The sequence below is a fragment of the Pseudomonas sp. TMW 2.1634 genome (genome assembly GCF_001703595.1).
GTDB classification, from domain to species: domain Bacteria; phylum Pseudomonadota; class Gammaproteobacteria; order Pseudomonadales; family Pseudomonadaceae; genus Aquipseudomonas; species Aquipseudomonas fragi.
Genome location: NZ_CP016849.1, coordinates 5189336 through 5304678, shown reverse-complemented (window position 1 = coordinate 5304678; position 115343 = coordinate 5189336). Strand labels below are relative to the sequence as shown.

At 60.0% G+C, this 115343-nt stretch carries 100 protein-coding genes, 12 tRNA genes and 1 riboswitch (2 of these 113 running past the window's edge); of the genes, 39 read left to right on the top strand and 73 right to left on the bottom strand.

All coding sequences use genetic code 11. The features are described 5' to 3' along the window. On the top strand, nt 1-2374 hold the 3' portion of the coding sequence (locus BFC21_RS25210) for an acyl-CoA dehydrogenase (protein ID WP_120266601.1). Its footprint begins 74 nt before the window's first position; 2374 of the gene's 2448 nt are visible here — the last part of the coding sequence; its start codon lies off the left edge, out of view; the stop codon is at nt 2372-2374. A 63-nt stretch (nt 2375-2437) separates the two neighbouring features. Beyond that, the gene (locus BFC21_RS25205) at nt 2438-2854 is read left to right on the top strand and encodes a PA2817 family protein (protein WP_083369822.1); all 417 of its coding nucleotides are present in this window, start codon (nt 2438-2440) and stop codon (nt 2852-2854) included. Between the two features lie 251 nt (nt 2855-3105). Here the strand turns inward: BFC21_RS25205 and BFC21_RS25200 are convergent, their stop codons facing one another. After that, nucleotides 3106-4056: a LysR family transcriptional regulator gene (locus BFC21_RS25200; protein WP_120266748.1), complete on the bottom strand. Its 951-nt coding sequence runs from the start codon at nt 4054-4056 to the stop codon at nt 3106-3108. A gap of 89 nt (nt 4057-4145) precedes the next feature. Between BFC21_RS25200 and BFC21_RS25195 the strand changes: the two genes are divergently transcribed. Further along, nucleotides 4146-4772: a hypothetical protein gene (locus tag BFC21_RS25195; RefSeq protein ID WP_095005480.1), complete on the top strand. Its 627-nt coding sequence runs from the start codon at nt 4146-4148 to the stop codon at nt 4770-4772. Here BFC21_RS25195 and BFC21_RS25190 read toward each other — a convergent pair. The 13 genes from BFC21_RS25190 to BFC21_RS25130 all read right to left on the bottom strand — a co-directional run bounded on the left by BFC21_RS25190 (nt 4757) and on the right by BFC21_RS25130 (nt 15605). Further along, complete coding sequence (locus BFC21_RS25190) at nt 4757-9511, bottom strand: dermonecrotic toxin domain-containing protein (RefSeq protein WP_120266600.1); 4755 nt, start codon at nt 9509-9511, stop codon at nt 4757-4759. The genes BFC21_RS25195 and BFC21_RS25190 overlap by 16 nt on opposite strands. 108 nt (nt 9512-9619) lie before the next feature. Next, complete coding sequence (locus BFC21_RS25185) at nt 9620-10441, bottom strand: glycine betaine/L-proline ABC transporter ATP-binding protein (RefSeq protein WP_016779925.1); 822 nt, start codon at nt 10439-10441, stop codon at nt 9620-9622. Beyond that, nucleotides 10438-11289: a proline/glycine betaine ABC transporter permease gene (locus tag BFC21_RS25180; protein ID WP_088379248.1), complete on the bottom strand. Its 852-nt coding sequence runs from the start codon at nt 11287-11289 to the stop codon at nt 10438-10440. Before BFC21_RS25180 ends, BFC21_RS25185 begins: the two co-directional genes overlap by 4 nt. A gap of 21 nt (nt 11290-11310) precedes the next feature. Beyond that, entirely contained in the window at nt 11311-12330 is a 1020-nt protein-coding gene (locus BFC21_RS25175) for an ABC transporter substrate-binding protein (RefSeq protein ID WP_088379247.1), read from the bottom strand. Next, a complete protein-coding gene (locus tag BFC21_RS25170; RefSeq protein ID WP_095005475.1) occupies nt 12327-12866 on the bottom strand; it encodes a sigma-70 family RNA polymerase sigma factor in 540 nt (179 codons plus the stop codon). Before BFC21_RS25170 ends, BFC21_RS25175 begins: the two co-directional genes overlap by 4 nt. A gap of 130 nt (nt 12867-12996) precedes the next feature. Next, nucleotides 12997-13788 carry a phosphate/phosphite/phosphonate ABC transporter substrate-binding protein gene (locus BFC21_RS25165; protein ID WP_120266599.1) on the bottom strand — a complete coding sequence of 264 codons (792 nt, stop codon included), beginning with the start codon at nt 13786-13788 and terminating at the stop codon, nt 12997-12999. A gap of 18 nt (nt 13789-13806) precedes the next feature. Continuing rightward, nucleotides 13807-14748 (bottom strand): fatty acid desaturase, encoded by a 942-nt coding sequence (locus tag BFC21_RS25160; protein ID WP_088379244.1) that lies wholly within the window; start codon nt 14746-14748, stop codon nt 13807-13809. A gap of 187 nt (nt 14749-14935) precedes the next feature. Beyond that, nucleotides 14936-15011: transfer RNA gene (locus BFC21_RS25155), tRNA-Gly, on the bottom strand. 5 nt (nt 15012-15016) lie between these two features. Beyond that, nucleotides 15017-15092, bottom strand: a tRNA-Glu gene (locus tag BFC21_RS25150). A gap of 101 nt (nt 15093-15193) precedes the next feature. Next, nucleotides 15194-15269: transfer RNA gene (locus BFC21_RS25145), tRNA-Gly, on the bottom strand. 5 nt (nt 15270-15274) lie between these two features. Further along, a tRNA-Glu gene (locus BFC21_RS25140) sits at nt 15275-15350 on the bottom strand. Between the two features lie 101 nt (nt 15351-15451). Next, a tRNA-Gly gene (locus tag BFC21_RS25135) sits at nt 15452-15527 on the bottom strand. Between the two features lie 2 nt (nt 15528-15529). Then, nucleotides 15530-15605 (bottom strand) — tRNA-Glu (locus BFC21_RS25130). Between the two features lie 332 nt (nt 15606-15937). On the opposite strand from BFC21_RS25130, the gene BFC21_RS25125 reads away from it, so the two are divergent. Then, nucleotides 15938-16696: a hypothetical protein gene (locus BFC21_RS25125; protein ID WP_083369820.1), complete on the top strand. Its 759-nt coding sequence runs from the start codon at nt 15938-15940 to the stop codon at nt 16694-16696. A 232-nt stretch (nt 16697-16928) separates the two neighbouring features. On the opposite strand, the gene BFC21_RS25120 is transcribed toward BFC21_RS25125, so the two are convergent. Then, nucleotides 16929-17273: a YggL family protein gene (locus tag BFC21_RS25120; RefSeq protein WP_016779918.1), complete on the bottom strand. Its 345-nt coding sequence runs from the start codon at nt 17271-17273 to the stop codon at nt 16929-16931. A 233-nt stretch (nt 17274-17506) separates the two neighbouring features. Between BFC21_RS25120 and dacB the strand changes: the two genes are divergently transcribed. After that, nucleotides 17507-18973 carry a D-alanyl-D-alanine carboxypeptidase/D-alanyl-D-alanine-endopeptidase gene (dacB, locus tag BFC21_RS25115; protein WP_088379243.1) on the top strand — a complete coding sequence of 489 codons (1467 nt, stop codon included), beginning with the start codon at nt 17507-17509 and terminating at the stop codon, nt 18971-18973. A 160-nt stretch (nt 18974-19133) separates the two neighbouring features. On the opposite strand, the gene rlmKL is transcribed toward dacB, so the two are convergent. Further along, complete coding sequence (rlmKL, locus tag BFC21_RS25110; RefSeq protein WP_088379242.1) at nt 19134-21404, bottom strand: bifunctional 23S rRNA (guanine(2069)-N(7))-methyltransferase RlmK/23S rRNA (guanine(2445)-N(2))-methyltransferase RlmL; 2271 nt, start codon at nt 21402-21404, stop codon at nt 19134-19136. A 540-nt stretch (nt 21405-21944) separates the two neighbouring features. Here rlmKL and rmf point away from each other — a divergent pair. Next, entirely contained in the window at nt 21945-22160 is a 216-nt protein-coding gene (rmf, locus tag BFC21_RS25105) for a ribosome modulation factor (RefSeq protein WP_081481023.1), read from the top strand. 117 nt (nt 22161-22277) lie between these two features. Here rmf and BFC21_RS25100 read toward each other — a convergent pair whose 3' ends face one another. The 9 genes from BFC21_RS25100 to ppsA form a co-directional block, all read right to left on the bottom strand. Further along, nucleotides 22278-23300: a quinone-dependent dihydroorotate dehydrogenase gene (locus BFC21_RS25100; RefSeq protein WP_120266598.1), complete on the bottom strand. Its 1023-nt coding sequence runs from the start codon at nt 23298-23300 to the stop codon at nt 22278-22280. 121 nt (nt 23301-23421) lie between these two features. After that, entirely contained in the window at nt 23422-24396 is a 975-nt protein-coding gene (locus BFC21_RS25095) for an OmpA family protein (RefSeq protein ID WP_088379240.1), read from the bottom strand. 105 nt (nt 24397-24501) lie between these two features. Continuing rightward, nucleotides 24502-25092 carry an RNA polymerase sigma factor SigX gene (sigX, locus tag BFC21_RS25090; protein ID WP_029611289.1) on the bottom strand — a complete coding sequence of 197 codons (591 nt, stop codon included), beginning with the start codon at nt 25090-25092 and terminating at the stop codon, nt 24502-24504. Between the two features lie 92 nt (nt 25093-25184). Further along, nucleotides 25185-26009, bottom strand: a complete 825-nt coding sequence (locus tag BFC21_RS25085) for a mechanosensitive ion channel domain-containing protein (protein WP_016779913.1) — start codon at nt 26007-26009, stop codon at nt 25185-25187. A gap of 2 nt (nt 26010-26011) precedes the next feature. Then, entirely contained in the window at nt 26012-26257 is a 246-nt protein-coding gene (locus BFC21_RS25080) for a hypothetical protein (RefSeq protein ID WP_016779912.1), read from the bottom strand. Nucleotides 26258-26320: 63 nt separating this feature from the next. Further along, on the bottom strand, nt 26321-27316 hold the full coding sequence (locus tag BFC21_RS25075; RefSeq protein ID WP_016779911.1) for a CorA family divalent cation transporter: 996 nt from the start codon (nt 27314-27316) through the stop codon (nt 26321-26323). A 24-nt stretch (nt 27317-27340) separates the two neighbouring features. Next, nucleotides 27341-27832: a ribonuclease E activity regulator RraA gene (rraA, locus tag BFC21_RS25070; RefSeq protein WP_095005471.1), complete on the bottom strand. Its 492-nt coding sequence runs from the start codon at nt 27830-27832 to the stop codon at nt 27341-27343. A 714-nt stretch (nt 27833-28546) separates the two neighbouring features. Next, nucleotides 28547-29506 carry an alpha/beta fold hydrolase gene (locus tag BFC21_RS25065; protein ID WP_120266597.1) on the bottom strand — a complete coding sequence of 320 codons (960 nt, stop codon included), beginning with the start codon at nt 29504-29506 and terminating at the stop codon, nt 28547-28549. 104 nt (nt 29507-29610) lie between these two features. Further along, complete coding sequence (gene ppsA / locus BFC21_RS25060; RefSeq protein ID WP_083369818.1) at nt 29611-31986, bottom strand: phosphoenolpyruvate synthase; 2376 nt, start codon at nt 31984-31986, stop codon at nt 29611-29613. 177 nt (nt 31987-32163) lie between these two features. Between ppsA and BFC21_RS25050 the strand changes: the two genes are divergently transcribed. Continuing rightward, entirely contained in the window at nt 32164-32982 is an 819-nt protein-coding gene (locus BFC21_RS25050) for a pyruvate, water dikinase regulatory protein (RefSeq protein WP_016779906.1), read from the top strand. A 106-nt stretch (nt 32983-33088) separates the two neighbouring features. On the opposite strand, the gene prpD is transcribed toward BFC21_RS25050, so the two are convergent. From prpD to BFC21_RS25015, 6 genes are all read right to left on the bottom strand, one after another. After that, nucleotides 33089-34573: a 2-methylcitrate dehydratase gene (gene prpD, locus BFC21_RS25040; RefSeq protein ID WP_088379239.1), complete on the bottom strand. Its 1485-nt coding sequence runs from the start codon at nt 34571-34573 to the stop codon at nt 33089-33091. 163 nt (nt 34574-34736) lie between these two features. Continuing rightward, nucleotides 34737-35927: a 2-methylaconitate cis-trans isomerase PrpF gene (gene prpF / locus BFC21_RS25035; RefSeq protein ID WP_095005467.1), complete on the bottom strand. Its 1191-nt coding sequence runs from the start codon at nt 35925-35927 to the stop codon at nt 34737-34739. A 47-nt stretch (nt 35928-35974) separates the two neighbouring features. Then, on the bottom strand, nt 35975-38566 hold the full coding sequence (gene acnD, locus BFC21_RS25030) for a Fe/S-dependent 2-methylisocitrate dehydratase AcnD (RefSeq protein WP_088379238.1): 2592 nt from the start codon (nt 38564-38566) through the stop codon (nt 35975-35977). Between the two features lie 167 nt (nt 38567-38733). After that, on the bottom strand, nt 38734-39861 hold the full coding sequence (gene prpC / locus BFC21_RS25025; protein ID WP_086796046.1) for a 2-methylcitrate synthase: 1128 nt from the start codon (nt 39859-39861) through the stop codon (nt 38734-38736). A gap of 161 nt (nt 39862-40022) precedes the next feature. Continuing rightward, nucleotides 40023-40910 carry a methylisocitrate lyase gene (prpB, locus tag BFC21_RS25020; protein ID WP_088379237.1) on the bottom strand — a complete coding sequence of 296 codons (888 nt, stop codon included), beginning with the start codon at nt 40908-40910 and terminating at the stop codon, nt 40023-40025. Then, the gene (locus tag BFC21_RS25015) at nt 40907-41629 is read right to left on the bottom strand and encodes a GntR family transcriptional regulator (protein WP_016779900.1); all 723 of its coding nucleotides are present in this window, start codon (nt 41627-41629) and stop codon (nt 40907-40909) included. The genes prpB and BFC21_RS25015 overlap by 4 nt, the downstream gene beginning before the upstream one ends. Before the next feature lie 280 nt (nt 41630-41909). Between BFC21_RS25015 and BFC21_RS25010 the strand changes: the two genes are divergently transcribed. From BFC21_RS25010 to BFC21_RS24975, 8 genes are all read left to right on the top strand, one after another. After that, nucleotides 41910-42446, top strand: coding sequence for an ATP-dependent zinc protease (locus tag BFC21_RS25010; protein ID WP_016779899.1), 537 nt, complete (start codon nt 41910-41912; stop codon nt 42444-42446). Nucleotides 42447-42451: 5 nt separating this feature from the next. Next, nucleotides 42452-43984 carry an inactive transglutaminase family protein gene (locus BFC21_RS25005; protein ID WP_088379236.1) on the top strand — a complete coding sequence of 511 codons (1533 nt, stop codon included), beginning with the start codon at nt 42452-42454 and terminating at the stop codon, nt 43982-43984. Further along, entirely contained in the window at nt 43984-44967 is a 984-nt protein-coding gene (locus BFC21_RS25000; RefSeq protein WP_088379235.1) for an alpha-L-glutamate ligase-like protein, read from the top strand. The genes BFC21_RS25005 and BFC21_RS25000 overlap by 1 nt, the downstream gene beginning before the upstream one ends. Nucleotides 44968-45162: 195 nt before the next feature. Further along, the gene (pabB, locus tag BFC21_RS24995; protein ID WP_120266747.1) at nt 45163-46506 is read left to right on the top strand and encodes an aminodeoxychorismate synthase component I; all 1344 of its coding nucleotides are present in this window, start codon (nt 45163-45165) and stop codon (nt 46504-46506) included. A 68-nt stretch (nt 46507-46574) separates the two neighbouring features. Next, nucleotides 46575-47309 (top strand): phosphoadenylyl-sulfate reductase, encoded by a 735-nt coding sequence (locus BFC21_RS24990; protein WP_016779895.1) that lies wholly within the window; start codon nt 46575-46577, stop codon nt 47307-47309. 205 nt (nt 47310-47514) lie between these two features. Continuing rightward, complete coding sequence (locus tag BFC21_RS24985) at nt 47515-48033, top strand: sigma-70 family RNA polymerase sigma factor (RefSeq protein ID WP_088379234.1); 519 nt, start codon at nt 47515-47517, stop codon at nt 48031-48033. 6 nt (nt 48034-48039) lie between these two features. Next, complete coding sequence (locus BFC21_RS24980) at nt 48040-49026, top strand: FecR family protein (RefSeq protein WP_088379233.1); 987 nt, start codon at nt 48040-48042, stop codon at nt 49024-49026. 77 nt (nt 49027-49103) lie between these two features. Then, on the top strand, nt 49104-51509 hold the full coding sequence (locus BFC21_RS24975) for a TonB-dependent siderophore receptor (protein WP_095005464.1): 2406 nt from the start codon (nt 49104-49106) through the stop codon (nt 51507-51509). 191 nt (nt 51510-51700) lie between these two features. Here BFC21_RS24975 and BFC21_RS24970 read toward each other — a convergent pair. The 6 genes from BFC21_RS24970 to BFC21_RS24945 all read right to left on the bottom strand — a co-directional run bounded on the left by BFC21_RS24970 (nt 51701) and on the right by BFC21_RS24945 (nt 52601). Then, nucleotides 51701-51777, bottom strand: a tRNA-Asp gene (locus BFC21_RS24970). 19 nt (nt 51778-51796) lie between these two features. After that, nucleotides 51797-51872: transfer RNA gene (locus BFC21_RS24965), tRNA-Val, on the bottom strand. A gap of 166 nt (nt 51873-52038) precedes the next feature. Then, nucleotides 52039-52115, bottom strand: a tRNA-Asp gene (locus BFC21_RS24960). Between the two features lie 19 nt (nt 52116-52134). Next, nucleotides 52135-52210 (bottom strand) — tRNA-Val (locus tag BFC21_RS24955). A gap of 219 nt (nt 52211-52429) precedes the next feature. Continuing rightward, nucleotides 52430-52506, bottom strand: a tRNA-Asp gene (locus BFC21_RS24950). A gap of 19 nt (nt 52507-52525) precedes the next feature. Next, nucleotides 52526-52601: transfer RNA gene (locus BFC21_RS24945), tRNA-Val, on the bottom strand. Between the two features lie 160 nt (nt 52602-52761). On the opposite strand from BFC21_RS24945, the gene rdgC reads away from it, so the two are divergent. The 3 genes from rdgC (at nt 52762) to sugE (ending at nt 55263) form a co-directional block, all read left to right on the top strand. Next, the gene (gene rdgC / locus BFC21_RS24940; protein ID WP_088379231.1) at nt 52762-53682 is read left to right on the top strand and encodes a recombination-associated protein RdgC; all 921 of its coding nucleotides are present in this window, start codon (nt 52762-52764) and stop codon (nt 53680-53682) included. 182 nt (nt 53683-53864) lie between these two features. After that, a complete protein-coding gene (locus BFC21_RS24935) occupies nt 53865-54830 on the top strand; it encodes a bile acid:sodium symporter family protein (RefSeq protein ID WP_016779889.1) in 966 nt (321 codons plus the stop codon). 118 nt (nt 54831-54948) lie between these two features. Further along, nucleotides 54949-55263, top strand: a complete 315-nt coding sequence (gene sugE, locus BFC21_RS24930; protein WP_016779888.1) for a quaternary ammonium compound efflux SMR transporter SugE — start codon at nt 54949-54951, stop codon at nt 55261-55263. 124 nt (nt 55264-55387) lie between these two features. On the opposite strand, the gene BFC21_RS24925 is transcribed toward sugE, so the two are convergent. Further along, nucleotides 55388-57262, bottom strand: a complete 1875-nt coding sequence (locus tag BFC21_RS24925; RefSeq protein WP_088379230.1) for an MFS transporter — start codon at nt 57260-57262, stop codon at nt 55388-55390. 115 nt (nt 57263-57377) lie between these two features. After that, nucleotides 57378-58529: a TDT family transporter gene (locus BFC21_RS24920; protein WP_016779886.1), complete on the bottom strand. Its 1152-nt coding sequence runs from the start codon at nt 58527-58529 to the stop codon at nt 57378-57380. A gap of 240 nt (nt 58530-58769) precedes the next feature. Between BFC21_RS24920 and BFC21_RS24915 the strand changes: the two genes are divergently transcribed. Then, nucleotides 58770-62240: a PAS domain-containing hybrid sensor histidine kinase/response regulator gene (locus BFC21_RS24915; RefSeq protein WP_088379229.1), complete on the top strand. Its 3471-nt coding sequence runs from the start codon at nt 58770-58772 to the stop codon at nt 62238-62240. A 113-nt stretch (nt 62241-62353) separates the two neighbouring features. Here BFC21_RS24915 and rmuC read toward each other — a convergent pair whose 3' ends face one another. Continuing rightward, on the bottom strand, nt 62354-63718 hold the full coding sequence (rmuC, locus tag BFC21_RS24910) for a DNA recombination protein RmuC (RefSeq protein ID WP_162939411.1): 1365 nt from the start codon (nt 63716-63718) through the stop codon (nt 62354-62356). Between the two features lie 172 nt (nt 63719-63890). After that, the gene (locus BFC21_RS24905) at nt 63891-64214 is read right to left on the bottom strand and encodes a hypothetical protein (protein ID WP_088379228.1); all 324 of its coding nucleotides are present in this window, start codon (nt 64212-64214) and stop codon (nt 63891-63893) included. A 973-nt stretch (nt 64215-65187) separates the two neighbouring features. Between BFC21_RS24905 and BFC21_RS24900 the strand changes: the two genes are divergently transcribed. From BFC21_RS24900 to BFC21_RS24890, 3 genes are all read left to right on the top strand, one after another. Beyond that, the gene (locus BFC21_RS24900; protein WP_019407963.1) at nt 65188-65412 is read left to right on the top strand and encodes a hypothetical protein; all 225 of its coding nucleotides are present in this window, start codon (nt 65188-65190) and stop codon (nt 65410-65412) included. A 266-nt stretch (nt 65413-65678) separates the two neighbouring features. Further along, the gene (locus BFC21_RS24895; protein ID WP_088379227.1) at nt 65679-66158 is read left to right on the top strand and encodes a hypothetical protein; all 480 of its coding nucleotides are present in this window, start codon (nt 65679-65681) and stop codon (nt 66156-66158) included. A 147-nt stretch (nt 66159-66305) separates the two neighbouring features. Then, nucleotides 66306-67589 carry an OmpP1/FadL family transporter gene (locus tag BFC21_RS24890; RefSeq protein ID WP_120266596.1) on the top strand — a complete coding sequence of 428 codons (1284 nt, stop codon included), beginning with the start codon at nt 66306-66308 and terminating at the stop codon, nt 67587-67589. Between the two features lie 85 nt (nt 67590-67674). Here the strand turns inward: BFC21_RS24890 and BFC21_RS24885 are convergent, their stop codons facing one another. The 14 genes from BFC21_RS24885 to cobO form a co-directional block, all read right to left on the bottom strand. Continuing rightward, complete coding sequence (locus tag BFC21_RS24885; RefSeq protein ID WP_162939373.1) at nt 67675-68226, bottom strand: glutathione peroxidase; 552 nt, start codon at nt 68224-68226, stop codon at nt 67675-67677. Between the two features lie 54 nt (nt 68227-68280). After that, nucleotides 68281-68403, bottom strand: coding sequence for a hypothetical protein (locus BFC21_RS27650; RefSeq protein ID WP_256557670.1), 123 nt, complete (start codon nt 68401-68403; stop codon nt 68281-68283). Next, nucleotides 68400-69608: an MFS transporter gene (locus BFC21_RS24880; protein ID WP_016779877.1), complete on the bottom strand. Its 1209-nt coding sequence runs from the start codon at nt 69606-69608 to the stop codon at nt 68400-68402. The genes BFC21_RS27650 and BFC21_RS24880 overlap by 4 nt, the downstream gene beginning before the upstream one ends. 52 nt (nt 69609-69660) lie before the next feature. Beyond that, complete coding sequence (locus BFC21_RS24875; protein WP_088379225.1) at nt 69661-70074, bottom strand: MarR family winged helix-turn-helix transcriptional regulator; 414 nt, start codon at nt 70072-70074, stop codon at nt 69661-69663. Nucleotides 70075-70243: 169 nt separating this feature from the next. Next, entirely contained in the window at nt 70244-70975 is a 732-nt protein-coding gene (locus BFC21_RS24870; RefSeq protein ID WP_088379224.1) for an adenosylcobinamide-GDP ribazoletransferase, read from the bottom strand. Further along, a complete protein-coding gene (cobC, locus tag BFC21_RS24865) occupies nt 70975-71553 on the bottom strand; it encodes an alpha-ribazole phosphatase family protein (protein ID WP_088379223.1) in 579 nt (192 codons plus the stop codon). The genes BFC21_RS24870 and cobC overlap by 1 nt, the downstream gene beginning before the upstream one ends. After that, entirely contained in the window at nt 71550-72605 is a 1056-nt protein-coding gene (gene cobT / locus BFC21_RS24860; RefSeq protein WP_088379222.1) for a nicotinate-nucleotide--dimethylbenzimidazole phosphoribosyltransferase, read from the bottom strand. Before cobT ends, cobC begins: the two co-directional genes overlap by 4 nt. Further along, nucleotides 72602-73123, bottom strand: a complete 522-nt coding sequence (gene cobU, locus BFC21_RS24855; RefSeq protein ID WP_088379221.1) for a bifunctional adenosylcobinamide kinase/adenosylcobinamide-phosphate guanylyltransferase — start codon at nt 73121-73123, stop codon at nt 72602-72604. The genes cobT and cobU overlap by 4 nt, the downstream gene beginning before the upstream one ends. 100 nt (nt 73124-73223) lie before the next feature. Next, the gene (locus BFC21_RS24850) at nt 73224-74675 is read right to left on the bottom strand and encodes a cobyric acid synthase (RefSeq protein ID WP_088379220.1); all 1452 of its coding nucleotides are present in this window, start codon (nt 74673-74675) and stop codon (nt 73224-73226) included. Continuing rightward, nucleotides 74672-75664 (bottom strand): threonine-phosphate decarboxylase CobD, encoded by a 993-nt coding sequence (gene cobD / locus BFC21_RS24845; RefSeq protein ID WP_088379219.1) that lies wholly within the window; start codon nt 75662-75664, stop codon nt 74672-74674. The genes BFC21_RS24850 and cobD overlap by 4 nt, the downstream gene beginning before the upstream one ends. After that, nucleotides 75657-76565, bottom strand: coding sequence for an adenosylcobinamide-phosphate synthase CbiB (gene cbiB, locus BFC21_RS24840; protein WP_088379218.1), 909 nt, complete (start codon nt 76563-76565; stop codon nt 75657-75659). Before cbiB ends, cobD begins: the two co-directional genes overlap by 8 nt. Beyond that, nucleotides 76562-77212, bottom strand: coding sequence for a 5,6-dimethylbenzimidazole synthase (gene bluB / locus BFC21_RS24835; protein WP_095005278.1), 651 nt, complete (start codon nt 77210-77212; stop codon nt 76562-76564). The genes cbiB and bluB overlap by 4 nt, the downstream gene beginning before the upstream one ends. After that, nucleotides 77209-78522, bottom strand: a complete 1314-nt coding sequence (locus tag BFC21_RS24830; protein WP_086796031.1) for a cobyrinate a,c-diamide synthase — start codon at nt 78520-78522, stop codon at nt 77209-77211. Before BFC21_RS24830 ends, bluB begins: the two co-directional genes overlap by 4 nt. A 10-nt stretch (nt 78523-78532) precedes the next feature. After that, the gene (gene cobO / locus BFC21_RS24825) at nt 78533-79144 is read right to left on the bottom strand and encodes a cob(I)yrinic acid a,c-diamide adenosyltransferase (protein ID WP_016779866.1); all 612 of its coding nucleotides are present in this window, start codon (nt 79142-79144) and stop codon (nt 78533-78535) included. Nucleotides 79145-79223: 79 nt separating this feature from the next. After that, nucleotides 79224-79468, bottom strand: a riboswitch (cobalamin riboswitch). Between the two features lie 127 nt (nt 79469-79595). Between cobO and BFC21_RS24820 the strand changes: the two genes are divergently transcribed. Continuing rightward, nucleotides 79596-80903 carry a sorbosone dehydrogenase family protein gene (locus BFC21_RS24820; RefSeq protein WP_088379216.1) on the top strand — a complete coding sequence of 436 codons (1308 nt, stop codon included), beginning with the start codon at nt 79596-79598 and terminating at the stop codon, nt 80901-80903. A 131-nt stretch (nt 80904-81034) separates the two neighbouring features. On the opposite strand, the gene BFC21_RS24815 is transcribed toward BFC21_RS24820, so the two are convergent. The 5 genes from BFC21_RS24815 to BFC21_RS24795 form a co-directional block, all read right to left on the bottom strand. After that, on the bottom strand, nt 81035-81574 hold the full coding sequence (locus tag BFC21_RS24815) for a C40 family peptidase (protein WP_095005270.1): 540 nt from the start codon (nt 81572-81574) through the stop codon (nt 81035-81037). Nucleotides 81575-81719: 145 nt separating this feature from the next. Continuing rightward, the gene (locus tag BFC21_RS24810) at nt 81720-82346 is read right to left on the bottom strand and encodes a C40 family peptidase (RefSeq protein WP_016779863.1); all 627 of its coding nucleotides are present in this window, start codon (nt 82344-82346) and stop codon (nt 81720-81722) included. Nucleotides 82347-82571: 225 nt separating this feature from the next. After that, complete coding sequence (gene hda / locus BFC21_RS24805) at nt 82572-83276, bottom strand: DnaA regulatory inactivator Hda (protein WP_016779862.1); 705 nt, start codon at nt 83274-83276, stop codon at nt 82572-82574. A 225-nt stretch (nt 83277-83501) separates the two neighbouring features. Next, complete coding sequence (locus tag BFC21_RS24800; protein WP_088379214.1) at nt 83502-84575, bottom strand: AI-2E family transporter; 1074 nt, start codon at nt 84573-84575, stop codon at nt 83502-83504. A gap of 35 nt (nt 84576-84610) precedes the next feature. Beyond that, entirely contained in the window at nt 84611-85645 is a 1035-nt protein-coding gene (locus BFC21_RS24795) for a DUF2066 domain-containing protein (protein ID WP_095005269.1), read from the bottom strand. A 371-nt stretch (nt 85646-86016) separates the two neighbouring features. Here BFC21_RS24795 and purM point away from each other — a divergent pair, with 371 nt between their 5' ends. The 4 genes from purM to BFC21_RS24775 all read left to right on the top strand — a co-directional run bounded on the left by purM (nt 86017) and on the right by BFC21_RS24775 (nt 88894). Then, nucleotides 86017-87075 carry a phosphoribosylformylglycinamidine cyclo-ligase gene (gene purM, locus BFC21_RS24790; RefSeq protein WP_088379212.1) on the top strand — a complete coding sequence of 353 codons (1059 nt, stop codon included), beginning with the start codon at nt 86017-86019 and terminating at the stop codon, nt 87073-87075. Continuing rightward, on the top strand, nt 87075-87725 hold the full coding sequence (gene purN / locus BFC21_RS24785; protein WP_016779858.1) for a phosphoribosylglycinamide formyltransferase: 651 nt from the start codon (nt 87075-87077) through the stop codon (nt 87723-87725). Before purM ends, purN begins: the two co-directional genes overlap by 1 nt. An 8-nt stretch (nt 87726-87733) precedes the next feature. Continuing rightward, complete coding sequence (locus BFC21_RS24780; RefSeq protein ID WP_016779857.1) at nt 87734-88447, top strand: DUF3108 domain-containing protein; 714 nt, start codon at nt 87734-87736, stop codon at nt 88445-88447. Between the two features lie 264 nt (nt 88448-88711). Then, complete coding sequence (locus BFC21_RS24775; RefSeq protein WP_016779856.1) at nt 88712-88894, top strand: hypothetical protein; 183 nt, start codon at nt 88712-88714, stop codon at nt 88892-88894. A 176-nt stretch (nt 88895-89070) separates the two neighbouring features. On the opposite strand, the gene BFC21_RS24770 is transcribed toward BFC21_RS24775, so the two are convergent. The 7 genes from BFC21_RS24770 to BFC21_RS24740 all read right to left on the bottom strand — a co-directional run bounded on the left by BFC21_RS24770 (nt 89071) and on the right by BFC21_RS24740 (nt 97531). Further along, nucleotides 89071-89616 carry a DUF2058 domain-containing protein gene (locus BFC21_RS24770; RefSeq protein ID WP_088379211.1) on the bottom strand — a complete coding sequence of 182 codons (546 nt, stop codon included), beginning with the start codon at nt 89614-89616 and terminating at the stop codon, nt 89071-89073. 22 nt (nt 89617-89638) lie between these two features. Beyond that, a complete protein-coding gene (mazG, locus tag BFC21_RS24765; RefSeq protein ID WP_106117059.1) occupies nt 89639-90472 on the bottom strand; it encodes a nucleoside triphosphate pyrophosphohydrolase in 834 nt (277 codons plus the stop codon). A gap of 116 nt (nt 90473-90588) precedes the next feature. Next, nucleotides 90589-92844, bottom strand: a complete 2256-nt coding sequence (gene relA, locus BFC21_RS24760; RefSeq protein ID WP_016779853.1) for a GTP diphosphokinase — start codon at nt 92842-92844, stop codon at nt 90589-90591. A 117-nt stretch (nt 92845-92961) separates the two neighbouring features. Continuing rightward, nucleotides 92962-94314 (bottom strand): 23S rRNA (uracil(1939)-C(5))-methyltransferase RlmD, encoded by a 1353-nt coding sequence (gene rlmD / locus BFC21_RS24755; protein WP_088379210.1) that lies wholly within the window; start codon nt 94312-94314, stop codon nt 92962-92964. Next, the gene (cysM, locus tag BFC21_RS24750; RefSeq protein WP_016779851.1) at nt 94314-95216 is read right to left on the bottom strand and encodes a cysteine synthase CysM; all 903 of its coding nucleotides are present in this window, start codon (nt 95214-95216) and stop codon (nt 94314-94316) included. The genes rlmD and cysM overlap by 1 nt, the downstream gene beginning before the upstream one ends. 244 nt (nt 95217-95460) lie before the next feature. Beyond that, nucleotides 95461-96822: a sensor histidine kinase gene (locus tag BFC21_RS24745; RefSeq protein ID WP_095005265.1), complete on the bottom strand. Its 1362-nt coding sequence runs from the start codon at nt 96820-96822 to the stop codon at nt 95461-95463. Then, on the bottom strand, nt 96812-97531 hold the full coding sequence (locus BFC21_RS24740; RefSeq protein WP_088379209.1) for a response regulator transcription factor: 720 nt from the start codon (nt 97529-97531) through the stop codon (nt 96812-96814). Before BFC21_RS24740 ends, BFC21_RS24745 begins: the two co-directional genes overlap by 11 nt. Nucleotides 97532-97731: 200 nt before the next feature. Between BFC21_RS24740 and BFC21_RS24735 the strand changes: the two genes are divergently transcribed. The 4 genes from BFC21_RS24735 to BFC21_RS24720 all read left to right on the top strand — a co-directional run bounded on the left by BFC21_RS24735 (nt 97732) and on the right by BFC21_RS24720 (nt 102511). Further along, complete coding sequence (locus BFC21_RS24735; RefSeq protein ID WP_088379208.1) at nt 97732-100497, top strand: response regulator; 2766 nt, start codon at nt 97732-97734, stop codon at nt 100495-100497. 134 nt (nt 100498-100631) lie between these two features. Continuing rightward, complete coding sequence (locus BFC21_RS24730) at nt 100632-101621, top strand: 2-hydroxyacid dehydrogenase (RefSeq protein WP_095005264.1); 990 nt, start codon at nt 100632-100634, stop codon at nt 101619-101621. A gap of 51 nt (nt 101622-101672) precedes the next feature. Then, a complete protein-coding gene (locus BFC21_RS24725) occupies nt 101673-102110 on the top strand; it encodes a hypothetical protein (RefSeq protein WP_016779846.1) in 438 nt (145 codons plus the stop codon). After that, nucleotides 102107-102511: an META domain-containing protein gene (locus BFC21_RS24720; RefSeq protein ID WP_088379206.1), complete on the top strand. Its 405-nt coding sequence runs from the start codon at nt 102107-102109 to the stop codon at nt 102509-102511. The genes BFC21_RS24725 and BFC21_RS24720 overlap by 4 nt, the downstream gene beginning before the upstream one ends. A gap of 89 nt (nt 102512-102600) precedes the next feature. On the opposite strand, the gene BFC21_RS24715 is transcribed toward BFC21_RS24720, so the two are convergent. Then, the gene (locus BFC21_RS24715) at nt 102601-103065 is read right to left on the bottom strand and encodes a TlpA disulfide reductase family protein (protein WP_088379205.1); all 465 of its coding nucleotides are present in this window, start codon (nt 103063-103065) and stop codon (nt 102601-102603) included. A 126-nt stretch (nt 103066-103191) separates the two neighbouring features. Here BFC21_RS24715 and arsC point away from each other — a divergent pair, with 126 nt between their 5' ends. From arsC to BFC21_RS24700, 3 genes are read left to right on the top strand one after another with little or no spacing between them, the layout of a single operon-like run. Further along, on the top strand, nt 103192-103545 hold the full coding sequence (arsC, locus tag BFC21_RS24710; protein WP_016779843.1) for an arsenate reductase (glutaredoxin): 354 nt from the start codon (nt 103192-103194) through the stop codon (nt 103543-103545). After that, nucleotides 103542-104147: an NAD(P)H:quinone oxidoreductase gene (gene wrbA / locus BFC21_RS24705; RefSeq protein WP_016779842.1), complete on the top strand. Its 606-nt coding sequence runs from the start codon at nt 103542-103544 to the stop codon at nt 104145-104147. Before arsC ends, wrbA begins: the two co-directional genes overlap by 4 nt. Then, a complete protein-coding gene (locus BFC21_RS24700; protein WP_016779840.1) occupies nt 104140-104547 on the top strand; it encodes a DUF2069 domain-containing protein in 408 nt (135 codons plus the stop codon). Before wrbA ends, BFC21_RS24700 begins: the two co-directional genes overlap by 8 nt. Before the next feature lie 123 nt (nt 104548-104670). On the opposite strand, the gene BFC21_RS24695 is transcribed toward BFC21_RS24700, so the two are convergent. After that, nucleotides 104671-105342, bottom strand: coding sequence for a DNA-3-methyladenine glycosylase I (locus BFC21_RS24695; RefSeq protein ID WP_086796016.1), 672 nt, complete (start codon nt 105340-105342; stop codon nt 104671-104673). Nucleotides 105343-105360: 18 nt separating this feature from the next. Beyond that, nucleotides 105361-106185 (bottom strand): tRNA 2-thiocytidine(32) synthetase TtcA, encoded by an 825-nt coding sequence (gene ttcA / locus BFC21_RS24690; RefSeq protein ID WP_016779837.1) that lies wholly within the window; start codon nt 106183-106185, stop codon nt 105361-105363. Between the two features lie 267 nt (nt 106186-106452). Here ttcA and BFC21_RS24685 point away from each other — a divergent pair, with 267 nt between their 5' ends. Together BFC21_RS24685 and BFC21_RS24680 are read left to right on the top strand one after the other, a co-directional pair. Then, nucleotides 106453-107055, top strand: a complete 603-nt coding sequence (locus BFC21_RS24685; RefSeq protein WP_088379204.1) for a Yip1 family protein — start codon at nt 106453-106455, stop codon at nt 107053-107055. Between the two features lie 189 nt (nt 107056-107244). Continuing rightward, a complete protein-coding gene (locus BFC21_RS24680) occupies nt 107245-107739 on the top strand; it encodes a SprT family zinc-dependent metalloprotease (protein WP_088379203.1) in 495 nt (164 codons plus the stop codon). A gap of 49 nt (nt 107740-107788) precedes the next feature. Here the strand turns inward: BFC21_RS24680 and BFC21_RS24675 are convergent, their stop codons facing one another. The 3 genes from BFC21_RS24675 to BFC21_RS24665 form a co-directional block, all read right to left on the bottom strand. Further along, nucleotides 107789-109123: a dicarboxylate/amino acid:cation symporter gene (locus tag BFC21_RS24675; protein ID WP_095005260.1), complete on the bottom strand. Its 1335-nt coding sequence runs from the start codon at nt 109121-109123 to the stop codon at nt 107789-107791. A 502-nt stretch (nt 109124-109625) separates the two neighbouring features. Next, a complete protein-coding gene (locus tag BFC21_RS24670) occupies nt 109626-110972 on the bottom strand; it encodes an ATP-binding protein (RefSeq protein WP_095005259.1) in 1347 nt (448 codons plus the stop codon). Further along, nucleotides 110969-111646, bottom strand: coding sequence for a response regulator (locus BFC21_RS24665; RefSeq protein ID WP_016779832.1), 678 nt, complete (start codon nt 111644-111646; stop codon nt 110969-110971). The genes BFC21_RS24670 and BFC21_RS24665 overlap by 4 nt, the downstream gene beginning before the upstream one ends. A 131-nt stretch (nt 111647-111777) precedes the next feature. On the opposite strand from BFC21_RS24665, the gene BFC21_RS24660 reads away from it, so the two are divergent. The 3 genes from BFC21_RS24660 to BFC21_RS24650 all read left to right on the top strand — a co-directional run. Next, entirely contained in the window at nt 111778-112503 is a 726-nt protein-coding gene (locus tag BFC21_RS24660) for a 4'-phosphopantetheinyl transferase (protein WP_088379200.1), read from the top strand. A gap of 75 nt (nt 112504-112578) precedes the next feature. Further along, nucleotides 112579-114333, top strand: a complete 1755-nt coding sequence (locus BFC21_RS24655; protein WP_095005257.1) for an ATP-binding protein — start codon at nt 112579-112581, stop codon at nt 114331-114333. Nucleotides 114334-114336: 3 nt separating this feature from the next. Then, on the top strand, nt 114337-115343 hold the 5' portion of the coding sequence (locus BFC21_RS24650; RefSeq protein WP_088379199.1) for a sigma-54 dependent transcriptional regulator. It continues 328 nt past the right edge of the window; 1007 of the gene's 1335 nt are visible here — the first part of the coding sequence; its start codon is at nt 114337-114339; the stop codon falls past the right edge of the window.

The following is a 115343-nucleotide window of genomic DNA, read 5'->3' as shown; positions in this document are numbered from 1 at the left end:
GATCATTGCCGTGACGGCGGTTTATCTGTTGGCGATGGGGGTTATCGGCCATGTCCCCGGCTGGCTGCTGGCAATCCTCTGGTTGCTGCTGGCCGCGCCCACGGCCCTGCTGCTGTTGCCTGACCTGCGGCGCAAACTGTTCACTGCGCCACTGTTCAGCTGGTTTCAAAAAAACCTGCCGCCGATGTCGCAAACCGAACGCGATGCCATCGATGCTGGCACGGTATGGTGGGATGGCCAGCTGTTCAGCGGCCGCCCCGACTGGAACCAGTTGCTGGCTTACCCCAAGGCCCAGCTGACCGAAGAAGAGCAGGCCTTTATCGATGGCCCCACCGAAGAACTGTGCGCAATGGTCAGCGACTGGGAGATCGGCCAGGCGATGGATTTGCCGCCACAAGCCTGGGCGCATATCAAGGAACATGGTTTCTTCGCCCTGATCATCCCCAAGGCCTACGGCGGCAAGGGTTTCTCGGCCTACGCCCACTCCCAGGTCGCAATGAAACTGGCCACCCGCAGCGGCGACCTCGCCTCTACCGTAATGGTGCCCAACTCCCTCGGGCCGGCAGAATTGCTGCTGCACTACGGCACCGACGAACAACGCAACCATTACCTGCCCCGTCTGGCCCGTGGCGATGACATCCCCTGCTTTGCCCTGACCGGGCCGCTGGCCGGCTCCGATGCCGGCGCAATGCCCGATACCGGGATTATCTGCAAGGGCCAGTGGCAAGGCGAAGAAGTGCTTGGCCTGCGCCTGAACTGGGAAAAGCGCTACATCACCCTCGGCCCCGTCGCCACCCTGCTGGGGCTGGCGTTCAAGGCTCATGACCCGGACCACCTGCTGGGTGACAACGAGGACCTGGGCATCAGCCTGGCGTTGATCCCCACCGACACCCCCGGCGTCGAAATCGGCCGTCGCCACCTGCCGCTGGGCGCAGCCTTTATGAACGGGCCGAACTCGGGCAAAGACGTATTTATCCCGCTCGACTACCTGATCGGCGGCCAGGAGATGCTCGGCAAGGGCTGGATGATGCTGATGAACTGCCTGTCGGTAGGGCGTTCGATTTCCTTGCCCGCCGTAGGCACCGGCGCCGCCAAGTTCACCAGCCTGGTAACCGGCCAGTATGCTCAGGTGCGCGAACAGTTCAATGTGCCACTGGCGGCCTTCGAAGGCATTCAGGAGGCTCTGGCACGCATCGGCGGCAATGCCTGGCTGATGGACAGCGCGCGCATGCTCACCGCCAACGCGGTGGACCTGGGAGAAAAACCCTCGGTGCTGTCGGCGATTCTCAAATACCACCTGACCGAACGCGGCCGCGAGTGCATCAGCCACGCAATGGACGTGCATGGCGGCAAGGGCATCATCATGGGGCCCAACAACTACCTGGGCCGCAACTGGCAGGGTGCGCCGATCTTCATCACCGTGGAGGGCGCGAATATCCTCTCGCGCAACCTGATGATCTTCGGCCAGGGCGCCATTCGCTGCCATCCTTTTGTCCTCAAGGAAATGGCCCTCGCCAGCCGTGAAGACAAGGACCAGGCGCTGATCGAGTTTGACGACTTGCTGCTCAAGCACATCGGTTTTGCGATCAGCAACAAGGCCAGCACGTTCGTCCTGAACCTGGGTCTTGGGCGTTTCGAGCATGTCCCTGGCAACGCCCTGAGCCAGGGTTACTTCCGCGCCCTGAACCGTCAGGCCGCAGCCTTTGCCCTGCTGGCCGACCTGAGCATGATGCTGCTGGGTGGCGAACTCAAACGCCGTGAGCGTCTGTCGGCGCGCCTGGGTGATGTGCTGAGCCATATGTACCTGGCCAGCGCCGCGCTCAAGCGTTATCACGACCTGGACTCACCTGCGCACCTTGACCCGCTGTTCAAGTGGGCCATGGAAGAAAGCCTGGGCCAGGCCGAGCGTGCTCTGGACGAACTGCTGAAAAACTTCCCCAACCGTGCCCTGGGCTGCCTGCTACGGGTCGTGGTGTTCCCGTTCGGCCGTCGTCATACCGGGCCATCGGACCGCCTGGATGCCGAAGTGGCTGCCGTACTGGGCCGCGCCAAGGGTGATCCGACCCTCGAAGCGGTACTTGCCGGTTGCTATCGCCCGCAATCGGCGGACGATGCCGTGGGCGCCCTGCAACAGGCCTGCGACCTGCTGGCCGAGGCGCGGCCACTGCACAAAAAACTCCACGAGGCGCTGAAAAGCGGCCAGGTCAAACCGGCCGCGGGCGAACCGGCCATCGAGGCCGCATTGCAGGCTGGCGTCCTGCAACCGGCCGAAGCTCAAACCCTACGCGATGCCGAAGCGGCACGGCGCAAAGTGATCGACGTGGATGACTTCAGCAAGGAAGAACTCAGCCACACAGACGGAAAGATTCGATAGCAGGACAGCGAGCGCGATGAGCTTTATACTCTCGCGCCCGTTTTGCCCAAGAGGACACCCGCAATGGCCACCAATGACCTGAACCACAACCTAGTGTTGCTCGACATTCTGCGCAGCATCCTGGTTGCTGTCGGTGACGCTGAGCAGATCCCCGAGGAAAGCCACGCGCTGTTCCTGGAGCGTTTTGACGACATGCGCAGCTCGCTGCCGGTTGACCCGATCAACAGCCAGTACCTGGGCCAGGACATCATGTGTCAGGTGATCGAACGCTACCCGCAGATCGCCCACCTGGTGCCGCGTGACCTGCTGTGGTACTTCGGCGGTGCATGCTTCAACTTCCTCTCGGATGAAGAACTGGACATGTACCAGGCTCTGGAAGAGCGTCGTCATGAAGCCGAACTGAACGATGAACCGTTCGACTGGAATCAGGAAAAACAACTGATGGCGCTGCCGACCACCCAAGACAGCCCGCAGCACTGATCCCGATCCAATCCAAAAGCCCGCCCGGTCATGCCTAGCGGGCTTTTTTTAACCTTTGAAAAGCCAAAAAACGTAGTCGCTGAGGAGCGGAGCGAGGCTGCGATCGAGATGGTGCGCCACTGCGACGAAGCGCTCGTAAATCTTGAGTCCCCTTTTCCGCCTGAACCACTGAGGTGCCTGAATCACGACTGCTTCGCACTCGATCGCAGCCTCGCTCCGCTCCTCAGCGACTACAGAGTATTTGCAACAGGTTATGTTTGCGGATTTTTACGCCACATCCCCAGCGTCGGTTCCTGCGCCAGCCGCTCCACCAGAAAGTCGATAAACACCCGCAATTTGGGCGGCAGGTAGCGCGTCGGGGCCTGCAGCAACCATACGCCGCCGTGGTAAGACGCAATAAAATCCCACTCGGGCAGCACCTGAATCACCCTCCCTTCTTCCAGCGCCTGCCGGGCAGTGAAATACGGCAGGCTGCCAATACCGATACCCTGCAATACCGCATCCAGTCGCACCCCGGTGTGGTTGGCCGCATAACGCCCGCGCACGCCCACGGCCACCGATTTGCTCCCCTGCCTGAATTTCCAGCGCGCATCGGCCGGGGTTTCCCCCAGCACAATACAACTGTGCTCGCGCAGGTCCTCGGGCTGCTGCGGCACCCCCTGCTCAGCCAGATACTGCGGCGTGGCACAGAGCAAATGCTCGATCGGGAACAGTTCACGCCCCACCAGCCCCGGCGGCGGCTCGTCGGTGATACGAATGCTCAGGTCAACGTTGTCATCGATCAGGTCGACATAGCGGTCTTCCAGAATCAATTGCACATCGACCTTGGGATACCGACGCAAGAATTCGGGCATATGCGGATGAATCACATAGCGCCCCACCGCCTTGGGCACGCTGACGCGAATCAAGCCTTCAGCTTCCCGGGTGAATCGCCCGCTCAGGTCCATCACCGCCTGGGCCGCGCCCGCCATCTCGCGGCAGCGCCTGAAGACTTCTTCACCAGCATCGCTCAGGCGCAGTTTGCGCGTGGTGCGTTGCAACAGGCGAATCGCCAGGGCCTTTTCCAGCCGGGCAATGCTGCGGCTCACCGCCGAGGGTGAGCTACCCAGCTGGCGCGCAGCTGCGGAAAAGCTGCCGGCCTCGACCACCTTCACAAACACCACCATTTCAGCCAGCAACGTCACAGGTAGATTTATGCTCACAGCGCACAGGTCCATTGATAGTTGAGAGGATTATCACACCACAAGCGCACCCCTATACTGAAAAAAGAAACCCGTTCAGGAACACAGCCATGACCCAACGCCTTTTTTTTACCGACGATGCGCTGAACTGCGACGTTGACGTTACCCACTGTGTACCCCATGAAGACGGGTTCGCCGTCACCCTGGCCGCCACCCCCTTTCACCCCCAGGGCGGCGGGCAACCCAGCGACACTGGCTGGATCGGCGACAGCCAGGTCACTCGGGTCATGCAGGAGCAGGAATCCATCGTGCACTACACCACCCACCCTGTGACCACAGGCAAGGCGCAGGCCCGGGTCGACGAAGCGCGCCGCCAGCTCAATGCCCGCCTGCATTCGGCCGGGCATTTGATTGGTGTTTACGGCGAACAACTGGGCTGGGTGCCAACCAGGGCGCACCACTGGCCAGGCGAGTGCCGGGTCAGCTTTGTACCCGGCGACCAGCCGCACCCCATTGAAGCAGAAGCCGTGCAGCACGCGCTGGCACAGTGGATCGGCGCCGATCTGCCAAGGCATGTACACCTTGCCACTCAACAACGCGCCGTCAGTTTCGGCGAATTGCCGGGTTACCCGTGCGGCGGCACCCATGTGCGATCCCTGGCCGAGCTAGGTGCCGTCAACGTACTGTCCGTCAGCCAGAAAAAGGGCGTGCTGTCTGTTCGCTACACGCTGGACTGAGCCCCCCCAGGGGTTGGTAAAAACAGCCGTAGCGCCATTGCCCGGTCCAGCTTGGCCCGATACACCTCGATATATTCATGGGAGCTTTGCGCCCGGGCGTACAGCGCCTGCTCACTCAAGGTGCGCTGCTGGGCGGTTTTCAAATGGGCCACTTCGAACTCAGCAACGGGGGTGTCCTTGGCCTTGTAATGAAAATGGGCAAACCACAGCTCGGCCCCGTCACGGGCCTTGATGGCATATTCATCCAGGTAGTCCTTGCGCTGGCCCCGGGACAAATGCCGGCGCTGCCCCACACGGACAATGCTCACCTCCCCCTGGGCCAGCAAGTACTCGACATTGGCCCCGGTAGGTGGCAGCCGCTTGATGATGTTGATACGCAGGCTGCGACCCTCCGTGCGTAATCTGCCAGCCGCCGCCTTGAGCTCGGCTATTTGCGCCAGGGCGGCGGTTTTGCGCTGCGGGTCCAGAACCTCGACATTATGGTTGGACGCCAGCACGATTTTTTCGATCTGCTGCCCCACTTCGTCCAGCGCGCGGGCCTTGAAGTCGAGGATTTCCTCGATTTCCACCGGGATCTTGGACGTATTGGCACTGGCCCTGTTCTGCGTGATCACATCCGACAGACGCTCCAGCAATTTGCGCGCCTCCGCCTGCAGCCCGGCCAGGGGCCTGGCCTGGGAAGCCTGCTGGGTCGATGGCCGGATGCTGCCGATTTCTTCCCAGTCCCCGGCCTGGGTTTTGCGGTAGGAGCGGATTTTCATGCTGTCGATACCCTCGGTCACATCGACAATCTCTTCATCCGAACCTTCGGAAGTGGAGGACGGAGGCCGGCGCTGCCCTACCAGGGTCACGTTGCGGGTGGTCTTGATGATTTGCTGGGTGCCTTGGGCGGAAGCGTTACTGGCCTTCGACAGACTGAAGACACGACTGGGCCCGGGCACTGGCTCTTCAGCTTCGGAAGACGAGCTTTCCGAGTCACGAATAACGTTCTGCATCTGATCTTCTGCAAAGTTTTTGAGGTCACCCATCACACGGATGATTTCCGGCAGGTACTCATTGCGAAAATGCTCTGAGCCAAGGCTTATGATGTTTCGGCATACCCCTTCGGCAGCATCGTACTGGCCAATGGTGCGGTCAAAAAAATCCAGATGATCGCTGCTATATAGCGTCCCCTCGCGGCGCAGGCTCAATTGCGACCAGGCGGTGTCTATCAGTGTCCCTTGGCCGAAGAGGTCAAACGCGTGCTGCTCTTCGGGGCTAAGGTTGAATGCATCACGGCGGATAACCAGCTCGCAGAGGGTTTCCAGGTAGGCCGCCGCCCAGTGGCGATCAAAATAGTCGCCGTCAGGTTGCCTCGCGATTTCCAGCAGCGAGCTCTCCTTGGGCAACGGCCGACGCTTGACCTCAGTCAGGGCCTGGCTCTCGCGCAAGGAGTTTTTATACAGCCGGGCCTCTACCTGCTCGGCCTGCTTCAAATCCTCGATCCAGCGCGCATAAGGCAGCGTTGAGCCACGGGATATCTCGGCCATCATCTCCAGCAGGTCCGGAATGTAAGAAGGCCTGGAGTTGCAGACCGGCAGGAGATTGAGCGTTTCTTCCAGGTAGTTCTGCAGCTTGAACAGGCGCAAAGTGAGTTGCACCCAGGTCTCCTGGGTTTTCATGGCAAAACCCTCCACGGGAGTGATGTCGTGGGAGCGGGTTTTCACCGCGATCAATTCCAGCACCGTAGTGCGCCATGCATCGATCTCTGCCTCATAGCGATCAACCAATGCCGCGTGCCGCTCCGGGTATTTGCCCATCAAGTCTTCAGTGATCTTGAGCACACGCTCACGCCTGTGCAGTTCAACATCCAGCTCCCCGGCCTGTTGTTCAAGGGCGGCGAGTTTCTGCGCCCTTTTTTCGCGCAATGCCTGGATGGCCTTTTTCGGCCCCCCGCCGCGCAACCCCAGACGCAGGTCCAGGCGCCACTGCCCGACCTCATCGCTGCGCAGGCGCGGGCCGAATCTGGTCGGCTGGTTGTCGTCCTGAATCACCACACCATCGGCGTCGCGAGCAACGCGGTAGGTGCGCCCGTCGACCTGCACATACGACTTGCCTTCATGGTTGATCACCCCTTGTAACGGGCCGACTTCAATGGGCGTGCCCTGGCTCAAGTCAATGGCCAGGGCGAACGTGTTCAAGCTCGCCTGCTGCGTCTGGCTCAGGCGTTGTTGCGTACCAAACCAGGAGAAATCCAGCGCTGAAAAATCCCGGGCAGCACGGCCATCGAGGTCAGGCAGTTTTTTTTGCGCAAGTACCGAGGCGATATGGGGTTCTACCGCCCGTGGGGGCTGTGGTTTAGCGATGCTGAACAGGGGCTCGTCGACCGGCGCTTGCAGGCGCTGGCGCTCGTTGGCCTGGGCCTTGAAGTTCAGGCCGGCATGCAGAAGGGCCTGGCTGATATTGAACAGCAGGTCGATCAGGGTTTGTTGCACCCCTTGCTTGTCGCCATTGATTCGCGCCTGCAGGCCGCTGTCCAGGCTCAGCAGGGTCTGGAACAGCCAGGCGGCTTTCTGCAGGGGCCCGCTGAGGAAAAATGTCAGTCCGTTGAACAGGCTCCAGCCATAGCGTTTAAGCAAGATCCAGCGTCGCTCGGCGGTCGAGACGGTCTGCTTGTCGGCCAAGGTCATCAAGGCACTGGCATTGGCATCGAACATGGCCTCGAAATAATCACCCACCACCCTCTGGGTGCCGAGGGTCGCCGGGCTGCGCGGTAACATGGCCAAAATGCCTTCATGCAGCACACCTTCCAGATGCGGGCGCTCAAAGCCGCCGTCGGCGTAATAGCCGCGGGCATCATCGTCCAGCCAGGTCAGTATGCTTTCCTGCAGGTCGCCGGGCTGTTTGATCGCCGCCATCAAAATGGCCCAACTGGCGAACTCCAGCAACGGTTCGAGCGAGAAAGGCCGGTAGAGAATAAAGGGGCCTGTGCCAGTCTGCCGCGCGCCCAACACAAACATGTTCGCCACCGTGTCAACGCCCGCCCCTTCATAGGCATGAAACCCCAGGGGGCGCACGCACACATCGCCAGCGCTGGCCGGGTGCTGCCCGCCGGGGGCCATCAACCGGCTCAAGATGTCTACGCCCTGCTGGGTAAAACCGGCTTGCCCCCTGATTTTTCGCTCCAGGGCAAACAACGGCAATTGCACCTGCAATTGCGAGGCGAACAGCCCCTTGCGCCGCGTCACCTCGGCCTCGTTGTCCACCAGCAGGTTTTTCAGCAGCGCGATATAGCGGCTGCCCACATCCAGTTCATCCACCAGGTTTTTTACATAGGCACCATTCAACCAATCGGGCACGGCTTCGCCCGAGCGCAGCCTGGCCCCGATCAGGCCGACAGGCCAACCACCCCGGTAGGTCAGGACAAACTCGGCGAAGGGCAGCACATCGTCGGTGAAGATGGGCAACTGCAAATTCTCGACGCCGATGTCATGGATCTCGATCTGTGTGATATCGAGCCCTGATTGCGGGTGGTCTTGCTCGATGCGCTGGCGGATAAGCCCCTCGGCATACTCCGGCATGGCCACGATGCCCTCGAGAAACGTCTGGCCCCGGGTCTGGCGCTGCCAGGCAACCTCGGCGCCAATCAGCTTGCTGCAGGCCAACTGGTCTGCCGGGCTGGCCTGCTTCAGCCAGTCGGGCAATACCGCCATCACCCGCTGCAGTTCGGGGCGCTCCCGGGGGCTGAAAAACGGGAACATCCTGCCCGCCTCGTCCAGCGCCTGCTCCAGGCGCGCGACCGTGTATTTTTCGGCCTGGGCATCAGCCCCTATGCGGGCAATGTCACGCAACTGCTCATCGAGCAGGGTGATGCCAAGCGCGGTGAAAAAATCCCCTTCAGGCTCATGCAGGCTCCAGCTCAGGGAGCGCAGGGCCGTGTCTTGCAATACGCGGGTAACCATACAGGTTGCAAACGCTTGCACCGAAGCGAACAGCTCGACGCCATGTTCCAGGGAGTAACCCAGCACAATCAGGCGATCGGGCATTTGCCGGGTCACCAGCATCACGCCCGGCAACTGGAAGCGTTGCCGCGCATCGTTATGGCTACCGTCAATATTCACCAGCCAGGCTTTCAGCGGGGTTTCCACGGTCCCTCGGGCCCGGTCCTGCCTGTCGGGGAACGCCGCCACCACCGCCAGCGCCACCGACTGCTCGGCAGGCATCGAGGGCGTACGATCCTGAGCCTCGGCGGCGCTTTTCAGGGCCGCCTGCAACACCCGCCGCAACCACTGCAGGGGGGGCAGCGAACGGTCAGGGCTGTCACTCCAGAATTCGGCCAGCGCCTGCTGGTAGGCCCTGATCAACATCGGCGCATGGTCGTTGATAATGGCCTGCAGCTCGGCCATGCCCACGGCCAACGGATGGGGAGCGAGCCGGTTGGGATCGACCGTCAGGCGATGCACGCCCTGGATCAGGGTAACCGGCGTCGAGTTGATAAAACTGCGGATCATCGCATCCACAGGGTGCCCAAAACGATAACCCCGGGGCATGCCGGAGCTATCGGTGCTTGCCACGGGTTCGGCAATGGCCAGTTGAGTAAAGTCCACGCTCAGGGCCGGGTACTTCTCCAGCAGGGCCTGTTTGAAGCAGAGGGCCGCAACATTTTGAAAGGTCGGGCGCCGGGCAAAATCGGGGGCCGCAAAATTGCCCAGAACCGCGTGACGAACCAGTGAGTCGGGAGTGGTCGAAAGTGTTGGCATGGCAGTTCATCGCGTTGGATGGCAGACAGGGCCCTGCCCGTGCAGGGCAGAACCGGATTGCCTGATTGAACGCAACAAACCCGCACTGCGTGCGGTATCAGGATATCGCTAGGCGCTGGTGCGCCGACGCTGGACAAAGCGGTCGACGTAATCATCCGCCGGCGCATGCAGGATCTCGTGGGGGGTGCCCACCTGGATCAACTGGCCATCCTTGAGCACGGCGATGCGATTGCCGATGCGCAATGCCTCGTCCAGGTCATGGGTGATAAACACGATGGTTTTTTGCAGGGTACGCTGCAGTTCGAGCAACTGGTCCTGCATCTCGGCGCGGATCAACGGGTCCAGGGCGCTGAAGGCCTCGTCCATCAGGATAATATCGGTGTCGGTGGCCAATGCCCGCGCCAGGCCGACACGCTGGCGCATGCCGCCCGACAGCTGATGAATAAAGGCCTGCTCGTACCCCTGCAGGCCGACCACTGTAATCCAGTGGCGGGCCCGCGCCTGGCATTGCGCCGTGCTCTCGCCGCGCACTTTCAAACCATAGGCGACGTTATCCAGCACGTTGCGGTGCGGCAACAGGCCAAAGTTCTGAAACACCATGCTGATCTTGTGCCGGCGAAAATGGCGCAGGGCCGGCATGTCGTATTCCAGGATGTCTTCACCGTCCACCAGGATCTGCCCGCTGCTGGGGTCGATCAGGCGATTGAGATGACGCACCAGCGTGGACTTGCCCGAACCGGACAAGCCCATGATGACGAACACCTCCCCGGCCGCGATCGACAGCGACAAATCGTTGATGCCTACCACGCAGCCGGTTTCGGCCAGCACCTGCTCCTTGCTCTTGCCGGCGCGGATCATGGCCAGCACGTCTTTCTCACGATTGCCGAACACCTTGAACACGTTGCGCACTTCTATTTTGTTGACGCTCATTTCTGATCCCCGTGCCGCGGGCGGCCATAGGCCTGGGTAATACGGTCGATGACCACCGCCAGAATCACGATCGCCAGCCCGGCCTCCAGGCCTTTGCCCACGTTGAGGGTCTGAATGCCCACCAGCACATCCTCGCCCAGGCCTCGGGCGCCGATCATCGAGACAATCACCACCATCGACAGTGCCATCATGGTGGTCTGGTTGATCCCGGCCATGATGCTTGGCATCGCCAGCGGCAATTGCACGCCGAACAGCTGCTGCCAAGGCGTGGCGCCAAAGGCGTTGATGGCCTCCATGACCTCGCGGTCAACCTGGCGCAGGCCCAGGTCGGTCAGGCGGATCAGCGGCGGCACGGCATAGATCACCGTGGCAAAAATCGCTGGCACCTTGCCCAGGCCAAACAGCATCAGCACCGGGATCAAGTACACGAAGCTGGGCATGGTCTGCATGATGTCCAGCAGCGGCATCAGCAGCGAGCGCAGGCGGTTGTTGCGGGCGGCCAGAATCCCCAGGGGGACGCCCAGCAGCACCGAAATCAACGTGGCCACCAGCATCAGCGCCAGGGTCTGCATCAGCTTGTCCCACAGGCCGACAGCCCCGACCAGAAACAGCAGGCCGACGATCAGCAAGGTGCTGACGACTTTGCGCGTGGCATGCCAGGCGATCACCCCGACGATGGCCAGCATCAGCCACCAGGGGGTCAGGCGCAGCAGGTTTTCAAGGTTGACGATGGCCCACAGCAAGGTGTCGGAGATGTGCCGAAACACATCGCCATAGTTGCTGACCAGCGCATCAACCCCGTCATTGACCCATCCTGCGATGGAAAACGTCAGATTGTCAGGAAACATGCAGTGCTCGTGTTCAAGAGGTTAATTCGCTTTAAGCGCCGCATCGACCTTGGCCGCAGCTTCCGGGGTGACCCAGGCGTGCCAGATTTGCGGTTGCTCACGTAAAAAGGCCTGCGCGGCCTTGCGCGGCTCGGTGCGTTTTTCGCTCATCTGCGCCAGGGTGGTGTTCAGCAGATCGATGGGGAAATCGACCTTCTGGTAGAACTCGACCAGTTGCGGGTATTGCTGGCTGAACGGCGTCGACACGCCGATGGCCAGTTTCGCCGGCAACGAACGGGTGCCCTTGGGGTTGGGGTTATTGACATCGGCCAGGGTTTTCCAGGCTTCGGCATCAAAGGCAGGCTCTTCGAGCTTGATCAGTTTGTAACGGCCAATCAGCGGGGTGGGCGACCAGTAGTAGAACAACACCGGTTTGCCACGCTTGATTGATGAACTGACCTCGGCATCCAGCGCCGCGCCGGAGCCGGTACGGAAGTTCACGAAGTCCTTGTCCAGGCCGTAGGCCTTGAGCTTCTGGCTATTGACGATTTCAGAGGTCCAGCCAGTAGGACTGTTCAGGAAGCGACCGCGAGACGGATCTTCCTGATCACGAAAAACATCTTTGTAGCGCGCCAGATCGTTGACTGACTTCAAATCCGGCGCCATTGGCTTGATGCCTTTTTCCGGGTCGCCCTTGATCACATATTCCGGCACCCACCAGCCCTCGCTGGCGTTCTTGACGATATCGCCCAGCCCCTGCACCTTGCCCTCGGCTTCGGCCTTGATCCACACTGGGCTGCGCCCTGCCCACTCTTCTCCAATCACCTGGATATCGTTTTTAGCCAGGGCGGCTTCCAGGCTGACCGTACTGCCGGGCAGTGTGTCCGTGGCCACGTCGTAGCCTTTTTCGGTAATCAGGCGCAGCACTTCGGTAATCAGGCTGCCGCTTTCCCAGGTGATGTCACCGAAGTGAACCGGGGTTTTCTGCTCGGCCAGTACTGGCTGAGCGACAAGGGCCACGGCCAACAGCGGACCACCGAGCCATTTTTTCAAGTTATTCATGGGGATTCTCTTGTTATGGAGGGGCGGTTGGAGGGTTGCGCGATGGCGCAGCGCTTGAGGGCGCGAACCATGTAGTCACTGACGCTGCGTTGGGAAATGCCCAGTTGTTGGGCAATTTCGGGGTAGGTCAGGCCATTGACCCGTGACAGCACGAAGGTTTCCTTGACCTTGTCGGGCAAACCATCGAGCCGGGCGTCAATCACCTGCAGGGCCTGGAGGGCCTGAGCCAGTGTTTCTGGCGAGGGTGAATGCAGGGGTTCTTGCTGTTGCACGCTCATCAGATAGGCCCGTTCCACATCCCGGCGACGCCACAGTTGAAAGATCAAACGCCGGGCGATAGTCGTCAACAACGCACGCGGTTCACGAATGACCAGGCTTTGAGGCGCACTTAAAAGCTGGGCAAACGTATCGGCTGCAATGTCTTCAGCGTAGCTGCTGGAATCGAGGTAACGGCACAAACGTGCATGCAGCCACAAATAGTGGGTGCGATAAAGCTGGCTCACATGATCGCGGTGAGCGAAGTCGGCGCCGGACATAGGGGCTCCAGAAAGTAAGTAGAACGGTATGTCCGGTGATCCGGTGCGGCGATGCTAGCAAATGGTTTTATGCAATTTAAATACTAAAAAAACATTTGGTTATTCGTTTCAGCTATTAAACATAAATCCCCTACTGCAAGACTTCATACCCGAACTCCGCCGCTTCCTGCCGATAATCGAGAACCTTCTGATAATCAGCTTCACTGGCGGGTAAAACTTCCCGCAGCCCCAGGGTTGCAGCGACCTCGGGTAATTGCTGCAAGGCAGTATTCATTGCCTGGCGAATCCGCTCAGCGCTCTCAGGCCCGGCATTGAGCGCAGTGATGTAAGGCAATGTCGGGCTGGAGGCCGTACGCGCCACAACCCGCAGCCCGGCAACTTCTGCCGGCGCATAACGGGCCAGGTAGGCAAAGGTCACGCTGTCGATGGCGGCCAGGTCTGCCCAGCCTTCACGCACCCAGCGCAGGCTTTGCCGGTGCGCGCCGCTGACGGCCACTGAAGCAAAAAAACGCCCGCCGCGCTGCAGGGGCGCAAGACGATGGCGCAACAGATTCATGCCGCTGTTGGAGTGCAGATCATTGATCACCCCGCGGCTGCCCTCAAAAGCGCCCAGATCGCGGCGCGGGTCTGCATCACGGCTGACAATCACACTGCAATGCTCACCGCCACTGCTGTCGGGCCATTCGTACTGCGGGCGACCGATCACTTGCACCTGCCCGCGCAACTGGGTCAACAGCGGGTAGCCGCAGGTCTGGCTGAGCAACAGGTGCGCAGACCGCCACAGCGCCAGTGAATCCAGGCCCCGGGCATCGCCACGCGGTTGCTGCAACAGCTCGAGAATACGAGTCAGCCACTGCTCATTGGCCTGGCTGACTTGCTGGGGGGCTACATACATTGCCAATTCGGCATAACGGCCAGACATGGAAGGCACCTACTGAAATTAACTGAACGGATGCTGCGGGCTATCAATCGCCTGCACCGCGTGACGACGAATCAGCTCACCGTAGCCTTGCACCAAAAAGCCACCACTGCGTTGCTGCCACTGCGCGCGCCGCGCCCGATAGACCCTGGGCAGGTAAAACCACGGCAAACTCGGTAAATCATGGTGTACCAGATGCAAATTGAGGTTCAGGAACAGCCAGGTCCAGGGCCAACCGGCTTCATTGAGTACCGTTCGCTGTTCCGACCGGGCTGCGGGACGGTGCTCATAAAAGGAACGGACCATGCCCACTGACAAAACCGGTACGGTGACCAGAAACACATACTGCCAAACGGCCAGTTCGCTGCAGTACGCAATAAAGGCAAACATCAGCAGGGTGAAAAAACCGTGGGTCAGCCACATGCACCAGGCTTGCCGGTCGCCACGGCGCAGGCGCTGCAGCTCTTCTTTGGCCATGCCGTACAACGCCAGGGGCGGCCCCACCAGCAAGCGTCCGGGCACCGTTTTGTTCAGCCAGAGCAGACCGCGCAACAGTTTCGAACTGCCTTGCCAGTGAGCCTGAGTCAAATAGCGGCTTTCGGGGTCGACCCCGGGAAGGGTCAGGTCATGATCGCGGTGATGCTGCAAATGGCTGTCGCGATACAGGGTGTAGGGATACCACAGGGCAAAAGGGGCGTAGCCCAGCACTTTGTTAAGGCCATTGAAACGGGTGGGATGGCCGTGCAGCAGTTCGTGCTGCACCGACATCCACAGCACCACCACCGGGATCAGCAGCACAATCGTCCAGCCCGCGCCGAGCAGCGGGCTGCCCAGCAGCAAGGCGAACCAGGCAGCGGGTACGGCAAGCAGCAAAAACCAGGTAGGCCACTGGGTTCGACCGGTGAAGGTACGGGACAAGGCCTGGATGTCCCTTTGCTGGGAGCTATCGAAGTAATACGACATCTGAAGAACTCAAATCAGGTTTGAATTCTTGTGTGGCGCCAGCCGGGGTTTTCTTGCAGATCGATTGGTTATCAGCTTAGAAGCGTTTACGTGGAGCCAGAAAAGCAAAACCCGGAAACGCAAAAAGCAGCCCTAAGGCTGCTTTCTGAGTGTTTTTTGCAACTGCGTAGCTCCAAAAAACAAAATTTGGAGCGGGAAACGAGACTCGAACTCGCGACCCCGACCTTGGCAAGGTCGTGCTCTACCAACTGAGCTATTCCCGCAATAATGGCGTCCCCTAGGGGACTCGAACCCCTGTTACCGCCGTGAAAGGGCGGTGTCCTAGGCCACTAGACGAAGGGGACGTTGCCCGAAATGCACACGTACATTTCAGTGCCAGATCACTAACAAACGTTAGTCTCTTGGCTTTCACTCAACTTCGCCCGAGAGCAAAGCTGCTTAAAAATGGAGCGGGAAACGAGACTCGAACTCGCGACCCCGACCTTGGCAAGGTCGTGCTCTACCAACTGAGCTATTCCCGCAATAATGGCGTCCCCTAGGGGACTCGAACCCCTGTTACCGCCGTGAAAGGGCGGTGTCCTAGGCCACTAGACGAAGGGGACGTTGCCCGAAATGCACACGTACATTTCAGTGCCAGATCACTAACAAATGTTAGTCTCTTGGCTTTCACTCAACTTCGCCCGAAAGCAAAGCTGCTTAAAAATGGAGCGGGAAACGAGACTCGAACTCGCGACCCCGACCTTGGCAAGGTCGTGCTCTACCAACTGAGCTATTCCCGCAATGGCGTCCCCTAGGGGACTCGAACCCCTGTTACCGCCGTGAAAGGGCGGTGTCCTAGGCCACTAGACGAAGGGGACACACTACAACTTCACTGGTTACAAGCGTTTGGCTGTTTGCTTTACGCTGCAATTGGCGCGCATTCTAGGGATGGATTGGAAGGTCGTCAACCCCAATATGAAAATATATTGAAATCAATGACTTCCCCCCTATTAAGGCGTTTTCCTACGGAGTCTCAAGCCAAGCTCCTGACGCCTATATTCCGGCACCCTACAAGGGGTTATGATTGCCCAACCTCAGTGATGGCAGTTTGCTGCCCGTCGATCTTCAGCCTCTCTATATACCCAGGCGACCCGACCTCACCGAGACAGCGCACCCACAACCAGAAGAGGTTTTAACGTTGACGCCCTCCATGATCGCCCTGCTTGTCGTCGCCGGGATCGCACTATTGATCGCCATCGTCTACATCAACCATGTAGTGGAAAACAACAAACTGGAGAAGGCCCGCCTCAAGGTCGAACTCAATGACCGCGTGCGCCGCTGCAGCGAGGTCAACGAAACGTTTCCCGGGCAACTGATGTCCCCTGCCCTCAAACTGCTGATCACGCGCCTGGAACTCAACGCCCTGCAGCGTCTGTTACTGCTGCACAAATCCAGCGCCGACTTGAAGGCGCAAGTGGCCGAACTCACGGGCTTGATTGGCAAAGGCGAGTCGATCCCGGTCAACAACCCGCCCAACCCCATCATGAGCGAGGCCAAGGCCAAGGACGTGCGCTTCTTGCTGGAAACCCTGCACGGCCAGATTACCCGTGCTGCGCAAGATGGTTTTCTGCCTACTAATGAAGCCAAGCAATGGCTTAAAGAGATTCGCCACTTGCTGGTGGTGGTGCATATCGAGTTCTTCAACAACCTGGGCAAGCTGGCCTTACAGAAAAACCAGCCAGCCCAGGCCCGCCTGGCTTTCGAGCGCGCCGTGCAGTATTTGCGCAAACAGCCGGTGCCGGCCATGTACAACGCCCCGCTGAAGGACTTTGAAGCACAGCTGGCCCGCGCCGACGCCCAGGTGCAAAGCGCACTTGCGCCGAACACAGGCGAAGTGAACGAGCTGACTGAAGGCTTGAAAACCGACGAAGCCGATGCGGACTGGAAAAAGAAGTCGATTTACGACTGAGCCCCTCATATCAAGAGGTGGGAGCGGGCTTGCTCGCGATGGCATCATCGGGTACTCCCTGGAGACCGCGCTGCCTGCATCGCGATGCAAGCCCGACCCCACAACATGACGCCCACGGCAAATCGCACGAACATACGCGGCACTGAGACTTAGAAATTCGAATCAAGACCCGGGACGGGTCAGAGGGCGTAACACACAAAGGCAGCCGCGCGGGCTGCCTTTGCGTTTGACGTCAGGCTACCGGATTGATTTCTTTTTCCGGGTACCACACGTCCAGCAGCGGGCTGACTTCAACGGTGGTCAGCTCTGGACGCGCCTTGAGCCAGGCTTCAACAGCTGCACGCTGTTCTTCGCTGACCGAGCCGCGCTTCTGCAGGCAAACCAGACCGTAGTCGTCGCCGCCAACATAACCCAGACCGTTGGCTTCCATGGCTTCTGCCAGGAAAGCTGCCAGGAATGCATCGATAGCCTCTTCCGACAGGTCTTCTTTGAAATCCAGGTTCAGCTCAAAACCCAACTCCTGAAATTCATCAACGCACAGTTTTTTGCGCAGACGCTGGGAACGATTAGTAGCCATTGAACAATCCTCTTAAGTAATAACGGGCGGCACTTTAGCAGCTTCGGCCGCCCGGCGCCCGGTTCCGTGTGAACGGTTCATCGTTTTCTATACTTTATCCACCAAACCCTGTAACAGGTGGATGCACAAGCCCGACAACCTTGGGGCATAATGCCAACACTTTTATGACCATTGAGGGAACTTTTCATCATGCCCTCGTATTTTTCCCCCTCGCCTGCAGGGTTTTACTTCATATGATCAAATCTTTACGGCCACTGCTTCTCGCCAGCTTTTTCCTGCCACTGGCTTTCGGCGCCAACGCCGCCCCCGTCAATACCACCCTCACACCAAAAGTTCAGCAAGCGCTCAAAACCAACAAGCTGGGCGACGACGCCTTGTCGCTAGTGCTGCTGCCCCTCAGCGGCCCCGGCATTCCAACCGTTTACAACGCCGACGTGTCCATGAACCCGGCCTCCACCATGAAACTGGTGACCACCTACGCGGCCCTGGAAATGCTCGGCCCGACCCACCAGTGGAAAACCGAGTTCTATACTGACGGCACGCTCAACAACGGCATTCTGCAAGGCAACCTGTACCTCAAGGGCGGCGGCGACCCCAAGCTCAACATGGAAAAGCTCTGGCTATTGATGCGCGATCTGCGCGCCAATGGCGTGCAACAGATCACCGGCGACCTGGTGCTCGATCGCAACTTTTTCAATCAGCCGCAACTGCCGGTGTTCAACGATGACGGCAATGACAAGAACAAGCCCTTCCTGGTCAAGCCCGACTCGTTGATGGTCAACCTCAAGGCCTTGCGCTTCGTGGCCCGCAACGATGGCGGCAAAGTCCTGATCTCGGTTGAACCACCGATTGCCAGCATCAAGATCGATAACCAGGTCAAAGCCGTCAACGCCAAGCAATGCACCGGCGATGTGCGCTATAACCCGGTCACACAAGCAGACGGCTCGGTGATTGTCACCGTCAGCGGGCAACTGGCTGATGGCTGCAACTCGCAGACTTATCTGTCCTTGCTTGATCACGCGACCTACACCGCAGGTGCCGTGCGCGCCATCTGGAAAGAGCTGGGTGGCAGCATCCAGGGCCAGGACCGCCAGGCCAGCGTGCCAAAAGGTGCCAAGTTGCTGGCACGCGCGTTCTCGCCTGACCTGGCCGAGATCATTCGCGACATCAACAAGTACAGTAACAACACCATGGCCCAGCAGTTGTTCCTGAGCCTGGGCGCGCAGTTTCGCAATGACGCCGACGGTGACGACGCCAAGGCCGCACAGCGCGTAGTGCGCCAGTGGCTGGCGAAAAAAGGCATCACTGCGCCGCACCTGGTCATGGAAAACGGCTCCGGACTGTCGCGGGCTGAGCGTGTCAGCGCACGGGAAATGGCGCAAATGCTCCAGGCAGCCTGGAAAAGCCCCTACGCTGCCGAGTTCATCAGCTCCATGCCCATTGCCGGCAAGGACGGCACCATGCGCAAACGCCTGAAAACCACGGCCATGAACGGCCAGGCGCATATCAAGACCGGCACGTTGAATACCGTGCGGGCCATTTCCGGTTTTAGCCGCGACAGCAACGGCAACACCTGGGCAGTGGTCGCCATCCTCAACGACCCTCGCCCGTGGGGTGCCTCGGCAATTCTCGACCAGGTGCTGCTCGACCTGTATCGCCAGCCGCAAGTCCCTAACAGCGCGGTATCCATCGCCCAGTAGGGCATTGGCCAGGCAATAAAAAACGCCCCTGACCTTGCCGATCAGGGGCGTTTTTTCTGTGGGAGCGGGCTTGCCCGCGATGCAGGCGGCACGGTTAATCAGGCAAACCGCGGCGACACCATCGCGAGCAAGCCCGCGCCCACAATCACGTCAACGACTCTCAGCGTGCCATGATTTTCCAGGCACGGTGGATTTTGCTGTTGCGGGCAAAGTCCGGGTCGATGGTGCTGGCAGTGATTTCTTCAACCGAGTAACGCGCCTCCAGGTGTTCATCAAGAATGAACTTGCGGAAGTTGTTCGAGAAGTACAGCACGCCACCCGGCGCCAGACGGGCCATGGCCAGATCCAGCAATTGCACGTGATCACGCTGCACATCGAAGATACCTTCCATGCGCTTGGAGTTGGAGAAAGTCGGCGGATCGATAAAGATCAGGTCGTACTCTTCGCGGCAGGCATCCAGCCACACCATCACATCACTTTGCTCCAGACGGTTCTTGTCCGAGAAACCGTTCAGGGACAGGTTGCGACGCGCCCAGTCCAGATAGGTTTTCGACAGGTCAACGCTGGTGGTGCTGCGCGCGCCGCCCTTGGCTGCATGGACGCTGGCCGTTGCGGTGTAGCAGTACAGATTGAGGAAGCGCTTGCCCGCAGCCTCTTTCTGGATGCGCATGCGCATCGGGCGGTGGTCCAGGAACAGACCGGTGTCCAGGTAGTCGGTGAGGTTGACCAGCAGCTTGACGCCGCCTTCATTGACCTCGGTGAACTTGCCCTGGGCACTCTGGCGCTCGTACTGCTTGGTGCCGCTCTGACGCTCGCGGCGCTTGACGATCACCCGGCTCTTGTCGACGTTCAGTGCCTGCGGGATGGCCGCCAGGGCATCGAACATGCGCTCCGAAGCCTTTATCGGATCGATGGACTTGGGTGCCGCGTACTCCTGGACGTGAACCCAGTCGTGATACAGGTCGATTGCCATCGAGTATTCAGGCATGTCGGCGTCGTAGACACGGTAGCAATCGATACCTTCGCGCTTGACCCACTTGCCCAGCGCCTTGAGGTTCTTTTGCAGGCGATTGGCAAACATCTGCCCGCCTTCGCTCAAGCGCGGCTGCTCGATCACCACCGGGGCCGGCTTGATCGGGTTGCCGTTCTTGTTGAACTTCTCGTACTTGGTCGGCGCTTCGATGTTGGAAGGCAGATCGGACTCGGCCTGCTCACGCTCAGCCTGACGCTGCTCGGGAGTACGACGCTCGCCGGTCACGAACTGATCCGGCACCACTTTGATCAACAACAACTTGCACGGCAAGGCGCCGTTCCAGAACGAATACTGCTTGTGGCTGCGGATGCCCATGCGCTTGCCCAGGTCCGGGGCACCGGTAAACACCGCCGCCTCCCAGTTCAGACAGGCCTGACGCAGGCGTTCGCCGAGGTTCTGGTAGAGGTAGAGCAGGCTCGCCTCATCACCCAGGCGCTCGCCGTACGGCGGGTTACAAATCACCAGGCCTTTCTGGTTCTGGTCCGGGCGCGGCTCGAAGGTCGCGACTTCGCCCTGGTAAATCTTGATCCAGTGGCTCAGGCCCGCACGCTCGATGTTATTGCGCGCTGGCTGGATCAGGCGCGGATCGGCTTCATAACCACGAATCCACAGCGGTGGCTTGGCCATGCCGATCTCGGCGCGCTCGGTGGCTTCGTCGTGGAGTTTTTTCCAGATGGCCGGAATGTGGCCGAGCCAGGCATCGAAACCCCAATGGATACGATTGAGGTTCGGCGCCATATCGGCGGCGATCATCGCACCTTCGACGAGGAACGTACCCACACCGCACATCGGGTCAGCCAGGGCAGCGCCTTCGGCCGCCATGCGCGGCCAGCCGGCACGAATCAGAATGGCTGCCGCGAGGTTTTCCTTCAGCGGTGCCGCACCCTGCTGCAGACGGTAGCCGCGCTGGTGCAGGCTGCTGCCCGACAGGTCCAGCGACAGGATGGCTTCGCCACGGTCCAGGCGCAGGTGGATGCGCATGTCGGGGCTGATCTTGTCGATCGAAGGACGCTCACCGCTCGGCGTACGCAGCTTGTCGACGATGGCGTCTTTTACCTTCAACGCACCGAAGTGGGTGTTGTCGATACCCGAACCGTGACCACTGAACTCAACGGCCAGGGTGCCATCCGGGACCATATGGTCTTGCCAGTCAACGTCCAGCACACCGTGGTACAGGTCTTCAGCGTCCTTCATCGGGAAACGCTTGAGCACCAGCAGCACACGGTTGGCAAGACGCGACCACAGACACAGGCGGTAGGCAGTTTCCATATCCGCCATGCCTCGAATGGCCGAGGTATGCTCGCGGGCTTCCTCCAGGCCTAGGCCGGTGGCCTCTTCGAGGAGCAGGCCTTCAAGGCCTTTGGGGCAGGTAAGGAAGAGTTCGTAACGATCCGACATGGGATTCCTGAGCTTTAAGCTATCTGTGAAGAGGCAACGCATTGCCTGCTCCGTTTTCAATCAAGCGCTTTTCTTGAAGAGCGCTCGCATGGCACGAAACTGTGCCGTTCCACCGAAGCGTCATTCATGCCTTGTGGCACGAAGAGTTTAGACGCAGAGGCAGGTCATTTATCGAGAAACAACTGGTCATATTCAGACCCTTCGTCGAATAGTACCCCATTGAAACAGGCGGTTATTCACGGCAGAGAATGAAACTCATCAGCTTTGCAAACACTCGCCCTATCAGGCTTTGGTCGTAATTCGCAGCGAAAAAGCGACCTTACTTATGGCCTTAACACCATTATCGTTACGTCCTTATGACAAAACGATCATTCACACGCCTTGGCGCATTGGTTAGAACTCAACACAGGTTATGGCCGCACAGGCCCTGACGAAATGCTCGCCACGCCGGCAGCGAGCACACCAACGGCAGAACACTCTGCCCCGACCTCAGGAAGGTCGACGCTAAATAAAACAGTCAACAAGTGAGGGCAATACCCTATGAGAAGACTTAAGCGTGATCCGTTGGAAAAAGCGTTCCTACGCGGATATCAATACGGTGTTACTGGAAAATCCCGCGAGCTTTGCCCTTTTACTCTACCGTCGGTACGCCAAGCCTGGATTAACGGCTGGCGCGAAGGACGCGGCGACAACTGGGACGGTATGACTGGCACTGCGGGCATCCACAGACTCAACGAACTTCACGCTGTCGGCTAACTCTGGGCAAGATCCGACATCACCTTGAAGCTGTACCGACTCAACCTTGCCGTCCTATCCAGGCGGCGGGCTTCGGCCCAAGGGCTCCTTAGGGGAGCCCTTTTTATTGCCTGCCAATCAACGTGGCAAGGCAGAAATGGCGTCGACCGACTCACGAATCAAGGCCGGGCCCTTGTAGATAAAGCCCGAATAGATCTGTACCAGGCTGGCACCCGCAGCGATCTTCTCAGCCGCGTGCTTGCCTTCGGTGATTCCGCCCGCAGCGATAATTGGCATACGCCCTGCCAGCTCACCGGCCAGCACGGACACCGTGTGAGTGCTTTTCTCGCGAACCGGTGCGCCAGACAGGCCACCCGCCTCGTCGCCATGCTCCATCCCTTCCACACCCACCCGGCTCAGTGTTGTGTTGGTGGCGATAACCGCGTCCATACCCGTCTCCAGGAGCGCCTGAGCCACGAGCACGGTTTCTTCGTCGGTCATGTCAGGGGCGATCTTGATCGCCAGCGGTACGCGCTTGCCGTGGCGCTGTGTCAGTTCGTTCTGACGCACCTGTAGGGCTTCGAGCAATTGCTTGAGCGAATCACCGAATTGTAGGGTGCGCAAACCTGGGGTGTTGGGCGAGCTGACGTTTACAGTCACATAACTGGCGTGCTCATACACCTTGTCCAGGCAAATCAGGTAGTCATCGACCGCACGTTCAACCGGCGTGTCGAAGTTCTTGCCGATGTTGATACCCAGGATACCGCTGTACCTGGCTGCCTGAACCCGCGTCAGCAGATGATCAACGCCAAGGTTGTTGAACCCCATGCGGTTGATGATCGCTTGTGCTTCAGGCAGTCGAAAAATACGTGGCTTGGGGTTGCCCGGCTGAGGACGCGGCGTCACGGTGCCGATCTCAACAAAGCCAAAGCCCAGCTGTGCAAAGCCATCAATGGCCGCACCATTTTTGTCCAGCCCCGCGGCCAGGCCGACCGGGTTCGGAAAATCCAGCCCCATCACCGTCACTGGCAGCCTTGCCGGCGCCTTGCACAACAAACCGTTAAGCCCGAGACGGCCACCTGCGCCGATCAAGTCCAGGGACAGGTCGTGGGAGGTTTCAGGGGAAAGTTTGAAGAGCAACTGGCGGGCCAGGTTATACATGGGCTGATTGGACTCAAAGGGTTACTTGAAGAGAGCGCGATTATAGCTGCGCGCTTCGCTAAATCACAGGCAAAGAAAAACCCGGCCGGAGCCGGGTTTTTCTGAACAGCCTAGCTAAAAATTACTTAGCTTCTGCTTGAACGGTAGCTTCTACGCGACGGTTCAGAGCACGGCCTTCTTCAGTTGCGTTGCTTGCAACTGGGTTAGCTTTACCGTGGCCGACTGCGTCTACACGGTTAGCTGCAACACCTTGGTTAACCAGGGCTGCACGAACAGCGTCAGCACGACGCTGCGACAGTTTCTGGTTGTAGGCGTCAGGACCAACACTGTCGGTGTAACCAGCAACAGTAGTGGTGGTCGCAGGGTACTGCTTCATGAAATCAGCAACGTTGTTGATGTCAGGCATGTACTGCGATTTAACAACCGACTTGTCGAAGTCGAATTTCACGTCAAGTTCAACGCGAACAACTTCAGCGATCGGAGCTTCTGGTTCTGGCTCAACTGGTGCTGGAGCTGGAACTGGAGCAGGAGCGACTTTACCGCCGTTGCCGCCGAAGTTCACACCCAGACCAACGGTAGGAGCGTAGTCCCACTTGCCGTTGTCCAGTTTGTAGTCAGCTTCAACGCCAGCACGGGCGAACAGGTTGTCAGTGATGTACCACTTAACACCAGCGCCTGCAGTCAGGAAAGTCGACTTGTCGCGACCGCTGTGGCCGTCAGCCTCAACGTTGGTCATGCTCTTGTGAGCAACACCGCCGGAAACGTATGGACGCAGAGCGTCGCCTACGGTGCCGAAGTGGTACTGAGCGTTCAGACCAAAGTTGTCGCCTTTGATTTTCTGGTGGCCAGTGCCGTCATTCGAACGGGTGTGGTTGGTGGTGTCGTAGGTCAGGTTCAACGAAACGTCGTCGGTCAGGAAGTAACCGATCGATGCGCCTGGGTTGTAGCCGTCTTCTACGTGCTTGACGCTGTCGTTGTACTGTTTTTTGTAGAACAGTTCACCCTCGACCGCGCCTTGGCCTTGTGCCAGGGCACCGAACGAAGTTGCGGCTACAAAGGAACCAATGGCAATGCCCAAGGTGTTTTTCAGTTTCATCCGTTAAATCCCCATCTGGTGATTGTAAAGCAGTCCCACAACCGGGGGACAACTCGGCGGCAAGTCTATCAGACCTTGCCTACACGTAGAGCCATTTGCGCTGAACTAAGTTTCAGCAATGCCTGCAAATTTCTCACGCAATTTATCAAGAGCACGCTTGTAACGCATCTTTGTCGCGCTCAAACCCATATGCATTATGTCTGCGATTTCCTGAAATTCCAGTTCTGCGACAAATCGCAGCACCAAAATCTCTCGATCAATCGGATTCACATGCACCAGCCAGCGATCAAGCCCGCCCTTTTCCTCAGGTTTCGGCGCCTTTTCTTCGGACGCTTCCTCGAGGGGGTCAATGCTTAATGCGTCCATCAAGCGACGCTTTCGCCGTTCCTTGCGATACTGCGTAATGCATTCGTTGTAGGTGATGCTATATAGCCATGTCTTGAATTTCGACTTGCCTTCGAAATTCTTCAAACCGTACAGCACTTTCAGCATGACTTCCTGACAGACATCATCAGCGTCTCTATCGTTCCCTAAATACCTTGAACAAACGTTGAACAAAGTACGTTGATAGCGGCGCATCAGCTCTTCATAGGCGCGCGTGACGTGAAACAACTCATCATGCGAGCGCGCCACCAGCTCCTCATCAGAGAGCTCGCGGGGGTCATAGCGCATGGATAGCGATTGGGCTTTATTCAAAACGAGTTGTGCCAACAGTCAGGTCAATGTCCGCCGCAGCCTTTGAATCATGGCTATTTTTGCGGCGGCGTACATTAGCAGGGTTTACCGCCTTAGCGGCTGGTTACATGCTGCTCCAACAAGATCCGGTTCGAGATGGAGACTAGCTCACCCTCATCGGTCAGCAACGTGGTTTTAACCGTGCCAATTTCCTCGATCTGCCCTTCGACCTCGCCCACACGCACTTCTTGCCCTACTTGATACAACTCACGCACATAGATCCCCGCCAGTATCTGACCCGCGATTTCGCGGCTGCCCAGCCCCATTGCCAGTGCAATCGCCAGACCAACGGTAATCAACACAATCACAATCACATGGTTCAGCAGGTCGGTTTTGACCTCAAGCTGGCTGATAGCCACGGAAATACTGATGATGATCACCAACCCCTGAGTCACCCGACCCAGGCCGCTGGCGTAATCAAAACCCACGCTCTCGGCAGCGCCACGCACCAGGCCGTTGAGCACCTGGGCCAGCAACACACCTGCCAGCAGAACCAGCAGCGCACCAAAGACCTTGGGCAGATAGACCGTCAACAGGTCCAGCGCAGATGATACGCGGTCCAGCCCCAGCGACTGCGCCGCCGAAACCAGGAACACCAGTAACACAAACCAGTAAACAATCTTGCCAATCAGCGTCGAAATGGGCACCTGGATGCCGACTCGAGCCAGAATCTTGGTCAGGCCGGTACCGCCCATCAAGCGATCAAGACCCAGTTTGGCGAGTAGCTTGGACAGCAGGGCGTCAAGCAGTTTGGCAACCACGAAGCCCAGCAGTACCACCACCAACGCACCGAAGAGGTTGGGAATAAAGTTCGCAATCTTGGTCCACAAGGCAGTCATCGCCGCGACCAGGCTTTGGGTCCAGACATTCAATTCCATGTTCAATCAGCCTTATCAACAGGGCGAGCAGCAGGTTTGCGTCGCGAAACGGGCGCAATATGAGCCGAACCGCTGTTCAAAGCAATCATCAGTGCTTGCATCCAGCGGCCCAACAGGCTGAAAAGGTCCCCCGCACCGACCTGGCGGTTGGCGGTTTTCAGCACGCGGCCCAGGCAAGCGTCGTCGTCCCGGTTGGACGGCTCGGCCTTGAGCATTTCACGCAACGACTGTTCAAACGGATCGTGCATAAGCACCTCTCGGTAAGTCAGTAAAAGACGAAGGGACATTTGCCGGGGTCACATTCACCCCGATCACAGCCACTGCAAACGGCGATAAAACCACCATTGCCCCGCCCCGATCACCAGCATTACAGCGCAGGTTATCGCAAAGCCATAGGAATCATCGGAGAACGGCACGCCGCCCACATTAATGCCCAGCAAACCGGTAATAAAGGTGATCGGCAGGAAGATCCCCGTGAGCACACCAAAGCGGTACATGATGCGGCTCATGCGCACGTTCAGGCGCCGGTCTTCCGACTCGAGCACCAGCCCCACGCGCTCGCGGGTCAGTTCAAGCTCTTCGAGATAGCGGGTCAGGCTGTTGTTCAGCTCGTTCCAGTAATCGGCATCATCGGCGCTGAACCAGGGTAATTTTATACGCGTGAGCTGACCGAAAATATCCCGCTGCGGGGCGAGGAATCGACGCAAGGCGGCCGCCCTTCGACGCACCTGCAACAACGCGTTGTGATCAGGGGTATACCGTTCGTCGGCATCTATTTTGTCTTCCTCGTCATCGACGATTTCTGACAGCTCGCCGATCAAGTCCTGCACCTTCAGTGTCAGGTGCTGGGCCAGATACAGGATCAATTCAGAGGGGTTTTTCGGGCCTTCGCCCTGGGAAAACTCATTGAGCAACTCATCGGTCGCCCGCAGCGGTCGCATGCGCAGCGAAATCAAGCGCTGCGCGCTGCCGAAAATACGCAGCGACACCATGTCTTCCGGCTCTGCGCCCGGGTTCAGATTGACCCCGCGCATAAACAGCAGCAGTTCATTGTTGGGGGCGGGCACCAGGCGCGGGCGGGTATTTTCTTCAAGCAGCAGGTCACAGTTGAAATCACTCAAGCCGCTGGAGTCGCGCAGCCAGCTCTGGGTTTGCGGGTGGCTGCGATCCCAGTGCAGCCAAAGGCTTTCGTGGGCCTTTAACTGAAGATCGTTCAGCTCGGTGCGCGCAATCGAACGCGCACCACCTTCACCATCCAGCACCAGCGCGTGCACCAGCCCCCATTGAGCGTTTTCTTCTTCGAACATCCGTGATCCTTAATGGTAATGCGTTTAGCCCGGCATTTTCAGAGCAGTTGGCGAGATGATAACGCCGTTGTTGTCGGCGTAAATGAATTCTCCGGGGCGAAACGTGACACCTGCAAACGTGACCGGCACATTGACATCGCCAACACCGCGGCGGTTGCTCTTGAGCGGGTGGCTGGCCAAGGCCTGCACACCCAGAGCGGTTTGCGCGAGCACATCGACGTCGCGAATGCAGCCGTAAATGATAATACCTTCCCAGCCATTTTTTGCCGCCCGATCCGCAATCATGTCGCCCAGCAAGGCATGGCGCAGGGAACCACCGCCATCGACCACCAGCACTTTGCCTTCTCCGTTGAGTTCGGCCTGCTCCTTGACCCGGGAGTTGTCCTCAAAGCACTTGATGGTCACGATCTCGCCCCCGAAGGAGTCGCGCCCGCCGAAATTGCTGAACATCGGCTCAAGCACCTGCACCAGTTCAGGGTAGGCATCGCACAGATCGGGGGTGATGTAGTGATTCACGGGAAAGCTCCTGTTTGGGGTGGGCACAACAGCGAAACAACGATTGCACTATGGTTATAGACGCTTTGGCGCAGGCTGGCTTTAAAAGTCGTGCAGGCTACTAGTGACAACTAATATCACACAAAAGAACAAGTTATGACCACCTCGCGATATCGGGTCACTCGCTATCCGTAGCAGCACACACTGATGCCAACAGGCCGGCCGGTCGGCCGCCTCGGCGGCTTTTGATCTGCTTTTGATCTACCGCCCCATCGGGAGGCCGAGAGGAGGTTCTGTGGAGTGGGTCGACCGGCATGGATGCCGGGAGAGCCGCGATGGGCCAGGGATGGCCCGTGGCGGCGGGCCCACGGAGCTAACCTGCGCGAGGGAACCTGAGCGCAGCGAAGGCCGTACGCCAGGGGCAAGGCCTTTTTGGTTCCTTTTGTGGCTGTTTGACAAAAGGGACTCGCCGTAAGGGCGAAACCAATATTCCAGTTATATGCAAATGCCGGATATGTACGCGAATTAACTGTTTTCCTGTAGTCGCTGACGAGCGGAGCGAGGCTGCGTCCGGTTGCGCAGCGACCGTAAAATCTGAGCCTGGGATTTACCTGAACGAGCGCAGTGTCCGGTTTTACGAGCGCTGCGCACTCGATCGCAGCCTCGCTCCGCTCGTCAGCGACTACAAAGTCTGAAAGAAATTTCAACTGTGGGAGCGAGCCTGCAACAGAGTATCTACAACGATTTCGTAGTGCCTTTTAGTAGCCAATCACGCACCAACGGCCATACTTCCTGCTGCGCAGGCTGGCTGACCAGCATTTCGACGTGACTGAAATCAGAGCTGAAACCCTGCTCACGGCCCAGTACCACGAATGTACGCCGCTCAGACCCCAGTTGGTCGAACAGCTTGCGGCATGCCCACTCCGGCGTTTGCCGGTCACCCACGGCTGCCACTACCAGCGCCGGCACCTGAACCTCGGCCAAACCGGCCCACCAGTCACGCTCGGCATCCTTGAAACGCCCCATAAAACCATTCCAGCGCAGGGTTTCCAGGGCAATGCTGACCGGCTCGTCTTCCGGGCCACGCTTGAGTCGCGTCCCCGACAACTGTGCAAAACGCCGCAACAATAAATATGCACCCCACTGCACAGGAGGGATTTTCAACGACCAGTAGCGCCGATTGATCTGACAGCCAAAAAATGCCGCCGAGGCCACGTCCATCTCGCTCAGGTACTTGCCGCCCAAGGCCGCTGCCAGGCTGATAGCCCCCTGGGAGTGGCCGATCCAGCGGGGAACCTGCCCGCTTTGCTCACGAACAAAGGCCGCTATGGCCGGCAAATCGTACCGGGCATAGTCCGCCACGCGGTTCTTGCTCCAGCTGACATTGCGCGACGACAGGCCGTGGCCGCGCATTTCCGCCAGCCACACATCAAACCCGGCACGCGCCAGATAAGCGCCCAGCCCCACGCCCTTGGGTGAGTACCAGAAGCGCCGGTTGGAAAAACTGCCATGCAACAGAATAACCGGCACGCCGCGTACCTGGCTGTCGTCGGCCATGCCCAGCCGGGTGACCACCAGCTCAACGGAGATATCCGGGCTGTTGGCGGGTTTCAAGCGATAGACATCTTCGCTCAGGTCGCCCCGACGCTCAGCGCTGATCAGGGCAACGGGAAAAAGGAGACTGCTGCTTTGCATAATGCTCTTGCACAAAAAAGGGCGACGCTCATAAAGAACTCGCCCTACCACTGCCTATAAAGAGCAGGGCAGCCTCACGGCTGCCCTGCTCTTCTCTCAACGACTCAAGCCTTGGCTTGACCTTCTGCCAGGAAGAACCAGGTTTCCAGCACGCTGTCCGGGTTCAGGGAAACGCTTTCGATGCCCTGCTCCATCAGCCACAGCGCCAGGTCCGGGTGATCGGACGGGCCCTGGCCGCAAATACCGATGTACTTGCCTGCCTTGTTGCACGCCTGGATGGCGTTGGACAGCAGCTTTTTAACCGCCGGGTTACGCTCGTCAAACAGGTGCGCGATCACACCGGAGTCACGGTCCAGGCCCAGGGTCAGCTGGGTCAGGTCGTTGGAGCCGATGGAGAAACCGTCGAAGTACTCCAGGAACTCTTCAGCCAGGATCGCGTTGGACGGCAACTCGCACATCATGATCACGCGCAGGCCATTTTCGCCGCGCTTGAGGCCGTTTTTGGCCAGCAGGTCGATCACCTGGCTCGCTTCGCCCAAGGTACGCACGAACGGCACCATGATTTCGACGTTGGTAAAGCCCATCTCGTTGCGTACACGCTTGAGCGCACGGCACTCGAGCTCGAAGCAGTCACGGAAGTTTTCGCTGATATAACGCGAAGCACCACGGAAACCCAGCATCGGGTTTTCTTCTTCCGGCTCGTAGAGCTTGCCGCCGATCAGGTTCGCGTATTCGTTGGACTTGAAGTCCGACAGACGCACGATCACTTTCTTCGGGGTAAATGCGCCAGCCAGGGTGCTGATGCCTTCAACCAGTTTCTCAACGTAGAAACCCACTGGATCGCTGTAACCGGCGATGCGCTTGTCGACGCTGTCCTTGATTTCCTGTGGCAGGCCATCGTAGTTCAGCAGCGCCTTGGGGTGTACGCCGATCATGCGGTTGATGATGAACTCCAGGCGGGCCAGGCCCACACCGGCGTTCGGCAACTGCGCGAAGTCAAAGGCACGGTCCGGGTTGCCGACGTTCATCATGATCTTGAACGGCAGGTCCGGCATGGCGTCCACGGAGTTCTTCTTGATATCGAAGCCCAGTTCGCCTTCGAAGATAAACCCGGTATCGCCTTCAGCACAGGAAACGGTAACGCCCTGGCCATCCTTCAATAGCTGGGTGGCGTTGCCACAACCCACCACGGCCGGGATGCCCAGCTCGCGGGCGATGATCGCCGCATGGCAGGTACGACCGCCACGGTTGGTAACGATGGCGCTGGCGCGCTTCATCACCGGCTCCCAGTCAGGGTCGGTCATATCGGAAACCAGCACGTCGCCCGGCTGGACTTTGTCCATTTCCGAGACGTCCTTGATGATGCGTACCTTGCCTGCGCCGATGCGCTGGCCAATGGCACGGCCTTCAGCCAGTACCGTACCGGTTTCCTTGAGCAGGTAGCGTTCCATGACATTGCCGGCGCTGCGGCTTTTCACGGTTTCCGGGCGCGCCTGAACGATGTACAGCTTGCCGTCATCACCGTCCTTGGCCCACTCGATGTCCATCGGGCACTTGTAGTGCTTCTCGATGATCATGGCCTGCTTGGCCAGTTCACTGACTTCGGCGTCGGTCAGGCAGAAGCGCGCGCGATCGGCTTTTTCAACATCGATCACCTTGACCGATTTGCCGGCCTTGGCTTCGTCGCCGTAGATCATCTTGATGGCTTTGCTGCCCAGGTTGCGACGCAGAATCGCAGGGCGGCCAGCTTCCAGGGTTTGTTTGTGGACGTAGAACTCGTCCGGGTTTACCGCGCCTTGTACGACGGTTTCACCCAGGCCGTAGGCGCCGGTAATGAACACTACATCACGGAAGCCCGACTCGGTGTCCAGGGTAAACATCACGCCCGCAGTGCCGGTTTCGGAGCGCACCATGCGCTGTACGCCAGCCGACAGGGCGACCAGTTTGTGGTCAAAGCCCTGGTGCACGCGATAAGAAATGGCGCGGTCGTTGAACAGGGAGGCAAATACCTCCTTGGCCGCACGAATGACGTTTTCAACGCCACGGATGTTCAGGAAGGTTTCTTGCTGACCGGCAAAGGAGGCGTCCGGCAAGTCTTCGGCGGTGGCCGAGGAGCGCACGGCGACGGCCATGTCCGGGTTGCCCTGGGACAGCGCAGCAAAGGCGGTACGAATTTCGGCGTTGAGCTTCTCCGGGAACTCGGCTTCCATGATCCATTGACGGATCTGTGCACCGGTTTTGGCCAGGGCATTGACGTCATCTACATCGAGCGCATCCAGCGCAGCATGGATCTGGTCGTTCAAACCGCTCAGTTCGAGAAAATCACGATAGGCCTGAGAAGTCGTGGCGAAGCCACCGGGAACTGAAACACCAGCGCCTGCAAGATTACTGATCATCTCGCCGAGGGATGCGTTCTTGCCCCCCACATGCTCCACGTCATGGGCGCCGAGCTTATCGAGGGAAACTACGTACTCTACCAAGGTGATCTCTCCACTAACGGTGTTGGGAAAAGCTCAGGGCGCTGGATGCTCATCATGAGTCATCGCAGCGATTGTGGCCTGGACCTGGAAAATAAGTGACACTGCCTGTCATGTAGCGCGACAAAAGCGCGCCTATCATATCCAAGAATCGTCACCAGCTTAAGGCCCAAGGCGCAAATGAAACGATCTGCTTTCTTTATATCCGATGGCACCGGCATTACAGCCGAAACCCTGGGCCAGAGTTTGCTGGCACAATTCGAGAATGTGACCTTCAGCAAATTCACCCGCCCCTACATAGACAGCGTGGAAAAAGCGCGGGCAATGGTGCAACAAATCGATAACGCCGCCGAAAAGGACGGTTTCAGCCCGATTATCTTTGACACCATCGTTAATCAGGACATTCGCGAGATCCTCGCCACGTCCAACGGTTTCATGATCGATATCTTCTCCAGCTTCCTGGCTCCGCTGGAGCAGGCACTGGGCGAGCATTCCTCTTACTCAGTGGGCAAGTCCCACTCCATTGGCCACAACTCCAACTATATGGAGCGTATCGAGGCAGTGAACTTTGCCCTCGACAACGACGACGGCGCCCGTACACACAAGTACGACAAGGCCGACCTGATCCTGGTGGGCGTGTCCCGTTGCGGCAAAACCCCCACCTGCCTGTACATGGCCATGCAATTCGGCATCCGCGCGGCCAACTACCCGCTGACCGATGACGACATGGAAAGCCTCAAGTTGCCGGCGGCACTGCGTGAACACAAACACAAGCTGTTCGGCCTGACCATCGACCCGGACCGCCTGACCGCCATTCGCAACGAACGCAAGCCCAACAGCCGCTACTCCAGCTTTGCCCAGTGTGAGTTTGAAGTGCGTGAGGTTGAACGCCTGTTCCAGCGCGAAAACATCCCGCATATCAACTCCACGCATTTCTCGGTGGAAGAAATCTCGGCCAAGATCCTGGTGGAAAAAGGCGTGGAGCGGCGTTTCAAGTAACAGCCCTGAGGGCCTGTGGGAGCGGGCTTGCCCGCGATCGCATCAACGCGGTCATACGCCAAGACCGCAGCGCCTGCATCGCGAGCAAGCCCGCTCCCACACCGTCTCAAATCACCAACAAATCCACAAACCGGTTAACCGGCGTGGCTTCCAGCGCTGCCTGATCCTTGCACAGGGCAAATATCTGCGCACAGCGCTGGCCCACGAACCGGGTCGCCAGGTTGGTCCTGAACTTGTCCTCCAGCAATGGAATCCCCTCGGCCCGGCGCCGGCGATGGCCAATCGGGTACTCCACCTCCACTTGCCCGGTGCGGGTGCCATCGGTGAAAAACACCTCGATGGCATTGGCAATCGAGCGCTTGTCCGCCTCCAGGTACTCGCGGGTGTAGCGCGGGTTTTCAACCACTACCATTTTGTCCCGCAACTGGTCGATGATCGGATGGGCCGCGTGAAAATCGTCCTCGTACTGCTCGGCGATCAAATTGCCAAAGGCCAGCGGCACGGCGGTCATGTACTGAATGCAGTGATCACGGTCCGCTGCGTTGGCCAATTTGCCTTGCTTGGAAATGATCCGAATCGCTGATTCGTGGGTTGTAATCACGATTTTTTCGATGTCGTGCAAGCGATCCTTGACCTGCGGGTGCAGGGTCACCGCCGCTTCACAGGCCGTTTGCGCATGGAATTCGGCCGGGAAGCTGATCTTGAACAGCACGTTCTCCATCACATAGGTGCCGTAGGGCTGGCTCAGGCTGAACTGACGCTGACCTTCGGGCTTGAGCGCCAGGTCCTTGTTGGTATGGCTGAACAGCACATCATAAAAACCCCATTGCGGCGCTGTCAGCACCCCGGGAATCCCCATTTCACCGCGCAGGGCGATATCGGCCAGGCGCACGCCACGGCTCGACGCGTCCCCCGCCGCCCAGGACTTGCGCGACCCGGCGTTCGGCGCATGACGATAGGTGCGCAACGCCTGGCCATCCACAAAGGCATGGGACAGTGCCGACAACAACTGCTCGCGATTGGCGCCCATCAGCTTGGCGCACACCGCCGTCGAGGCGACCTTGACCAGCAACACATGATCAAGGCCGACACGATTGAAGGAGTTTTCCAGGGCCATCACGCCCTGAATCTCGTGAGCCATGATCATTGCGTCGAGCACCGCCCGCATCGTCAACGGCGCTTCGCCATTGGCTACGCGCTTTTGCGACAGATGATCGGCCACCGCCAGAATGCCACCCAGATTGTCTGAAGGATGGCCCCACTCTGCGGCCAGCCAGGTGTCGTTGTAATCCAGCCAACGCACGATGCAGCCGATGTCCCATGCGGCCTTGACCGGATCCAGACGATACGAAGTGCCCGGCACCCGGGCACCAAACGGCACCACCGTGCCTTCGACAATCGGCCCCAGGTGCTTGGTGCATTCCGGAAAACGCAGCGCCAGCAGGCCACAGCCCAAGGTATCCATCAGGCAGTTGCGGGCAGTATCGAGGGCTTCGGGGGAGGTGATGGTGTAGGTCAGGACATAATCGGCAATGTCCTGCAAAACCTGGTCGTAATCGGGGCGGTTATTGAGGTCGACGTTGGCGCTCATGGGGCAGTCTCCAAAGAGTGGGTAAGGGTCGTGTTCCATCCTCAGGTTCATCGTGACTTTGCGGGTCTGAAATGCCCGCTTGATGGATCAAAATCAAAAGCCCCTCTCCCTGGCCCTCTCCCGAAGGGAGAGGGTTGGGGTGAGGGCAAAAGGGTTCACCCGATCAAAAAGAATCCCCCGGCACCCGCACCCAACCTTCCATCAGCACCCGCGCACTGCGGCTCATGATGGCCTTGGTAACGGTCCACTGGCCGTCCACCTGACGGGCCTCGGCCCCCACGCGCAAGGTGCCCGAGGGATGGCCGAAACGCACGGCGCTGCGCAATTCGCCACCCGCGGCCAGATTGACCAGCGTACCCGGAATTGCTGCAGCGGTACCGATGGCCACCGCTGCAGTGCCCATCATGGCGTGGTGCAACTTGCCCATCGACAAGGCCCGCACCAGCAAATCCACGCTCTGGGCACTGACCGGCTTGCCACTGGACGACACATACGCCGCAGGCGGCGCAACAAAGGCCACCTTGGGTGTGTGCTGGCGCTTGGCCGCGTCTTCCAGCTTGTCGATCAACCCCATGCGCAGCGCCCCGTGGGCGCGGATGGTTTCGAACATGGCCAGGGCTTTCGGGTCGCTATTAATGTCGTTTTGCAGCTCTGCACCGCTATAACCGATATCCCGGGCATTGACGAAAATCGTCGGGATCCCGGCATTGATCAGGGTCACGTTCAGGGTTCCGACGCCCGGCACCTCAAGGTCATCGACCAGGTTGCCGGTGGGGAACATCGAACCGCCTGCGCCCTCTTCATCCGCTGCCGGGTCGAGAAACTCCAGTTGCACTTCGGCCGCCGGGAAGGTCACGCCATCGAGCTCAAAATCACCGGTTTCCTGCACCGCACCTGCGGTGATCGGTACATGGGCAATAATGGTCTTGCCGATATTGGCCTGCCAGATACGCACCACCGCCGTGCCGTTTTGCGGAATGCGCGCGGCATCCACCAAACCACTGCTGACTGCGAACGAGCCCACCGCCGCCGACAGGTTGCCGCAGTTGCCGCTCCAGTCCACGAACGGCTTGTCGATGGCGACCTGACCGAACAGGTAATCGACGTCATGGTCCGCGCGCAGGCTTTTGCTGACGATTACGGTCTTGCTGGTGCTGGAAGTGGCCGCGCCCATGCCGTCGATCTGTTTTTCGTACGGGTCAGGGCTGCCAATCACGCGCAGCAACAAGGCATCACGGGCTGCGCCCGGCACCTGAGCCACGGCCGGCAGGTCCAGCAGGCTGAAGAACACGCCCTTGCTGGTGCCGCCACGCATATACGTTGCGGGAATTCTGATTTGCGCTGGGTAAGCCATAACACTAAGTCCTGTAAAAGCCGGGGCACTTGGCCCCGGCGCTGGGGTTAGGCGGTCGCCGATTCCAGGAAGTCCTGGGCAAAACGCTGCAACACGCCGCCCGCTTCGTAGATCGAGACTTCTTCGGCGGTGTCCAGGCGGCAGGTCACCGGCACTTCAACGCGCTCGCCATTTTTCCGGGTGATCACCAGGGTCAGCGTGGCACGGGGGGTGCGCTCGCCGATCACGTCGTAGGTTTCACTGCCGTCGATCTGCAGGGTCTTGCGGTTGGTACCCGGCATGAATTCCAGCGGCAATACGCCCATGCCCACCAGGTTGGTGCGGTGAATACGCTCAAAACCTTCGGCTGCGATGGCCTCGACACCTGCCAGGCGCACGCCTTTGGCGGCCCAGTCCCGGGACGAGCCCTGACCATAGTCGGCACCGGCGATGATGATCAGCGGCTGCTTGCGGTCCATATAGGTTTCAATGGCTTCCCACATGCGCATCACCTGGCCTTCCGGCTCAAGGCGAGTCAGGGAACCCTGTTTGACCTTGCCGTCCTCCACCACCATTTCATTGAACAGTTTCGGGTTGGCAAATGTCGCGCGCTGGGCTGTCAGGTGGTCACCACGGTGAGTGGCGTAAGAGTTGAAGTCGACTTCCGGCAAGCCCATTTTCGCCAGGTATTCGCCTGCGGCGCTGTCGAGCATGATGGCGTTGGATGGCGACAAGTGGTCCGTGGTGATGTTGTCCGGCAGCACCGCCAACGGGCGCATGCCCTTGAGTGGACGAGCCCCGGCCAGAGCGCCTTCCCAGTACGGCGGGCGGCGGATGTAAGTGCTCTGCGGGCGCCAGTCGTACAGCGGCTCAACTTTCGGGCCAGTGTCTTCGTGAATGGCGAACATCGGGATGTAGACCTGACGAAACTGCTCGGGCTTGACCGCAGCCTTGACCACGGCGTCGATTTCTTCATCGCTCGGCCAGATGTCTTTCAGGCGGACTTCGTTGCCATTGGCGTCCAGGCCCAATACATCTTTCTCGATATCGAAGCGGATGGTACCGGCAATCGCGTAGGCCACCACCAGCGGCGGCGAGGCGAGAAATGCCTGCTTGGCGTAAGGGTGAATGCGCCCGTCAAAGTTGCGGTTACCCGACAATACGGCCGTGGCGTACAGGTCGCGGTCGATGATTTCCTGCTGGATCACCGGGTCCAGCGCGCCGGACATGCCGTTGCAGGTGGTGCAGGCAAAGGCCACGACGCCAAAGCCCAGCTTCTCCAGCTCGTGGGTCAAGCCGGCTTCGTCAAGATACAGGGCCACGGTTTTGGAACCCGGCGCCAGCGAGGTTTTGACCCACGGTTTGCGGCTCAGGCCCAGCTTGTTGGCATTGCGCGCCATCAAGCCCGCGGCGATTACGTTGCGCGGGTTACTGGTGTTGGTGCAACTGGTAATGGCGGCAATGATGACCGCGCCGTCGGGCATTTGCCCCGGCACTTCGTCCCATTGACCGGCGATGCCCTTGGCCGCCAGATCAGTAGTGGCCACGCGCGCATGCGGGTTGCTCGGCCCGGCCATGTTGCGCACCACCGATGACAGGTCAAAACTCAGGCTGCGCTCGTATTGCGCGCCCTTGAGGCTGTCGGCCCACAGGCCGCTGACCCTGGCGTAGTTCTCCACCAGTTGCACTTGCTGGTCTTCGCGACCGGTGAGCTTGAGGTAGTCGATGGTTTGCTGGTCGATATAGAACATTGCCGCAGTGGCGCCGTATTCCGGGGCCATGTTGGAGATGGTGGCACGGTCGCCCAGGGTCAGCGCCGCAGCGCCTTCACCGAAGAACTCCAGCCAGGCACCGACCACTTTCTGCTTGCGCAGGAATTCGGTGAGCGCCAGCACCATATCGGTGGCGGTAATGCCCGGTTGCAGCTTGCCGGTCAGTTCGACGCCGACGATTTCCGGCAGGCGCATCCACGAGGCACGGCCCAGCATGACGCTTTCGGCTTCAAGGCCGCCGACGCCAATGGCGATCACGCCCAGGGAATCCACATGCGGGGTGTGGCTGTCAGTGCCCACACAGGTATCGGGAAAGGCCACGCCGTCGCGCACCTGGATCACCGGGGACATTTTCTCCAGATTGATCTGGTGCATGATGCCGTTGCCCGGCGGGATCACATCGACGTTCTTGAAGGCTTTTTTGGTCCACTCGATAAAGTGGAAGCGGTCTTCGTTACGACGGTCTTCGATGGCGCGGTTCTTTTCAAACGCCTCGGGGTCATAACCGCCGCATTCCACCGCCAGCGAGTGGTCGACGATCAGTTGGGTCGGCACCACCGGGTTGACCTGGGCCGGGTCTCCGCCTTGCTGGGCAATGGCGTCACGCAGGCCGGCAAGGTCGACCAGTGCGGTCTGACCCAGAATATCGTGGCACACCACACGCGCCGGGAACCATGGAAAGTCGAGATCGCGCTTGCGCTCGATCAACTGGCTCAGCGATGCCTTCAGGGTGGCCGGATCACAGCGCCGGACCAGGTTTTCGGCCAGTACGCGGGAGGTATAAGGCAGCGTGTCATACGCACCGGGCTTGATCGCATCGACCGCCGCACGGGTGTCGAAATAATCCAGCCGGGTGCCCGGTAGTGTTTTGCGAAATTCAGTATTCATTGGCGCAGGACTCGATCACGGTAGGTACAAAAGGGCAAACAGGCCAGGAACTCATGTGGGAGCGGGCGTGCTCGCGATGCAAGCGCTGCGGTCGCTCAGGCTGACCGCGTTGATGCCATCGCGGGCAAGCCCGCTCCCACCTTTTAATCGGCTCTGGGCCTGCTCACTCAGCGACGTTCGATTGGCACGAACTTGCGCTGTTCTACGCCGATGTACTCGGCGCTCGGACGGATGATGCGGTTGTTGGCGCGCTGTTCGAACACATGTGCCGCCCAGCCGGTCAGGCGCGAGCAGACAAAGATCGGGGTGAACAGCTTGGTCGGGATACCCATGAAGTGATACGCCGAGGCATGGTAGAAATCGGCGTTGGGGAACAGCTTCTTTTGTTCCCACATGGTCTTGTCGATGGCTTCGGAAACCGGAAACAGCACGGTGTCGCCCACTTCGTCGGCAAGTTTTTTCGACCAGCCCTTGATCACCTCGTTACGCGGGTCGCTGTCTTTGTAGATCGCGTGGCCAAAGCCCATGATCTTGTCCTTGCGCGCCAGCATGCCGAGGGTGCCCTGCACTGCTTCTTCTGCCGAGCCGAAGCGTTCGATCATTTCCATCGCCGCTTCGTTGGCGCCGCCATGCAGCGGGCCGCGCAGCGAGCCGATGGCCGCGGTGATGCACGAATACAGATCGGACAAGGTCGAGGCACATACACGGGCAGTAAAGGTCGAGGCGTTGAACTCGTGCTCGGCGTAGAGGATCAGTGACACGTTCATCACTTTGACATGCAGCTCGCTCGGCTTCTTGTCGTGCAGCAAGTGCAGGAAGTGGCCGCCGATAGACTCTTCGTCGGTCACGCAATTGATGCGTTTGCCGTCATGGCTGAAGCGATACCAGTAGCACATGATCGCCGGGAAGGCGGCCAGCAGGCGGTCTGTCTTGTCCTGCTGCTGCGAGAAGTCTTTTTCCGGCTCAAGGTTGCCCAGGAACGAACAACCGGTGCGCATCACGTCCATCGGGTGGGCGTCGGCGGGAATGCGCTCCAGCACTTCTTTCAATGCCTGGGGCAGATCGCGCAGTTTTTGCAGCTTGGCGGTGTAGGCAGCCAGTTCGGTTTTAGTCGGCAGTTCGCCGTACAGCAGCAGGTAAGCCACTTCTTCGAAGCGGGCTTCGGCCGCCAGTTCGCGTACGTCATAACCACGATAAGTGAGGCCCGCGCCTTCCTGGCCTACGGTGGACAGGGCCGTTTGCCCGGCCACCTGGCCGCGTAATCCGGCACCACTCAATACTTTTGCTTCGGCCATTGCGCTTCTCCAATCTTGAATTTGTTAGGGATTCGGCAACTACTTGATTCAATGTACAGGTGGGAGCGGGCTTGCTCGCGATTCAGGCAACACGGTTTGCCTGAATCACTGTGGTGACCCTATCGCGGGCAAACCCGCTCCCACAGATTCACAGTGTTCTGTTACTTCTTCGCGGCAAACAACGCATCCAGTTTCTGTTCGAAGTCGTGGTAATTGATGGCGTCGTAAAGCTCCATGCGGGTTTGCATGGTGTCGATCACGTTTTGCTGGGTGCCGTCGCGGCGGATGGCGGTGTACACGTTTTCAGCCGCCTTGTTCATTGCGCGGAACGCCGACAGCGGGTACAGCACCAGCGATACGTCAGCACCGGCCAGTTGCTCGGTGGTGTAGAGCGGCGTGGCACCAAACTCGGTGATGTTGGCCAGGATCGGCGCTTTCACCCGGTTGGCGAACAGTTTGTACATCTCAAGCTCGGTGATGGCTTCCGGGAAGACCATGTCCGCACCCGCTTCAACACAAGCCGCTGCACGCTCCAGGGCCGACTCCAGACCTTCCACCGCCAGCGCATCGGTACGCGCCATGATCACGAAGCTGTCATCGGTACGGGCATCGACGGCGGCCTTGATGCGGTCGACCATTTCCTGCAGCGACACGATTTCCTTGTTCGGGCGATGGCCGCAACGCTTGGCGCCGACCTGATCCTCAATGTGAATCGCCGCCGCGCCGAACTTGATCATCGACTTGACGGTGCGCGACACGTTGAAAAACGAGGAGCCGAAGCCAGTGTCCACGTCCACCAGCAGCGGCAGATCACATACATCGGTAATGCGTCGTACATCAGTCAGCACATCGTCCAGACCGGTAATACCCAGATCCGGCACGCCCAGCGACCCGGCTGCAACACCGCCACCCGACAGGTAGATGGCCTTGAAACCGGCACGCTGGGCCAGCAGCGCGTGGTTGGCGTTGATCGCACCCACCACTTGCAAAGGATGTTCGCTTGCAACTGCATCACGGAAACGCTGGCCTGGACTGTTCTTATTGCTCATGACTCACCTCGTGGAGTGGCTGTCTGCTGGGCGCTGTCTTGGTAGTGACGCGCAATATTGCGTTTGGATGCGCCGATATGCCGGCGCATCAACAACTCGGCCAGTTCGCCGTCGCGATCGGCAATGGCATCGAGAATCCGGTGGTGCTCGGCAAACGCCTGGTGCGGGCGATTGGGCGTGGCAGAGAACTGGATGCGGTACATGCGCACCAGTTGGTACAGCTCGCCACAGAGCATCTGCGTCAGGGTACGGTTACCGCTGCCCTGAATAATCTTGTAATGAAAATCGAAATCGCCTTCCTGCTGGTAGTAGCCAACGCCCGCCTGGAACGCCTCGTCGCGCTCATGGGTTTCGAGCACCCTGCGCAACTCGGCAATGTCTTCATCGCTCATGCGCTCGGCGGCCAGGCGACAGGCCATGCCTTCCAGGGACTCGCGAATTTCGTAGAGTTCGATCAGCTCGGCATGGCTCAACGATACAACCCGCGCGCCCACATGAGGCACGCGCACCAGCAAACGCTGGCCTTCAAGACGGTGAATGGCTTCACGCAATGGCCCGCGGCTGATGCCGTAGGTACGGGCCAGTTCAGGCTCGGAGATTTTGCTGCCCGGGGCGATTTCGCCTTTGACAATGGCCGCCTGAATACGCCGGAAGACGTTCTCGGAAAGGGTTTCCGAGTCATCCTGGGGGATTGTGGCAGGCTCCAGTGCTTGCAGCATATTGTCGACACCTTGAAAATCAATAGCGCCAAAACTAGCTATTTACAGGTGCAGAGTCAAAGAATAAATAGATATTGTCGACAATCGTCTAATACGACCTTGGTTGAATCGACAGCACTGGCGGCCCTGCGACGACGCCTCGGCGCTGGCGCCATAAAACCATCATGTTAGAATGCCGACCGCATCCGCCCTGCCCTCATCCATAGGGCAGCCGCACGAGGAAACTTGCGCTCCTGCCAGTCGCCTTGATCTGAAGATTGCAAGAGACGTGCTTCGATTTATGAAATGTTTCCCCCTCTCTATCCTCGCTTGCCTGCTGTGCGTACCCGGCCTGAGCCTGGCTGGCGAAAAAACCGTGTACGGCCTTAATGAATACGCAGAACTGGCAGGCATTGACTTGCAGGTAGCGGCCAAACTCGACACCGGCGCCAAGACCGCCTCGCTCAGCGCCCGCGATATCAAGCGTTTCAAGCGTGATGGAGAGAGCTGGGTGCGCTTTTACCTGGCCATCGATGATGCCCACTCCCACCCCATCGAACGCCCGCTGGCCCGTGTCAGCAAGATCAAGCGTCGCTCGGGTGACTACGACCCGCAGGCCGACAAGAACTACACCTCGCGCCCGGTCATTTCCCTGGAAATCTGCATGGGCAAGGCTTTACGCACCATCGAAGTGAACTTGACCGATAGAAGTGCGTTCCAATATCCGCTGTTGATCGGCTCCGAAGCGCTGAAACGCTTTGATGCGCTGGTCGACCCAAGTCTTAAATACGCTGCTGGCAAACCTGCCTGTGTCGCCAACGCTCAAACCGCAGAGTAATTGAAATGCGCGCGCTTACCCTTCACCTGAAAATCCTGATCACCATCCTGGTGGTGCTCGGTATTTCGATTACTGCCTATCAGATTTTCGTCCTCGGCATTCCGGTGACCGAAGACGCCACGGACGACTTGTGGAATATCGACGCCAAGGTCGAATTCGTCGCCAGCTCCAAGGATCCGGTCAAGATCCAGATGTTCGTGCCCCCCCTGAACCGTGACTACGTCAGTTTGAACGAGAGCTTTATCTCCAATAACTACGGGGTGAGCGTCAATCGGGTCGACGGTAACCGCAAGGTCACCTGGTCGGCACGCCGGGTCAGTGGCAAACAAACCCTCTACTACCGCCTGGTGCTGACCAAGCGCTATTCGGGTGAAAAGACCAAGATCAAGGGCCCGGTTTTCCGTGACAGCATCGCCGTCGAAGGCCCGGAAAAAATCGCTGCCGAAGCCTTGCTCGCGCCTATCCGCCAGCATTCGGCCGACGTTGAGACCTTTATCAGCGAGACCATCAAGCGCGTTAGCAACGCCAACGATGACAATGTGAAGCTGCTGCTGGCCGGCGATCCGTCGACCGCGCACAAAGCACAAGTCATCGAGCTACTGCTGTCGATTGCCCACGTGCCAATGGAAAAAGTCCACACCATCCGCCTGGTGGCCGACCAGCCGCAAACCCCGGAACTGTGGCTGCGCAGCTTCAACGGCAACGACTGGCTGTACTTCAACCCGGAAACCGGCGAGCAGGGCCTGCCGTCTGACCGCCTGCTGTGGTGGATCGGCGACGAGCCAATGGTCACGGTGGATGGCGGTAAAAAAGCCAACGTTACTTTCAGCCTGAACAACAGCGAAATGAACGCCATTCGTCTGGCCAAGCTGACTGACGAAAACACCGACGCCAACTTCCTTGAATACTCGCTGTACGGCTTGCCGCTGCAGACCCAGCAAACCTTCATGATCATGGTCATGATCCCGATCGGCGTGCTGGTGATCCTGATCCTGCGCAACCTGATCGGCTTGCAGACCTTGGGTACATTCACCCCGGTTCTGATAGCCCTGGCTTTCCGCGAGACCCAGCTGGGCTTTGGCATCATCCTGTTTACGGTGATCACCGCACTGGGGCTGACGCTACGCTCCTACCTTGAACACTTGAAGCTGCAGATGCTGCCGCGCCTGTCGGTGGTGCTGACCTTTGTGGTTATCCTGATCGCCGCCATCAGCCTGTTCAGCCATAAACTGGGCCTGGAGCGCGGTTTGTCCGTGGCCTTGTTCCCGATGGTGATCCTGACCATGACCATCGAACGCCTGTCGATCACCTGGGAAGAGCGCGGTGGCGGGCATGCCATGAAAGTCGCGATCGGCACCCTGTTTGCCGCTACCCTGGCGTACCTGGTGATGAGCGTGCCGGAGCTGGTGTACTTCGTATTCACCTTCCCGGCAGTCCTGCTGATCATGGTCGGCTTTATGCTGGCAATGGGTCGCTATCGCGGCTATCGCCTGACCGAGCTGGTACGTTTCAAAGCGTTCCTGAAGGCTGATTCCTGATGTTTGGCTTCTGGAAGACCTGGAAGGCCCTGGAAGCCAGGGGCATCATGGGCATCAATCGGCGCAATGCGGACTACGTACTCAAGTACAACAAACGCAGCCTGTATCCGATTGTGGATGACAAGATCATCACCAAGGAACGCGCGATCAAGGCCGGTATTCATGTGCCGGAAATGTACGGGGTGATTTCCACCGAAAAAGAAATCGACAAGCTCGATGAAATCATCGGTGGGCGCAGCGACTTCGTGATCAAGCCCGCGCAAGGTGCGGGCGGTGACGGCATCCTGGTGATTGCGGATCGCTTCGAAGACCGGTTTCGCACGGTCTCGGGCAAGATCATCAGCCATGAAGAGATCGAGCATCAGATCTCCAGTATCCTCACCGGCCTGTATTCCCTGGGCGGCCACCGTGACCGCGCACTGATCGAGTACCGGGTAACCCCGGACCAGATCTTCAAAAGCATCAGCTACGAAGGCGTGCCGGACATCCGCATCATCGTGCTGATGGGCTACCCGGTAATGGCCATGCTGCGCTTGCCGACCCGTCAATCGGGCGGCAAGGCCAACCTGCACCAGGGTGCCATCGGCGTTGGCGTCGACCTGGCAACCGGCTTGACCCTGCGCGGCACCTGGCTGAACAACATCATCAGCAAACACCCCGACACCACCAATGCGGTGGACGGCGTGCAACTGCCCAACTGGGACGGTTTCATGAAGCTGGCGGCCGGTTGCTACGAGTTGTGTGGCCTGGGCTATATCGGCGTGGACATGGTGCTCGACCAGGACAAAGGCCCGCTGATCCTGGAACTCAACGCCCGCCCGGGCCTGAATATCCAGATTGCCAACGACTGCGGCCTGACCCTGCGCACCCACGCGGTCGAAGCGCACCTTGAAGAACTGGCCGCCAAAGGCATCAAGGAAACCCCGGAAGAGCGCGTGCGCTTTGTTCAGGAACTGTTTGGGCATATCCACCAGCCCGAGTAAGCCAAAAACCTGTGGGAGCGGGCTTGCTCGCGATGCTGTCAACTAGGTTTGCCTGCTAAACCGCGTCGTTTCCATCGCGAGCAAGCCCGCTCCCACAGCTCCAACAGCTGTCACAGTTCCCACCAGCTACATAGATTTACTGCCCTGCACAGGACTACAATCAGCCCCCCCGCTCCGATGGCTGATTTGCTGCGCATGCTCACCTGCTCCGTTTACCCGCTGCCCTACCTCGCCAACCCTGCCGACTATTTTGCGGCCATTCGCCATGCACCCGGCGCCGTGCTGCTCGACAGCGGCCGCCCGACTGCCGACCGTGGCCGTTATGACCTGATGAGCGCATGGCCACAGGCAGAGCTGACCTTGCAGCCAGACGAGTCGGGCCGCGATTTTCTGCAGCGCCTGCGTAACAGCCTCCAGCAACTGGGCAACGCCGCCCTGCCCGACGCTTGCGAATTACCCTTCGCGGGCGGCCTGATCGGCTACCTGAGTTATGACTTTGGCCGACAACTCGAACAGCTGCCAGCCCACGCCCTGAATGACCTGCACCTGCCGGATGCGCGACTGGGCCTGTATGCCTGGGCACTGGTCACGGACCACCAGGCAGCCACCAGCCAACTGGTGTTTCACCCAAGCCTTGAACCTGCGCAGCGTGATCGCCTGATCCAGCTGTTTAGCCAGCCCGCACCGCAGCTCAACAGGGCGTTCTCCCTCAAGCAGCCGATGCAGCCGGATATCAGCGCCAGCCAGTACGAACAGGCTTTGCGCAAGATCCACGACTACATCCAGGCGGGCGACTGTTATCAGGTCAACTACACCCAGCGCTTCAGCGCGCAGTGCGAAGGTGATGCCTGGACCGCCTATTGCGCCCTGCGCCAGGCCTGCCCGACGCCTTTTTCCGGGTTTATGAGCCTGCCGGACGACAACGCCATTTTGAGCCTGTCCCCCGAGCGTTTTGTACGGGTCAGCCACCATCAGGTAGAAACCCGGCCGATCAAAGGCACCCGGCCACGGGGCAAGAACAGCGCCGAAGACGCAGCCAACGCCGCCGAACTGCTGGCCAGCGCCAAGGATCGCGCGGAAAACCTGATGATCGTCGACCTGCTGCGCAATGACCTGGGCCGCACCTGCCGCACCGGTTCGGTACGCGTGCCCGAACTGTTCACCCTCGAAAGCTATCCCAACGTGCATCATCTGGTGAGCAGCGTTGTCGGCGAACTGGCTGACGGCAAGGACGCCCTGGACCTGATTGGCGACAGCTTTCCCGGCGGTTCGATTACCGGCGCACCCAAGATCCGCGCCATGCAGATCATCGACGAACTGGAACCCACCCGCCGCAGCCTCTACTGCGGCTCGTTGCTGTACCTCGACGTACGCGGCGAAATGGACAGTTCCATCGCCATCCGCAGCCTGTTGGTCAAGGACGGGCGCGTCAGTTGCTGGGGCGGTGGCGGCATTGTGGCCGACTCCGACTGGCAGGACGAATACCAGGAATCGATCACCAAAGTGAAGGTACTGCTCGATACGCTGCAAACCCTGTAGCCCGCGCTTTTTGCTAAGATCACGCCACTAGAGAGCGCCCAGCGCCATTCACTGCAGGAAGCCGCCTGATGAGCCATCCGTTTGACGTCGCCGAACTCGCCGCGACATACGCCAGCAAGTCCCCGCAAGACATACTCAAACTCGCCTTTGAACACTTTGGCGACGAACTCTGGATCTCCTTCAGCGGCGCCGAAGATGTGGTGCTGGTGGACATGGCCTGGAAGCTCAACAAGAACGTCAAGGTGTTCAGCCTCGACACCGGCCGCCTGCACCCCGAGACCTACCGGTTTATCGAACAGGTGCGCGAGCACTACAAGATCCAGATCGAGCTGATCTCGCCGGATCAAAGCAAGCTCGAACCGTTCGTCAAGGAAAAAGGCCTGTTCAGCTTCTACAAGGACGGCCACGGCGAATGCTGCGGCATCCGCAAGATCGAACCGTTGCGACGCAAGCTGTCGACGGTCAAGGCCTGGGCCACCGGCCAGCGCCGCGACCAGAGCCCCGGCACCCGCAGCCAGGTAGCCGCCGTGGAAATCGACGGCGCGTTCTCCACACCCGAGCGCACGCTGTACAAGTTCAACCCGCTGGCACAGATGACCAGCGAGGAAGTGTGGGGCTATATCCGCATGCTGGAGCTGCCTTACAACAGCCTGCATGAACGCGGCTTTATCAGCATCGGCTGCGAGCCCTGCACCCGCCCGGTACTGCCCAACCAGCACGAGCGCGAAGGCCGCTGGTGGTGGGAAGAAGCCACGCAAAAAGAATGCGGCCTGCATGCCGGCAATTTGATTGCGAAGAACTAAAACGCCCCCCTCCAAACTCTGTGGGAGCGGGCTTGCTCGCGATGGATACAACTCGGTGCACCTGCCACACCGAGGCGATCCTATCGCGAGCAAGCCCGCTCCCACAGTTGCAAGTGGCCTTTGCATTTAACCACCCACCTTGCGTTTACCCCGGACTTTCGTTGAGAATTGGTAATTATTCTCAATAACGTTTAGGCAAAGTCCTATGGCTTCGGGTGAACCGTCCTACCAGAGCGCTATTACTGACCTGTACTGCGAGCATCATGGCTGGCTGTTTGGCTGGCTGCGCAGAAAACTCGGTTGCGCGCACAATGCCGCCGATCTGGCCCAGGACACCTTCGCCCGAATCCTCAATGCCCGCGAGTCGGTCGCCACCCTGCGCGAGCCCCGGGCCTTTTTGAGTACTACGGCACGCAGGCTGATCATCGATCAGGTGCGCCGCAAACAGATCGAAAACGCTTATTTGCAAGAACTGGCCCTGACCGCCGAAGCCCTCGAAGGCTTTCAGTCGCCGGAGCAGATTCTCACCACTCTTGAAGCCCTGGAGCAGATCGCCTTTATTCTCGAAGGCATGCAGGAAAAGGCACGCCAGGCCTTTGTGCTGTATTACCTGGACGGCCTGACCCAGTGCGAAATCGCCCGGCAACTGGGCCTGTCTGACCGCACCGTGCGCAAGTACCTGATCCAGGCCCTGCTGCATTGCAGCCATAGCCTGGACATCTGAGCCCGCATGCCCGAACAGCCCGAATCAATAGACGAACAAGCCGCCGAATGGATCCTTCGCCTGCACGAAGAAGGCTTCAGCGAGGGCTTGCGCCTGGAGTTCGAGCGCTGGAAGCAACAAAGCCCGCAACACGCCGCCGCCGCCCTGCGCATGCAGGATGTCATCAACCGCCTGCAGGCCTTGCGCCAGCAATCGGTGCCGGCCAAAGCGGCGCTCAACGCCGCATTCGCCGGACGTAAAGCCGTAACCCGACGCAAACAGGCCCTGCGCGCACTGCTGATTGCAGGCTGCCTGGCCCTGCCGGCCACCCTGCTTCTCAAAAGCCATTACCCCGGGCAATGGATGGCCGATATCAGTACCGGCCCCAACGACTGGAAAACGCAGCGCCTGGCCGACAACTCGACCATCACCCTCAGCGGTACCAGCGCACTTAACGTGCATTTTGACGCTCAGGAACGCCGCATCGAATTGCTCCAAGGCGAAGTGCTGGTGGAAGTTGCCCACGACAGCACCAGACCTTTCTTTGTGCAAACCGCGCAAGGCAGCATGCGCGCCCTGGGCACCCGTTTCGTGGTCAAGCGCCAGGGCGACACGACGGTCTTGAGCATGCTGCAATCCCGTGTCGCGGCGCAAAGCGCCAACGAGCAGCAAACCCTGGAAGTGGCTGCAGGCTCGCGGGCATTGATCCACCGCGACTCGGTGGAACTCGCCGGCAGCGTCTCACCGGCCAGCATCAATCAGGCCTGGGAGCGTCATCAACTGGTGGTTGAGAACCAGCCATTGCCTGAGGTTCTCGATGAAATTTCCCGCCATCGACGCGGCCACCTGCAGTTTGATCGCTCTGCCCTGGCCCACTTGCGCGTCTCGGCCGTGCTGCCACTGGACGACACCGACCGGGCGCTGCAACTGATCGCCGACACCCTGCCCCTGCAGATCAACACCTACACCCCGTGGCTGATCGTCATCAGCCAACTGCAACCGGCCAAAAAATAATAATTCCCATTCGTTCCGCTTTTTTCGAGTCAACCGTCAAGGTAGGTAACAACGACTCATAAAGGACTACGTCTTCCATGCTGACCTCCTACAAACCGCTCACGCTGGCGATTCACTTGATCGTTGCTTCAGCGGCTGGCGTGGCCTGCGCCGCTACCGCCCAGGCGCAAACAGCGGCCGTGCAGACCTACGATATCCCGGCAGGCCCGTTGAGCAGCGCACTCAACCGCTTCGCGCAACAGGCTGGCGTAGCCATCATTTTCCAGTCGAGCAACCTGGAGGGTTTGTCGACTCCCGGCCTGCAGGGTGCTTACAACGAACAAGGCGGATTCGACGCCTTGTTGCGCGGCAGCGGTTATACGGTGGTCAAAAGCGCCAACGGCTACAGGTTGGATCCCCTGCCGGCAGCAGGCGGCGCCCTGGAATTGGGCGCCACCCAGGTCAGCGCCAACCAGTTGGGGACGATCACCGAAGGTAGCGGGTCCTACACCCCAGGCTCCATCGCCACCGCAACACGCATGGTGCTGACGCCCAAGGAAACCCCGCAGTCCATCTCCGTGGTGACACGCCAGGCGATGGACGATTTCGGCATGAACTCCATTGACGATGTGATGCGCCACACCCCCGGCATCACCGTGGCCACCTACGACAGTGACCGCACCAGCTATTACTCGCGCGGCTTTGCGATCAAAAACTTCCAGTACGACGGCATCCCCATCCTGCAGGATCCGCAATACTCGGCCGGCCACACCCTGACCGACACGGCGATTTACGACCGCGTCGAGATCCTCAAGGGGGCAACCGGATTGCTCACCGGCGCAGGCGGCCCGGGCGGCACCATCAACATGGTGCGCAAAAAGCCGACCCGTGAATTCAAGGCCCATATCGACGTGGGCGCAGGCTCCTGGGAGAACTACCGCTCCGAAATCGATGTCAGCGGGCCATTAACCGAAAGTGGCAACGTGCGTGGCCGGGCCGTGGCGGCCTATCAGGACAAGCATTCGTTCATGGACCATTACAAGCGCGACAGCGAGGTCTATTACGGCATCCTTGAAGTGGACCTGACGCCCGACACCCTGCTCACCCTGGGGGCCGACTACCAGGACAACAACCCCACAGGCTCAAGCTGGTCAGGCAGCGCCTCGCTGTTCAACTCCGCCGGTGAGCGCATCAGCACCCCGCGCTCGTTCAACAACGGCACCAAATGGAGCAGCTGGAAGCAGTACACGCGCACCGTGTTCTCGACCCTGGAGCACAACTTCGACAATGGCTGGGTGGTCAAAGGCCAGTACAACCACCAGATCAACGGCTATAACGCTCCACTGGGCGCACTTCTCGACCCGAACGTGACCACCGGCCTGGCGCCGATCCTGGCGCGCAAGTACACCGGCGAATACGTCAGCGACAGCGGCGATCTGTTTGCCACCGGGCCTTTCAGCCTGCTGGGGCGCGAACACGAACTGGTCGTTGGCGGCTCGATCTCCAGGTCGCACTGGACCGGCAAGGACTACACCAACGCCGACATGGTCAACAACGCCTACGACTACTACAACTGGAAAGGCGAAGCGCTGGAGCCGGACTGGCGCAATGTCACCTCCTACAACGATGAAACCACGCGCCAGGTCGGCACTTACATGACCGGTCGCTTCAGCCTGACCGATGACCTGAAGTTGATGCTGGGCACCCGCGTGGCCGACTACAACGTGACCGGCACCAGCCAGGCCAAAGACACCGGCAAAGTGCTGCCCTACGCCGCCCTGATCTACGACATCACCCCCAATATCTCGGCCTATACCAGTTACACGCAGATTTTTTTGCCGCAGACGTATTACCGCGATCGTAACAACAAGATGCTTGAACCGGACGAAGGCACCAACTATGAGCTGGGCCTGAAAGGCGAGTTCTATGACGGTCGCCTGAACTCAAGCCTGGCGTACTTCGAAGTGCATCAAGACAATCGCCCCGAAGCGGACATGGCCTACAACGGCAACCCGACCAACCCGGAAATCGACTACGCCTACAAAGGTATCAAGGCCACGACCAAAGGTTACGAGGCGGAAATTTCCGGTGAGTTGATGCCGGGCTGGCAATTGCAGGCGGGCTACACCCACAAGGTCAGCCGTGACCAGGGCGGCACCAAGGTTTCGACCTGGGAGCCGGAAGACCAGATCAACCTCTACACCAGCTACAAGCTGACCGGTGATCTGGACAAACTGACCCTGGGCGGCGGTGTTCGCTGGCAGAGCACCGGCTGGCAGATGCTGACCAACTGGAACAAGGGCGGCACCGTGGAGAAATTCTCCCAGGACCCGTACTGGCTGGTTGATCTGATGGCGCGCTATCAGATTTCGAAAAACCTGTCGGCCACGGTCAACCTGAACAACGTGTTCGACAAGTCGTACTACACCAATATCGGCTTTTATAACTCGTCGTACTACGGCGACCCGCGCAATGTGATGGTGACCACGCGCTGGGATTTCTAAACCCACGCAAAATAACTGTGGGAGCGGGCTTGCTCGCGATGCAGACGCTGCGGCTCTTGAGTAAGCACGCGTCGATGCTATCGCGAGCAAGCCCGCTCCCACCCGCCACAAAACACCCGCGCACAAAAAAGCCTGCACATGGCAGGCTTTTTTGTTGATCACAGGCGTTCAAGGGGCCTGTGATCGGAATATGGCGCAACGGACGGGACTCGAACCCGCGACCCCCGGCGTGACAGGCCGGTATTCTAACCGACTGAACTACCGCTGCGCGTAACACTGTGAGTAAGTGGTGGGTGATGACGGGATCGAACCGCCGACCCTCTGCTTGTAAGGCAGATGCTCTCCCAGCTGAGCTAATCACCCTTTTACTTCACTCTCATTGCGGGGCGCATTGTCTCACAATTTTCATGTAAGTGTTTGTTTTATTTAAGGTTTTTATTAATTAAACAAAACCTGCGCACACAAAAAAGCCTGCACAAGGCAGGCTTTTTGTTGATCACAAGCGTTCAAGGGGCTTGTGCTCAGAATATGGCGCAGCGGACGGGACTCGAACCCGCGACCCCCGGCGTGACAGGCCGGTATTCTAACCGACTGAACTACCGCTGCGCGTAACATTGAAAGTAAGTGGTGGGTGATGACGGGATCGAACCGCCGACCCTCTGCTTGTAAGGCAGATGCTCTCCCAGCTGAGCTAATCACCCATTTACTTCACTTTCGTTGCGGGGCGCATTCTCTCACACTATTTGTGTAAGTGGTTGTTTTTATTTTGGTTTTTTTCAAAACCTGGTAAAAACAGCCGTTTTCAGCACCCTGCATCTTTGATTTCGCAGCGAACTGCCAAACCGAAGCCTTTCGGGCAAACCAGCATTCAGCAGGCTTATCCCAACCACAAGCGTTCAAGGGGCTTATGGTATTAAAAATGGCGCAGCGGACGGGACTCGAACCCGCGACCCCCGGCGTGACAGGCCGGTATTCTAACCGACTGAACTACCGCTGCGCGTAACACTGTGAGCGAATGGTGGGTGATGACGGGATCGAACCGCCGACCCTCTGCTTGTAAGGCAGATGCTCTCCCAGCTGAGCTAATCACCCTTTCACTCTCGGTGTGGCGCGCATTCTACGGAGCGACCTATAGTCTGGCAAGCACTTTTTAAAATAATTTTTCTAACGATGACAAAGGCTTAGCGCAGGGTTGGCCTATTAAGGTTATCAGGCGAATAATGCGCCTTTGTATATAGGAGTGATTCACCCCATGTGGTTCAAAAACCTGCTTATCTATCGCCTGACCCAAGATCTGCCTTTTGATGCACAGGTGCTGGAAACTGCACTGGCCACCAAACTGGCCCGCCCGTGTTCAAGCCAGGAAGTAGCCACCTACGGTTTCGTTGCCCCGTTCGGCAAAGGCGAAGACGCCCCGCTGGTTCACGTCAGCCAGGACTTCCTGCTGATTGCCGCCCGCAAGGAAGAACGCATCCTGCCAAGCAGCGTTGTGCGCGATGCATTGAAGGAGAAAGTCGAAGAGATCGAGGCCGAGCAAATGCGCAAGGTCTACAAAAAGGAACGCGATCAGCTCAAGGATGAAATCATCCAGGCCTTCCTGCCGCGTGCCTTTATCCGCCGCTCGGCGACCTTTGCCGCCATCGCGCCAAAACAGGGCTTGATCCTGGTTAACGCCTCCAGCCCGAAACGCGCCGAAGACCTGCTGTCCACCCTGCGTGAAGTGATCGGCTCGCTGCCGGTTCGCCCGCTGGCCGTAAAAGTTGCGCCTAGCGCGGTGATGACCGAATGGGTCAAGACCCAGAAAGCCGCCGACAACTTCTTCGTTCTCGACGAATGCGAACTGCGCGACACTCATGAAGACGGTGGCATCATCCGCTGCAAACGCCAGGACCTGACCAGCGACGAAATCCAGCTGCACCTGAGCACGGGCAAAGTCGTGACCCAGCTGTCACTGGCCTGGCAGGACAAGCTGTCGTTCGTGCTGGACGACAAACTGGTGGTCAAGCGCCTGAAGTTCGAAGACCTGCTGCAAGACCAGGCGGAACAGGACGGCGGCGACGACGATCTGGGCCAGCAGGACGCCAGCTTCACCCTGATGATGCTGACTTTCGGCGAGTTCTTGCCGCAACTGTTTGAAGCCCTGGGCGGCGAAGAGATTCCGCAGGGGATCTAAAAACCACCCACCCGTAGCAGCTGCCGAGGAACGAAGGCTGCGTTCGAGTGCGAAGCGCTCGTAAATTCTGAATGCGCGGTTTTAAAGTCAAACTGTGCATTCAGTTTTTACGACGGCTACGCCGCCGAACGCAGCCTTCGGCAGCTGCTACGGACCGAACAATAACCACAATAAGGACCACCATGCGCGCACTCGCCGCCTTAAGCCGCTTTGTCGGTAATACCTTTGCCTACTGGGTGCTGATTTTCGCCGTACTGGCGTTTCTTGAGCCCGGCTGGTTTGTCGGCCTCAAAGGCTACATCGTGCCGCTGCTGGGCGTGGTGATGTTCGGCATGGGCCTGACCCTCAAACTCGATGACTTCGCCGAAGTTGCCCGCCACCCCTGGCGCGTGGCACTGGGCGTGGTTGCTCATTTCGTGATCATGCCCGGCGTGGCGTGGTTGCTCTGCCAGGTGTTCCACCTGCCGCCCGAAATCGCCGTAGGGGTGATTCTGGTTGGCTGCTGCCCAAGTGGCACTTCGTCCAATGTCATGACCTGGCTGGCGCGCGGCGACCTGGCGCTGTCGGTGGCCATCGCCGCCGTGACCACCCTCCTCGCTCCCTTGTTGACCCCGGCCCTGATCTGGTTGCTGGCGTCGGCCTGGCTGCCGGTTTCGTTTATGGAGCTGTTCTGGTCAATCCTGCAAGTGGTGCTGCTGCCGATTGTCCTCGGCGTACTGGCCCAGCGCCTGCTTGGCGCACGGGTGCGTTTCGCCGTCGACGTACTGCCGCTGGTGTCGGTGGTGAGTATCGTCATCATCGTCGCCGCGGTGGTGGCGGCCAGCCAGGCGCAAATCGCCAAGTCCGGCCTGCTGATCATGGCCGTGGTGATTTTGCATAACAGCTTCGGCTATTTGCTCGGTTACTTTACCGGTCGTCTATTCAAGCTGCCGCTGGCGCAGCGCAAATCCCTGGCCCTGGAAGTCGGCATGCAGAACTCGGGGCTGGGCGCAGCGCTGGCCAGCGCCCACTTCTCGCCGCTGGCAGCCGTGCCCAGTGCGCTCTTCAGCGTCTGGCACAATATTTCGGGGGCGCTGCTGTCGACGTACTTCAGGCGCATGAGCGAGAAAGAAGACCGCCTGGCGGCTGCCAAGGCGGCAACTGAGTGAAATTTCGGGCTTGCCTGCCGGATTAATCGTGTGCAATATACTGCGCACAGCGAGGACGACCTCGCGGCTCATCGAGTGATTAATCCGGGGACGACCCCATCAATTGATGGAGATGAAGATGTCCTGGATCATTCTGTTTTTCGCCGGCCTGTTTGAAGTTGGCTGGGCTGTCGGCCTGAAATACACCGACGGCTTCAGCCGCCCGCTACCGACGGCCCTGACCGTCGGCGCCATGGTGATCAGCCTCGGCCTGCTGGGCCTGGCCATGAAAGAATTGCCACTGGGCACAGCCTACGCAATCTGGACCGGCGTGGGCGCAGTAGGCACGGTCATCGCCGGGATCATCCTGTTTGGCGAGTCGATGGCATTGTTCCGCCTGGCCAGTGTTGCACTGATCATTGCCGGCCTGGTGGGCCTGAAGATCAGCGCTTAACACACTCGGCTGTGGGAGCGGGCTTGCTCGCGATAGCATCACCGCGGTTTTTCTGAAGAACCGCAGTGCCTGCATCGCGAGCAAGCCCGCTCCCACAACAAGCCCGCTCCCACTTTTGCTTTGCCTATCTGACCGCCCCGCGCAATTCCATCACCCGTTCACGCAACAGCTTTTGCGTGGCATCCTCGGGCGCTATCGGCGCACCGGCCACCAGGGTTACCCGCGACCACAAGCGTCGTAAAAACCCCTTGTTTGGATCACGGCTGAAAAAGCTGCCCCACAACCCCTGCAACGCCATCGGAATCACCGGCACCGGCGTGCGCTCCAGAATCCGCGTCACTCCCGCCTTGAACTCATCAATCTGCCCGTCCGTGGTGAGTTTGCCTTCAGGGAAGATGCACACCAGTTCACCATCGTTCAGATAACGGGCAATCCTGTCGAATGCCTGCTCGTAGATCGCCTCGTCTTCAGCACGCCCGGCAATGGGAATCGTACCTGCGGTGCGGAAGATAAAGTTGAGCACCGGCAGATTGTAGATTTTGTAATACATGACAAAGCGAATCGGGCGACGCACTGCCCCGCCTATCAGCAGGGCATCCACAAATGACACATGGTTGCACACCAGCAACGCCGCCCCCTCATCGGGGATCAGCTCCAGATGCTTGTGCTGCACGCGGTACATGGAATGGCTCAACAGCCAGATCATAAAGCGCATGCTGAATTCAGGCACGATTTTGAAGATGTAGGCGTTGACTGCGATGTTCATCAGCGACACCACCAGAAACAACTCGGGGATCGTCAGCTTGGCCACACTGAGCAGCAGGATGGTGATCAGCGCCGACACCACCATGAACAACGCATTGAGGATATTGTTGGCCGCGATTACCCGCGCCCGCTCGCTTTCTGAGGTGCGCGACTGGATCAGCGCATACAGCGGCACTATATAGAAGCCGCCAAACACACCGAGCCCGAGAATATCCAGCAGCACCCACCAGGCTTGACTGAAGCCCAGCACACCCAGCCAGTCGTTGGCCTGGAGGCTTTGCGGCATTTGCCCCGAATGCCACCACAGCAACAGGCCAAATACGGTCAGGCCAAACGAGCCAAAAGGCACCAGGCCAATCTCGACCTTGCGCCCCGAGAGCTTCTCGCACAGCAGCGAACCCAAAGCGATGCCCACCGAGAACACGGTGAGAATCAGGGTGACCACGGTCTCGTCACCGTAGAGCCAGTCCTTGGCATAGGCCGGGATTTGCGTCAGGTAAATCGCACCGACAAACCAGAACCACGAGTTGCCTACTACGGAACGGGACACCGCTGGTGTCTGATTAAGCCCCATGCGCAAGGTGGCCCAGGATTCGCTGAAAATATTCCAGTTCAACCGCAGCTCTGGCGTATCCGCCGGCGCAGGGGGAATGGCGCGGCTGGCCAGGTACCCGAGCACCGCGACAGCGATGATCACCACCGAGACAATGACCGTGTAATTGCCGGACGACAGCATGATCCCGGCGCCAATGGTGCCCGCCAGAATCGCCAGAAAGGTGCCCATCTCCACCAGGCCATTGCCACCGACCAGTTCCTCTGGCCGCAGGGTCTGCGGCAGGATCGAGTATTTCACCGGCCCGAACAGCGCCGAATGGGTACCCATCGCAAACAGCGCCACCAGCATCAACGCCAGATGATCAAAGGCAAAGCCAATGGCTGCGACCACCATGATCGCGATTTCACCCAGTTTGATCAGCCGAATCAGGCGGTCCTTGTCGTATTTTTCGCCAAATTGCCCGGCCAGCGCCGAGAACAGAAAAAAAGGCACGATAAACAGCAACGCACACAGATTGACCCAGATACCCCGGTCACCTTCGAGAGTGAGCTTATAAAGGATGGCCAGAATCAGCGATTGCTTGAACAGGTTGTCATTGAGCGCGCCCAGGGCCTGGGTCACGAAAAAGGGCAGGAAGCGGCGCTTGCCGAGCAAGCTGAATTGCGAGGGGTGACTCATCATCCATGTACTCACGTTGCGCTGATGGGCTTTCTCTTTGGAGGGCCGTTGTAACACTCAGGGCACAACCTTGCTCGGGTTCTGTGCATGAACGCACAGAACCCGAGGGCACATGTTACTTCTTCAATCCGGCAATGCAGGGCGATACAAACAGCTCGCCGCGATAGGCCCCTTGCACGGTGCGGGTGCCCACCAGCAGCCACATCAACGCCAGCGCCAGCACCAGGACACAACCGGCCACATCAAAGAAGCTCAGGTGCAGCATGCTGCCCAGGCGCAAGGTTGCCAGGGAGTACACACCCAGCGGGAAGGTAAAACCCCACCAGCCCAGGTTGAACGGGATGCCTGAGCGGAAGTAGCGAATAGTGATCAGCGCCGCCATCACAATCCACCACAAACCCACACCCCACAGAATCACCCCGCTGATCAGGCCCAAGCCTTCGACAATCTCACCGATCCGGGCCAGGCCATTGGCCGCAAAGATCGCCGGGGCATCAGCGCCCAGCAACAGCAGGCCCAGGGCACCGGTGCCAATAGGGCCCAACGCCAGCCAGCTGGAGGCAGCCATGCTCTCGTGGGGCAGTTTGTGCAGTGCCATGCGCAGGATCAGAATGGTCAGGATGCTGAAGGCCACCGGCACCGAAAACGCCCACAGCACATAGCTGGTAATCAGCACATGGAACTGCATGACGGTATCGCTCAGATACGGCGCCAACAGACCGCCACTGGCTGCCGCGACCTCGGCGGCCACCACCGGCAGCAGCCACACGGCCGTCATCTGGTCGATACTGTGGTCCTGACGGGTAAACATCAGGTAGGGGATCAGCACGCCGCAGCCCAGCGCCATCGCGACATCGATCCACCACAGCACCTCGGCCACCTGCACCATGCCTTCACCCCAGCGCGGTACGCCGAACACCAGAAAACCGTTGATGATGGTGGCCAGGCCCATAGGGATGGTGCCAAAGAACATCGACACGGTGGAGTGCCCGAAAATGCGCCGTGCCTCATCGAAATACAGCACCCAGCGCGCGCCATAGAGCACGCTGAACAGAATGAACAAACCGATATTGAACAGCCACAAACCCTCGGCAAAGGCATGCACACCCGGAATATGCACCGGCAATTGAGCCAGGGCCAGGGCCAGCACACCGGTACCCATCGTCGCAGCGAACCAGTTCGGGGTGAACTGGCGGATCACTTCCCGCGGGTGCTGCAAGTGACTGAATGGCCGAAAACCGGCTTTGGCATTGTTTGGGCAAGTCATGGGTTCCTCCTGTTCCTCGTATGAGGTGCAAATAGAGTAGAACCAAATCGCATATCTATATAACGGGTAATTTCTCTAACTGTTATCTGCTTTGCCTATATAGGGTTTTTTTGTCATCCTTCAACCGCTGCGACACCAGGCCGCGCTCAGACCATGGTCGACACTGACGCGCCCCGAACATCATGCGAGACTAGCCTGCCGCTGCCGGATTGCAGCGGCCTTATACCTTCAGGAGTGTCCATGTCGTTGTCCAGCGGGCTGATTGCCGCCGTTGCCCTGGCCTATATGGCCATTATGTTCGCCATTGCCTTTTATGGTGACCGGCGCAGCAAACCGCTGCCGCCGCGGGTTCGCGCGTGGGTCTATAGCCTGTCGCTGGCGGTGTACTGCACCAGCTGGACCTTCTTCGGCGCCGTTGGTCAGGCCGCCGAACAACTCTGGGCATTTCTGCCGATTTACCTGGGCCCGGTGCTGTTGCTGGTATGCGCACCCTGGGTGCTGCAAAAGATGGTGATGATCAGCAAACAGGAAAACATCACCTCGATTGCCGACTTTATCGCCGCCCGCTACGGCAAATCGCAGTCGCTGGCCATTGTGGTGGCGCTGATCTGCCTGGTGGGCGTGCTGCCTTATATAGCCCTGCAGCTCAAGGGCATCGTGCTGGGGGTCAACCTGCTGATCGGGGCCGGGGCCGACGCAACCGGCTCGCGGGTCGAGGACACGGCGCTGATTGTGACGCTGGTGCTGGCCCTGTTTACCATCCTGTTCGGCACGCGAAACCTCGATGCCACCGAACACCACCGCGGCATGGTGCTGGCCATTGCCTTTGAATCGCTGGTCAAGTTGTTCGCTTTCCTCGCCGTCGGCGCCTTCGTGACCTTCGGGCTGTATGACGGCTTCGACGACCTGTTCAACCAGGCCATGCTCGCGCCGCGCCTTGAGGAGTACTGGAAAGAAACCGTCAACTGGCCTTCGATGATCGTGCAAACCGGCGTGGCGATGATGGCTATCATCTGCCTGCCCCGCCAGTTCCACGTCACCGTGGTGGAAAACATCGAACCCCACGACCTGCAACTGGCCAAATGGGTGTTCCCGGCCTATCTGATTCTCGCCGGGCTGTTTGTGGTGCCGATTGCCCTGGCCGGGCAAATGTTGCTGCCCAGTTCGGTACTGCCGGACTCCTTCGTGATCAGCCTGCCGCTGGCCCAGGCCCATCCGGCCCTGGCCCTGCTGGCCTTTATCGGCGGCGCGTCGGCAGCCACCGGCATGGTGATCGTGGCCAGCGTGGCCCTGTCGACCATGGTCTCCAACGACATGCTGCTGCCGTGGCTGCTGCGCCATAAAAACGCCGAGCGTCCGTTTGAGGTGTTCCGTCACTGGATGCTTTCGGTGCGCCGCGTGTCGATCGTGGTGATCCTGCTGCTGGCTTATGTCAGCTACCGCCTGCTGGGTTCGACCGCCAGCCTGGCGACCATTGGCCAGATCGCCTTCGCGGCCGTCACCCAGCTGGCGCCCGCCATGCTCGGCGCCCTGTACTGGAAACAAGCCAACCGTCGCGGCGTGTTTGCCGGGTTGGCTACGGGCACCTTTATCTGGTTCTACACCCTGGTACTGCCGCTGATCGCCCACAGCTTTGGCTGGCACCTGAGCCACTTCCCGGGGTTGGCGTGGCTGCACAGCAACCCGCTGGGCCTGTCGATCACCCCGCTGACCCAGGGCGTGGTGCTGTCGCTGGCAGGCAACTTCACCCTGTTTGCCTGGGTCTCGGTGCTGTCGCGCACCCGCGTATCAGAACACTGGCAGGCCGGACGTTTTATTGGCCAGGAACTAAGCAGCCACCCCAGCGGCCGTTCAATGCTGTCGGTGCAGATCAATGACCTGCTGGCCCTCGCCGCGCGCTTTGTCGGGGAAGAGCGCGCCCATCAGAGCTTTATTCGCTTCGCCTACCGTCAGGGCAAGGGCTTTAACCCCAACCAGAACGCCAATGGCGAGTGGATCGCCCACACCGAACGGCTACTGGCGGGCGTACTCGGCGCATCCTCCACCCGCGCTGTAGTAAAAGCTGCTATTGAAGGCCGGGAAATGCAGCTCGAAGACGTGGTACGCATTGCAGATGAGGCGTCGGAAGTCCTGCAGTTCAACCGCGCCTTGCTCCAGGGCGCCATTGAGAACATCACCCAGGGCATCAGCGTGGTCGACCAGTCACTCAAGCTGGTGGCCTGGAATCGCCGTTATCTGGAGCTGTTTGACTACCCGGAGGGGCTGATCAGCGTCGGCCGCCCGATTGCCGACATCATCCGCCACAATGCCGAACGCGGCCTGTGCGGCCCCGGTGAAGCCGAAGTGCATGTGGCCCGCCGCCTGCACTGGATGCGCCAGGGCCGGGCGCATACCTCGGAGCGGCTGTTCCCCAATGGTCGGGTGATCGAGCTGATCGGCAACCCGATGCCGGGAGGTGGTTTTGTCATGAGTTTCACCGACATTACCGCCTTCCGTGAAGCCGAGCAGGCCCTGACCGAGGCCAATGAAGGCCTGGAACAAAGGGTTGCCGAGCGCACCCATGAACTGTCACAACTCAACCAGGCACTGACCGAGGCCAAGGGCGTGGCCGAAACCGCCAGCCAGTCGAAAACCCGGTTTTTGGCCGCCGTCAGCCATGACCTGATGCAGCCGATGAACGCCGCGCGCCTGTTCTCCTCTGCCCTCTCCCACCAGGAAGAAGGCTTGAGCGCCGAAGCGCAGAAACTGGTGCAGCATCTGGACAGCTCCCTGCGCTCGGCCGAAGACCTGATCAGCGACCTGCTGGATATTTCCCGCCTGGAAAACGGCAAGATCACCCCTGATATCAAGCCCTTTGCCATTAACGATCTGTTCGAAACCCTGGGCAATGAATTTACCGCCCAGGCCCAGGAACAGGGCCTGAACTTCAGGGTTCGCGGCAGCCGGGTGCGGGTCAACAGTGATATCAAATTGCTGCGCCGGATCCTGCAAAACTTCCTTACCAACGCCTTTCGTTACGCCAAAGGCCCGGTGCTGCTGGGCGTGCGTCGCCGTGGCGGTGAGCTGTGCCTTGAGGTGTGGGACCGCGGGCCGGGCATTCCCGAAGACAAGCTGAAGGTGATTTTTGAAGAATTCAAACGCCTCGACAGCCATCAAACCCGCGCCGAAAAAGGCCTGGGCCTGGGTCTGGCGATCGCCGACGGCTTGTGCCATGTACTCGGGCACAGCCTGCAAGTGCGCTCATGGCAAGGGTTTGGCAGCGTGTTCAGCGTGCGCGTGCCGATGGCCAGGAGCCAGGCCGCGCCGCAGCCGGTGGTCGCCGAGCAGAACGGTCAGCCTCTGACCGGGGCACGGGTGCTGTGTATCGATAATGAAGACAGCATTCTGATCGGCATGCAAAGCCTGCTGACGCGCTGGGGTTGCCAGGTGTGGACGGCTCGCAACCGCGAAGAATGCGCAGCGTTGCTCAATGAGGGCGTGCGTCCGCAGCTGGTGCTGGTTGACTACCATCTGGACGACGGCGAGGTGGGGACAGAGCTGATGGGCTGGCTGCGCGCGCAACTGGGTGAGCCGGTACCGGGCGTGGTCATCAGCGCCGATGGTCGCCCGGAGATGATTGCCGAAGTGCATGCGGCTGGCCTTGAGTACCTGCCCAAGCCGGTCAAGCCTGCTGTACTGCGGGCGCTGCTGAGCAGGCATGTGCCGCTGTAGCTGAGCGCCCTTGTGGGAGCGGGCTTGCCCGCGATGCAGGCAACTCGGTTTTCTATAGATCCGAGGTGATGCCATCGCGGGCAAGCCCGCTCCCACAAAGCCATATACCGGTGTTACTCCGCCGGGTGCGCCACGCCGTCAACGTCGGTCATGGCCCGCTCCAGCAGGTCGGCCGGCAGGCTCTTGCTGGCCCGGGCGCCGAGCAATTTGAGCTGCTCGCTGCGGCTGACCAGATTGCCGCGGCCTTCCGTCAGCTTGTTACGCGCCGAGCTGTAGGCCTTGTCCAGTTGCTGCAGGCGATTGCCCACCTCATCCAGATCCTGAATAAACAGCACGAACTTGTCGTACAGCCAGCCGGCGCGCTCGGCGATTTCACGCGCATTCTGCCCCTGGCGTTCCTGCTTCCACAGACTGTCGATCACCCGCAAAGTGGCCAGCAGCGTGGTCGGGCTGACGATCACGATATGCCGGTCAAACGCCTCTTGAAACAAATTCGGCTCGGCTTGCAACGCCGCCGAAAAGGCTGCCTCGATCGGTACGAACAACAGCACAAAGTCCAGGCTGTGCAGCCCCTCCAGGCGCTTGTAGTCCTTGCTGGCCAAGCCCTTCACATGATTGCGCAGCGACAGTACATGCTGCTTGAGCGCCGCTTGCCCGATCACATCGTCATCAGCCCCTACATATTGCTGATACGCGGTGAGGCTGACCTTGGAGTCGACCACCACCTGCTTGTCACCTGGCAACATGATCAGCACGTCAGGCTGGAAGCGCTCGCCGTCAGGGCCCTTGAGGCTGACCTGGGTCTGGTATTCACGGCCTTTCTCAAGCCCCGCATGCTCCAGCACCCGCTCCAGAATCAGCTCGCCCCAGTTGCCCTGGGTTTTCTGGCCCTTGAGGGCGCGGGTCAGGTTGGTGGCCTCATCACTGAGGCGCAGGTTCAGTTGCTGCAAGCGCTCCAGCTCTTTGCCCAGGGAAAACCGCTCCCGCGATTCCTGCTGATAACTCTCCTCGACCCGTTTCTCAAACGACTGGATGCGTTCCTTGAGGGGGTCAAGCAACTGGCCAAGACGCTCATTGCTGGTTTCGGCGAAACGCTGCTCGCGCTCATCGAAAATCTTGCCCGCCAGCTCGGCAAACTGCGCCCGCAACTCGTCCCGGGAACCCTGCAGGTCGTTGAGCCGTTGCTGATGGCTGTCCTGCTGCTCACGCAATTCGGCAGCCAGCGCAGACGCATGGGCATCCAGGCGCCGCAGCTCGACTTCTTTCTGATTGCGCTCCAGGTTCCAGGCATGGGCGGCATCGCGCCCGTTGTCGCGTTCCACCTGCAACAGCTCGACTTCGCGGCCCAGTGCGGCCAGCTCTGCCTGCTTGGCGGCATTGGCCTGGCCCAGGTCACTGACTTCGTCGCGACAGGCGTCCAGCTGGGCACTCAGGCCCTCCTGGGCCAGTTGCGCGGTACTCAGGCGCTCGTTGAGCAGTGCAAGCTCAGCGGGCTGGCCGCCGAGCTTGCGTTGCAACTGCCAGATTAACGCCAGCAACGGCACGCCCGCTGCTGCCAGGCCAAGCAACAGGCTGCTCAGATCCAGGGCCATAACCCCTCCGCACGAGGTAAAAGAACAAGGTTAACCAACAGTCAGCGCCGAAGACAGTTCAGTCTGCGGTCTTGTTCAGTTCCTGCTGCGCCAGACGGTCACCGGCGCGAGCGGCCTGGCGCAACAGTTCGTGGCCGATACGCTGATCGCGGGCGCTGCCGCACTCACGGCACATCAACTGGCCCAAACGGCTCTGGGCCAGCACCACACCCTGGCGGGCGGGTTGTTTGAGCAGGTGCCCGGCCACATGCTTGACGCTGGGGCTGGCACTCAGGCGCGGGTTGTCCAGCAGCCAGATAGCGACCCGCAAAGAAAAGCGCTTGGGAGCTTCAGTTGGTGTATTGGGACGAGCAACAGAGGAAGTAGCTGTGCGGAACTTCATACGACACTGTAGGGCAGAACAGAAGGCGCGCCACTCTACTCCTTTTTTCGTCTGGGTAAAGTCCAAAAAAGTCGACACCCTTGATCTAGAGCAAGCGCACGGGACAATCCACAGATCCTGTGGATAAGTCAGTGGACAACCCTGCTTTAACCTCCGCAAACGCCCACCCTGCGGGGCCTCGGGTCAAACTGTCGATTTTTTCACCAATTAAAAAAAACGATGTTTTTCATTGACTTAAATTTACCAGACAGGCTAGGAAGCGCAAAACACGGGTATCTGCACTGTTTTTTCCAGCAGCACTGTTAATGTGCACAAGTTCACATTAACAGCAACGCACCGGGCCTTTACCGGGCACCGCTTGCAGGCTGGTGCACCGCGGCGGCGCGTCGCTCAAGGGTATTTTTACCGACAGAATGCACCCCATGCACCACTGGCTAAATGGCGAAAATGTACTAGCCACTGCCACCCGCCAACCTGCAACGGCGGCGCAAGCCCGCAAAGTTTTTTTGCTAGCATACTTGCGTTTAGAAATTCAACCCGTTAGTATCCGCAGCGTTAGTACCAAGCTGAAAGTCAATTCGGGCCGAACAAATCCCTCCAGCACCTCGCTAAAAAAGCGAAAGCACGCTGAATAAACGGGATCGACCCCCTCGATGGTTTCCAGGTAAATCTTGCGACGATACGGCCTTTGCACAAACGCACAGGGTATCGCGAAGTTCTTTTACTCTGACCGAACCAACCTGCAAATTGATCAGGATCTTCACCCGGAGCACGGAACCTTAGCTCCTGTTGTGACTGCCTGCCCTCCTAAGTACCTACCTGCCAGCCCAAGCGCCACATACTTAATGCGCTCCAACTGGCGGCTTTGTTCCAGTCAGGTTCTTCGTCCAGCCAAAGAATGGCTCGACGTCACTGGAACGTTTTAATGCAGCACGGATCGAATCCGTGTCTTTTGTAGGAACACCTAATAACTATGTCTACTCAAATCCATACTCAGGATGCCATTCGCACCCTAACCAACGCCTTTGCTCCAATGAACTGCCTGATTATGGCCGCTCGCAAAGGATGCTTCAGCTTCACCCTGGTCAACGAACACGGTATCGCCCGTCACAGCGAACGCCTGTACCCCGACCAGTACTCCAGCGCAGAACCTCTGCAAGCTGTGATCGAGCGTACTCGTCAGGCCCTGATTGCCTGACAGCTTGAGCGTTACACATCAAGCCCTGCCTGATTAGCAGGGCTTTTTATTGCCTGCACTTTAAGAAATATCCGGCATTGTTTAATTACTTGCGGATATATAGCCCGCAAGCCGATGCTTTAAATGTTTTAAAAACAGACCGTTACAGCAAGAATTTGACACTACACTTCAACTCAAGCGGCCTCATCCGCTTCCAGCGAACCCTTTCGATTCACCGCTGCCAAGCGCCGGGGTATCGCTGGCCATTTTCAGGCTTCGAGGACTATATGGGTATCGCTGCCAGGGAGTTGAGCCAATTCGTGATCCGGCCAACGCTTCTGTATCTGGGGCAAGACAACCCGGATGCAGAAGCTTTGTTGCTAGGTATTGCAGCCAGCCAGTCGCACCTGGGCTCGGCGCTGCATGATCGCCACGGTCACGGCCTGTATTGCATCCGCGAGTTACGCCATTCCGCCCTGTGGGATCAGTACCTGGCCCACGACCCGGACTTGGCGAGCCTGGTTCGCGGGCTGGCCAGCCAGCATGCGTTCCTGTGCAGCCCTCATCTGGAGCTGACGGTCAATTTGCGTTACGCCACGGCCATTGCCTGGTTTTTGGTCGAGCAACAAAAAATAGCCATTCCTGCCGCCGACGACCTGCTCGGCATGGCCAGGATCTGGCGCCAAGCCTTTGAGCCACATGGGCGTTTACGTGATTTCGCCCATGCCTGGCGCACCTGCGTTTCACCCCTCAACCAAGTTGCTTGAAATTTCAAACAACTGTAATGATCTTCAAACAGCCTGAAATCCGGTCGGATTGTCCTACAAAACATCGCTATCTTCTGCGATTTAGCCTATAGCGCTTCAACAAAAATGTTGGTAGTTTTCGTCCGGTGATCATAAGGAGTTCTAATAATGAAAAAAGTAATGCTCAAGACCACACTTGGCCTCGCCGTCACTTTGGCTTCCAGCCAGATTTTCGCTAGCGGCTTCGCACTCAACGAACAAAGCGTCAGCGGTATGGGGACCGGTTTCGCAGGTCGTTCATCTTCTGCCGACGATGCCAGTACCGTTTTTGGTAACCCTGCCGGTATGTCCCGCCTCAGCGGCCAGCAAGTAACAGGCGGTATCGCTGTTATTGATGCTTCGACCGACATCAAGGATGCAAGCGGCAAATACCCTGGCACCAACAAAGGTGACATGGTGCCGTTCACTGGCGTTCCGATGGGCTTCTACACCAACAAGCTCAATGACCAATGGGCTGTAGGTTTTGGTGTATATGCACCTTTCGGCCTGGTCACCGACTATGAAGGCGGCTTCCAGGGTCGCGCCTTCGGCAAGAAAAGTGAAGTCAAGGTTGTCACTCTGCAACCTACTGTCAGCTACGCATTCAATGACAAGGTTTCCATAGGTTTTGGCCCAACCTTCAACCGCATCAGCGGTACGCTGGAATCCGACCTGACCGTTCTGAACCCTGCTTATGGCGACACCAACGTAAAAGTTAAAGGTGACGATACCGCCCTGGGCTTCAACGCCGGTATTTTGGTACAAGCAACCGACACCACACGTCTTGGCCTTACCTACCACTCCAAGGTGAGCTACAAACTCGAAGGCCATACCAATGTGACCGCAGGGGCCAATACACCTGCGCAATTGATGAGAAGCAACCGTTATGACGCCTCGCTGAAAATCGATACGCCAGAGTCCTGGGACCTGTCCGTTACACAAGACCTGTCTGATGCCTGGAAACTCTACGCCGGTACCACCTGGACCCGCTGGAGCCGCCTGAAAGACATCACCATCAACAACGACGGGGTCAGCCAGGCTGCCTCCGGCGGCGTCGGCGCACAACTGTTCGGCACCATCAAGGAAGAACAGAACTGGCACGACACCTGGGCTTATGCCATTGGTACTTCCTACCAGTTGAACAAGCAGTGGGTACTGCGTACCGGTCTGACCTGGGACCAGTCGCCTACCAACAACGAAAATCGCTCGCCACGTATTCCTACCGGTGACCGTACGATCTTCAGTCTGGGTGCCGGTTATGCCGTCAACGAGAACCTGACAATCGACGCTGCCTATTCCTACCTGAAGGAAGAGTCGGTCAAGGTTCACGACAAGAACCAGCTGAACGAATACAGCGCCAAGTATGAAAACAGCGCCAACGGTTTTGCAGTAGGTGCCACCTACAAGTTCTGATTCACCGCGAGGCTAACCCCCTCGCCTGCTGAATCAAAAAAGCCCCGCTCTCATTACTGAGGCGGGGCTTTTTAGTGCATGCAATTCAGGGTTTTGACGCAATGGCCTTGTCGATGGCCTCGATCAGGTCTGGGCTGTCAGGCTTGGTCAAACTGGAGAAGTTGGCAATCACGTTACCCTGGCGATCCACCACATACTTGTAGAAATTCCATTTCGGCGCACTGCTTTGCTCGGCCAGGATCTTGAACAGGTGAGTCGCATCCGGCCCGCGCACATGCTGCGGGTCAGTCATGGTGAAGGTCACGCCATAGTTGACGTAACACACCTTGGCCGTCTCCTCACCATCCTTGGCCTCTTGCTTGAAGTCATCCGAGGGCACACCGATCAGCTCCAGCCCCTGGCCCTTGTAGCGCTGATTCAACGCCTCAAGCCCCTTGAACTGCGGGGCGAAGCCGCAAAAGCTCGCGGTATTGACGATCAACAGCGGTTTTCCGGCAAAGCGCTGGCACAGATCGATCGATTCCTTGGCCCGCAATTTGGGCAGCGAGCCCTCCAGCAAGGGCGGGCAATCCGCTGCCCACACCGACCCGGCATAGGCCAACAGCAGTACAGGCATCGCAATCCAGCGCTTGAGCATCATCTGTGTCCTTGAATAAGAGGCAAGCTCAGAACTTACTCACCCGCCGCCACACTAGCAAGCACCCATGCCCAATTGCATCATGGCCAAGCCGCCCTGATGCCAGCCCCACCAGACCAGAGCCAGCAACAAGGCACCTGCACTCACTGCCCCCAGCCACATCCAGGTTGTATTCACCCCAAACTCCCCTGAGCCTGCAAGCGGGCCACCGGACGCTCGCGCACCGGCCAGTTCAAGGCGGCCGCCAGCAGACTTAACACAATCGAGACCTGCCAGATCAGATCGTAGCTACCGGTCTGATCATAGACCACACCCCCCAGCCAGCCGCCCAAAAATGCACCCAGCTGATGGAAAAGAAACACAATGCCGCCCAGCATCGACAGGTTACGCACGCCAAACAGGGTCGCCACCGTGCCATTGGTCAGCGGTACGGTCGACAGCCATAAAAAGCCCATCGCCATGCCGAACAGGTAGGCACTGAACTGCGTTACAGGTGCCCACAGGAACAACACAATCACCACGGCGCGCGCCAGGTACAGCGCAGTCAGCAGGCGCGGCTTGGACATGCGCCCGCCCAGCCAGCCTGCGGTATAGGTACCGAAAATATTGAACAGGCCGATCAGCGCCAGCACCGTGGTGCCCACCGTCGCAGGCAGATGCTGATCCACCAGATACGCTGGCAGGTGGATACCGATAAACACCACCTGAAAGCCGCAGACAAAAAAGCCGAACGCCAGCAACCAGAAGCCCGAGTGCGAACAGGCCTCACGCAGCGCCTCCTTGAGGGTTTGCTCACCGCCCAGGTTGGGCAGCGGGCGATCCTTGAGCATGCCGACCAGCGGTACGATCATCGCCACCAGCACGCCCAGCACCAGAAGCGCCGTCGACCAACCGAGCCAACCAATCAAGCCCAGGGTGCCGGGCAACATGGCAAATTGACCGAAGGACCCCGCCGCACTGGCGATCCCCATGCCCATGCTGCGCTTTTCTGCCGGCAAGGCACGGCCCACCACGCCCAAAATCACCGAGAACGAAGTGCCCGACAGCCCGATACCAATCAGCAGTCCGGCGCTCAATGACAGCGACAGCGGCGAATCCGACAAACCCATCAGCAACAGCCCCACCGCATACAGGACGCCACCGACGATCACCACCCTGGCAGCGCCAAAGCGGTCCGCCAGCGCCCCGGTAAAGGGCTGGGCCAGGCCCCAGATCAGGTTTTGCAGGGCGATGGCGAATGCAAACACCTCACGCCCCCAGCCAAACTGTGCACTCATGGGCGGCAGAAACAGCCCGAACCCATGCCTGACACCCAACGACAACGCCAAAATAAGCGCACTGCCAAGAAGCACCCAACCGCTGTTGCGCCACACCGATGTCATTGTTGTTCTCCGGGAGCGGGTATATACCCTTTTATAATCGAGGGACTGACCTTCAGTCAGAACCCGCCAACTCATCCAATAGTTGTAGCAACTGCACGCGCTTGGCTTCACCCAAGCGGTCCATCAAACGCTGCTGTGCAGCCTCCCAGGCCGGCAAGGCAGCCCTGAGGCAATCCTCGCCTGCCTGGGTCAGGCACACCAGCCGGTTACGCTGGTCTGCGCCCTCGGTCATCGTCAGCAACCCGGCCCCCTCCAGCACCCGCACGTTACGCCCCAACGTACTGCGATCGAGCCCCATCGCTTCGGCCAAGGTGGAAATGCTGGGTTGATCGAGCCGCTTGAGATTGCACAGCAAGGAATACTGGGCAACGTTGATCCCGAAGCCATCGAGAGCCCCGTCGTAATGCCTGCTCACGCCACGTGCCGCACGCCGCAGATTGGTACATAAACACTGGGTTGGTAACATTTTGTATGTATATACCCGCAATAAAAGAGAATCAAGAATTATGCAGTGCCACCTGCCCGGTTTTTTTTGTGGGAGCGGGCTTGCTCGCGATGGTATCAACTGGATAAACCTGACACACCGAGTTACCTGCATCGCGAGCAAGCCCGCTCCCACAAGAGCACATGCACCGTCAGATCAGCGCCAAACCTACCAGCACCAGCACTTCGAGCAATTCCAGTAGCGCGCCGGCGGTATCACCGGTGGTACCGCCCAAGCGGCGCATCATCACCCGGCGCAGCCACACGAACCCCAGTGCCGCCAGGCCCAGAGCCCACAACCCGGCATGCCCGGCCAGCACCACGCAGCCCAGGGCACTGAACCCCAGCACCCACCAGCCCGACTTGCGCGGCAAGTGATCGGCCAGCGCCTGGCCCAAACCACCGGCCCGCACATAAGGGGTGGTCAGGAATACTGCCAGCAAGGCACTGCGCCCGATCAGTGGCACGATCAACAAGGCGACGCCATTGCCCTGTTCCAGCAACGCCAGCAGCGCACAAAACTTGAGCAACAGCACCAGCACCAGCACAACCACCGCAATCGGCCCGCTGCGCGGGTCTTTCATGATGATCAGGGTGCGTTCGCGGTCGCCAAAACCGCCCAGCCAGGCATCGGCACTGTCCGCCAGGCCGTCCAGGTGCAAGCCGCCACTGAGCAACACCCAAAGGGTCAGCAACAACGCGGCGTGCAACATCAACGGCGCATCGGCCAGCAGACCGTTTACCGCGTACAGCAGCAGACCGAACAACAACCCCACCAGCGGATAAAACAGCAACGAGCGCCCCAGTTCCTGAGGCTGCGGCATCCCGGGCAAGCGAATCGGCAAGCTGCTCAAAAACTGCAGGGCAATCCAGAATGGCAACATCACCCGCCAACCTCGATCAACTGGCCATCAGCGCCGACCTGCAAGCCAAACATGGCGCCGTGCAGCACGGGTACTTGCAACAGTTGCTCGCGGGGTAAACCGCGAGCCCGGGCCAACAGCAGTTTCATCACCCCGCCGTGGCACACCACCAGCACCCGCTCACCGGCGAAATCCTGCTGCAAACGGCCCACTGCCGACACCACCCGTGCCGAAAACTCAAGCACCGGCTCACCGTCCGGCGGAGTAAAGGCATAGGGATCAGCCCAGAACTGGCCTAATGCCTGCTCATCGGTTTGCATCAGCGCTGCGGCGCTCTGCCCTTCCCAGGCACCAAAATGCAGCTCTTGCAGGTGCTTGTCGAAGGACACGGGGATATCGAGCTGCGCGCTCAACTCCCGGGCAAACAAGGCGCAACGCTGCAGTGGTGAACTGACAATACGGTCCCACGGCCCGCCGCCCTTGACCGCTTCGCGCATCTGCGCCCAGCCCAGTGGCGTCAAGGCATCATCCAGGCTGCCGCGCAAGCCGCCGCCCAGCTCGGTCTCACCGTGACGCAGCAAATCCAGCTGCACGGTCATGCCGGGCGATCTGCCACTGCGGCTTCGGCAAACGTCGCCATCTGCCCGTGCAGATCACAAGCCAGACGCATCAACGGCACCGCCAGTGCAGCACCGCTGCCTTCGCCCAGGCGCAGGCCCAGTTCAAGCAAGGGTTCGGCCTGCAGGCTTTCGAGCACATGGCGATGGCCCTGCTCTGCTCCGCGATGGCTGAACACCAGCCACTCGCGGCACTGCGGGTTCAGGCGCACGGCAACCATGGCCGCGACAGTGCAGATAAACCCGTCCACCACCGCCACGATGCCTTCCTGGGCGCAAGCCACATAGGCCCCGACCAGCGCGGCAATTTCAAAACCACCGAGACGAAACAGTGTTTGCAGCGGATCGTCGAGATACCCGTCATGAAATGCCAGCGCCCGGTCAATCACCCGTGCCTTATGGCTGACACCTGCGGCATCCAGGCCGGTGCCCGGCCCGGTCAACAATGAAGCCGGGCACCCAAGCAATGCACTGGCAACCGCACTGGCGGACGCCGTGTTGCCGATGCCCATTTCACCGCCAATAAACAGCTCGCTGCCTGCCGCCTGCGCCCGCAGCACGCTGTCGCGCCCGGCCTGCAGGGCTTTCAAACCCTGACTGTCAGACATCGCCGCACCCTGGGCAAAGTTGGCCGTGCCCGCTCCCAACTGCAGGTGCCGCACACCGGCCAGCTCCAGCATCGGCGTGACCGTGCCCAGGTCCACCACATCCAGCTGTGCGCCCAACTGCCGGGCCAGCACGCTGATCGCTGCGCCGCCGCTGACAAAGTTGTGCAGCATTTGCCCGGTGACTGCCTGCGGATAGGCCGAGACACCTTCGGCGACAATGCCGTGATCACCGGCGAAAATGCCGATCCACACCTGATCGACACGGGGCTTGAGCCGCCCTTGTAGCCCGGCCAGTTGCACCGCCAGTGCTTCCAGCTGGCCCAGGGAGCCGGCAGGCTTGGTCAACTGCTGCTGACGCTCGCCAGCCGCCTTTTGCTGGTCACGATCAACCGGTTTGCAGGGTTTCAGCCACCAGGGGGTGCTCATAGTGCAGTTCCTTTCAACGTCAGGGGCAGGCCTGCCACTGTCAGCACGACTCGCTGACAACGCTCGGCCAGGGCTTGATGCAACCAACCGGCTTCATCGACATAGCGGCGAGTCAATTCGCCCAGCGGTACGACACCCATTCCGGTTTCGTTGCTGACAAACATAATTTCACCCGGCAGCTCGGCCAGGCATTGCAGCAGCGCATCGCGCTCGGCGCTCAGGCGCTGCGGGTCTTCCAGCATCAGCAGGTTGGTCAGCCACAGGGTCAGGCAATCGACCAGCAGGCAGGTATCGGCGCGCGCGTTGTCACGCAGTATGCGGGCCAGCTCAATGGGTTCTTCAATCAGCGCCCAATGCCCGGGCCTGCGTTCACGATGATGGCGCACGCGTTCATTCATCTCGCCATCCAGCGGCTGGCTGGTGGCAATGTAGGTCACGGCGCAGCCGGACTCGGCCGCCAGTTTCTCAGCCAGGCGGCTCTTGCCCGAGCGGGCACCGCCCAAAATCAATTGCAGCATGTTGGTATACCTCTAAAGGCCGCTGATGCCATCGCGGGCAAGCCCGGCTCCCACAGGATCAGCGCAATCCTGGTGGATGCCGGATCAGGCGACAGGCCTGTCAAATTGCGCACAGTTCGCGCAAATAAGCCGTATCCAGATGGTTTTCCACCAGATCGGCCAGCCGCTCGATATCCCGCTCGCGCAGGGCGTGGTAGTCCACCGCCTGCACATCCTGCAAACCGGCCCAGCGCAGCATCGCGCTGCATGCGGCGGGCGATTCGAACAGGCCATGCAGGTAGGTGCCAAAAATCTGCCCGTCGGCGCTTTGTGCACCGTCGCAGCGGCCGTCATCCAGATACACCGCCGGCTGCTCCAGCGCCGCGCCAGTGGTGACGCCCGCGTGGATTTCGTAGCCCATGACAGCGGCGTTTTCCAACGCCAGATGCCCGCGCACGTTGCGCAACTGCTTTTCGGCAGCCAGCTCGGTGCTGAAGGCCAGCAAGCCCAACCCGGCGCTGCTGCCCGCAGTGCCTTCAAGGCCCAACGGGTCGTGAACCTGCTCACCAAGCATCTGCAGGCCGCCGCAAATCCCCAGCAGCTTGCCGCCATAGCGCAAGTGACGGCTGATGGCCGTGTCCCAGCCATTGGCGCGCAGATAGGCCAGATCGCTGCGCACGCTTTTGGAGCCGGGCAGGATGATCAGGTCGGCGGGCGGGATCGCCTGCCCCGGGCCAACGAACTGCAAATCCACCTGCGGGTGCAGGCGCAGCGGGTCGAAGTCGGTGTGGTTGCTGATGCGCGGCAACACCGGCACCACCACCTTGAGCACCTGTTCGACCTTGGCGGTCTGGCGCTGGTCGATGCCGTCCTCGGCCTCCAGATGCAAGTCCATCACATATGGCAGCACGCCGATCACCGGTTTGCCGGTGCGCTGTTCAAGCCAGTCGAGCCCCGGCTGGAGCAAGGCAATGTCACCGCGAAAGCGGTTGATGATAAAGCCTTTGACCCGTGCCTGCTCGGTCTCGGACAGCAACTCCAGAGTGCCGACCAGATGGGCAAACACCCCGCCGCGATTGATATCGGCAATCAGCACCACCGGGCAGTCCACCGCTTCGGCAAAGCCCATATTGGCGATATCACCGGCTCGCAGATTGATCTCGGCCGGCGAACCGGCACCCTCGACCATCACCACCGGGTACGCCGCGCTCAGGCGTTGATGCGAGGCCAGGACCGCCTGCATGGCGATGGCCTTGTAGTCGTGGTACGCCACTGCATTCATGCTGGTCACGGCACGGCCGTGGATAATCACCTGGGCGCCGGTGTCGCTGTTGGGCTTGAGCAGCACCGGGTTCATGTCCGTGTGCGGTGCCAGCCCGGCTGCCTGGGCCTGTACTGCCTGGGCGCGACCGATCTCGCCGCCTTCGGCGGTGACGGCACTGTTGAGCGCCATGTTCTGTGGCTTGAACGGCACCACGGCCACGCCCTGACGGGTCAGCCAGCGGCACAGGGCCGTCACCAGCGTGCTTTTACCGGCATCGGATGTGGTGCCCTGCACCATCAACGTACTCATGTGGTTTCCTTGGTGTACGCCGCCAGCGCCAGCTCCAGGCGCTGCCAGTCGGCTTCTTTGGCGGGCAGGCCAAAACGCACGCTGCTGTTGTGGGTAAACAGGCGCAGCAAAATGCCACGGTGCGCCATAAATTCGTAAAGCCGCTCGGCGTGGGGCGTGATCAGCCACTGGAACAGCGCACAGCCCCCTTGCGGCGGCAAATCGTGCAAGCCCAGCAAACGCTCCAGGCGCCCGCTGGCCAGGTCACTGCGCTCGCGCTGGCGGCTATGGCCCTCGGTGTCGAGCAGGCAAGCCTGCCCGACAATTCGCGTCGGCCCGCTGACAGCCCAGGGGCCGACTTGCTCGGCCAGCAACTTGAGCAACTTCGGCTCGGCCAGCACAAAGCCCAGGCGCACGCCCGCCAGGCCAAAGAACTTGCCGAACGAGCGCAACACGATCAGCCCGGTACGCTGGGTATGGGCCGCCAGGCTCAGCTCGGGGGTGTTGTCCATAAAGGCTTCGTCCACCACCAGCCAGCCACCGCGCTGTACCAGCCGCGCATGCCATTCCAGCAAACGCTCTGCCGACAGGCGCAAACCCGTGGGGTTGTTGGGGTTGACCACCACCAGCACATCCAGTGTGTCGAGGTAGAAATCCACCTCCTGTTCCATGATTTCGCGCACGATATGCCCGCTGTGCCGCCAGGCATGGGCATGCTCGGCGTAACACGGCGACAGCACGCCAACCTTGCCACTGCGGCGCAGGCGCGGCAGCAACTGGATGGCACATTGCGACCCCGGCACCGGCAGCACCTGCTGCGCCCCGTAATAGGCACAGGCGGCCTGTTCAAGGCCATCGTCGGTCTCAGGCAAGCGCGCCCAGGCACGCTCGGGTACTTGAGGAATCGCAAAAGGCCAGGGCGCCAAACCGGTGGACAGGTCCAGCCAGTCGGCCTCGGCAATGCCGTAGTGCAACGCCGCCTTGCGTAAACGTCCGCCGTGCTCAAGCATAGAATTCACTCCACACACACAGAATCAGCAACCACAGCCACACCCCACGCTGCACCAATTGCCAGCCGCGGCCGATCGAGTCGGCATCCGCTGGCGTACCTTCACCCAGTTGCGGGCGCTCATGCAGTTCGCCGTGGTAAATCGCCGGGCCGCCCAGCTCCACACCCAACGCCCCCGCGCCAGCCGCCATCACCGGGCCAGCATTGGGGCTGTCCCACTGCGGCGCCTGTTTACGCCAGCACTTCAAGGCCAGCCGGGTTTTACCCAATACGGCGTAGGTCAGTGCTACCAACCTTGCAGGAATATAGTTAAGAACATCGTCAATCCGCGCTGCGGCCCAGCCAAAGCGCTCAAAACGCTCATTGCGATAGCCCCACATCGCGTCCAGGGTGTTACTCAAACGATAGAGCACCACGCCCGGCGCACCGGCCACCACAAACCAGAAAATCGCGGCAAACACGGCATCGCTGCCGTTTTCCAGCACCGATTCGGTGGCAGCGCGGGCCACTTCAGTCTCATCCAGTTCACTGGTCTGGCGGCTGACCAGGTACCCGACCCGCGTGCGTGCCTCATCCAGATTATTGGCACGCAACGCCTCGGCCACCGGTTGCACATGCTCGCCCAGGCTGCGCATGCCCAACGCGCAATACAGCGCCAGGATTTCCACCAGCCAACCGACATAGGGCAGCCAGGACAAGGCGGTGGCCAGGATCGTCAGCGGCAACACCGCGAGCACCCACGCCGTCACACCATGACTGCGCCAGCCACGACCACCGGAATTGAAACGCTGCTCGATACGCCCAGCCATGCGGCCGAATGCCACCAGCGGATGCCAGCGCCTGGGCTCGCCGAGCAGCGCATCCAGTGCCACGCCGGCGACGCACAACAACGCCACACTCATGGCTTCACTCCCCAATAATTCTCATACACCAGCTCACTGAGCGGGCGCGCTTGCGCCCACCCTTCCAGCACCAGCATCGGTGCCGGGTAAAACGCTTCAACCGGCCCCAGGCACAACACCGCCAGCGGCTTGGCCCCTGTGGGCAACCCCAGCAGATCAGCCAGGGCCTGCGGTTCGAACAACGACACCCAGCCCATCCCCAAGCCCTCGACGCGGGCGGCCAGCCACAGGTTCTGGATGGCGCAGGACAGTGACGCCATGTCCATTTCCGGCAGCGTGCGCCGACCGAAAATGTGCTTTTCGCGGTCATCCATCAACGCGGCCACCAGCACCTCGGCACAATCGTTGATGCCTTCGACCTTAAGCGTCATGAACTCATCGGAGCGCTGGCCCAGGGCATCTGCGGTGCGTACCCGCTCCTCTTCCACCAGGCCCTGGATCTTGCCCCGCAGTTGGCGGTCAGTGATGCGGATAAACCGCCACGGCTGCATCAGCCCCACACTCGGGGCTTGATGCGCCGCTTCCAGCAAACGCGACAACAACTCGGGTGCCACACTGCCACCACTGAAGTGGCGCATATCACGGCGCTCGGCGATGGCGCGGTACACGGCGGCGCGTTCTTGCGGGCTAAAGGCGTTATCGCTCATGGCACCTTCACGGCACATGGCGCGAACAACGCGGCAATGGCCTGAGGATTGGACGGGAAGTAAAAGTGTACATAAGAAGCGGTCATCCGCCCTTCGCGATACACCGCTTCGGCGCCACGCCCGCCGTTGGGGCTCAGGCCGCGAGCGATAGGCTCAAGCGCAGTGCTGGTCAGCGAGTGATGGTAGGTGTGGCCGCGCAACAGCCCTTCGGGCATGTCCACGGCTTGCAACGCCAGGGCCGCCAGGCGCTTTTGCATGGTCGCCTCCCCTGCCAGCAACCCCACCAGTTCGGCGCGCTGACCGTCAACATCGGTCAGGGCATCGAGCAGGTAAAGCATGCCGCCGCACTCGGCCAGCAATGGCTTGCCGGCGCCGTGATGGGCGCGAATCGCCTCCAGCATCGGCGTATTGCGCGACAGTTCAAGGTGGTGCAATTCAGGATAACCACCGGGTAAATACAGGCTGTGCGCCTCGGGCAAGGCGGTATCGCGGATCGGCGAGAAGAACACCAGCTCGGCGCCCATGTCACGCAACAACGCCAGGCTGGCGCCGTAGGTAAAGGCGAAGGCTTCGTCGCGGGCTACGGCAATCCGCACCCCGGCCAACAGCGGCTCGACAGCCACCGGCTCAGGCGCGGCGAACTCAACCGGCGGTGGCAGCGCTACCTCACAGGTGCTGGCCAAGGCATTGGCCGCCGCGTCGAGGCGAGCATCCAGATCATTCAGCTCACTGGCCTGCACCAGCCCCAGGTGACGGCTGGGCAGCTCGATCCCGGTTTCGCGGGACAGCGCGCCATACCAGCGCAAGCCTTCGGTCAGGCTGCCTTCAAGCAGTTGAGCGTGGCGCACGGTGCCAACGCGGTTGGCCAGCACCCCGGCAAACGGCAAGTCCGGCTGATAGCGCGCCAGGCCCAGGGCCAGCGCACCAAAGGTCTGAGCCATTGCGGTGCCATCAATCACGCCCAGCACCGGCACGCCAAAATGCCGCGCCAGATCGGCGCTGGAAGGGGTGCCGTCGAACAGCCCCATCACGCCTTCAATCAGGATCAGGTCCGCCTCACCGGCAGCTTCCCACAGCAGGCGACGGCTTTCCTCGGCTCCCACCATCCACAAATCCACCTGATACACCGGCGCACCGCTGGCGCGCTCGAGGATCATGGGGTCGAGAAAATCCGGGCCGCACTTGAACACCCGCACCTTGCGCCCCTGATTGCGATGCAACCGGGCCAAAGCGGCGGTAACCGTGGTCTTGCCCTGACCGGAAGCCGGCGCGGCGATCAACACCGCCGGGCAATGACGTGACGCTCTCATACTTCAACACTCACAATTCGATGCCTTTCTGGGCTTTGATCCCGGCCTGAAAAGCGTGTTTGACCACACCCATTTCAGTCACGGTATCGGCCAGATCAATCAGTTCAGGTTTGGCGCCACGGCCGGTGACCAGCACATGCTGCATGGGCGGGCGGGCTTGCAGGTCGGCGAGCACCTGCTCCAGGTCGAGGTAACCGTGCTTGAGCGCGATATTCAGCTCATCGAGCACTACCAGGCCAATGGACGGGTCGCGCAGCATCTCGCGGGACACTTCCCACGCCGCTTCAGCGGCGGCGATATCGCGCTGGCGATCCTGGGTTTCCCAGGTAAAGCCTTCACCCATGACGTGATAACGCACCTGCTCGGGGAAGCGGCGGAAGAAAATCTCCTCGCCGGTGCTGTTGCGCCCCTTGATAAATTGCACCACGCCACACTGCATGCCGTGACCCATAGCCCGGGCCAGCATGCCAAAGGCGGAGCTGCTTTTGCCTTTGCCGTTGCCGGTCAATACCAGCAGCAGCCCGCACTCGTTGGGCGAGCTGGCAATACGCTCGTCCATAACGGCTTTTTTGCGCAGCATGCGCGCCTGATGTCGTTCGTCGCGTTCGGGGGATTCGTTCATGGCAGCTCTCCGTTGGGGCTTGATAATGCAAACGGGAGGCGGGGGGATTCTTGAACAACACACTGCATCGCCCGCCGCGAGAGTGGTGGATGGATCAGGCCGGTCTCCGGGCTCACAAGCGGGCGGCTCGGCGAGAGCAGCCCTTGTCCACGCGCCTTCCCGTGCAAAAAACACAGTGGCACTGAGCGTGGTATTGACTCGTTTACCGTTGCGGGGGCAGCGCCGGGATCGTGGCGGTTGTGTGGGTCAAACACGCCCTCACCGGCTTCCCTGTTTCACCCTGTCGGCCAATGGCCACAGAGCACCTGAAACAAGCCGCGAAGGTTAGAGGGTTGGGGGTGGAGCGTCAATTAAAGCTGCCGACAAAGGGCTTAATCCGGCGCCCGGGCTGAACCTTTAACCCGCTACGCTTCTCTATGACTGACAAGACCAAAACCTCATGGAGATTCATATGCTCAAGCCCCAGCACGCTGTTGTCATCGTACTTGCGGTCGGGCTGGCTGCCTGCGGTGAGAGTTCGACCCTGCAAGTGGCGGATGGCACCGGCCCATCGCCGAAACTGCCCGAACCCAACAAGACCCTGATCCCCACCGTCAATATCGCCCCGGCGATCGGCTGGGCCAATGGCGCCACACCCACCGCCGCTGCGGGCCTGAAGGTAGCCGCCTTCGCCGAACACCTCGACCACCCGCGCTGGCTCTATGTGCTGCCCAATGGCGATGTGCTGGTAGCCGAAACCAACTCGCCGGCCAAACCGGATGACAGCAAGGGCATCAAGGGCTGGATCGCGGACAAGGTCATGGCCCGCGCCGGGGCTGGTGTGCCGAGCGCGAACCGGATTACCTTGCTGCGCGATGCGGACCACGACGGCGTGGCCGAAACCCGCACCGTATTTATCGAAAACCTGAATTCGCCCTTTGGCATGACGCTAGTGGGCAACGATCTGTATGTCGCAGACACCGACAAGCTGCTGCGCTTCCCTTATCAACCCGGCGAAGACCGCATCAGCGCCCAACCCGTCAAGGTCGCCGACTTGCCCGGCGGGCCGCTGAATCATCACTGGACCAAAAACGTGATCGCCAGCCCCGACGGCAAAAAACTGTATGTAACCGTCGGTTCCAACAGCAACGTGGGCGAGAACGGGATGGACCAGGAACAAGGTCGCGCTGCAATCTGGGAAATCGACCCGGCCACTGGCAGCCAGCGCATTTTTGCCTCCGGCCTGCGCAACCCCAACGGCATGGCCTGGGAACCAGTCACCGGCAAGCTGTGGACTGCGGTTAACGAACGAGACGAGATCGGCAGCGACCTGGTGCCCGACTACATCACGTCAGTGCAGGATGGCGGCTTCTATGGCTGGCCTTACAGCTATTACGGCCAGCATGTGGATGCACGGGTCAACCCGCAAAACCCCGAACTGGTGGCCAAGGCCATTGCCCCGGACTACGCCGTGGGCCCGCACACGGCGTCGCTGGGCCTGAGTTTTGCCGAAGGCAGTAAATTGCCGGGCTTTACTGAAGGCGTCTTTATTGGCCAGCACGGCTCCTGGAATCGCAAACCGCACAGTGGTTACAAAGTGATTTTCGTGCCCTTTGCCCAAGGTAAACCGACAGGCATGCCAATCGATGTGCTGAGCGGATTTCTCAACAAAGACGAAAAAGCAATGGGCCGGCCAGTGGGCGTGGTAATCGACAAGCAGGGGGATTTGCTGGTGGCCGATGACGTCGGCAATAAGGTTTGGCGGGTGTCGGGCCAATAAGTAACTGGCAGAACGACCCTCACCCTAGCCCTCTCCCAAAGGGAGAGGGAACTGACCGCACGCGACCTCAAGACCAGCACCAATCTACGCCCTCTCCCTCCGGGAGAGGGTTGGGGTGAGGGGCTCTTGCCTTACGGCAATCGCGCCAGATGCTGCTCGGTCGGCAACACTCGCTTGGCATTCAGATAGGCTTTTTGCCAGTAGGCTTTGTTCAGGCTGTCCAGCTTGACCGTACCGCCCGTGGCCGGTGCGTGTACAAAACGGCCTTCGCCCACATAGATTCCGGCATGACTGACCTGGGAGCCGCCATTGGTGGCAAAGAACAGCAAGTCACCGGTTTGCAGCTTGTCCTGGCCGATGTTCTGCGCCTGCATCACGATCATCTCGCGAGTGGTGCGCGGCAGCGAAATACCTGCGGCATCGTTGTACACATACTTGATCAGGCCGCTGCAATCAAAGCCAGAATCCGGTGTATTGCCACCCCAGCGATAAGGCGTGCCCACCAAACCGAGGGCGCGAAACAACACGTCTGCGGCTACAGGCGAAGTCTCATCGGCAGGGTTGATGAATACGACGGGCTTGGTGGGTACCGCAACCGGTGCCGGGCGGTTTGCGCAGGCACTGAGCAGTGCGGCTAAGGTCAGGAGAGCAACGCGGGCCATGGTCGACATAAACAGAATGTTCCTGATTCTGGATACGGCAACTCAGGCCGCGAAACCCAAAGCCGCGACAGGGAGGACCCTCGCGGCTTCAGGAATTTAACAATGCGACTGAATTCTAGCCCTTAGCAGCCAAACTTCAAGTAAGACATTAACTTTACTTGCGGGCGACTACGCTCGCAGGTGCCATCGCCAGGGCGCGCTTGGCCTCGATAAAGGTCTTGCTCCAGTAGCTGTCACCCAGATTGTCAATCCGTACACCCCCGCTGCGGCGGCTGCTGGAGTGGATAAACTGGTCATCGCCCAGGTAAATCCCGGCGTGGCTCACACGGCCACGACCATTGGTGCTGAAGAACAGCAAATCACCTGGTTTCAGATTGTTTCGCGCGACCAACGGTGCTTTAACGTTGATCATTTCGCGGGTCGAACGCGGCAATTGCATGCCGGCTTCTTCCTTGAACAGGTAGCCAATAAAGCCGCTGCAATCGAAGCCCGCTTCAGAGGTGCCGCCAAACCGGTAACGGGTACCGATCAAGGACATGCCGCGCTCAAGAATGCTGTCAGCCAGAGCCGGCAGTTCGTAAGGCTTGCTGTTGGAGGAAAATTCAGCCAGTTCTTTTTCGGTTGCCAGTTCTTCCTGATAAAGAGCGGAAGTTTGCGAGACCGAAGATGACTTTTGAACCTGAGCCTGGACCACTTGCTGCGACACTGGCGTGTGGGCAGCGCAACCAAACAACAGGGTAACGAGTGCGAGGGGCACGAGGGGTGCGAAGCGCTTTAGCATGGGCACGACCGTGGCTTATTAGAAAAAGTAGCCGCGACTATGCCTTCTATGATCCTCATTTGCAAATTCAATCGATCTAAATGTGACTTGATGGTTTTGTCGCGACATCTAAGGCTTTACACCCCTGACGATAGATTTTGCGCAAACAGCCCTTGGGCCGCGCAGGATTTCTGGCGCCTAAAAACTGCCAAAAACGGCTACAGACCGCAGTTTTAAAGGGCCGAACTACCAGCCCAGGGTTTCTTTGAGGAAGGGAATGGTCAGCTTGCGCTGCGCTTGCAAGGACGCCTGATCGAGCCGCTCGAGCAAATCGAACAGGGCACTCATGCTGCGGGTGCCGCGGGTCAGAATAAAATGCCCGACTTCGTCGGTCAGGTGCAGCCCACGGCGCGATGCGCGCAGCTGCAAGGCCCGCAGCTTGTCTTCATCAGACAGGGGGCGCATCTGAAACACCAGCGCCATGGTTAGCCGGGACTTGAGGTCCGCCAGCTTGATCGGCAGTTCACGGGGCGAGGTGGACGCCGCAATCAACAGGCGCCGACCGCTGTCACGCAGCCGGTTGAACAGATGAAACAGCGCCTCTTCCCAGTCAGCACGCCCGGCCACCGCCTGCAGGTCATCCAGGCAAACCAGCTCGTACTGCTCAAGGTTATCGAGGATTTCTATGCCGCGATCCAGCAACTCGGCCAGAGGCAGGTAAACCGCCGGCTCACCCATCTGCTCAAAACGCAGGCAAGCGGCCTGCAGCAGGTGCGTACGCCCCACGCCATGCTTGCCCCACAAGTAAATCAGGCTTTCTGTCCAGCCGGCGTCGGCTTCGCACAGACGTTCGACATAGCCGAGTGCAGCGGCATTGGCGCCTGGATAGTAATTTATGAAGGTAGCGTCATCACGCAGACGCACACCTAGGGGCAGCTGAATCGGTTTCATGCTGACTGAACAGTTCAAACGAACCGTTAGTGGCCTCTGTGTAAGGTTTGAAAAGTTTATACCCGTGTCGCTGGGCACACAATGTAACAGACCACGAGCAAAATCAAAGGTTTGCGTTAAGGTCTTGGATTGATTGGGCTTTTTCTGACGACTGAGAACCGCCTGGCGCACATAAAAAAAGCGGGGGCACCTCGCGATGCCCCCGCCCCGACACAGTGCCCCGGCTTACAACTGCGGGTCTTCACTGCCTTTATAGACCTGGGAGTCCTTGTACAGATCCTGCACATGACGCACCAGCACCATGATCACGGCCGCGACCGGCAAGGCCAGCAATACCCCGGTAAAACCGAACAACTCGCCGCCCGCCAGAATCGCGAAAATCACCGCCACCGGGTGCATGCCGATCTTGTCGCCCACCAGCAGCGGTGTAAGGACCGTGCCCTCCAGCGCCTGGCCGACCATAAACACCGCCACGATGCCGATCATCGGGTACAGATCCCCGCCAAACTGGAACAAGCCGGCGACCAACGCTGCACCGATACCGACAATAAAGCCCATATACGGCACGATGGCCGCTACGCCCGCCATCAAGCCGATCAACAGCCCCAACTCGAGGCCGACCAGCATCAGGCCTGCCGAGTAGATCACCCCCAGTGCCAGCATCACCAGCAACTGCCCGCGCACAAACGCGCCAAGCACGTCGTGACACTCCTTGGCCAGCGACACAATCTGCTCGGCCCTGGCGCGCGGCAACAAGCCACGAATCTTGGCCATCATGATGTTCCAGTCACGCAACAGATAGAACGCCACCACCGGAATCAGCACCAGATTGGCCAGAAAGCCGATCAGCGCCAGGCTGGAGGCCGTGGCCTGGGACAAGACGATGCCGACAATGTCCGTCGCCTGCCCCATATGCTCGGTGATCGCCGCCTTGATCTTGTCGAACTTCCAGAAGCTGTCACTCAAACCGAACTTGGCCTGCACCCACGGCATTGCCGTGTGCTGCAACCAGTCGAGGATCTGCGGTGCCAGCTGATAGAGCTTCAACAGCTGCTTGGCCAGCAGCGGTACCAGTACCAGCAACAATGTCATCAAAATGACAGTGAACACGGTAAACACCGCCACCACACCCCAGGTCCTTGAAAGCCCGAACCTTTCCAGCCGGTCGACCACAGGGTCGAACATATAGGCCAGGACGATCGCGACCAGAAATGGCGTGAGTATCGGATGCAGGAAATACACAAAAAGGGCGAACCCCAGCGCCACACCCCACCACACCCACCGTCGCGAATCAGCCATGAGCCACCCCATCCTTATATAAAGAAGACAAAAACCTACCAGCGAAACCGTAACTGTGCCGCCGGCGCAGCAGCAACGCCCGGCGCCTGCCCGGCATCCGTCACGGCAGGCACCTGCCCTGCCGGCACTTCCTGCAACTGCGCCAGCCCCAGTTGCGAGCGCAACTGCTCGGCACTGCCGTTGACCAGATACACAATACGATCACCGTCGACACGTTTAAGTTGCGCGCCAAACGGTTCAAGCAAATGCCCCAACTGGGCGTAGCGCTGCAGCGTCATGCCCTGCACCTCCAGCAACTGCTCCGAAGACACCCCCGGCTTGACGGCATAACGCGGGGCCAGACGCTCGCTCACCGCCAGCATCACGGCATCCGCCAGGGCGGCCTGATCCGCTGCCTGAGCACTGCCCTGCTCTTGCTGGTCACCGACCCACAGGCGCCATTTGGCAGTCCACTTGCCATCATCTTCCCGGGCATGCACGGCCAGCAGGGCATCAGCCCCGTAACGTTCGGAAGCGTCCTTCAATGGGGCAGGGTTGCTGCCCTCAAGGTTTTCCGCCGTTCCCACCAATTGCTCACTCAAGTCTGCCAGCGGCAAGCGCAACGGCAGGCCACGATGCTGCGCGGCGCGGCGCAACGGCTCGGCCACGGACTGACCGTCACCGACCAGGCTCGAACCCTCGACCGAGTCGTTCAGCCACCAGCCGAGCAATGCTGGACGGTTGCTGCCCCACAGCGACAAGCCGGCCTGGCGTAAAGCACGATCAGTGCTGACCGGGTCGAAATCGACCTGCAGGCTTTCCGGCGGGCCGGCGTCATAGCCAAACCGGCTGATGATTTGCTGCGGATCCTTGCGAATCGCCTCAAGCCCGGGGCTTTGAAGCGCCTTGGCATCCCCGGTCAAACGCAGCACCAGGGTCTCCAGGGCTTTTTGCGTGGCCTGGATACGCTCATCTGGTGACTGGCTGGCAACCGGCTCGCGCACCTGATACAGCCCCGTCAGAATTTCGGCATGACTGGCCAGGCTAAAAAAAGATAAACAGCCGACAGCTAAAAATTGGCTAAGACGCATGAAAGATTCCCGATGACAAAAAGCAGCCTGATAAGGACGCCATAAAAACACTCGAACAGACTTCAGACACGGCCACAGCCAAATCATTCACGCCCGCTTCGCGTTTTCACGCGGTAACAAAACTTCTCTATACCTTATACAGGCCCGCGCCCGGACCCAAGTACGACTAAAAAAGGTTTTTTTCGCCAGATATAACCCTGCCTGTCGGCCCGAGGATGGCCGCTGCCCTTCAAGCCTGATAAAATCGCGCGCCTTCGCAGACCGGCAACAGCCGGGCACCGTGCAAATGCTCTGCAGCACTCAAAGAGCACTGGCAAGCCTGCCCCCTGAACTCGGTCGATACCCCCGAATCCCCCCTAAAGGCCTGGATTATGAGCAAGCAACCATCCCTGAGCTACAAAGACGCCGGTGTAGACATCGACGCCGGTGAAGCATTGGTCGAACGCATCAAGAGCGTGGCCAAGCGCACTGCACGCCCGGAAGTGATGGGCGGCCTCGGCGGTTTTGGCGCCCTCTGCGAAATTCCGGCTGGCTACAAGCAGCCTGTTCTGGTTTCCGGCACTGACGGCGTCGGCACCAAGCTGCGCCTGGCCCTGAACCTGGACAAGCACGACAGCATCGGTATCGACCTGGTTGCCATGTGCGTCAACGACCTGATCGTATGCGGCGCCGAGCCTCTGTTCTTCCTTGACTACTACGCCACCGGCAAGCTCAACGTTGAAACCGCAACCCAGGTGGTTACCGGTATCGGCGCTGGCTGCGAACTGTCGGGTTGCTCCCTGGTGGGCGGCGAAACCGCTGAAATGCCAGGCATGTACGAAGGCGAAGACTACGACCTGGCCGGCTTCTGCGTTGGCGTTGTCGAAAAATCCGAGATCATCGACGGTTCCAAAGTAGCGGCCGGCGACGCCCTGCTCGCCCTGCCGTCCTCGGGCCCGCACTCCAACGGCTACTCGCTGATCCGCAAGATCATCGAAGTGTCGGGTGCCGACATCGAAAACATCCAGCTCGACGGCAAGCCGCTGACCGACCTGCTGATGGCGCCGACCCGCATCTACGTCAAGCCGTTGCTCAAGCTGATCAAGGAAACCGGCGTGGTCAAGGCCATGGCCCACATCACTGGTGGCGGCCTGCTCGACAACATCCCGCGCGTCCTGCCAAAAGGCGCTCAAGCGGTGGTTGACGTTGCCAGCTGGCAGCGCCCTGCCGTCTTCGACTGGCTGCAGGAAAAAGGCAACGTGGACGAGCACGAAATGCACCGCGTGCTGAACTGCGGCGTAGGCATGGTGATCTGCGTGGCCCAGGCCGACGTTGAAACCGCGCTGAATGTACTGCGTGAAGCGGGCGAGCAGCCTTGGGTTATCGGCCAGATCGCAACCGCCGCTGAAGGCGCTGCGCAAGTTGAGCTGCAAAACATCAAGGCGCACTAATGCCTGATACCTGTGATGTAGTGGTGCTGCTTTCCGGCACCGGCAGCAACTTGCAGGCCTTGATCGACAGCGATGACGTCAAGGCCAGCCCGGCAAACATCCGCGCGGTTATCTCCAACCGCGCCGACGCCTACGGCCTGCAACGCGCCAAAGACGCGGGTATCGATACCCGCGTACTGGATCACAAGGCATTCGAGGGCCGCGAGGCCTTCGATGCTGCACTGATCGAAGTCATCGACGAATTCAAACCGCAACTGGTGGTTCTGGCCGGGTTCATGCGCATTCTCAGCGCTGATTTCGTGCGTCACTATCAGGGGCGCCTGCTCAATATCCACCCCTCCCTGCTGCCCAAGTACAAAGGCTTGCACACCCATCAGCGGGCGCTGGAAGCGGGTGATGGCGAGCACGGCTGCAGCGTACACTTTGTGACCGAGGAACTCGACGGCGGGCCACTGGTCGTACAGGCAGTGATACCGGTAGAGTCCGATGACTCGCCACACAGCCTGGCGCAACGGGTTCACGCCCAGGAACACCGGATTTATCCGCTTGCAGTGCGCTGGTTTGCCGAAGGTCGCTTGTCTCTTGACGAGCAAGGCGCATTATTGGACGGTCAATTACTTGCGGCCAGCGGCCACTTGATACGAACCTAGGAGAACTTATGCGTCGTGCCCTGCTTCTCGCCCTTAGCCTGCTGGCTATTCCAGCAGTCCAAGCGGCCGATCTTCAGCCTTTCAAGGCCAGCTACACCGCAGACTGGAAACAGCTGCCCATGAGCGGTTCTGCCGAGCGCAGCCTGACCAAGAGCGACAACGGCATCTGGACCTTGAACTTCAAGGCATCGATGCTGGTGGCCAGCCTGAACGAAGAAAGCACGCTCAAGATCGAGAAAAACGCGCTGATCCCGCTCACCTACCACTTTGAACGTGGTGGCCTGGGCAAAGCGAAAAAAATCGATCTGGATTTCGACTGGGCGACCAAGATGGTCACCGGTACCGATCAGGGCGACGCAGTCAAAGTGCCTTTGCTCAGCGGCATGCTCGACAAGTCCACCTACCAGTTGGCGCTGCAGCGTGACGTAGAAGCCGGCAAGAAGTCCATGAGCTACCAGGTGGTTGACGGTAATGACGTGGACACCTATGACTTCCGCGTGATCGGCCCTGAAGTGGTTGAAACCAAGGCAGGCAAGGTCGACGCTATCAAGGTTGAGCGCGTACGCGACCCGACACAGAACAAGCGCATCACTGAAATGTGGTTCGCCAAGAACTGGGATTCGCTGCTGGTAAAACTGCGCCAGGTCGAGAAAGACGGCAAGGAATACAACATCATGCTGCTGGACGGCACGGTGAACGGCAAACCGGTCAAGGGCAACTAAGCGACACGCCTTTAGCTGCACGCCTCAAAAACCTCGCTTCGGCGAGGTTTTTTTTGGCTTGGAGCCCCCTGAAACATGAAACTTTTGTCATAAAACTATCGGCCAAATCCGTAAACAGCCCGGTTTACAAGGGCTGCAGCGTTTAGCTCTGTTTAACAAGATGACAGTGCGACAATCAGCTATTTACTTAGGAAGCTAACAAATTCTATAAAGAAGTCCTGCGACGCCTTGCCGCAGGTCCTCATCAGAATTTGGAGCAAGCAGATGACTATCAAAGTAACTGAGCGCGACGATTCACGTATGTTCCACCAGTTGGTAGCCCACGGAGTCCACCTGTGGGATGTGCATCAAGAAGACATACTGGTAGGCATGTTCCACCGCGAGAGCGACGCTCACAGCTACAAGGCTGAGCTGGAAAAGCTGGAAGCGCAGAAACGCCAGGCCTGAACCACGGCAATTACAGTCTTGAAAAACACAAACCCCGCCGAAGCGGGGTTTGTTTTGTTATGCGCCAACACAACACTCCGTGGGAGCGGGCTTGCTCGCGATGCAGACGCTGCAATCTTCCAGCTAAACCGCGTCGATGCAATCGCGAGCAAGCCCGCTCCCACAGGTTGTGTGTCTTACCACATCAGGTCATCAGGGATCTGATACGCCGCGTACGGATCGTCTTCTTCCGGGGTTTTCGGCTCAACCAGGATGTTCAGCTGCACGACCCGGCGCGGGTCGCGCTCCTGGATCTTCAACGCCGCCTCACGGGGGATGACTTCATAGCCGCCCTGGTGCTGCACGATCGCCAGCGAGCCATTGGCCAGCTTGTTGCGCATCAGGGTGTTCACCGACAGGCGCTTGACCTTCTTGTCGTCAACGAAGTTGTAGTAGTCCTCGGTGTTCAACTTGGGCAAGCGCGACACTTCGATCAATTGCTTGATCTGGGCGGCACGGGCCTTTTGCTCGACCTTTTCCTGCTGCTGGCGGTTCAGTTCCTGGTCGCGCTTGACCTTCTCGGCCTTGGCCTCGGCAGCCAGACGCTGCTGCGTGTCGTCCAGTTCGATCTGGCCCTTGTGGGCCAGGCGCTGCTGCTTCTGTTTTTCTTTGCCGGCCTGCTTGGCCTGCTTCTCGTTAACCAGTCCGGCTTTGAGCAACTGGTCGCGTAGGGAAATGCTCATCTACTTACTCACTTAGGCAAACTCAGCCGCAGCTGGGCAAATTCTTTTCCTGGCGCTTGGCTTCGCCCCACAGGGCGTCCAGGTCTTCAAGGGTGCAACTTTCAATGGGACGCAGGGTATCGCGCAATGCCTGCTCGATAAACCGGAAACGTCGATCAAATTTTGTATTGGCACCACGCAAGGCGGTTTCCGGGTCCACTTTAAGATGACGGGCCAGGTTGACCACGGAAAATAGCAGGTCGCCTATTTCCTCATGAATGGCCGACGAATCGTTGTCAGCCATAGCCTCCAGCACTTCGTCCAACTCCTCTCGTACCTTGTCCAGCACCGGCAAGGCTGCTGGCCAGTCAAAACCGACCTGGGCGGCGCGCTTTTGCAGCTTGGCGGCACGGGACAACGCCGGCAGGGCTACTGGCACATCATCCAGCAAGGACAACTGCTCGGGGGCTGCAGATTTTTCTGCGCGCTCCTCGGCCTTGATCTCATCCCAGCGTACCTTGACCTGTTCTTCGCTCAGGCGCGGCACATCCAGGGGCGCATACAGGTCGCCCGTTGGAAACACATGGGGGTGACGGCGGATCAGCTTGCGGGTGATGCTGTCGATCACTCCGGCAAATTCGAAACGGCCTTCTTCGCGGGCCAGCTGGCTGTAATACACCACCTGGAACAGCAAATCGCCAAGTTCACCCTGCAGGTGCTCGAAGTCGCCCTGCTCGATCGCGTCAGCTACCTCGTAGGCTTCTTCAAGGGTGTAGGGCACGAGGGTGGCATAGGTTTGCTTGATATCCCACGGGCAGCCATATTGCGGATCGCGCAGGCGGGCCATAAGGTGAAGCAGGTCGTCGAGGTTGTACATCTGTAATCCTTTGGCACACGCTAACCACACCCTGTGGGAGCGGGCTTGCTCGCGATGTGAACACCCCCGACTCACCGAGGTGATGCAATCGCGAGCAAGCCCGCTCCCACAAAGGATCAGCGCGGCTCGCTGCGCCCGATCCGGCGGGTTTCGATGATATTCGGCAGTTGCGAGATACGCCCCAGCAAGCGCCCCAGCGCGTCCAGCCCCGGAATCTCGATGGTCAAGGTCATCAACGCCGTGTTGTTTTCCTTGTTCGAGCGGGTATTGACCGCCAGCACGTTGATCCGCTCGTTGAGCAGCACCTGGGAAACGTCACGCAGCAAACCGGAACGGTCATAGGCGCGGATCTCGATATCCACTGGATACGTCGAAACCGGGATCGGCCCCCAGTTGACCTGGATCATCCGCTCCGGCTCACGACTGCCCAGTTGCAGCACCGAGGCACAATCCTGGCGGTGGATGCTCACACCGCGACCCTGGGTGATGTAACCGACGATCGCATCCCCCGGCAACGGCTGGCAGCAGCCGGCCATCTGGGTCAGCAGGTTGCCGACGCCTTCGATCTGGATATCGCCGCGCTTGCCCGGCTTGTAGCCCGTGGCTTTGCGCGGGATCAGCTCCATCTGCTCGCTGCCGCGCTCCGGCTCGACCTGTTGCTGGGCCAGGTTGATCAACTGCGCCAGGCGCAAGTCGCCCGCGCCTAGCGCCGCGTACATGTCCTCGGCGGTGCGCATGTTGGCCTTGTCGGCGAGCTTCTCGTAGTCCACCGCCGGCAGGCCCAAACGGCCCAGCTCGCGCTCGAGCATGGTCTTGCCGGCCGCGACGTTCTGGTCACGGGCCTGCAGCTTGAACCAGTGGACGATCTTGGCCCGCGCCCGCGAGGTGGTGACATAGCCCAGGTTCGGGTTCAGCCAGTCGCGGCTCGGCGTACCGTGCTTGCTGGTGATGATCTCGACCTGTTCACCGGTCTGCAGGCTGTAGTTGAGCGGCACGATGCGCCCGTTGATCTTGGCACCTCGGCAGTTGTGGCCGATTTCGGTGTGCACCCGGTAGGCAAAGTCCAGCGGCGTCGCGCCCTTGGGCAGGTCGATGGCATGCCCGTCCGGGGTAAAGATATACACCCGGTCCGGCTCGATATCGACCCGCAGCTGATCGGCCAGCCCACCGATATCGCCCAGCTCTTCGTGCCATTCCAGCACCTGGCGCAGCCACGAGATTTTCTCTTCGTACTGGTTGGACCCGGCCTTGACGTCGGTGCCCTTGTAGCGCCAGTGCGCGCAAACCCCCAGCTCGGCCTCTTCGTGCATGGCGTGGGTGCGGATCTGCACTTCCAGCACCTTGCCCTCAGGCCCGATCACGGCAGTGTGCAGCGAGCGGTAGCCGTTCTCCTTCGGGTTGGCGATATAGTCGTCGAATTCTTTGGGGATGTGCCGCCACAGGGTATGAACGATGCCCAGCGCGGTGTAGCAATCGCGCATCTCCGGCACCAGCACCCGCACCGCACGCACGTCATAGATCTGGCTGAAGGCCAGGCCCTTGCGCTGCATTTTGCGCCAGATCGAGTAGATATGCTTGGCCCGGCCGCTGATGTCGGCGTCGGTCACCCCGGTGGCTTCCAGCTCGGTACGCAGCTGGTTCATCACATCGCTGATAAAGCGCTCGCGGTCGAGGCGGCGCTCATGCAGCAAGGTGGCAATTTGTTTGTACTGCTCGGGTTCCAGGTAACGGAAGGACAAATCCTCCAGTTCCCACTTGATATGGCCGATGCCCAGGCGGTGCGCCAGTGGCGCATAAATATCGAACACCTCGCGGGCGACGCGGTTGCGCTTTTCGTCCGGGGCGTTTTTGACAGCGCGAATCGCGCAGGTACGTTCAGCCAGCTTGATCAGTGCCACGCGAACGTCATCAACCATCGCCACCAGCATCTTGCGCAGGTTTTCGACCTGGCCCTGGGAGCCCAGTACCATTGACTGACGCGGGCTGAGGCTGGCACTGATGGCCGCCATGCGCAGTACACCGTCAATCAGCTTGGCCACTACCGGACCGAAGCGCTGGCTGACCGCCGGGAGCTGAATCTGGCCTTCACGCACGCCGCGATACAAAATTGCCGCTACCAGGGAGTCCTGATCCAGTTTCAGATCGGCCAGGATCTCGGCAATTTCCAACCCGGTACGAAAGCTCGATGTGCCTTCGGTCCACAGGTTTTTCGCGGCATTGGCTTGCTGCTCGGCCTCGCGTGCAAACTCGCACGCTTCTTTCAAGGCTTCACGGTCCAGCGCCACATCGACACTCACCGCATGATCGAGCCATGCCTCGAGGTTGAGACTGCCGTCGGTGTTGATCGGCTGGTGTGCTCTGACCTGTACCATCTTGCTTACCTTCCCTACAGCGCACGTCTGGTGCGCCGAAATCACAGGCCCTAATCCCAACCCGCGCTACAGGGCATCACTGCGCGGGTTGCGGGCCCGTTGAAATAGACAGACATCCTAGTCTGCTTCAAATAACGCCATCGCCTCGACATGAGCTGTTTGCGGGAACATGTCGAGGATTGCGGCACGTTTTAACCGGTAACCCTGTTTCATCAATTCAACCGTGTCGCGTGCCAGCGTGGCCGGGTTGCACGACACATACACCAAACGTTTGGCGCCCAGGCCAGAAAGCTTGCGTACCACCTCATAGGCGCCGTCGCGGGGCGGGTCTAGCAGCACCGCACTGAACCCCTTCTTGGCCCAGTCAGCATTCACCAGCGGCTGCGACAGGTCGGCCTGAAAAAACACTGCATTATGCAGGCTGTTACTGACCGCGTTTTGCGCTGCGCGTTCGACCATGGTCGCAACACCTTCTACAGCCACCACTTCGCGCACCTGTTTGGCCAGTGGTAATGCGAAGTTACCCAGCCCACAGAACAAGTCAAGAATCCGTTCGTCAGCTTGTGGTGCAAGCCACTTTATGGCCTGGGCCACCATTGCTTCATTGACGCCGGCATTGACCTGGACAAAGTCCCCGGGACGATACGCCAGCTCCAGGTCCCACTGTTCCAGACGATAACCCAGCGCCCGGGTCAGATCGACCGGTTGCGGCCCGTCTTCACCCTGCAGCCACAATTGGGCGTTATGGGTGATGCAAAAATTCTGCAATACGCTCATGTCGGCATCACTGAGCGGCGCCATGTGCCGCAACAGCACGGCAATCGCCGAGCCGCTGAACAACTCCACATGGCCCAGGGCCTTGGGGTTGCCCAGTTGACGCAACATGGCAGGCAGCCCCGTCATGATAGGTTGCAAGGCCTGTACCAGAACCAAACAGTGATCAATGGCGACGATATCCTGGCTACCTGCAGCCCGAAAACCCACTTCCAGATGCTTGGCCCGCGCATCCCAACGCACCGCGATGCGCGCCCGGCGACGATAGCCGAACTCGGGGCCGGTCAAAGGTGCTGCCCACTCTTGAGGTTCGACACCGGCCACGCGGGACAGTTGCTCGGCCAACATGCGCTGTTTCAGTGCAAGCTGCTCTTCATGGGGCAAATGCTGCACGCTGCAACCGCCGCACTTGCTGGCATGGACACAGGGTGCCTCGCGACGGATTTCGCTGGCCTTGAACACCCGTTCGGTACGCGCTTCAACGATTTTACCGTGGGCGCCCAGCACCCGTGCTTCAACGTCTTCACCCGCCAACGCACCCGCGACAAACCAGGTACGCCCTTCAATAAACGCAATACCGCGGCCATCGTTGGCCAGGCGCTCGATATTCAAACGCTGTTTCTTGCCCGTGGGCACTTGCGCAGCCTTGGTGCCGCCAGCAGGCTGGAAGCGCAGGCCTCTCTCTTGCTTGGCCATCAGTTGGGCGCGTCGTAGATGCCGGTCGACAAGTAACGGTCGCCCCGGTCACAAATGATCGCGACCATCACCGCGTTTTCGACTTCCTGGTTCAGGCGCAGCATTGCCGCCACCGCTCCGCCCGAGGACACGCCACAGAAAATGCCTTCTTCGCGGGCCAGGCGACGGGTGACGTCTTCGGCTTCGCGCTGGGCCATGTCGACGATGCGATCAACGCGGTCGGCCTGATAGATTTTTGGCAGGTATTCGGTCGGCCAGCGACGGATACCCGGGATGGCAGCGCCTTCCATCGGCTGCAAACCGACGATTTGAACCCCTGGATTTTGCTCCTTGAGGTAGCGCGACACGCCCATGATGGTGCCAGTGGTGCCCATCGAACTGATGAAGTGGGTGATGGTACCGTTGGTCTGGCGCCAGATTTCAGGGCCGGTGCCGGTGTAGTGCGCCTCGGGGTTGTCACCGTTGGCGAACTGGTCGAGCACTTTACCCAGGCCCTTGGCCTGCATCTGGTCGGCCAGGTCGCGGGCACCTTCCATGCCCTCTTCCTGGCTGACCAGGATCAGCTCGGCACCATAGGCGGTCATGGCCGCCTTGCGCTCGGCGCTGGAGTTGTCGGGCATGATCAGGATCATCTTGTAGCCCTTGATCGCCGCCGCCATCGCCAGGGCAATACCGGTATTGCCCGAAGTGGCTTCGATCAGGGTATCGCCGGGCTGGATCTGGCCGCGCGCTTCGGCGCGGGCAATCATCGACAGAGCCGGACGGTCCTTGACCGAGCCTGCAGGGTTATTCCCTTCGAGCTTGAGCAACAAGGTGTTGGAGGTGTTCCCGGCCAGGCGCTGCAAGCGCACCAGTGGGGTGTTGCCGACGCAATCGGCGATAGTTGGGTACTGCAATGTCATGGCGTATTCGCAATCCAGACCGCGGGGCCGCACATCATACCGACAAACGCCCGGAGCCCATATCACGCAAAGTGTGGTGCTTATGGTTAAAGGCTATAAGCGCCGCAAGCCCTTCACAATAATTCCTGTGGGAGCCGGGCTTGCCCGCGATGCTGACACCGCGCTCTGTCAGTTAAAACGGGCTGATACCCTCGCGGGCAAGCCCGCTCCCACAGGGATGTATGCATACCGGCGGCCAGAGCGTTTACACCACATGCCCTGCCGGCAAACGAACATGCACCCGCAACCCGCTCCCATGATTCTCGGCCCACAAACTGCCGCCCTGCAGGCGCAGGGCATTGCGCGCAATGCTCAGGCCCAGGCCGAAGCCGCCATCCCCCGGCCGTGAACCGTCGAGCCGGGTAAAGGGCGCAAAAATCCGCTCCAGTTCTTCAGGCGCCACCCCGCCGCCCTGATCGTCGAGCCACAGATGCCACATGTCGCCTTCGCGCTGGCCGCTGAGGCTGACGATGCCGTCTGGCGGCGAATGGCGGATGGCGTTGCGCAGGATGTTCTCCAGCGCCTGGGCCAGGCTGTTGAGGTGCCCGCGCACCCAGCACTGCTCATCCACCCGGCAAGGCAGGCGCGATTGCGGCCAGCCGCTTTCAAAACGGGCATTTTCGGTGAGCATTTCCCACAACGCCTGTACCTGGATGTCTTCCACCGGCAGCGGCCCGCGCTCGGCGTCCAGCCAGGCCAGTTGCAGGGTGTCCTCGACCAGCCGCTGCATGCCGTCCACTTCGCGACTCAAACGCTCGCGCAAGGCCTCAACCCCCTGCTCGCTGTCACAGGCCACCCGCAAACGGCTCAAGGGCGTGCGCAGCTCATGGGACAGGTCACGGAGCAATTGCTGCTGTTGCGACACCGTGCTCTGCAAACGCTCGGACATTTGATCGAACGCCCGCGCCAGCTCGCCCAGTTCGTCCTGACGGCTGGTGGTCTGGCTCGACAGCCTTGCCCCCAACTGGTCAGCCCGCCAGGCGTTGGCCTGCTCGCGCAGATGGTTGAGCGGCACGATCAGCACGCGGTACAGGCCCACGCACAGCAGCAGCGTAAGCAAACCCGGAATCACACCATTGGTCACAATCCGCCAGACCACCTGGGAGCGGCCGGGCATAAAGCGCTGCGGTAACTCGATAACCAGGCTGCCCAAGGACGGGTCCCGGGGAAAGGGCACCTTGATCCACGGCCGTGCCGTTTTCATATGGCTGATGGGCCAGTCCAGGCCGCGCAAAAAGGTCAGGCGCTCGCTTTCTCGCTCGCTCAGCGGGTAGCTGCTCAGCGATTGCAGGTCCTGGCCAATCACCCCGACCCAGCCAGGCTCCCGGCGCCCCATGCCCTGCAACCACTGGTCGACGCCGGTTTGCTGGCCAGTCTCCCAGGCGCGCTCGGCCTCACCGGCATAGCGCACCAGGGTGCCGTGGGCCTGCTCGGACAAAAAACCGGTGCGTTTGTCCATGTAGCGGCCCCAGGACCAGCTGAGCCAGATCATCAGCAAGCAGAACACCACCAGCAAACAGGCCAGCTTCCAGAACACCGAGTTTTTGCCGGGCACCTTACAGGGCATCACTGGCGCTCAGCACATAGCCCTTGCCCCACACCGTGCGCACTTCGCGCTGGTGGTAGCCGATGGTCTTGAGTTTGCGCCGGATCTGGCTGATATGCATGTCCAGGCTACGGTCGTGGGCGGCATAGCCGCGTTGCAACACCTGCTGATAGAGGAACGCCTTGCTCAGTACTTCGTCGGCATTGCGCTGCAAGGTGTCGAGCAAGCGGAACTCGCTGCGGGTCAACCCGGCCCATTGCTCGCCACAGCGCACGTCACTGGCCTGTTCATCGAACCACAGGCCATGTTCAGGGGCTGGCGGCTGCGCCACACCGGGCATGCGGTCCAGGGCCACGCGCCGCAGGATGGCCTGGATGCGCACCCGCAGCTCGGCCATGCTGAACGGCTTGGGCAGGTAGTCGTCGGCGCCCAGCTGGAACCCGCTGATGCGGTCGGCCTCGGCGCCCAGCGCAGACATCAGGATCACCGGCAAGGCGTGGGTCTGGCGCAGTTGCGTAAGCACCTGCAACCCATTCATGCCGGGCAGCAGGATATCCATCAGCACCACGTCAAAATGCTCCTGCCGGGCGCGGGCCAGACCCTCCTGGCCGTTCTGGCACCAGATAACGTCAAACCCGCAGCGCCCCAACTGCTCGTGCAGGTAGGCACCCAGAACGGGGTCGTCTTCAATGGTCAGAAGGCGCGAAGGGCTAACAGCTACGGGATTCATTAGCGTCTGCAAGTAATTCTCAATCGGCGATTATTCAAGATTGAGCCACTGCGGGCAACCGGCATGGTCTTTACCCGGCCTGAAAATCAGAAACTGATGGCAAATTTTCAAAGATTTGCCGGTCACCATATGGCTACACTGCCACCTGGGCCGGGCGGGATGCCCGGGCCATTCTTAAAAATGCAGGGCTGGAGAGTTGCGTGCTTAAAAACCTCGGTATCAAAGGCCGCGTATTGCTGCTGACGCTTTTACCCGTCAGCCTGATGGCAACGGTGCTGGGCGGCTATTTCACCTGGTTGCAACAGTCCGAACTGCAATCGCAGTTGCTGCAGCGCGGCGAAATGATCGCCGAGCAGCTCGCGCCGCTGGTGGCCCCGGCGATGGGCCGGCACGACACCGCCCTGCTGTCCCGCATCGCCACCGAATCCCTTGAGCAGCAGGACGTGCGCGCCGTGGCGTTCCTCAACGCCAACCACGAACCCCTCGCCCATGCCGGGCCGATCATGCTCAACCGGGCCCCGCTGGGCAGCAGCACCCAACTGCAACAGCGTACCGACAACGATGCCACGCGTTACTTGTTGCCGGTGTTCGGCCGCCACCGCAACCTGGCCGGGGATGTGATCCCCAACGAAGCCCATCGCCTGCTGGGCTGGGTCGAGCTGGAGCTGTCGCACAACGGCATGTTGCTGCGCAGCTATCGCAACCTGTTTGCCAGCCTGCTGTTGATCGCCACCGGGCTGGTGCTGACCACCCTGCTGGCCTTGCGCATGAGCCGCACCATCAACGCACCGCTGGGCCAGATCAAGCAAGCCGTGGCCCAGCTCAAGGACGGCCACCTGGAAACCCGTCTGCCGCCCTTGGGCAGCCACGAGCTGGACGAACTGGCCTCGGGCATCAATCGCATGGCCGAAACCCTGCACAATGCCCAGGAAGAACTGCAACACAGTGTCGACCAGGCCACCGAAGACGTACGCCAGAACCTCGAAACCATCGAAATCCAGAACCTGGAACTTGACCTGGCCCGCAAGGAAGCACTGGAGGCCAGCCGCATCAAGTCCGAATTCCTGGCCAACATGAGCCACGAAATCCGCACGCCGCTCAATGGCATCCTCGGCTTTACCCACCTGCTGCAAAAAAGTGAGCTGACGCCGCGCCAGTTCGACTACCTCAATACCATCGAAAAATCAGCTGACAGCTTGCTGGGCATCATCAACGAGATTCTCGACTTTTCAAAAATCGAAGCCGGCAAGCTGGTGCTGGACAACATTCCGTTCAATTTGCGCGACCTGCTGCAGGACACCCTGACCATTCTCGCGCCCTCGGCCCACGACAAAGGCCTGGAACTGGTCAGCCTGGTCTATCGCGACACGCCGCTGTCGCTGGTGGGTGACCCGCTGCGGCTCAAGCAAATCCTCACCAACCTGGTCAACAACGCCATCAAGTTCACCCGTGAAGGCACCATTGCCGTGCGCGCCATGCTCGAAGACCAGGACGAAAACGAAACCGATGGCAGCGTGCAATTGCGCATCAGCGTGCAAGACACCGGCATCGGCCTCACCGCCCAGGACATCCGCGCCCTGTTCCAGGCCTTCAGCCAGGCCGACAACTCGCTGTCCCGCCAGCCCGGCGGCACCGGGCTGGGGCTGGTGATTTCCAAGCGCCTGGTGGAACAGATGGGCGGCGAAATCGGCGTAGAAAGCACCCCCGGCGAAGGTTCGGTGTTCTGGATCAGCGTCAAGCTGCCCAAGGCCCGCGATGATGTCGAAGACTTGCCCGGCGCCCCGCTGCTGGGCCGGCGTGTTGCCATCCTGGAAAAACACGACCTGGCCCGCCAGGCCCTGCACCACCAGCTGGAAGACTGCGGCCTGGAAGTCACGCCCTGCACCACCCTGGAAAACCTCACCAACTGCGTCACCGGCGCCCACCAGACCGCGCAGGCGATTGACCTGGCGGTGCTCGGGGTGACGGCCAACGACATGCCTCCCGAGCGCCTCAACCAGCATATCTGGGACCTTGAGCACCTGGGCTGCAAGGTGCTGGTGCTATGCCCAACCACCGAGCAGGGGCTGTTCAATCCTGTGGTGACCAACCCGCACAGCCAACTGCTGGCCAAGCCCGCCTGCACCCGTAAATTGCGCCGCGCCCTGGCCGACCTGATCAACCCGCGCCAGCCCCGCAGCGAGCCTGGCGAACCGCTGGCCAGCCGTGCGCCGCGCATCCTGTGCGTGGATGACAACCCGGCCAACCTGCTGTTGGTGCAAACCCTGCTGGAAGGCATGGGGGCCAAAGTGGCAGCAGCGGACAGCGGTTATGCCGCCCTTGATGCGGTCAAGACACAAGACTTCGACCTGGTGCTGATGGATGTGCAAATGCCCGGCATGGACGGGCGTGAAACCACGGAGGTGTTACGCCAATGGGAAAGCGAGCGCCAATGCACGCCGCTGCCGGTGGTCGCACTGACGGCCCACGCTATGGCCAACGAAAAACGCGCCCTGCTGCAAAGCGGCATGGATGACTACCTGACCAAACCCATCAGTGAACGCCAATTGGCCCAGGTGGTGTTGAAGTGGACAGGGCTGGCCTTGCGCAATCAGACCAGCGACAACCCTCACGAACCGCAGCGCCATAACGCGCAATTGCCGGTTCTGGATCACGAAGAAGGCCTGCGCCTGGCCGCAGGCAAGGCCGACCTGGCCATCGACATGTTGGCCATGCTGCTGGCCTCGCTGGAAGCCGACCGCGACGCCATTCGCCAGGCGCGCGACGCCAAGGACAACAACGCGCTGATCGAACGCGTCCACCGCCTGCACGGCGCCACGCGTTACTGCGGCGTGCCGCAACTGCGCGCGGCCTGCCAGCGTAGCGAGACCCTGCTCAAGCAAACCAGCCCCAACGCTGCTACCGCCCTGGACGAGCTGGATCTAGCCATCACACGCCTGGCCAAAGAAGCACGCAGTACCGCATAGCAACATCATTGTGTGGGAGCGGGCTTGCTCGCGAGGGCATCGCCCCGGTTTACCCGGCACACCGCGCCGCCTGAATCGCGGGCAAGCCCGCTCCCACACATGCCGACTTGTGGTTACACACTAAGGAAGACCCCATGCGCACGATTCTTTTCAGCAGCCAGACCTACGACCGCGACAGCTTTACCGCGGCCGCACAAGACGACGGCAACGAGCTGCACTTCCAGCCAGCGCGCCTGACCCTGGACACCGCGGCGCTGGCCCATGACTACGAAGTGGTCTGCCCGTTTATCAATGACGACCTCAGTGCCCCCGTGCTGGAGCAACTGGCCGCTGGCCGTACCCGCCTGATCGCCTTGCGCTCGGCCGGCTACAACCATGTCGACCTGCCCGCCGCCAAGCGCCTGGGCCTGAGTGTGGTGCGCGTACCCGCCTACTCACCCCATGCCGTGGCCGAACATGCCGTGGCCCTGATCCTGGCCCTCAACCGTCGCCTGCACCGCGCCTATAACCGCACCCGCGAAGGCGACTTCACCCTGCACGGGCTGACCGGTTTCGACCTGGTGGGCAAAACCGTAGGCGTGGTGGGCACCGGCCAGATCGGCGCCACGTTCGGCAAGATCATGGCCGGTTTCGGCTGCAAGCTGCTGTGTTTTGATCCCTACCCCAACGCCGAACTGCTGGCACTGGGCGCGCAATACGTCACCCTGCCCGAGCTGCTGGCCGGTTCGCACATCATCTCCCTGCATTGCCCACTGACCGCAGACAACAAGCACCTGATCAACGCCACCAGCCTGGCCACCCTCAAACATGGCGCCATGCTGATCAACACCGGGCGCGGCGCACTGGTCAACACCCCGGCCCTGATCGAGGCACTCAAGAGCGGCCAGTTGGGCTATCTGGGGCTGGATGTGTACGAGGAAGAGGCCCAGCTGTTCTTCGAGGACCGCTCCGACCTGCCCTTGCAGGATGACGTACTGGCGCGGCTGCTGACTTTCCCCAATGTGATCATTACCGCCCATCAGGCGTTTCTGACCCGCGAGGCGTTGAATGCGATTGCAGCTACCACGCTGAGCAATATCGCGGCCTGGAAAAACGGCTCGGCGCAAAACCTGATCGAAGGTTGAGTCTGGACTTTGATGCCTGCGTGCTAGCATAGCGACTTACTTGGAGGACCCATGGTCGAACACGATTTTCGCTACAGCCTGCTTAACCCGCAGCACACCCTGATTGAATGCCGCGCTCTGGCGCCGGGCCTGTATCAAGTCACCGGCAACGGTGGCTCGATTCAAGCCGGTGACGTGCTGATTGTGTCCCTCAAGGGCAGCAAGACTTTGTCCATGCGCTTGAGCGTCGACAAGGTCCGACACCTGATCAACCCGCGCGGCCAGTGGGTTGCCGTGACCAAGGGGCCGGTTTTCGGCGAATTGGCGATACATGAATGGCAGGTCAACTGCGATGCTTGCGCCAAGGAGCTGAAATTCGAGTTCGCGGTCGACGCCAAACTCGGCACCAAGGCCCAAAAGCCTGCAGCCACGGCGCGCATTGCCGAGCTGGGCTGGAGCACTGAAGGCAGCAAGCATGTGTGCCCGCAATGCCAAAAGGCTGCGCAATGAAACGTTTGATCCTGCTGGCCGTACTGGGCGCAAGCCTGGTGGGCTGCGCGGGTGACCCGGTGAAGCTGCAGCAGAACCACACCTATGTACTGGAGTGGATCGGTGAGCGCCCGCTGATCGACAACAGCCACCTGACCGTCACCCTGGACGATGCTGGCCGGGCTTATGGCAGTGGCGGTTGCAATCACTGGTTTGCGCCTTACACCCTGGAAGGCGACAAGCTGACCTTTGGTGGCGTGGGCAGCACCCGCAAGGCCTGCGCACCGGCGCTGATGGAGCAGGAGCATCGATTCTTCGAAGCCCTGCAGACCGTCCAGCGCTGGGACATTTCGCCGATCGAGCAGGTGCGCTTCTGGCCTGCCGAAGGCAAGCCGCTGCGGCTTTGGCCGGAAGAAGGCTGATACAGCGCGGCGTTTGAATCGCGAGCAAGCCCGCTCCCACAAGGTTGGCGCCAACCTGTGGGAGCGGGCTTGCTCGCGATGGCTGCGACTCAGGCCCCCCTGAGTTCCTTGATCTTGGCCAGCAGCCCGGCCGCTGTCTGCTCGCCCATCAAGGTCGCCCGTACCTTGCCCTTCTCATCCAGGATATAAGTCACTGGCAACGCTTCACTGCGCGGCAAATCGAACACTTCCGCCGGATCCTGCGCCAGCACGGTGAAGGTGATACCCAGCGCGGTACTCGCGTCGCTCAGTTCCTTACCCTGCAAGCCATCGAAATTGACCCCGAACACCCCCACCGACTGCCCCTGCAGCTGTTTTTCCAGGGAGTTGAGTTCAGGAATCTCGATGCGGCATGGGCCACACCACTCGGCCCAGTAGTTGATAATCTTCCACTGCTTGTCCAGACGCTCCGACGCGATCTTCTGTCCGTGCTGATCGACCCCATAATCATTTCCGCAACCAGCCAGCAATAACGTGGCGGAAACGGCAGCTACTGCCATGAGTCGCTTTAACATGCGTTGATCCTTCCCGGTAAATACAAACAAAAAGCCATTAGCGAGCGGCCATTTACCGCATACGGTTCAGGCGCGCCCGTCAGGCGGGTAGAATAGCCGCCACCTTACGCAAGATGCGACCCGCACATGACCGATCTGACGCTTTATCACAACCCGCGCTGCTCGAAATCCCGCGGTGCGCTCGAACTCCTCGAAGCCCGCGGCCTGACCCCCACCGTGGTGCGCTACCTCGAAACGCCGCTGAGCGCCGCGCAACTGCGCGACCTGCTGGCCAGGCTGAACCTTAGCGCCCGCCAGCTGCTACGCAGCGGTGAAGACGAGTACAAGGCCCTCAACCTGGGCGACAGCAGCCTCAGCGAAGCACACCTGATCGACGCGATGGCGGCCCACCCCAAGTTGATCGAGCGGCCGATCCTGGTCGCAGGCGACAAGGCCGTGATTGGTCGACCACCGGAAAAAATCCTGGAGATCCTGCCGTGAGCGCGCCTTATATTCTGGTTCTGTTTTACAGCCGCAACGGTTCGACCAGCGAAATGGCCCGGCAAATTGCCCGCGGCATCGAGCAGGGCGGCCTTGAGGCCCGCCTGCGCACCGTGCCGGCTATCTCTGCCGAATGCGAAGCCGTGGCCCCGGCCATTCCCGACGACGGCGCGATGTACGCCAGCCTCGACGACCTGAAAAACTGCTCGGGGCTGGCCCTGGGAAGCCCGACCCGCTTCGGCAACATGGCCGCGCCGCTCAAGTACTTTCTCGATGGCACCAGCAACCTGTGGCTGACCGGCGCACTGGTCGGCAAACCGGCGGGTGTGTTCACCTCTACCGCCAGCCTGCACGGCGGCCAGGAAAGCACCCTGCTGTCGATGCTGCTGCCGCTGATGCACCACGGCATGCTGGTTACCGGCCTGCCCTACAGCGAATCGGCCCTGCTCCACACCACCGCGGGTGGCACGCCTTATGGCCCGAGCCATCATGCCGGCGCCGACGGCAAGCGCGGCCTGGACGAGCATGAAATCGCCCTGTGCCGGGCCCTGGGTCAGCGCTTGGCCACTATTGCGCTGAAACTGGAGAGCAACCGTGGCTAAAAAGCCCAAAGTGCTACCGCCCATCGAATGGCTGGAGCCGCGGGTGCGGCTGATGCGCGTAATAAGTCTGGTGTGCTTTTTTGGCCTGATCGGCTTGCTGTGTGCTTACTACCTGATCTTTGCCGACCTGCACGGCGCCCGGCCGTGGGTGATCCTGCTGATCGAACTGGTGCCGTTGATGTTTGTGGTACCCGGCATGCTGATGGGCAGCCCACGCGGGCACTCGTTCACCTGCTATGTGGTCAACCTGTACCTGATCAAGGGGGCGCTGGCGGCATTCGACCCCAACCGCCAGGTGTTCGGCCTGCTGGAAATCGCCGCCAGCGTGGCGGTGTTTGTCAGTGCATTGTTGTTTGTGCGCTGGCGCTACCAGCTGGATCGGCGCCTGAGCGGCGAGTGATGCCGCTGTTGTGGGAGCGGGCTTGCTCGCGAGGCAGACGACTCGGTGTATCAGGTACATCGAGGCGCTGCCATCGCGGGCAAGCCTCGCTCCCACAGGCTTTTGGCCACTCACCAAGCCTGCTTAGTGATTCACCGTAAACGCCAGCATCTGTGACAGCTGGCACATTGGCCGGCCACTCTCGGCGTGCCACTGGTTGAAGGCGTTCTGCACAATTGCCAGGTCGCGCAAGCTGGTCGGCGCCTTGTCCACCAGCTTCTGCGCGTTCAGCGCGGCCACCACGTCATAGCTGGGCACAAAAGTGTCCTTGCCGACCATGCGCAAAAAACGCGGGGCCGACAAACCACCCAGCTGATGCCCATGCTTGGCCAGGTACTTCCACAACCCGACGATATCGGTCACTGGCCAGTCGGCGATAAACGCGCCGAAACTGCCGTGCTCGTGGGCGATATCGAGCACCATCTGGGCATTGCGCGGCACGCTTTTAAGCTTGCCCAGGTGGCGGATGATCCGCGCATCCTGCATCAGCCGCTCCAGGTGCTCAGCCCCCATCAGCACCACTTTTTCCGGGTCAAAACCAAAGAACACTTCTTCAAATACTGGCCACTTGGCATCGACCACACTGTGCTTGAGCCCGGCACGGAAGACGCGCAGGGCCAGGGTCGACAGGTAGCGATCGTCGCTGATCCGGCGCAATTGTTCCGCGGTTTTCGGGACGGGCAATTGGGCTTCAAGTGCGGCTGACGAACCAAAACGGTTCAAACAGTATTCGTGCAGCCATTTGTAGTCGCGCATGCCCTCTCCTCTTGGCAATTACAGGTTGAGCAAGTTGACGAAGCGCGGCGTGGCACTTTCGTCGATCTTCAGGCTCGCAAAATCAAACAGGTTACGGTCCGCCAATTGCGACGGGATCACGTTCTGCAGGCTGCGAAAGATACTCTCGGTGCGGCCCGGCGTCTTGCGGTCCCACTCCTGGAGCATGTCCTTGACCACCTGGCGTTGCAGGTTTTCCTGGGAACCACAGAGGTTGCACGGGATGATCGGAAACTGCTGCCAGTCGGAGTAGGCCTGGATGTCCTTCTCGTTGCAGTACGCCAGCGGGCGGATCACCACGTTGCGCCCGTCATCGGAGCGCAGCTTGGGCGGCATCGCCTTGAGTGTGCCGTTGAAGAACATGTTGAGGAAGAAGGTCTCAACGATGTCATCGCGATGATGCCCCAGGGCCATCTTGGTCGCGCCGATCTCATCGGCAAAGGTGTACAAGGTGCCACGGCGCAGGCGCGAACACAGTGAGCAGGTGGTCTTGCCTTCGGGGATCAGTTCCTTGACCACCGAGTAAGTGTCTTTTTCGACGATGTGATATTCCACGCCCAGCGACTTGAGGTAGGCCGGCAGCACGTCCTCGGGGAAACCCGGCTGCTTCTGGTCCATGTTCACCGCCACGATCTCGAACTGGATCGGCGCCACTTTTTGCAGGTGCAGCAACACATCGAGCAGGGTGTAGCTGTCTTTGCCGCCCGACAGGCAGACCATCACCTTGTCGCCATGCTCAATCATGTTGAAGTCGGCAATTGCCTCACCGGTCAATCGACGCAGGCGTTTCTGGAGTTTGATTTGAGAGACCGAGTGAGTGCCCATAGCGCTTCAATTCCGCGAGTTAAGACCAAAAGCCGGGGATTTTACCGAAAAAAACCGAGCGACGAACCCCTTGCCTGCCTAAAGACGCCAATGCAATAAGCCCGCAGCTGACAGCACAATAAGCTCTAAGGAGGCGGATATAGGGGGCGGCAGGTTTCCTATACTGGTTATCAAGGCCGCACGCCTGTCTGCTTCTCAATACCTTATGGCTGCGCGACCGGCACGCGTCCCACTGGAGGCGATGCGTCTTATACAGGAGCGACAGCCATGATCCATCACGTTGTGGGCCTTTTCACCCACCCCGATAAAGAATGGCGCGAAATCCGTGGAGATGCCGAAGAAAGCATCGGTCATATGTATTTCACGCATACGTTAATTCTGGCAGCGATTCCGGCCGTTTCTGCGTTTATCGGTACAACCCAGGTGGGCTGGGTGATCGGTAGCCGCGCACCGGTGATGCTGACACTGGACAGTGCCTTGTGGATGACCCTGATGTCCTACGTCGCCATGCTGGCGGGCGTGGGTGTAATGGGCGCATTTATCCACTGGATGGCGCGTACCTACGATGCACAACCCAGCCTGCAGCGTTGCGTGGCCTTTGCCACCTACACCGCTACACCGCTGTTTATTGGCGGGCTGGCGGCGCTGTATCCGCATATGTGGCTGGGCATGATGGTGGGCACCGCCGCCATTTGCTACACGGTGTACCTGCTGTATGTGGGCCTGCCGACCTTTATGAACATAGACCCGGATGAAGGCTTCCTGTTTTCCAGCTCGGTGCTGGCAGTGGGCCTGGTGGTGCTGGTGGCGATCATGGCCTTTACCGTGATTGTCTGGGGCCTGGGTGTCGGGCCGGTTTATACCAATTAACCGGCACTACCTGTAGTCGCTGCCGCAGGCTGCGATAAGGGGCGCAGGACCTTTAAAACAGGTCGCTATGCACCCCATCGCAGCCTGCGGCAGCGACTACAGCGTTTGCAGAGTGACCGCTCGGCACCTCGATACTTCGGAACCCCCACCGCTTGCGGCATAATCGCTGGCTCTGGAGAACCGAACCGCATGCCCGAGTTGCTCAATACCCGCGTCGAAGACTGTTTCCAACAGGCCGAAGTGTTTTTCAAACGCCCCTTCAAACGCCCCGTCGTCAGTTTCAAGCTGCGCGGGCAAAAAGCCGGGGTCGCCCATTTGCATGAAAACCTGCTGCGCTTCAACCCGCAGCTGTACCGTGAAAACAGCGAAGACTTCCTCAGGCAGACCGTCCCCCACGAAGTGGCGCACCTGGTTGCCCATCAGTTGTTTGGCGAACGTATCGCGCCCCACGGCGAAGAATGGCAATTGATCATGCGCGGGGTGTACGAACTGCCGCCCAATCGCTGTCATACCTACGCCATCAACCGGCGCAGCGCCACGCGCTATATCTACCGTTGCCCGTGCCCGGACAGCGACTTTGCGTTTTCCGCCCAGCGCCACGCCCTGGTCAAGCAAGGCCGCGGCTATCTGTGCCGCCGCTGCCGCAATACGCTGGTGTTCAGCGGCCTGACCCGGGTCGAATAAGCAGGTATAAAAAAACCCATCCGAAGATGGGTTTTTTATGCGCTCAGACTTACTTGAGCAGCACCGGGGCCGGGCCTTCAGCCACACCCAGGTCATCTTGCGGGCGGGTATCTTCCAGCGGACGACCGCCAGAGTTCAGCTCGGTTTGCAGGGTGTCGGTGTCCAGTTCCTTGACCCACTTGGCCACCACCAGGGTTGCCACCGCGTTACCGATCAGGTTGGTCAGGGCACGGGCTTCCGACATGAAGCGGTCGATACCCAGGATCAGCGCCAAACCGGCTACCGGCAAGTGGCCTACAGCCGACAGGGTGGCCGCCAGCACGATAAAGCCGCTACCGGTTACGCCCGCAGCACCTTTGGACGACAGCAACAGCACCAGCAACAGGGTGATCTGGTGCGTGATGTCCATATGGGTGTCAGTCGCCTGGGCGATAAACACGGCGGCCATCGTCAGGTAGATCGAAGTGCCGTCGAGGTTGAACGAGTAACCGGTCGGGATCACCAGGCCCACTACCGATTTCTTCGCGCCCAGGCGCTCCATTTTCACCAGCATGCGTGGCAGCGCCGATTCCGACGAGGACGTGCCCAGCACAATCAGCAGCTCTTCACGGATGTAGCGGATCAGCTTGATCACGCTGAAGCCGTGAGCCCGGGCGATGCCGCCCAGGACGATCAGCACGAACAGCACGCAGGTGATGTAGAAGCAGATCATCAACTGGCCCAGCTGTACCAGCGAGCCGACCCCGTAGGCGCCGATGGTGAAGGCCATCGCACCCAGCGCACCGAGTGGCGCCAGCTTCATGATCATGTTGATGATGTTGAACATCACATGGGCGAAACGGTCGATGAAGTCCAGTACCGGCTTGCCGTAGGCGCCCAGGCGGTGCAGGGCAAAGCCGAACAGTACCGAGAACATCAGCACTTGCAGGATATCGCCATTGGCAAAAGCGCCAACAATGGTCGACGGGATGACGTTGAGGATAAAGCCGACGATGCTCTGATCAGCGCCTGCGGTCACATAGGCCGCGACTTTCGAGGCGTCCAGGGTGGACACGTCGATATGCATGCCAGCGCCAGGCTGAACCACGTTAACCACGATCAGGCCGATCAACAGCGCGATGGTCGACACCACTTCAAAGTACAGCAAGGCATAACCGCCGGTCTTGCCGACCGATTTCATGCTCTGCATGCCGGCAATACCGCTGACCACCGTACAGAAAATAATGGGCGCGATGACCATCTTGATCAGTTTGATAAAGCCATCACCCAGCGGTTTGAGAGCAACACCGGTTTCCGGGTAGTAATGGCCCAGCAAGATACCGATAGCGATCGCTACGATTACTTGCACATACAGGGATTTGTACAGTGGCTGACGAGTCGTCATTGCAAAGTTCCTCAAGTGCATCACTCAATCATCATTCCGTCTGAGACTGGTGACACCTAAAGCGCGAACCCTCCTGTACTTGGAGGGATTTGTTTTTGGGGCTGCTCTTACGGCAGACCTCTCGCACTTATTGCAAGCTGTGGGCCACATTGCACAAAAGCCGCGCAATGGCCTGTGGAGCCTGAGCCTGTAGGACTTTACGTATTGTTTTTTCAGGACAGCACTTGGCGGGAATCCGCCCATTAGGCGTGTTGAAGTGCAGGAGGTGGCGGATATCCGCCCAGGCTTGCAAGGTTCGCTTACGCTTGACGACCTGCGATACCGGCACCGCCAGCATTTCTGCAAAACCGCGTCGACCCCATCGCGGGCAAGCCCGCTCCCACATTGATCTGGCAAGACCAAGGCTCTCTGAGCCCCCCCCATAACCTGTAGGAGCTGGCTTGCCTGCGATGCAGGCGACGCGGTGGGTCTGCCTGCACGCGGTGATGTCATTTCACAGGTTTCACCCCGCCGGAAAATGAATCCGGAACGCCGCCCCGCCCAATGACGAGTCGTCCAGGGTCAGCATGGCGTCATAACTTTCAATGATGTCCTTGACCACCGCCAGGCCTATGCCCTGCCCCGGATGCTGGCGGTCGAGGCGCTCGCCACGCTGCAAGATGCGCGCACGCTGATCCGGCGGCACGCCCGGGCCGTCGTCTTCCACGCAGACTTCAATGCCGTGGGCATTGCGGTGCAGGCTGATGCGAACCTGGCTCAGGCACAGCCGATAGGCGTTTTCCAACAGGTTGCCGAGCAATTCCAGCAAGGCATTTTGCTCGATCGGCAGATGGCTCAGTTCAGGGATGTCGTAGCTGACCTTGACGCCCTTGTCGCGGTACACCTTGTCCAGCGTGTTGCACAGACTCTGTACCACGGGCAGCACTTCGACCTGATGACGCACCAGGCCGCTCTTGCGCAAGCTGGCACGCTGCAACTGATAACCGATCTGTTGGTTCATGCGCTCGATCTGGCTTTGCAGCACCCAGGCCTGTTCACGATCGGCCGGGCGCTGGGCCATGCTCTCGCTTACCCCCTGCAACACCGCCAACGGGGTTTTCAGGCTGTGGGCCAGATCATCAAGGGAATCACGATAGCGCGTGCGCTGCTCGCGCTCGCTTTGCAGCAAGCGGTTCAAGGAACCGGTCAGGCGCAGCAATTCGCGCGGATGCTGCTCGCTGAGGCTCTGGCGGGTGCCGGTTTCGATTTCATCCAGTTCCTGACTCAAACGTCGCAAGGCGCGTAACCCCCACGTCAGACCAATCCATAGCAATGCCAGCAGCACAATCAAAGCTGCGCCGAACCCCAGATAAAGATTTTCCCGCAGGCCTTCCAGCGTGCGGTTGTATTCGCGCATCGGTTGCAGGGCGACAAAGCTGAAGGCCGCACTTTTGCCGCCTAGCAGCTTGACCTCCACGTCGTAGACAAAGAACTCTTCGCCGTTGGCCTCGCGAATGCTCGCAAATTCATTGCCGCGCCCGTCATAGCGCGGCCGGTAGTTGATGGTTTCTTCCTGGGTGGCGCGTGAGCGCCACACCAGTTGCCCGTCGCGGTCATAGATGTAGCCCAGCAGGCGACTGTCTGGCAGGTCGAACTGCTCATCCGGCAGCAGCGCCGGCATCTTGAGACGGTTCTTTTCCATCTTTGCCGCTGAAATCAGCGTGGTGACATCTGACGCCAAACGCTGCTCGATGGCGTCCTTGAGCGCCAGACTGAACGCTCCCTGCATCGCTGGCAGCAATGCCAGCATAAACAACACGGCCAATAAGGTTGCCGCCAGCATCAATCGAACGCGTAGCGAACGAATCATCGGCAGCGCTCAGTAAACAAGTACCCCAGGCCGCGCACTGTATCGATTGGTTTAAAACCGTTTGCCCCCTCCAGCTTGCGTCGCAGGCGCCCGACCAGCACCTCGATCACATTCGGATCACGTTCCTCGTCATCCGGGTACAGCTGCTCCATCAGTCGGTCCTTGGCCACCACTTGCTGGTGATGGCGCATCAGGTATTCAAGAATCCGGTATTCATAGGCGGTCAGCGCCAGCGGCTCGCCGTCAAGCACCGCCTGTTTGCGGTTGATGTCCAGCACCAGTGCCCCGGCCACGATGGTCGGTTGGGTAAAGCCACTGGAGCGGCGCAGCAAGGCATTGAGCCGCGCATCCAGTTCTTCGAACTGGAACGGCTTGACCACATAATCGTCCGCACCTGCGGCCAGCCCTTCGACCTTGTCCTGCCAATTGCCACGCGCAGTGAGGATAAGGATCGGAAACGTCTTGCCCCGGGCGCGCAACTGGCGAATCAGCTCCAGGCCGCCAAGCCCCGGCAGGCCCAGGTCAATCATCGCCAGATCATGGTTGAACTGCTCGGTCTGGTACAACGCCTCTTCGGCATTGGCCACCGCTTCGACCACATGGCCACTTTCTGTCAGACGGGTTTGCAAGTGATGGCGCAGCAACGCCTCATCTTCAACCACCAGCAATTTCATCGCGCTCTCCCAAGCCAATCCGCGTCTCTAAGGACGTGTGTCCTATACAGCCTAGCTACACAGTAAGTCGTGTGCCCTGAACAGACTCTGAACAATTGCACAGCCGGGCCAAGCCCCGGCACAATGGCGCCATGAACCGACTTCCCGCCCTGCCTGCCTGCTGCACGCCGCTGCGCGCCGACTGGCCCTTGCCAGACACGCTGGCTGCCAGTGCCTGGCTAAGCACCGACTTTATCCCTGCCCAGCTGGAAGACGATGACTTTGCCCGCAGCAACATAGACATGCCGGCGAGTATTCAACGCTCTGTGGCCAAACGCCAGGCCGAATTTCTGGCCGGGCGCCTGTGCGCCCGCGCAGCCATGCTGCAACTGGATGGCACTCTGGCCGCCCCCGGCTTGGGCGAAGACCGCGCCCCCGTTTGGCCCGCCCATATCTGCGGCGCCATCACCCACAGCAAAGGCCGCGCTGCGGCCCTGGTGGCATTGCGGCGCGACTGGCAAGGGCTGGGCATCGACCTGGAAACCCTGCTCAGCCCAGAACGCGCCCAGCGCCTGGCCAAGGAAATCCTCACCCCCGACGAACTTGCGCGCATGCTCGCCGGGCCTGCCGAGCAGATCGCGCTGCTGGTCACCCTGACCTTTTCGGTCAAGGAAAGCCTGTTCAAGGCACTGTTCCCGCTGGTGCAAAAGCGCTTCTATTTTGAGCACGCCGAAGTCCTTAACTGGACGCCCGAAGGTCATGTGCGCTTGCGCCTGCTCACCGACCTGTCTACCGATTGGCAACACGGCAGCGAACTGGATGCGCAGTTTGCTCTGGTTGACGGGCAATTGCTCACCGTGGTGGCGATAAAAGCCTGACCCCTGCTGCCCTGTGGGCGCTGAACACGCCTGCCATGTTATCGTTCGCCCCCCTCTTTTCGAGCGTTTGCCACCATGCCTGTGATGTCTCGCGCCCTGCGTCTGGCGCTGTATTGCCTGCTGATCGTGGCCGCAGCAGCTCTGGCTGGCGGCTGGGCGATGCGTCAGGCCGAGCGCCATGCCCTGGAAGAAAGCGCCAGGCGCGGGCCAGAGCAACTGAGCCTGTATGCCAACTCGCTGCACACCCTGATCGAACGCTATCGCGCCCTGCCGGCTGTACTGGCGCTGGACGCCGAACTGGTCAACGCCCTGAGCAACCCGGTCACGCCCGAGGTACAGGCCGCCCTCAACCGCAAACTGGAACGCATCAACGGCGCGGCGCAGTCCTCGACCCTGGAACTGCTCGACAGCAGCGGGCTGGCAGTGGCCGCCAGCAACTGGAACACCTCCAACAGCTATGTGGGCCACAACTACGGTTTCAGGCCCTACTTCAGCCAGACCCGCAGCCAGGGTAGCGGCAGCTTTTACGCGGTGGGCGTGACCAGTGGCATCCCGGGGTATTTTCTGTCCAGCGCTGTGCTCGATGCTGACGGCCGCTTTCTCGGGGCAATGGTGGTCAAACTCGAGTTTCCGCAACTGGAACGGGAATGGAGCCACGGCAACGACATCCTGCTGGTCAGTGATGCCCGGGGCATCCTTTTCATTGCCAACCAGCCCGGCTGGCGCTATCGCCATCTGCGCCCGTTGAGCGACAGCGACCGCAGTGCCATTGCCAGCACCCGCCAATACCACAAGCAGCCATTGACCCTGATGCACACCCGCACCTTGCGCAGCTTTTCCGACAATAGCGTCCTGACCCGGGTCGACGGCCCGCAGGGTCGGGCCGATTATGTGTGGAGTTCTCTGCCACTGAGCACCGAGGGCTGGACCCTGCACCTGCTGCAACGCCCCCAGGCCGCAGCCGATGACCGGCGCAATGCCGCCCTGGCCGGTATCGGCCTGTGGCTGGCCCTGGTGTTTCTGGCACTGTTTCTGCTGCAGCGCTGGCGGCTGGCCCGTTTGCGCCAGCGCAATCGCGAAGAGCTGGAGCAACTGGTGCAGGCCCGTACCCAGGATCTGCGCACGGCCCAGGATGGCCTGGTACAGTCGGCGAAACTGGCGGCACTGGGGCAAATGTCAGCGGCGCTGGCCCACGAAATCAACCAGCCATTGACCGCCCAGCGCATGCAGCTGGCAACTCTGCGCCTGTTGCTCGACCACGGCCGCATCGACGATGCTTATAAAGCCCTGGCGCCCCTGGAACAGATGCTTACGCGCATGGCCGCCCTCACCGGCCACCTGAAAACCTACGCCAGGCAAAGCCCCAGCGGTCTGCGCGAAAAGCTGGATCTGGCCACTGTGGTGGATCAAGCCTTGCAACTGCTGGAGCCGCGCCTGAAGGACGAGCAGATCGACCTGCAGGTCAACCTGCAACGCCCGGCTTGGGTACGCGGCGATGCCATCCGCCTGGAGCAGGTGCTGATCAACCTGCTGCGCAATGCCCTGGACGCCATGCGTGACAAACCGCGCAAGCGCCTTGAGATCCGCATCGAAGCCGACCAGCAACTGTGGTGCCTGACCGTGACCGACAGTGGCGGCGGAATTGACGAGCAGCACTTGGGTAAAATCTTCGACCCGTTCTTCACCACCAAGCCTGTGGGCGACGGACTGGGTTTGGGGCTGGCGGTGTCTTACGCCATTGTTCACGAAATCGGCGGCCGCTTGACTGCTTGCAACCACGCGGATGGTGCGCAATTCACGCTGACGCTGCCCATCGCACAGGAATCTTGAAACATGCTCAATTCGGTGATCGTGGTCGATGACGAGGCCAGTATTCGCAATGCCGTGGAGCAGTGGCTGAGCCTGAGCGGCTTTGACGTGCAGTTGTTCACCTGCGCCGAAGACTGTCTTGGTCAGTTGCCAGCGCACTTTGCCGGGGTGATTGTCAGCGATGTGCGCATGCCGGGCATGGGTGGTCTGGCCCTGCTCAACCGCTTGCAGCAACTGGATGCAGACTTGCCGGTGATCCTGCTGACCGGCCACGGCGATGTGCCGATGGCAGTGGAGGCCATGCGCGCAGGTGCCTACGACTTTTTGGAAAAGCCCTTCAGCCCCGAAGCATTGCTTGGCAGCCTGCGCCGCGCGCTGGAAAAACGTCAGTTGATCCTGGAAAACCGTCGCTTGCACGAACAAGCCGACCTGCGTGAGCAGATCGACGGGCGCCTGCTGGGGGTATCGCGCAGCTTGCAGACCTTGCGCCGCCAGGTGCTGGAGCTGGCGCCGCTGCCGGTCAATGTGCTGATTCGCGGCGAGACTGGCAGCGGCAAGGAACTGGTCGCCCGCTGCCTGCATGATTTTGGTCCGCGGGCCGACAAGCCCTTTGTCGCCCTCAACTGCTCGGCCATCCCCGAGCAGTTGTTTGAAGCCGAATTGTTTGGCCACGAAAGCGGCGCCTTTACCGGCGCCCAGGGCAAGCGCATCGGCAAGCTGGAGTACGCCGATGGTGGCACCCTGTTTCTGGATGAAATCGAAAGCATGCCGCTGGCCCAGCAAGCCAAATTGCTGCGGGTGCTGCAGGAGCAAAAGCTCGAGCGCCTGGGTTCCAACCAGAGCATCAGCGTGAATTTGCGGGTGGTTGCCGCGACCAAACCCGACCTCCTCGACGAAGCCCGCGCCGGACGCTTTCGTGAAGACCTGGCCTATCGCCTGACTGTGGCCGAGTTACGCCTGGCACCGCTGCGGGAGCGGCGCGAGGACATTGCCTTGTTGTACGACGCCTTTTCCCGCCATGCCGCTGAACG

Bases quoted from the DNA above. Each gene is read 5' to 3' on its own strand.
- BFC21_RS25205 (WP_083369822.1), top strand. From the start codon at position 2,438: ATGGCCACCAATGACCTGAACCACAACCTAGTGTTGCTCGACATTCTG.
- BFC21_RS25195 (WP_095005480.1), top strand. From the start codon at position 4,146: ATGACCCAACGCCTTTTTTTTACCGACGATGCGCTGAACTGCGACGTT.
- BFC21_RS25190 (WP_120266600.1), bottom strand. From the start codon at position 9,511: ATGCCAACACTTTCGACCACTCCCGACTCACTGGTTCGTCACGCGGTT.
- BFC21_RS25185 (WP_016779925.1), bottom strand. From the start codon at position 10,441: ATGAGCGTCAACAAAATAGAAGTGCGCAACGTGTTCAAGGTGTTCGGC.
- BFC21_RS25180 (WP_088379248.1), bottom strand. From the start codon at position 11,289: ATGTTTCCTGACAATCTGACGTTTTCCATCGCAGGATGGGTCAATGAC.
- BFC21_RS25175 (WP_088379247.1), bottom strand. From the start codon at position 12,330: ATGAATAACTTGAAAAAATGGCTCGGTGGTCCGCTGTTGGCCGTGGCC.
- BFC21_RS25170 (WP_095005475.1), bottom strand. From the start codon at position 12,866: ATGTCCGGCGCCGACTTCGCTCACCGCGATCATGTGAGCCAGCTTTAT.
- BFC21_RS25165 (WP_120266599.1), bottom strand. From the start codon at position 13,788: ATGTCTGGCCGTTATGCCGAATTGGCAATGTATGTAGCCCCCCAGCAA.
- BFC21_RS25160 (WP_088379244.1), bottom strand. From the start codon at position 14,748: ATGTCGTATTACTTCGATAGCTCCCAGCAAAGGGACATCCAGGCCTTG.
- BFC21_RS25125 (WP_083369820.1), top strand. From the start codon at position 15,938: ATGATCGCCCTGCTTGTCGTCGCCGGGATCGCACTATTGATCGCCATC.
- BFC21_RS25120 (WP_016779918.1), bottom strand. From the start codon at position 17,273: ATGGCTACTAATCGTTCCCAGCGTCTGCGCAAAAAACTGTGCGTTGAT.
- dacB (WP_088379243.1), top strand. From the start codon at position 17,507: ATGATCAAATCTTTACGGCCACTGCTTCTCGCCAGCTTTTTCCTGCCA.
- rlmKL (WP_088379242.1), bottom strand. From the start codon at position 21,404: ATGTCGGATCGTTACGAACTCTTCCTTACCTGCCCCAAAGGCCTTGAA.
- rmf (WP_081481023.1), top strand. From the start codon at position 21,945: ATGAGAAGACTTAAGCGTGATCCGTTGGAAAAAGCGTTCCTACGCGGA.
- BFC21_RS25100 (WP_120266598.1), bottom strand. From the start codon at position 23,300: ATGTATAACCTGGCCCGCCAGTTGCTCTTCAAACTTTCCCCTGAAACC.
- BFC21_RS25095 (WP_088379240.1), bottom strand. From the start codon at position 24,396: ATGAAACTGAAAAACACCTTGGGCATTGCCATTGGTTCCTTTGTAGCC.
- BFC21_RS25085 (WP_016779913.1), bottom strand. From the start codon at position 26,009: ATGGAATTGAATGTCTGGACCCAAAGCCTGGTCGCGGCGATGACTGCC.
- BFC21_RS25080 (WP_016779912.1), bottom strand. From the start codon at position 26,257: ATGCACGATCCGTTTGAACAGTCGTTGCGTGAAATGCTCAAGGCCGAG.
- BFC21_RS25075 (WP_016779911.1), bottom strand. From the start codon at position 27,316: ATGTTCGAAGAAGAAAACGCTCAATGGGGGCTGGTGCACGCGCTGGTG.
- BFC21_RS25065 (WP_120266597.1), bottom strand. From the start codon at position 29,506: ATGCAAAGCAGCAGTCTCCTTTTTCCCGTTGCCCTGATCAGCGCTGAG.
- BFC21_RS25050 (WP_016779906.1), top strand. From the start codon at position 32,164: ATGAAACGATCTGCTTTCTTTATATCCGATGGCACCGGCATTACAGCC.
- prpD (WP_088379239.1), bottom strand. From the start codon at position 34,573: ATGAGCGCCAACGTCGACCTCAATAACCGCCCCGATTACGACCAGGTT.
- prpF (WP_095005467.1), bottom strand. From the start codon at position 35,927: ATGGCTTACCCAGCGCAAATCAGAATTCCCGCAACGTATATGCGTGGC.
- acnD (WP_088379238.1), bottom strand. From the start codon at position 38,566: ATGAATACTGAATTTCGCAAAACACTACCGGGCACCCGGCTGGATTAT.
- prpC (WP_086796046.1), bottom strand. From the start codon at position 39,861: ATGGCCGAAGCAAAAGTATTGAGTGGTGCCGGATTACGCGGCCAGGTG.
- prpB (WP_088379237.1), bottom strand. From the start codon at position 40,910: ATGAGCAATAAGAACAGTCCAGGCCAGCGTTTCCGTGATGCAGTTGCA.
- BFC21_RS25015 (WP_016779900.1), bottom strand. From the start codon at position 41,629: ATGCTGCAAGCACTGGAGCCTGCCACAATCCCCCAGGATGACTCGGAA.
- BFC21_RS25010 (WP_016779899.1), top strand. From the start codon at position 41,910: ATGAAATGTTTCCCCCTCTCTATCCTCGCTTGCCTGCTGTGCGTACCC.
- BFC21_RS25005 (WP_088379236.1), top strand. From the start codon at position 42,452: ATGCGCGCGCTTACCCTTCACCTGAAAATCCTGATCACCATCCTGGTG.
- BFC21_RS25000 (WP_088379235.1), top strand. From the start codon at position 43,984: ATGTTTGGCTTCTGGAAGACCTGGAAGGCCCTGGAAGCCAGGGGCATC.
- pabB (WP_120266747.1), top strand. From the start codon at position 45,163: ATGCTCACCTGCTCCGTTTACCCGCTGCCCTACCTCGCCAACCCTGCC.
- BFC21_RS24990 (WP_016779895.1), top strand. From the start codon at position 46,575: ATGAGCCATCCGTTTGACGTCGCCGAACTCGCCGCGACATACGCCAGC.
- BFC21_RS24985 (WP_088379234.1), top strand. From the start codon at position 47,515: ATGGCTTCGGGTGAACCGTCCTACCAGAGCGCTATTACTGACCTGTAC.
- BFC21_RS24980 (WP_088379233.1), top strand. From the start codon at position 48,040: ATGCCCGAACAGCCCGAATCAATAGACGAACAAGCCGCCGAATGGATC.
- BFC21_RS24975 (WP_095005464.1), top strand. From the start codon at position 49,104: ATGCTGACCTCCTACAAACCGCTCACGCTGGCGATTCACTTGATCGTT.
- rdgC (WP_088379231.1), top strand. From the start codon at position 52,762: ATGTGGTTCAAAAACCTGCTTATCTATCGCCTGACCCAAGATCTGCCT.
- BFC21_RS24935 (WP_016779889.1), top strand. From the start codon at position 53,865: ATGCGCGCACTCGCCGCCTTAAGCCGCTTTGTCGGTAATACCTTTGCC.
- sugE (WP_016779888.1), top strand. From the start codon at position 54,949: ATGTCCTGGATCATTCTGTTTTTCGCCGGCCTGTTTGAAGTTGGCTGG.
- BFC21_RS24925 (WP_088379230.1), bottom strand. From the start codon at position 57,262: ATGAGTCACCCCTCGCAATTCAGCTTGCTCGGCAAGCGCCGCTTCCTG.
- BFC21_RS24920 (WP_016779886.1), bottom strand. From the start codon at position 58,529: ATGACTTGCCCAAACAATGCCAAAGCCGGTTTTCGGCCATTCAGTCAC.
- BFC21_RS24915 (WP_088379229.1), top strand. From the start codon at position 58,770: ATGTCGTTGTCCAGCGGGCTGATTGCCGCCGTTGCCCTGGCCTATATG.
- BFC21_RS24905 (WP_088379228.1), bottom strand. From the start codon at position 64,214: ATGAAGTTCCGCACAGCTACTTCCTCTGTTGCTCGTCCCAATACACCA.
- BFC21_RS24900 (WP_019407963.1), top strand. From the start codon at position 65,188: ATGTCTACTCAAATCCATACTCAGGATGCCATTCGCACCCTAACCAAC.
- BFC21_RS24895 (WP_088379227.1), top strand. From the start codon at position 65,679: ATGGGTATCGCTGCCAGGGAGTTGAGCCAATTCGTGATCCGGCCAACG.
- BFC21_RS24890 (WP_120266596.1), top strand. From the start codon at position 66,306: ATGAAAAAAGTAATGCTCAAGACCACACTTGGCCTCGCCGTCACTTTG.
- BFC21_RS24885 (WP_162939373.1), bottom strand. From the start codon at position 68,226: ATGCTCAAGCGCTGGATTGCGATGCCTGTACTGCTGTTGGCCTATGCC.
- BFC21_RS24880 (WP_016779877.1), bottom strand. From the start codon at position 69,608: ATGACATCGGTGTGGCGCAACAGCGGTTGGGTGCTTCTTGGCAGTGCG.
- BFC21_RS24875 (WP_088379225.1), bottom strand. From the start codon at position 70,074: ATGTTACCAACCCAGTGTTTATGTACCAATCTGCGGCGTGCGGCACGT.
- BFC21_RS24870 (WP_088379224.1), bottom strand. From the start codon at position 70,975: ATGTTGCCATTCTGGATTGCCCTGCAGTTTTTGAGCAGCTTGCCGATT.
- cobC (WP_088379223.1), bottom strand. From the start codon at position 71,553: ATGACCGTGCAGCTGGATTTGCTGCGTCACGGTGAGACCGAGCTGGGC.
- cobT (WP_088379222.1), bottom strand. From the start codon at position 72,605: ATGAGCACCCCCTGGTGGCTGAAACCCTGCAAACCGGTTGATCGTGAC.
- cobU (WP_088379221.1), bottom strand. From the start codon at position 73,123: ATGCTGCAATTGATTTTGGGCGGTGCCCGCTCGGGCAAGAGCCGCCTG.
- BFC21_RS24850 (WP_088379220.1), bottom strand. From the start codon at position 74,675: ATGAGTACGTTGATGGTGCAGGGCACCACATCCGATGCCGGTAAAAGC.
- cobD (WP_088379219.1), bottom strand. From the start codon at position 75,664: ATGCTTGAGCACGGCGGACGTTTACGCAAGGCGGCGTTGCACTACGGC.
- cbiB (WP_088379218.1), bottom strand. From the start codon at position 76,565: ATGAGTGTGGCGTTGTTGTGCGTCGCCGGCGTGGCACTGGATGCGCTG.
- bluB (WP_095005278.1), bottom strand. From the start codon at position 77,212: ATGAGCGATAACGCCTTTAGCCCGCAAGAACGCGCCGCCGTGTACCGC.
- BFC21_RS24830 (WP_086796031.1), bottom strand. From the start codon at position 78,522: ATGAGAGCGTCACGTCATTGCCCGGCGGTGTTGATCGCCGCGCCGGCT.
- cobO (WP_016779866.1), bottom strand. From the start codon at position 79,144: ATGAACGAATCCCCCGAACGCGACGAACGACATCAGGCGCGCATGCTG.
- BFC21_RS24820 (WP_088379216.1), top strand. From the start codon at position 79,596: ATGCTCAAGCCCCAGCACGCTGTTGTCATCGTACTTGCGGTCGGGCTG.
- BFC21_RS24815 (WP_095005270.1), bottom strand. From the start codon at position 81,574: ATGTCGACCATGGCCCGCGTTGCTCTCCTGACCTTAGCCGCACTGCTC.
- BFC21_RS24810 (WP_016779863.1), bottom strand. From the start codon at position 82,346: ATGCTAAAGCGCTTCGCACCCCTCGTGCCCCTCGCACTCGTTACCCTG.
- hda (WP_016779862.1), bottom strand. From the start codon at position 83,276: ATGAAACCGATTCAGCTGCCCCTAGGTGTGCGTCTGCGTGATGACGCT.
- BFC21_RS24800 (WP_088379214.1), bottom strand. From the start codon at position 84,575: ATGGCTGATTCGCGACGGTGGGTGTGGTGGGGTGTGGCGCTGGGGTTC.
- BFC21_RS24795 (WP_095005269.1), bottom strand. From the start codon at position 85,645: ATGCGTCTTAGCCAATTTTTAGCTGTCGGCTGTTTATCTTTTTTTAGC.
- purM (WP_088379212.1), top strand. From the start codon at position 86,017: ATGAGCAAGCAACCATCCCTGAGCTACAAAGACGCCGGTGTAGACATC.
- purN (WP_016779858.1), top strand. From the start codon at position 87,075: ATGCCTGATACCTGTGATGTAGTGGTGCTGCTTTCCGGCACCGGCAGC.
- BFC21_RS24780 (WP_016779857.1), top strand. From the start codon at position 87,734: ATGCGTCGTGCCCTGCTTCTCGCCCTTAGCCTGCTGGCTATTCCAGCA.
- BFC21_RS24775 (WP_016779856.1), top strand. From the start codon at position 88,712: ATGACTATCAAAGTAACTGAGCGCGACGATTCACGTATGTTCCACCAG.
- BFC21_RS24770 (WP_088379211.1), bottom strand. From the start codon at position 89,616: ATGAGCATTTCCCTACGCGACCAGTTGCTCAAAGCCGGACTGGTTAAC.
- mazG (WP_106117059.1), bottom strand. From the start codon at position 90,472: ATGTACAACCTCGACGACCTGCTTCACCTTATGGCCCGCCTGCGCGAT.
- relA (WP_016779853.1), bottom strand. From the start codon at position 92,844: ATGGTACAGGTCAGAGCACACCAGCCGATCAACACCGACGGCAGTCTC.
- rlmD (WP_088379210.1), bottom strand. From the start codon at position 94,314: ATGGCCAAGCAAGAGAGAGGCCTGCGCTTCCAGCCTGCTGGCGGCACC.
- cysM (WP_016779851.1), bottom strand. From the start codon at position 95,216: ATGACATTGCAGTACCCAACTATCGCCGATTGCGTCGGCAACACCCCA.
- BFC21_RS24745 (WP_095005265.1), bottom strand. From the start codon at position 96,822: ATGCCCTGTAAGGTGCCCGGCAAAAACTCGGTGTTCTGGAAGCTGGCC.
- BFC21_RS24740 (WP_088379209.1), bottom strand. From the start codon at position 97,531: ATGAATCCCGTAGCTGTTAGCCCTTCGCGCCTTCTGACCATTGAAGAC.
- BFC21_RS24730 (WP_095005264.1), top strand. From the start codon at position 100,632: ATGCGCACGATTCTTTTCAGCAGCCAGACCTACGACCGCGACAGCTTT.
- BFC21_RS24725 (WP_016779846.1), top strand. From the start codon at position 101,673: ATGGTCGAACACGATTTTCGCTACAGCCTGCTTAACCCGCAGCACACC.
- BFC21_RS24720 (WP_088379206.1), top strand. From the start codon at position 102,107: ATGAAACGTTTGATCCTGCTGGCCGTACTGGGCGCAAGCCTGGTGGGC.
- BFC21_RS24715 (WP_088379205.1), bottom strand. From the start codon at position 103,065: ATGTTAAAGCGACTCATGGCAGTAGCTGCCGTTTCCGCCACGTTATTG.
- arsC (WP_016779843.1), top strand. From the start codon at position 103,192: ATGACCGATCTGACGCTTTATCACAACCCGCGCTGCTCGAAATCCCGC.
- BFC21_RS24695 (WP_086796016.1), bottom strand. From the start codon at position 105,342: ATGCGCGACTACAAATGGCTGCACGAATACTGTTTGAACCGTTTTGGT.
- ttcA (WP_016779837.1), bottom strand. From the start codon at position 106,185: ATGGGCACTCACTCGGTCTCTCAAATCAAACTCCAGAAACGCCTGCGT.
- BFC21_RS24685 (WP_088379204.1), top strand. From the start codon at position 106,453: ATGATCCATCACGTTGTGGGCCTTTTCACCCACCCCGATAAAGAATGG.
- BFC21_RS24680 (WP_088379203.1), top strand. From the start codon at position 107,245: ATGCCCGAGTTGCTCAATACCCGCGTCGAAGACTGTTTCCAACAGGCC.
- BFC21_RS24675 (WP_095005260.1), bottom strand. From the start codon at position 109,123: ATGACGACTCGTCAGCCACTGTACAAATCCCTGTATGTGCAAGTAATC.
- BFC21_RS24670 (WP_095005259.1), bottom strand. From the start codon at position 110,972: ATGATTCGTTCGCTACGCGTTCGATTGATGCTGGCGGCAACCTTATTG.
- BFC21_RS24665 (WP_016779832.1), bottom strand. From the start codon at position 111,646: ATGAAATTGCTGGTGGTTGAAGATGAGGCGTTGCTGCGCCATCACTTG.
- BFC21_RS24660 (WP_088379200.1), top strand. From the start codon at position 111,778: ATGAACCGACTTCCCGCCCTGCCTGCCTGCTGCACGCCGCTGCGCGCC.
- BFC21_RS24655 (WP_095005257.1), top strand. From the start codon at position 112,579: ATGCCTGTGATGTCTCGCGCCCTGCGTCTGGCGCTGTATTGCCTGCTG.